The 92,791-nt window shown below is 43.3% G+C and carries 50 protein-coding genes and 1 pseudogene; 20 read left to right on the top strand and 31 right to left on the bottom strand.

Going from position 1 to position 92,791, the window contains the following annotated elements; all coding sequences use genetic code 11:
• The 7 genes from ACT8YW_RS03525 to ACT8YW_RS03495 form a co-directional block, all read right to left on the bottom strand.
• A partial coding sequence (locus ACT8YW_RS03525) for a SusC/RagA family TonB-linked outer membrane protein (protein WP_444104037.1) occupies positions 1 to 2,887 on the bottom strand: 2,887 nt, incomplete at its 3' end.
• A gap of 134 nt (positions 2,888 to 3,021) precedes the next feature.
• Positions 3,022 to 4,668: a GxGYxYP domain-containing protein gene (locus ACT8YW_RS03520; protein ID WP_444104036.1), complete on the bottom strand. Its 1,647-nt coding sequence runs from the start codon at positions 4,666 to 4,668 to the stop codon at positions 3,022 to 3,024.
• 70 nt (positions 4,669 to 4,738) lie between these two features.
• The gene (locus tag ACT8YW_RS03515) at positions 4,739 to 5,434 is read right to left on the bottom strand and encodes an SGNH/GDSL hydrolase family protein (RefSeq protein WP_444104035.1); all 696 of its coding nucleotides are present in this window, start codon (positions 5,432 to 5,434) and stop codon (positions 4,739 to 4,741) included.
• Between the two features lie 7 nt (positions 5,435 to 5,441).
• Positions 5,442 to 6,899, bottom strand: a complete 1,458-nt coding sequence (locus ACT8YW_RS03510) for an FAD-dependent oxidoreductase (RefSeq protein WP_117934781.1) — start codon at positions 6,897 to 6,899, stop codon at positions 5,442 to 5,444.
• Between the two features lie 10 nt (positions 6,900 to 6,909).
• Positions 6,910 to 8,328 (bottom strand): FAD-dependent oxidoreductase, encoded by a 1,419-nt coding sequence (locus ACT8YW_RS03505; RefSeq protein ID WP_022139118.1) that lies wholly within the window; start codon positions 8,326 to 8,328, stop codon positions 6,910 to 6,912.
• Positions 8,329 to 8,351: 23 nt separating this feature from the next.
• The gene (locus ACT8YW_RS03500; RefSeq protein WP_117934777.1) at positions 8,352 to 10,073 is read right to left on the bottom strand and encodes a GxGYxYP domain-containing protein; all 1,722 of its coding nucleotides are present in this window, start codon (positions 10,071 to 10,073) and stop codon (positions 8,352 to 8,354) included.
• Positions 10,074 to 10,231: 158 nt separating this feature from the next.
• Positions 10,232 to 11,254 carry an alpha/beta hydrolase gene (locus ACT8YW_RS03495; protein ID WP_444104034.1) on the bottom strand — a complete coding sequence of 341 codons (1,023 nt, stop codon included), beginning with the start codon at positions 11,252 to 11,254 and terminating at the stop codon, positions 10,232 to 10,234.
• A gap of 228 nt (positions 11,255 to 11,482) precedes the next feature.
• Here ACT8YW_RS03495 and ACT8YW_RS03490 point away from each other — a divergent pair, with 228 nt between their 5' ends.
• The 5 genes from ACT8YW_RS03490 (at position 11,483) to ACT8YW_RS03470 (ending at position 20,520) form a co-directional block, all read left to right on the top strand.
• Positions 11,483 to 14,038, top strand: coding sequence for a Kelch repeat-containing protein (locus ACT8YW_RS03490; protein WP_444104033.1), 2,556 nt, complete (start codon positions 11,483 to 11,485; stop codon positions 14,036 to 14,038).
• Positions 14,039 to 14,239: 201 nt separating this feature from the next.
• Positions 14,240 to 15,025, top strand: coding sequence for a Cof-type HAD-IIB family hydrolase (locus ACT8YW_RS03485; RefSeq protein ID WP_444104032.1), 786 nt, complete (start codon positions 14,240 to 14,242; stop codon positions 15,023 to 15,025).
• Between the two features lie 2 nt (positions 15,026 to 15,027).
• Positions 15,028 to 17,022 (top strand): tetratricopeptide repeat protein, encoded by a 1,995-nt coding sequence (locus ACT8YW_RS03480; protein WP_118418876.1) that lies wholly within the window; start codon positions 15,028 to 15,030, stop codon positions 17,020 to 17,022.
• A 277-nt stretch (positions 17,023 to 17,299) separates the two neighbouring features.
• Positions 17,300 to 19,825 (top strand): AsmA family protein, encoded by a 2,526-nt coding sequence (locus tag ACT8YW_RS03475; RefSeq protein WP_444104031.1) that lies wholly within the window; start codon positions 17,300 to 17,302, stop codon positions 19,823 to 19,825.
• An 80-nt stretch (positions 19,826 to 19,905) separates the two neighbouring features.
• A complete protein-coding gene (locus tag ACT8YW_RS03470) occupies positions 19,906 to 20,520 on the top strand; it encodes an L-threonylcarbamoyladenylate synthase (RefSeq protein ID WP_444104030.1) in 615 nt (204 codons plus the stop codon).
• 93 nt (positions 20,521 to 20,613) lie between these two features.
• Here ACT8YW_RS03470 and nagB read toward each other — a convergent pair whose 3' ends face one another.
• The 3 genes from nagB to ACT8YW_RS03455 are packed head-to-tail and all read right to left on the bottom strand — an operon-like array spanning position 20,614 to position 23,709.
• On the bottom strand, positions 20,614 to 21,426 hold the full coding sequence (gene nagB, locus ACT8YW_RS03465; RefSeq protein ID WP_004301540.1) for a glucosamine-6-phosphate deaminase: 813 nt from the start codon (positions 21,424 to 21,426) through the stop codon (positions 20,614 to 20,616).
• 51 nt (positions 21,427 to 21,477) lie between these two features.
• Positions 21,478 to 22,674 carry an FprA family A-type flavoprotein gene (locus ACT8YW_RS03460; RefSeq protein WP_008020770.1) on the bottom strand — a complete coding sequence of 399 codons (1,197 nt, stop codon included), beginning with the start codon at positions 22,672 to 22,674 and terminating at the stop codon, positions 21,478 to 21,480.
• Positions 22,675 to 22,728: 54 nt separating this feature from the next.
• Positions 22,729 to 23,709, bottom strand: coding sequence for a TIGR01212 family radical SAM protein (locus tag ACT8YW_RS03455; RefSeq protein WP_444104029.1), 981 nt, complete (start codon positions 23,707 to 23,709; stop codon positions 22,729 to 22,731).
• 474 nt (positions 23,710 to 24,183) lie between these two features.
• Between ACT8YW_RS03455 and ACT8YW_RS03450 the strand changes: the two genes are divergently transcribed.
• Both ACT8YW_RS03450 and xyl3A read left to right on the top strand, forming a co-directional pair.
• Positions 24,184 to 28,560 (top strand): two-component regulator propeller domain-containing protein, encoded by a 4,377-nt coding sequence (locus ACT8YW_RS03450; RefSeq protein ID WP_444104028.1) that lies wholly within the window; start codon positions 24,184 to 24,186, stop codon positions 28,558 to 28,560.
• Between the two features lie 94 nt (positions 28,561 to 28,654).
• A complete protein-coding gene (xyl3A, locus tag ACT8YW_RS03445; RefSeq protein WP_444104027.1) occupies positions 28,655 to 31,246 on the top strand; it encodes a xylan 1,4-beta-xylosidase in 2,592 nt (863 codons plus the stop codon).
• An 862-nt stretch (positions 31,247 to 32,108) separates the two neighbouring features.
• On the opposite strand, the gene ACT8YW_RS03440 is transcribed toward xyl3A, so the two are convergent.
• From ACT8YW_RS03440 to ACT8YW_RS03390, 11 genes and pseudogenes are all read right to left on the bottom strand, one after another.
• A complete protein-coding gene (locus ACT8YW_RS03440) occupies positions 32,109 to 33,686 on the bottom strand; it encodes a glycoside hydrolase family 28 protein (RefSeq protein WP_444104026.1) in 1,578 nt (525 codons plus the stop codon).
• Between the two features lie 48 nt (positions 33,687 to 33,734).
• Entirely contained in the window at positions 33,735 to 35,090 is a 1,356-nt protein-coding gene (locus ACT8YW_RS03435) for a pectinesterase family protein (RefSeq protein WP_444104025.1), read from the bottom strand.
• A gap of 120 nt (positions 35,091 to 35,210) precedes the next feature.
• Positions 35,211 to 36,854 carry a DUF5123 domain-containing protein gene (locus ACT8YW_RS03430; protein ID WP_444104024.1) on the bottom strand — a complete coding sequence of 548 codons (1,644 nt, stop codon included), beginning with the start codon at positions 36,852 to 36,854 and terminating at the stop codon, positions 35,211 to 35,213.
• Positions 36,855 to 36,872: 18 nt separating this feature from the next.
• Complete coding sequence (locus ACT8YW_RS03425) at positions 36,873 to 38,774, bottom strand: RagB/SusD family nutrient uptake outer membrane protein (protein WP_444104023.1); 1,902 nt, start codon at positions 38,772 to 38,774, stop codon at positions 36,873 to 36,875.
• A 24-nt stretch (positions 38,775 to 38,798) separates the two neighbouring features.
• On the bottom strand, positions 38,799 to 42,008 hold the full coding sequence (locus ACT8YW_RS03420) for a SusC/RagA family TonB-linked outer membrane protein (RefSeq protein ID WP_444104022.1): 3,210 nt from the start codon (positions 42,006 to 42,008) through the stop codon (positions 38,799 to 38,801).
• 36 nt (positions 42,009 to 42,044) lie between these two features.
• Positions 42,045 to 44,420, bottom strand: a complete 2,376-nt coding sequence (locus tag ACT8YW_RS03415; protein WP_444104021.1) for a BACON domain-containing protein — start codon at positions 44,418 to 44,420, stop codon at positions 42,045 to 42,047.
• Positions 44,421 to 44,454: 34 nt separating this feature from the next.
• Positions 44,455 to 46,260 (bottom strand): DUF5123 domain-containing protein, encoded by a 1,806-nt coding sequence (locus tag ACT8YW_RS03410; RefSeq protein WP_444104020.1) that lies wholly within the window; start codon positions 46,258 to 46,260, stop codon positions 44,455 to 44,457.
• Positions 46,261 to 46,272: 12 nt separating this feature from the next.
• Positions 46,273 to 47,154: a hypothetical protein gene (locus tag ACT8YW_RS03405; RefSeq protein ID WP_004309419.1), complete on the bottom strand. Its 882-nt coding sequence runs from the start codon at positions 47,152 to 47,154 to the stop codon at positions 46,273 to 46,275.
• A 397-nt stretch (positions 47,155 to 47,551) separates the two neighbouring features.
• Positions 47,552 to 49,081, bottom strand: a complete 1,530-nt coding sequence (locus ACT8YW_RS03400) for a pectate lyase (protein WP_444104019.1) — start codon at positions 49,079 to 49,081, stop codon at positions 47,552 to 47,554.
• Positions 49,082 to 49,199: 118 nt separating this feature from the next.
• The gene (locus tag ACT8YW_RS03395) at positions 49,200 to 50,018 is read right to left on the bottom strand and encodes a LytTR family DNA-binding domain-containing protein (RefSeq protein WP_004305288.1); all 819 of its coding nucleotides are present in this window, start codon (positions 50,016 to 50,018) and stop codon (positions 49,200 to 49,202) included.
• 3 nt (positions 50,019 to 50,021) lie between these two features.
• Positions 50,022 to 50,817, bottom strand: a pseudogene (locus ACT8YW_RS03390) (LiaF transmembrane domain-containing protein).
• 346 nt (positions 50,818 to 51,163) lie between these two features.
• On the opposite strand from ACT8YW_RS03390, the gene ACT8YW_RS03385 reads away from it, so the two are divergent.
• The 7 genes from ACT8YW_RS03385 (at position 51,164) to ACT8YW_RS03355 (ending at position 64,856) form a co-directional block, all read left to right on the top strand.
• Positions 51,164 to 54,421, top strand: a complete 3,258-nt coding sequence (locus ACT8YW_RS03385) for a SusC/RagA family TonB-linked outer membrane protein (RefSeq protein WP_444104018.1) — start codon at positions 51,164 to 51,166, stop codon at positions 54,419 to 54,421.
• A 25-nt stretch (positions 54,422 to 54,446) separates the two neighbouring features.
• Positions 54,447 to 56,354: a RagB/SusD family nutrient uptake outer membrane protein gene (locus ACT8YW_RS03380; protein ID WP_444104017.1), complete on the top strand. Its 1,908-nt coding sequence runs from the start codon at positions 54,447 to 54,449 to the stop codon at positions 56,352 to 56,354.
• Between the two features lie 15 nt (positions 56,355 to 56,369).
• The gene (locus tag ACT8YW_RS03375; protein ID WP_444104016.1) at positions 56,370 to 58,247 is read left to right on the top strand and encodes a DUF5123 domain-containing protein; all 1,878 of its coding nucleotides are present in this window, start codon (positions 56,370 to 56,372) and stop codon (positions 58,245 to 58,247) included.
• 84 nt (positions 58,248 to 58,331) lie between these two features.
• Positions 58,332 to 59,960: a pectinesterase family protein gene (locus tag ACT8YW_RS03370; protein WP_444104015.1), complete on the top strand. Its 1,629-nt coding sequence runs from the start codon at positions 58,332 to 58,334 to the stop codon at positions 59,958 to 59,960.
• 93 nt (positions 59,961 to 60,053) lie between these two features.
• Positions 60,054 to 61,631 carry a pectate lyase family protein gene (locus ACT8YW_RS03365; RefSeq protein WP_444104014.1) on the top strand — a complete coding sequence of 526 codons (1,578 nt, stop codon included), beginning with the start codon at positions 60,054 to 60,056 and terminating at the stop codon, positions 61,629 to 61,631.
• Between the two features lie 31 nt (positions 61,632 to 61,662).
• Positions 61,663 to 63,324, top strand: coding sequence for a pectate lyase (locus ACT8YW_RS03360; RefSeq protein ID WP_009000416.1), 1,662 nt, complete (start codon positions 61,663 to 61,665; stop codon positions 63,322 to 63,324).
• Positions 63,325 to 63,359: 35 nt separating this feature from the next.
• A complete protein-coding gene (locus tag ACT8YW_RS03355; RefSeq protein WP_444104013.1) occupies positions 63,360 to 64,856 on the top strand; it encodes a pectate lyase in 1,497 nt (498 codons plus the stop codon).
• A gap of 144 nt (positions 64,857 to 65,000) precedes the next feature.
• On the opposite strand, the gene ACT8YW_RS03350 is transcribed toward ACT8YW_RS03355, so the two are convergent.
• The 4 genes from ACT8YW_RS03350 to ACT8YW_RS03335 all read right to left on the bottom strand — a co-directional run bounded on the left by ACT8YW_RS03350 (position 65,001) and on the right by ACT8YW_RS03335 (position 73,710).
• A complete protein-coding gene (locus ACT8YW_RS03350; RefSeq protein WP_444104012.1) occupies positions 65,001 to 69,536 on the bottom strand; it encodes a two-component regulator propeller domain-containing protein in 4,536 nt (1,511 codons plus the stop codon).
• Positions 69,537 to 69,701: 165 nt separating this feature from the next.
• Positions 69,702 to 71,441, bottom strand: a complete 1,740-nt coding sequence (locus ACT8YW_RS03345) for a pectinesterase family protein (protein ID WP_444104011.1) — start codon at positions 71,439 to 71,441, stop codon at positions 69,702 to 69,704.
• 88 nt (positions 71,442 to 71,529) lie between these two features.
• On the bottom strand, positions 71,530 to 72,501 hold the full coding sequence (locus ACT8YW_RS03340; protein ID WP_444104010.1) for a pectinesterase family protein: 972 nt from the start codon (positions 72,499 to 72,501) through the stop codon (positions 71,530 to 71,532).
• A 9-nt stretch (positions 72,502 to 72,510) separates the two neighbouring features.
• Positions 72,511 to 73,710: a glycoside hydrolase family 88/105 protein gene (locus ACT8YW_RS03335; protein ID WP_444104009.1), complete on the bottom strand. Its 1,200-nt coding sequence runs from the start codon at positions 73,708 to 73,710 to the stop codon at positions 72,511 to 72,513.
• Positions 73,711 to 74,011: 301 nt separating this feature from the next.
• Here ACT8YW_RS03335 and ACT8YW_RS03330 point away from each other — a divergent pair, with 301 nt between their 5' ends.
• The 3 genes from ACT8YW_RS03330 to ACT8YW_RS03320 all read left to right on the top strand — a co-directional run bounded on the left by ACT8YW_RS03330 (position 74,012) and on the right by ACT8YW_RS03320 (position 78,147).
• On the top strand, positions 74,012 to 75,418 hold the full coding sequence (locus tag ACT8YW_RS03330; RefSeq protein WP_009000412.1) for a PTS galactitol transporter subunit IIC: 1,407 nt from the start codon (positions 74,012 to 74,014) through the stop codon (positions 75,416 to 75,418).
• Between the two features lie 24 nt (positions 75,419 to 75,442).
• Positions 75,443 to 76,363: a 5-dehydro-4-deoxy-D-glucuronate isomerase gene (gene kduI, locus ACT8YW_RS03325; RefSeq protein ID WP_444104038.1), complete on the top strand. Its 921-nt coding sequence runs from the start codon at positions 75,443 to 75,445 to the stop codon at positions 76,361 to 76,363.
• A gap of 266 nt (positions 76,364 to 76,629) precedes the next feature.
• Positions 76,630 to 78,147 (top strand): MFS transporter, encoded by a 1,518-nt coding sequence (locus ACT8YW_RS03320; protein ID WP_444104008.1) that lies wholly within the window; start codon positions 76,630 to 76,632, stop codon positions 78,145 to 78,147.
• A 393-nt stretch (positions 78,148 to 78,540) separates the two neighbouring features.
• Here ACT8YW_RS03320 and ACT8YW_RS03315 read toward each other — a convergent pair whose 3' ends face one another.
• The 5 genes from ACT8YW_RS03315 to ACT8YW_RS03295 form a co-directional block, all read right to left on the bottom strand.
• A complete protein-coding gene (locus ACT8YW_RS03315; protein ID WP_444104007.1) occupies positions 78,541 to 81,927 on the bottom strand; it encodes an AAA domain-containing protein in 3,387 nt (1,128 codons plus the stop codon).
• Complete coding sequence (gene tatC / locus ACT8YW_RS03310) at positions 81,890 to 82,726, bottom strand: twin-arginine translocase subunit TatC (RefSeq protein ID WP_195355245.1); 837 nt, start codon at positions 82,724 to 82,726, stop codon at positions 81,890 to 81,892. The genes ACT8YW_RS03315 and tatC overlap by 38 nt, the downstream gene beginning before the upstream one ends.
• A gap of 17 nt (positions 82,727 to 82,743) precedes the next feature.
• Positions 82,744 to 82,965: a twin-arginine translocase TatA/TatE family subunit gene (gene tatA, locus ACT8YW_RS03305; RefSeq protein WP_444104006.1), complete on the bottom strand. Its 222-nt coding sequence runs from the start codon at positions 82,963 to 82,965 to the stop codon at positions 82,744 to 82,746.
• Positions 82,966 to 83,078: 113 nt separating this feature from the next.
• Positions 83,079 to 85,619, bottom strand: a complete 2,541-nt coding sequence (locus ACT8YW_RS03300; RefSeq protein ID WP_444104005.1) for a bifunctional UDP-N-acetylmuramoyl-tripeptide:D-alanyl-D-alanine ligase/alanine racemase — start codon at positions 85,617 to 85,619, stop codon at positions 83,079 to 83,081.
• Positions 85,595 to 86,614 (bottom strand): GSCFA domain-containing protein, encoded by a 1,020-nt coding sequence (locus ACT8YW_RS03295; protein ID WP_444104003.1) that lies wholly within the window; start codon positions 86,612 to 86,614, stop codon positions 85,595 to 85,597. Before ACT8YW_RS03295 ends, ACT8YW_RS03300 begins: the two co-directional genes overlap by 25 nt.
• Positions 86,615 to 86,781: 167 nt before the next feature.
• Between ACT8YW_RS03295 and dxs the strand changes: the two genes are divergently transcribed.
• Genes dxs through ACT8YW_RS03280 form a run of 3 tightly spaced genes read left to right on the top strand, consistent with a single transcriptional unit; the run spans position 86,782 to position 91,503 of the window.
• On the top strand, positions 86,782 to 88,686 hold the full coding sequence (gene dxs / locus ACT8YW_RS03290) for a 1-deoxy-D-xylulose-5-phosphate synthase (RefSeq protein WP_444104001.1): 1,905 nt from the start codon (positions 86,782 to 86,784) through the stop codon (positions 88,684 to 88,686).
• 1 nt (position 88,687) lies between these two features.
• Entirely contained in the window at positions 88,688 to 90,028 is a 1,341-nt protein-coding gene (gene trkA, locus ACT8YW_RS03285) for a Trk system potassium transporter TrkA (RefSeq protein ID WP_009000401.1), read from the top strand.
• A 23-nt stretch (positions 90,029 to 90,051) separates the two neighbouring features.
• Positions 90,052 to 91,503 (top strand): TrkH family potassium uptake protein, encoded by a 1,452-nt coding sequence (locus ACT8YW_RS03280; RefSeq protein ID WP_444103998.1) that lies wholly within the window; start codon positions 90,052 to 90,054, stop codon positions 91,501 to 91,503.
• 131 nt (positions 91,504 to 91,634) lie between these two features.
• On the opposite strand, the gene ACT8YW_RS03275 is transcribed toward ACT8YW_RS03280, so the two are convergent.
• Positions 91,635 to 92,791 (bottom strand): SGNH/GDSL hydrolase family protein (locus ACT8YW_RS03275; protein ID WP_444103997.1); only part of this gene is annotated, 1,157 nt, incomplete at its 5' end.

The following is a 92,791-nucleotide window of genomic DNA, read 5'->3' as shown; positions in this document are numbered from 1 at the left end:
GCATACGATATTTGGCTTCGTTGTTACCGGCAAAGAATACGTTACCATCTGCATCATAAAGTGTCGGCGACCAAGACTTGGTATTCATTTCAGCAATCTGATTATGACCGTCACGTCCACTTGTCAATGAATGGAGGTTGGCGTTGAAAACAGTTGCTCCGTAACTGAACTGCATGGCTACGCTCAATGACAGGTTCTTATAAGAAACTGTGTTCGTCAAACCGCCTGTGAAATCCGGTTCGCCACTTCCCAGTAATACGAGGTCGGCGGAAGTGATTTTACCGTCACCGTTCTGGTCGCGGAAGCGATAATCTCCCGGACGTATGCTGGCAATCTTCTGTCCGAGCACTTCGGTAAGCCCTTGCTCGTTGATTTCGTGCTGTGAAGCATACACCCCGTCAATCTTATAGCCATACCATTGTCCGAGGCTCTTATTCTTGCGGATCATGACAAAGTTTCCGGAACCGGGAATAACCCCCGGGTCAAATCCCATCTCATCACCAGGACCGATATCAAGCACTTTCGAACGGTTGAAGCCGATGTTGGCATTCAAGGTCCAGTTCCATTTCTTAGTCAGAATAGGGGTAGCATCCAAGGTTATTTCAATACCCTGATTGCGGACTGCTCCGATATTGGCCCATCCCTTTTCGTATCCTGTGGCCAATGCTGCATTCTTTTCAATCAGCAGGTCGGTGGTCTTTTTACGATAAACATCCACTGTCATTGCCAAGCGATTTTCAAAGAACGACATATCCAGTCCGAGATTGACCATATCCGTTGTTTCCCAACGTAATGACGGGTTTGCCGGCCTGTCAATGCTGGCACCGTAAGAAAGATCGGAACCATACATCGGATAAAATGAAGAAGCGATTGTTGAAAGGCTGCGATAAGAAGGAATGGCTGTGTTACCACTGCGACCATAACCGAAACGCAACTTTAGGTTATAGAAAACTCCCAAGTCTTTCACAAACGACTCTTCGTTAATACGCCATGCCAGACCAACTGACGGGAATCCCGCCCATTTATTACCGGCACCGAAGCGTGACGAACCATCGGCACGATAACTGGCTGTCAGCAAATAACGTTCCTTATAATTGTATTCGGCACGTGCCAGGAACGATACCATATTCCACTCAACAATTGAGGAAGTAGGTATTTGTGGAGTAACGCCCATTCCCAGTCCATTGACACCTAGGTTGAGTGAAGGGAAATTCTGCGTTTCAGTACGTACCGTATTATTGTTGTAGGTTTCGAGCGTGCTACCAGCCAATACTTTAAGACGATGACCGCCTTTCCACGAATTAGTATAGGTCAGGAATGCTTCTCCGGAGAGTTTTTTAATTCCGGCATTAGTGACAATGGCACGTCCGTTTGCTTTAAATCCCTGTTCGGTGTTGGCGGGATAAAATACATCTGTTTTCTGATGATTGTCTTCATACGTACCTGCTATATTCAGAGAAAGCTCGGTAAGTATCTTCCATTCCAGTTGCATACGTGCTGTCAGATTGTCTTTATAACGATTGTTGGTAATATCGCGCACTTGTATGTATGGGTTAGAAACAACCTGCCCCTCTTCACTGCCTGTACCTTCGGTAATACCGGATGAGGTAGCAGAATTCAAAGGCGACTGACGTAACAGTTTCACCATCAAACCATCGGAACTACCGGTTGCTAAACCGGAGTTTTTAGTTCTTGAGCCTGATATATTGGCAGTCATAGTCACATTAGTACTCAATTTCTGAACGAGGTTAATTCGTCCTGTGAAACGTTCGAAGCCGGAGTTTACCACTACCCCTTCCTGATTAAGATAACCGCCGGATACCGAATAACGTGTGTTCTTATTACCACCCGAAACGTTGATACGATATTCCTGATACAGGGCATCGCGGAACATCAGATCCTGCCATTGAGTATTCGTACTACCCGGAGCACCAAACGACTCCCAGTCTGCATAAGTTGAACTTTCGGGAAGTACCCAATAGTTACCGTCACCGTTCGGATTGTCACGATAGACAATACCATCGCTCATGGTCGACGGATCAGTTCCGTAGGGGTAGTATTTCCATCCGGTCTTATAACGCATCAACGCATATTCCGAAGAATTAAGCATATCAAATTGGCGTACTGCCTGCTGCATACCTAAGTTAGCATACAGCTCCACCCGTGTTTTTCCATCATTGGTTCCCTGGCGTGTGGTAATCATGATGACACCGTTCGCACCACGCGAACCATAAATAGCGGTTGAGGACGCATCTTTTAGAATTTCAATGGATGCCACATCGCCCGGATTCAGAGAAGAAGCATCTTCGCAAATCACACCGTCGATAACAAAAATCGGGGCACTTGAAGCATTAACGGACGATGCACCACGAATACGGATAGTGTAATCAGAACCGGGAGCACCGTCATTCTGCACAATCTGCATACCGGCTGCCTTACCTCTCATGGCATCTTCAAGTGACGTAATGGCACGTTCGCTCAATGCATCCTTACTAATAGATGATATGGAACCTGTCAAGTCCGAGCGACGCATAGAGCCGTAACCGATGGCTACCACTTCTACGTCTCCCAAACCAATCACGTCCTCTTCCATAATAATATTGATCTGTGTACTATTGCCTACACGATGATCGACAGTTTTCATACTAATCATCGAGAAAACAAGCACCGACTGTTTCGACGGTACATTTATAGAGTATGCTCCGTCGATATTGGTAATCGTGCCGCGCGTTGTTCCCTGCACAACGACCGAGACTCCCGACAGTGGGTCTCCCTCCAGATCCGTTACTTTACCGGTAACAGTCAGAGTCGTTTTTTGTCCCATAACATCTATTGCCAGAACAGATGCCAGGAGCATAATCATACATAATGAATAGAATTGTTTCATTGGGTATTAATTTTTTAGGTTACTAAAAGAATACTATTTTTTTTCTCAAATATATGGGTGAAATGATTAGAACTAGGGTTAATCCGTGGATTAACACCCTCAAAAAAGCATTAACCGCTGTGTTAAAAGAGGGATTAACCTCTATTGCCTTTCACATTCTTCCTAATAAGTTCGAGGAACTGTTCCGTATTCACCAATATTACATTTTCGTTTAATAAGTTTTTAAATGCAAGCATATCTTCCACCGTGTAACTGGACGGAGCATTGACGTGTACCACGATTGCCGAATAGGCATCTATACTGTTTATGTCACGCGGAGCCGAGTTCAAAGCCGCAGCGATGGTTTCGGGAGTATGAGGTTCCGTAAACTTATCATCATTCTTCATGAAATAGCGGAACGAAACGACCGGTGCATCTCCTGTAAAGAAATAAGCGCCCTGCCATTTGGCATATCCCAGATAGTTCATATACAAGAATCCTTTCATATCGGGCAAGTTGCCGATGTGCCGCTTCATAAACGTTTCATACGAACCGGCAGACGAACCGGTGAATAGTTCTGCATCGTCCATCAATACCATATACTGCATTCCGCAATCTTTCAACATTCCATTCGTCATGCGGAAATAGTCGGCTACAAACTCATGATGAGACGGGAATGTATAACCCGCACCGGACAATGCTCCGACATAACAATTGGTTGCCGGCAGGTTTTTCTGATACCAGTTGTGCACTGGAACCATATTGGTGCGCAGAGTCGGGGGATACATCCAGGTAAGCGGAATCTCATGTGCACGCGGATGCGAGATATAGGTATTCCGGGAAAACAAATCGAGCATATAGGACGTATTGTCTCCGTCACTGAATACAATCGTGGCATAATGCACGCCCGTCCGTGCCGGGACTTCCACAGGCGAAGCCGGTCGGTCATACGGTTTCAACTGTTTCGACGACAGGATGGAAAGGCTCATGGTATTGATACCCGGCACGGTATATACTCCATTATGTTCGCATCCAAACCGCACATCCATGCGTTCAAGATTATAGGGTACTCCCCAACCGTAATGAGGCGAATTGGGTTTCAACATATAATAAAGCTTTTGCAGCACAGCACCGTCACTTTTGGCATTGCTACACCAGGGATATCGGTTCGCTATGGCAAAATCGACCATTGTCCACGGGAAAGAAGCATTGTTCACAATCGCATTCAAGTTGAATTGTGAAGAATGTTGTTTTATATAGTCGGCCAGCCAAGCCTCATCCTTATCCCTCACGTCGGCCAGTTTCTGCAGACTGTTATAAGGAGCTTTAGAGGCCAGGTCCGCTGTCAGTATCACAGCATCAAGCACTCCTGCAAGACTTGCAGCAATGTATGTTTTCTCCAATTTATCATCCACCAATACATACCCTTTCGCTCTGTTCAGGAACAAAGAAGTTATCTCCGACAGGCTTTTCTTCGTAAAGGTATAACCGGAGGCTTTCATTTCAGTCATCCATTTGGCGTATGCCTGACCGGAGTGAAGAAAGATTTCGGGACTGCTGCGATTCACAAGTCCGGCAAGCGAAGCCAGATAGAGCAATTCTTCATAATTGCTGTTTCCCACTTCGGCACGCGTGATTTCAATCAAATCCCAGTTTTCAACCAAAGGAGGTTCTTCGGGTGATTCCGGTTCCGGTTTCTCTCCCTGCCCTTGTTCTGTTCCCTGCTCCTGCTCTCCCTGTTTTTCGCAAGAGCAGAAAACTACCAATAGGGCAACTCCCATGATATAAATAAAACTTTTCATTTTCATAGTATTTTATCAATGCCGATATATTCTTTAACTTGTTCGTCTATATGTGTTTTCAACTGATGAATCACTTCTTTGCATTGTCACGTCCCAATATTGCATCCCACAGCATCGGTATAAGGATTTCCTGTGCCGCTTTGCGGGTAGGCAGAATACCGTCGCGCTGATATGGCTTTAATGCTTCTTCTCCTCCGGCGTCGTAAATTTTATTAAACTCTACCGAGTAATCGACGAGAATGATACCTTTCTTTTTGGCTACTTCGCGGCATGAAGCATTGAATGCTGCCAGTTCAGGACGAGTCTCCGCCGATTGTCCCAACGGACGTTCGGAAAGAATATATAATACGATGGTGGCATCAGGATTCTGTGCCCGCAGATTGTCGACCATGTATTCCGCACACTTTCCCGAATACCAGGGAGCGTTGTTGAAACGGGTCACAGCATCGTTTTCCGAAAAGCCGAATATCAATAAATCGGGTTTGCGGCTCAATACGGAGTCTTTGAAGTTTTCAGTTGCCCAGAAAGAGCCGATTCCCGACTTCGAGCAGTTGTAGAACGTTATCTTTTCGGGGAATCTGCGTTCGAGTCTGGTACGAAGCTGGTCCACCCAAACCCGGTTGGAGGTATTGATGGCTGCACTGGCACCGTAAAACACAACAGTCTGCTTTTCGCCTTTCTTGAGTTTCTTCAGGAAAGTGGTTTGAGCACTGGCTGTGGAGACTGTAAAAATTGATACTAATATCAAAAGAAATATACGGTTCATATTTATCTTATTTTTTCCATGGTTTATTATTCACATTCATATTCACATGACGATACCAGTCGAACAGACCTTTCTCGTCCAAGCGGTTCTGCAAGCGGCGTACATCGAGATTGCGCACACTCGTCTTCTGCAAAGCCGCCATCGCTGCTGCGGTACCGGCTGCTTCGCCAATGGTTGCACATATCGGTTGCACCCGGTAAGAACTCATTGCCAGACGGGTTCCGCTGATAATGCGCCCGGCTGTTAACAATCCTTCGGTATTGACGGGAATCAAGCTGCGGTATGGGATGCCGTAAGGTCCTACGCTGTTCTTTATTTTGGGGTCTACATTCATTCCCCACGGGTCTAACGAGTACCAGGCATCAGCAATCTTATCATCGTGCATCACTCCTTTCAGTACATCATCCACCGTCAACACATATTCTCCTTTGATACGGCGGCACTCTCTGATTCCGATTTTCGGGGCTACATGAGTGACGTATCCAGCCCGGTTGAGGGCTTCGAATTGCGGTTCCAGTTTTTTCATGGCACGGCGATGCGCGTCGGCTACCAATACCGGGTCGGTGGTGTCGGTACATTCTACCGTTGCTCCCCAGTGGAGGTATATACCGGAGTCTATCTTCCGGAATTCTTCTTCCGTCTGTTGGGTCACCCACTTCTCCTGGTCGTGGTCGAGTACACCGGTTTTGAATATGTGGCGGGGAAATTCCGCGTCGCTGCGGGTGCGTTGGCTGATGTACATCATGGTACATGGCTGCACTCTACCGTCACTCTTTTCGAGTCCGATGCTTTCGTTGAAGTCCTTGCGGGCGTCGCTACCGTAGAAGTATTCACAACCGGCTTTGGCTGCCAGTAGTCCGGTACCGGTGGCGTCGATGGTAACCGGAGCGGAGACTTTCTGCAACATACCCTGGCGCATCACGCAGACGCCGGTCACTCTGTTTCTGTTGCCTTTTGTCTCGACCACTGCATCCACAACCGGTGAACCACACATCAACGTGATATTCTTTTCTGCTTTCATAATGCCGTAAACGACTTGTGCAAATGACGACGGCAACCACCAATGCTGCTTATTATCCCATGCCCATTGTCCGAACGTGTTGCTGGGGGTAATGCTTAGTGAATGTTTCTGGTTCAGTTCGCGCACCATGTCGATAAATACACCGACACGGGGTGCACCGCACATATATGTGACATACATATCCACCGGAGCTCCTCCGGGCATCATATCTTCTTCCAGTAAAATCACCTTGGCCCCCTCTCTGGCAGCAGCAACGGCAGCAGGTATACCTGCCGGTCCGGCGCCCACTACAATCACATCGCAATGCAATTCGGGCAATTTAAACAGGGATTTATCTTGGGTATTCATCGCTTCATTCGCGGCAAACATGGAGACTCCGGGCAAAGCTGCACCAGCAGCGCCTATTCCCATATTCTTCAAAAACTGTCTTCTATTCATTGTCATAGTCGTACGCTTATTTCTTTTTTAAACCATCGAAAAGCCCCATTGAGGCAAGTCGGTCTTGTAGTTGTTTGATATCTATGGAACGAAGTCCGGTTTGATTCAAGGCGGACATAGCTGCTGCCGTACCGGCTGCCATTCCGATGTTGGAACAGATAGGCTGCACTCTAAGAGAACTGTGCGCGATACGTGTCGCACTGATGATACGTCCGGCAGTGAGCAACCCCTCGGTCTTGGTTGGCAGAATACTGCGATAGGGAATGCCGTAAGGGCCGATATGCTTCATTTCTTCGGGAATTTTCATTCCCCATACATCGAACGAATAGTGTGCGTGGGCTATCACATCATCGTGCATCGTTCCGGCAATCAAGTCGTTGGCTGTAAGCACGTACTCGCCTTTGATACGGCGCACTTCGCGCACACCCAGTTTCGGAGCCAGATGTACTGCGTATCCGGCTTCGTGCCAGATTTCGAGGTTTTCCTGCAGACGTTCCAATGCTTCCTGCTGGGCTTGTGCCAGCAACAGAGGGTCGCGGGTATCCTTGCAATATACAGTCCGTCCCCAGTGCAGATAGATGCCGGCGTCTCTCCGGATCATATCCTCCTTGTCGTCGGCTTTCACCCAACGATTCAGGTTATCTTCCACAGCACTGCTGCCTTTCAGTTTATCAATAGGTAGTATGGCATTGCGCTTGATTCTTTCACTAATCAGCATCCAGGTACAGGGCTGCACCTTACCATCGGCCACTTCGATGCCTACGGGCTCGTTGTAGTCGCTCTTGGCTTCGCTGCCAAACATATATTCGCATCCTGCCATATCGGCAATCAGTCCGTTGCCGGTAGCATCTATGGTAACTGCCGCATCAATATCCTGATAATCGCCATTACGCATGATGCGCACTCCGGTCACCTGGTTTCTGTTGCCGGAGGTCTTGAGCTTTACTCCTACAACGGGTGCTGCGCACATCAGCGTGATGTTTTCTTCTTTTTCGAGAAGCTGATAAATCACTTCCGCATAAGAACCGGGCATCCACCAGTGATTCTTTCCGTCACTGCCTGTTTTTCCGAACGTCTCACAAGTACGCCCGCCAATGGTGTGTTTTGCATTCAATACCTGAATCATCTCCTGAAACACTCCCACTCTGGGACCACCGCATATAAAGGGAACATACATATCGACCGGGGCTCCTCCAGGCATATTATCCTCTTCCAGCAATATTACTTTAGCTCCCTGACGGGCTGCCGCAATGGCGGCAGGCACTCCACCGGGACCGGCTCCGACTACCACCACATCACATTTCAATGTTGGATACTTGGGCTTGGCCTTCTCTACCTTCTCATTGCCCATAGCGGCTACAAATGACGAAGGCAGGACACTCAATGCTGCAATAGCAGACACTTTAGTAATGAAATCTCGTCTGTTAATTTCCATATATGTGTATACTTTAATGTTTTTCAATTAGAATTTATGGCAGAATCTCTATTGACGTGTTTGATTCTTAACCGCCAAAGCAACTCATCTACCGGCACTACCTGCACCTTTTTGTCCAGCAATTGCTTACACCAGTACACGGGAGTCACTCCTCTCGGCGAACGGCTGTTCTGCGGCGCACTGACAATACTGTCTTTCGACTCTTTCTCAAAGCGCGACCAGGCATGAACAATGGTCCACGCTATCTCACCCTCGGGAATTTTATTCGTCGCATCTTCATTAATTACTGCTGCAATCTGGGAGGGAGTACCGGACTTTTCTTTTTCCTGGTTAGCCCATATCTGTCCGCGTGCGGAAATCACCGGAATATCGTTCCCTTTCCGGTCTTTCACCCAAAACACTTTACCATATCCGCCATTATAGGGAGAATACTGCACGGCAAGCATTCCGGCTATTCCCTCCAATTCTTCGGCAAAGACACGATACGCATCCAGAGCTTCTTTCGAATCTATCTTATGACAAATGAAACCAAATGCTTTGATACCCATCTTTTGCATGTGCACATTCACGATACGGGCAAAACTCCGCAACAGTCCCTCTCTGTCGGCGCGCTTTGAAGCAAAAAGGTCGGGGTAATAGTATCCGCCGCCATATTCGGCAAGCGATACGTTCCGTGGCTGACTGTTCATCAGTACATTAAGCACATCGGGAGCAGCCATTGACAGGTTGACCATACACGTAGTGAATGACATGGGAATCTTGCCATTATGTTCGTTGCTCCAAAAGTCAGGATTATTGATAAAACTACCCAATGTCCACTGCATATTATCTCCGTCGCTCATCACAAAGGAATGATAAATTGCATCAGATTCCCAATTTATCCGGGCCGGATTAACAGTTTTAATCTTTTTTATTTTTTCGTTGCCGGTGATGGAGAGCATGGCAAGATTCATGCACCAGTCGGAAGCTGTATTAATTAATCCCCAATGGGAACAGGGGGCGATGTGCTGAAATTCCGGTCCGCTATTCCAGCCTATCACCGGTGACAAGGGGCGTACCCACTCCAGTACAGTATCCAGCAATTCGTCCACTCCGTAATAAACCATTCCCTTATGGGCAATGGCATAATCACGATTGTTGGCTATCGACGGATTGGTCAGGACGATGAAGTTATTGTTCATCCGGGATTTGTGTTCGTCAAACCAAGACTGGGTCAGATTCTCCTTGCTGGCGTCATACAATTTCTTCAAGCCGGATGCTTTTGCCTGTTCTTCCAATGTTATATCTACCAGAATTCCTTTCAGAATGCCGGCTTGTGCGGTTGCCAGATTGATGGAGTTGTCTTTCCGGTTATAATCATATAGGATGTAACCTTTTATATAGCCTTGCTTTTGAAAGCGTTTCACGACTTCCCAGGTATTCAGGGCGCCCCGTTCCTTTACTTTGAGGCGTTTCAGCCAAGCTTTATAATACAGTTGATAATCCGGTGTACGATTCTCAACCCAAAGTCCCTCGTTGCCGATACCCTCGTTTACAGCTTGAGCAGCAAGTCCGCATAAGGATTGGGCGACATTCATCTCACGAATATCACCGGGACGGGACAGTGTACATTTCAAGATGTAACCGGGCCTTTTCTGAACAGGCCACCAGTTATCCGGTGAAGAGGAAGCAACTACCGGTGAGATGGTTCCTCCCAGCAGCATTCCTATTAAGAAGAGTGTTTTAATTAGATTTTTCTTTTTCATCGTGGCATTAGTTTATATAGACAAAGATATCCGGGAGCCTATAATATATGGGTTAATTTATAGGTTACCTCCCACTTTTATTTTATTAATCCTACCCGAAAAGGGCTTTTTTTCGTGCAAATGTGTTCATCTGCTATCGAACGGTATCGAAGTTCCGTTCATAGATGAATTTGCAGGAAATGTTCCACTTCATCCATCAGTTTAGGAAACATATCTGTAATTCCGGGATGATTGAATGCATGGGAATAATAGGGATAAAGGTGAAGTTCGACTTCAAGCCCCTGTTTAGCAAGCCAAGAAGCAAAGTTAGTGCTTTGTACGTATCCCACAAGAAAATCGCCTAACCCATGTCCGAGAAAAACAGCCGGACTTGAAACCGGAATCATGGACGCGGGTGATATTTCACGCTTGAACTCGGTGGTGTTGGGTGCGAAATAGGGTTTATCGTCACCACCAAACATATTGTAATCGTATACGCCGGCAAAACCGACCAACACTTTAGTTCCGGGATCGCGCAATGCGGACACGGCCGACAGGTGTGCGCCCGAACTGCCTCCCGCATATCCGTAGCGGGTGGTATCTATCCGGCACTCGGCGGCACGTTGAAAGACGTATTGCCGGGCGTAGTTGATATCATCAAAAGCGCGTGCAATGGTGGCACCCGGATGAGTGGACAACGAATGTCCCACCCGCACTCCTGCTATCCCGCGGGAAGCCAGGTATTTGGAAATGACTTCCACCCGTTCGGGCGTGCCGGAAGTCCATCCGCCACCGAAGATGTGAAAAAGGACGGGGAAGTCGGAACCTGAAGCAGGAAGGTCGATATACATTTCCAGATCGTATCCCTCGTGCGAACGATAGACGAAATGTTTCGTCCGTACCTTTTGCTCGTCAATCTCGAACTTATGGTCGTAAATTGTCTTGCTCCAAGGCACAAAGGCATCTGCAGGAAATTGACCGGCATACAGTTTGGCCAATTGTTGCCGGGGATAGACATCTACCTGGTCTCCTACCTGATAGAGGCGATTGCCATAGCGGTTGTAGCCAATGTGTTTTCCTACCGGTTTTTCCTGTGCCCGGAGCGGAGGCCATACAGCCAACGACAGGCCACACGCCAAAAGCAGCATGAGCAGACGGCAAAGGGAACGGCGGAAAGCAATGTCAGAAGAAATATGCATCATGTTCTAATTAGTATTATATAGGTTCATCAATTCGATGACACAAAAATAGGGTCGAAGCAGAAAAAAGGGGGTTAATTTTCGGATTAGTGCGCTTTTTATTTCATTAATCACTCCATAAAAAGGTAGATGTCAGGCAATCACCCAAGAGAATTAAACTGAATTATTAGGAATACATGAGGGAAATTTCTAACTTTGCATTGAAACGCATTTCTAAAACGCCGTTTGATTATGCAGAGAACATACCAGTTTTTTATATTCATTGCCATATTTGCTCTTTCTTTTCAACCGCTAAAAGGGGCAGGACTGCTCTTTTCAAGAGAGACTCCCCAGACCTATTTAGACTTATTCAGTGGAAACGATATTTCATTCACCAATTCTGTAACGATCTCTTTCGATTTATCTATCCTTAGCCATGAGAGTTTCGGACAGATATGGGTGTATGAGGATAAGGCCGCGCCATATAGTTTTGCTTATATCGGTCGCGACAAGAGCAGTTCATCGTTTGTCATCAACAGCCTTTCGGATAAAAAACAATTTCTCGAAATACCCGTTTCGCCCCAAACTATCGGTGCGCGCAAATGGCTGCACGTAGAAACGCGGTTGGACTTTCAGCACCAGAAAGCGGAAGTAACTATCGATGGCCAGAAATACTTGCTTGATGGTATTACCATTCCGAATCCGTCTAAAGCGAATATTATCTTCGGTGCCAATATCAAGGCGATTCCGGAAGTGCCTGTCATGGTGATTAAAAATATCATGGTGCGGGATGAGGCTTCTCATTCTTTCCTGTTCCCGCTCACAGAGTCGGATGGGAATTTGGTGCATGAGGCAGGTAACAAGTTACACGGAACAGTAGTCCATCCCACGTGGCAGATTAACAAACAGTTCTTCTGGCAGGAAATAGGTACGTTTACCAGTTCGGCTGCTGCCGGAATAGCGTTTGACGAACCGGACCGGCAGATATTAGTTGTAGGTGATAATAATATAGGTAAGTTCGACATCAATACGTTGAAACTGACCGAATACCCCAAAGAAACGGTGGGCACGCAAACGGGATATTCGGGCGAGGCTATTTATAACCCGGATAAGCAGGAGACTTATTTCTATAACTTAGCGGATATTGGCGGACAAACCGGTCCTTTCTTCTCCACTATTTCGGATAAGGATCTGCCTACCCGTATCGTTTCTCCTCAATTCTCCAATCCGTTACATCATCATGCTTACTTTTTCGATCAGGCAAGCCAATCGCTTTATATTTTCGGCGGGTATGGCAACTATCAGTATTCAAACCTGACTTATCAGTATGACTTCGATCATGGAGCATGGAAAGAGATACAGTTTACGGGCGATGTCATTTATCCCCGTATGCACACCGTAGCAGGTAAAGGTCCTGTGGAGGGAAGCTTTTTCGTATTCGGAGGAGTGGGCAACGAGACGGGCAAACAGGAACTTGGCAAAGATTTCTTCTGTGACCTGTATCTGTTTGATACTTCCAAGCGTACCGTCAAGAAGTTGTGGAGCAGAGCGTTTCCCGACAATTACTTTATTCCGACCCGCGGGCTTGTGTTCGACAGTAAAAAGGGGTGTATCTATCTTTTGTGCATAGACCGGAAAACAACGAATGCCTCTTTGCACCGGTTTGACGTGAAGACAGGGGAACATGCCATTGTCTCCAACGAGATCGTTTTTCAAACGAACTGTATTCTGTCAACGGCATACCTGTTTAATAATCCGAAAGACAATGAATTATATGCCGTCATCCGGTATAGCGAAGATAATAATCCAAAAGCGAAGATTAGTGTCTATAAGTTGAACGCTCCTCCTATTACTTATCAGGAGCTCAAAAAATGGAATACGGACGATGACAACGAAGCAGACAGAGCTTACCTTTATTATATAATCGGAGGAGTCGTACTTTTGCTGATTCTTTGTTTTGCTTATTATCGGCATAGAAAAAAAGGAAGTAAACAAGAGGCAACAGCACCGAGCGTTCCAGAAGATGGTGTATCTGTCGATGAGAAGAGTACTGATGCACCAGCCAGTACTCCGATAAAGGTTAATGCTGTCTATCTGTTTGGAGATTTTCAGGTGTTCGATACCAAAGGCAATGAAATTGCTTATCGTTTCGGTCCGAAAATAAAACAAATGTTTGTCCTCGTACTGCTTCATTCACACGACGGTCAGGAGGGGATCAGTACTAATAAACTGTCTGCCCAACTCTGGCCGGAGAAGACTACGACCTCTGCCAAGAATATACGTAACGTCACGATCAACCACCTACGGAACATTCTAACAGATTTAGAGGGAGTGGAGCTTGTTTTCTTAAACGACAAATGGAAGATTGTGTATGGAGATAATTTCTACTGTGATTATCTCAAAGCCTTGAATATAGCAAAAATGCTGCAACAGGTTCATTCACCTCAAGAACAAGAAGAAGAGGTAAAACAACTTATCGGCCTGCTGCAACGAGGCACCTTACTGCCTACTTTTGTACATTACGAATGGTTTGGCAATATCAAAATTAACCATGACGAACTTTTCATCCGGATCATCGAGAAACTGCTTCCTATCGTAGAAGCGAATAATGAACCCAGAAAGGTTATCGTATTGTCCGACGTGCTTTTCTCGTTCGACGGAATGAGCGAAACGGCATTGACTTTCAAAATAAAAGCACTCAAGAAACTTGGACAAAAAGCGTATGCACAAAGTGTTTATGACCGTTTCCAAAAGGAGTACCAGCAACTCTATGGAGAGAAGTATAAGGAGAATTCGTTAGAAGAATAAAGACTTGACGCCATGCTTGGGAAACTTTTTTAGTCAAAAGAATAAAAGAACCTATTATAATTAATCATTTTATTAGGCACTTTTAAATAATTGTGTTCCTATCGATAAGAGTAGAGACTTTAAAAAAAGCATAAGAGAAATCTCCTAATTGCTATTTACATAGAAAAATAGTACTTTTGTACTCCATTCAAAAAAGAATTTATGACGAAAGCATTATTTTTTGATATAGACGGAACATTGGTCAGTTTTGAAACTCACCGCATCCCGTCGTCTACCATTGAGGCACTGGAAGCCGCCCGTGCAAAAGGACTAAAGATATTTATCGCTACGGGACGTCCGAAAGCCATTATCAACAACCTCTCCGAATTGCAAGACCGGAATCTGATTGATGGATATATCACCATGAACGGGGCTTACTGCTTTGTCGGGGAACAGGTAATCTATAAAAGTGCCATCCCCCAGGACGAAGTAAAAGCGATGGGAGATTTCTGCGAGAAAAAAGGCGTTCCCTGCATCTTTGTAGAGGAACACAACATTTCCGTTTGCCAGCCCAATGACATGGTGAAAAAGATATTCTATGATTTCCTGCACGTGAATGTGATTCCGACTGTATCTTTCGAGGAGGCAACCAGTAAGGAAGTCATCCAAATGACACCCTTTATCACGGAAGAGGAAGAAGAAGAAATCCGTCCGTCTATTCCTACCTGCGAGATAGGCCGGTGGTATCCTGCATTTGCCGATGTGACCGCCAAAGGAGACACCAAGCAAAAGGGCATTGATGAAATAATCCGCTATTTTGATATTAAACTCGAAGATACCATGGCTTTCGGAGACGGAGGAAATGACATCAGCATGCTCCGCCATGCAGCCATCGGAGTAGCCATGGGACAAGCCAAAGAGGATGTGAAAGCCGCTGCCGATTATGTGACAGCTCCCATCGACGAGGATGGCATCAGCAAGGCAATGAAGCATTTTGGTATTATCTGATTATGAGCGTAGACACCAATAACGCAGCGTTTCAGGACGCCCTGAACCTGATTCAATATACGCGTCAATCGGTTTTCCTGACCGGGAAAGCGGGTACAGGGAAATCTACATTCCTGCGTTACGTCTGCGAAAACACCAAAAAGAAACATGTTGTACTCGCCCCGACAGGTATCGCTGCTATCAATGCCGGAGGAAGTACGATGCATAGTTTCTTCAAACTCCCTTTCTATCCGCTGCTGCCGGATGACCCGAACTTGAGTCTCCAGCGTGGTCGTATCCATGAATTTTTCAAATACACCAAGCCTCACCGGAAGCTGTTGGAACAAATAGAACTGGTCATCATCGACGAAATTTCAATGGTAAGGGCGGATATCATTGATGCCATCGACCGAATCCTACGTGTATACTCTCACAATCTGCGCGAACCTTTCGGAGGAAAACAACTGTTATTGGTAGGCGACGTATTCCAACTGGAGCCCGTCGTAAAAAACGACGAACGGGAAATATTGAACCGCTTCTATCCTACACCCTATTTTTTCTCTGCCAGAGTATTCGGCCAGATAGACCTGGTATCCATCGAACTTCAAAAGGTATACCGCCAAACAGACCCCGTTTTTGTCGGCGTCCTCGACCATATCCGGAACAATACAGCCGGAGCGGCTGATCTGCAACTACTGAACACCCGTTATGGAAGCCAGATAGAAGAATCGGAAGCTGATATGTATATCACTCTGGCCACCCGTAGAGACACGGTAGACTCTATCAACGAAAAGAAACTGGCGGAACTTCCCGGAGACCCAATTACTTTTGAAGGAGTCATCGAAGGAGATTTCCCCGAAAGCAGTCTACCCACCTCACAAGAGCTCGTACTGAAACCCGGTGCACAAATCATCTTTATTAAAAATGATTTCGACCGCAGGTGGGTAAACGGTACCATTGGCGTCATTGCCGGAATTGATGAGGAAGAAGAAACCATTTACGTTATCACCGACGATGGAAAAGAATGTGACGTAAAACGTGAATCATGGCGCAATATCCGTTATCGCTACAACGAAAAGACCAAAGAAATAGAAGAAGAAGTCTTAGGCAGCTTCACACAATATCCTATCCGGTTAGCTTGGGCCATCACTGTTCACAAAAGTCAGGGACTGACTTTCAGCCGTGTAGTCATCGACTTCACAGGTGGTGTATTTGCAGGTGGACAAGCATACGTGGCACTAAGCCGCTGTACCTCACTGGACGGCATTCAGCTCAAAAAGCCTATTAACCGTGCTGACGTCTTCGTCCGTCCCGAAATCGTAAACTTTGCCGGACGTTTCAACGACCGGCAGGCTATCGACAAAGCTCTGAAACAAGCGCAGGCCGATGTGCAATACGCTGCTGCTTCACGCGCTTTCGACAAAGGAGACATGGAGGAATGTCTGGAACAGTTTTTCCGCGCCATTCATTCCCGCTATGATATTGAGAAACCTGTTCCCCGCCGTTTTATCCGACGTAAACTCGGTGTCATAAACACCTTGAAAGAACAGAATAAGAAACTCAAAGAGCAAATGCGCGAACAGCAGGAACGCCTCCGCCAATATGCTCACGAATATCTATTAATGGGTAACGAATGCATCACCCAGGCACACGACTCACGTGCCGCCCTTGCCAACTACGACAAGGCACTTAGTCTCGACCCTAATTATGTGGATGCCTGGATACGCAAAGGAATCACTCTCTTCAACAACAAAGAGTATTTCGATGCTGAAAACTGCTTCAACACTGCAGTCACCCTCTATCCGGCAAACTTTAAAGCTGTCTATAACCGCGGAAAGCTCCGGCTAAAAACAGAAAACACAGAAGGTGCCATCGCTGACCTGGACAAGGCCACCAGCCTGAAACCGGAACATGCCGGTGCACACGAACTCTTCGGAGACGCTCTGTTGAAAGTCGGGAAAGAAGGAGAAGCCGCCTTACAATGGAGAATTGCAGAAGAACTTAGAAAGAAAAAATAGCCTATTCTTCCCGACCTCCGCACCTATCCATCTTTGTCAACTACACACAATATCTCCATCAAACAGTGCCCCCGCACGGCCTCCCGGCCTCGTTTTTCCGACGTCAAGCGCAGGTGGTTTCTCTGGAGTAGTCGGAAAAACGCAGCCTTGATTCTTTCTTTTTGGTTCCTTTTCTTTCGTATCAAGACGAAAGAAAAAGAACTGATTATCCCTCTATATCAAAAACTTTTATTAGTTTTGTTCTTTGTAATATCTCAAACTCTTAAAATAGAAGCAAATGAAAAAAGGTTTGAAAATCGCAGCTATCACAGTAGGAGTCATTATCATTCTGATGTTCCTTCTTCCTTTCGCCTTCCAGGGAAAGATAGCCGACATTGTAAAAACAGAAGGCAACAAGATGCTTAATGCACAATTTGACTTTAAGAACCTTAACATTAGCCTGTTCCGTAACTTTCCACAGGCTTCTGTCACTCTCGAGGATTTCTGGTTAAAAGGTACTGGTGAATTTGCCAACGACACCCTTGTACAGGCCGGAGAAGTTACTGCCGCAGTCAACTTATTCTCTCTTTTCGGAGATAGCGGTTACGATATTTCTAAAATATTTATTGAAGATACACGGTTACATGCCATTGTGTTGTCGGACGGACGTGCCAACTGGGATATTATGAAACCGGATACAACAGCAACAGCCGAAGCTCCTGTTTCAGAAGAAGTATCTTCTCCTTTCAAAGTGAAGCTACAACGCTTTGTTATCAAAAACATGAACCTGATTTATGACGATCAACAAGGGAAGATGTATGCTGATATCCGCGACTTTAACGCAATCTGCGCCGGAGACTTAGGAAGTGACCGCACTACTCTGAAGTTGGAAGCGGAAACCAAATCACTTACTTACAAGATGAATGGAATCCCTTTCCTGGCCAATGCCAATATCTCCGCAACAATGGATGTGGATGCCGACCTTGCCAATAACAAATACACATTAAAAGACAACACCATCCGCCTCAATGCCATTCAGGCAGGTATCGACGGTTGGGTAGCCTTAAAAGATCCGGCTATCGACATGGACTTGAAACTTAACACGAACGATATCGGGTTTAAGGAAATCTTGTCACTGATTCCAGCCATTTATGCAACGGAATTCTCCAGTCTGAAAACAGACGGAACCGCTACGCTTACTGCAACGGCCAAAGGTATCTTGCAAGGCGACACCGTTCCTGCATTCAACATTGATATGCAAGTCAAGAATGCCATGTTCCGCTACCCGACTTTACCGGCAGGAGTGGATCAAATCAATATCAGTGCCAACGTTCAAAATCCCGGAGGAAATATTGACCAAACTACGGTCAACATCAATCCGTTCAGTTTCCGCCTTGCCGGAAATCCGTTTAGCCTGACAGCTACTGTGAAAACGCCGATCAGTGATCCGGATTTTAAAGCAGAAGCGAAAGGAGTACTCAACTTAGGTATGATCAAACAAGTCTATCCACTTGGAGATATGGAGTTGAACGGTACCATTGACGCCGATATGCAAATGTCGGGACGCCTTTCCTATATCGAAAAAGAGGAATATGAACGCATGCAAGCTTCAGGCACTATCGGACTGACGGGTATGAAACTCAAAATGAAAGATATGCCGGACGTAGAAATCAAGAAGTCTCTCTTCACTTTCACCCCGAAATACCTCCAGTTGAGCGAGACAACCGTCAACATCGGAAAGAATGATATCACAGCCGACAGTCGGTTTGAAAACTATATCGGTTACGCATTGAAAGGTACTACATTGAAAGGAAACCTGAATATTCGTTCCAACTATTTCAATCTGAACGACTTCATGACCGCTTCTGCGGATGAAACGACTGCATCAGAAACTGCGTCTACCGACTCCGTAGCTACAGCTGCCACGGGTATTATGGAAGTTCCCCGTAACATCGACTTCCAAATGGACGCTAACCTGAAACAGGTGTTATTCGACAAGATGTCTTTCAATAATATGAATGGCAAACTTGTTGTAAAAGATGGCAAAGTGGATATGAAAAACCTTTCCATGAACACCATGGGTGGTAATGTAGTGATGAACGGCTACTACTCCACCGCCAACGTAAAGAAGCCGGAAATGAAAGCCGGATTCAAGCTCTCCAATATCGGTTTCGCACAAGCTTACAAAGAACTGGATATGGTGCAGAAAATGGCTCCTATCTTCGAAAACCTGAAAGGTAATTTCTCCGGAAGCATCAATGTCCTGACAGATTTGGATGCAGCCATGAGCCCCGTATTAAATACGATGCAGGGTGACGGTAGTCTTTCCACGCGCGACCTTAGTTTAAGCGGAGTAAAAGCAATCGACCAGATAGCCGATGCCGTGAAGCAACCCAGTCTGAAAGACATGAAAGTGAAAGACATGACATTGGATTTCACCATCAAAGACGGCCGCGTAGAAACCAAACCGTTTGATATCAAGATGGGAGACTATACACTGAATCTTTCCGGCAGCACAGGGCTCGATCAAACCATCGACTATTCCGGTAAAGTGAAACTGCCCACATCCGTAGGCAATATCTCTAAGTTAATGACTCTTGACTTGAAAATCGGAGGTTCGTTCACCTCTCCGAAAGTCAGCGTAGATACTAAGAGCATGGCCAACCAAGCTGTCGAAGCCGTAGCCGATGAAGCAATCAGCAAACTCGGACAGAAACTTGGACTGGACTCTGCCGCTACCGCCAACAAAGACTCAATCAAACAGAAAGTCACAGAGAAAGCTGCGGAAAAGGCACTGGATTTCTTGAAAAAGAAACTCAAATAAAAAGAGAAGATAATAACCATTTAACCCCACTCGTCCCTCCTCCTTCTCCTTTGCGAGAGGGAAGGGATGAAGCTTTTAATATGCTACTGAAACTATATGATAAAAACAATAACCCGCAGGATTTACAACGAATCATCGATATCCTGAATGACGGCGGACTTATCATCTATCCTACCGATACGATGTACGCCATCGGCTGCCATGGTCTGAAGGAACGTGCCATAGAACGGATCTGCCGGATTAAAGAGATAGACCCTCGAAAAAACAATCTGTCTATCATCTGTTATGACTTAAGCAGTATCAGCGAATACGCAAAAGTAAACAATAACGTATTCAAACTGATGAAGCATAATCTTCCGGGGCCATTTACCTTTATTTTGAACGGCACCAACCGATTACCGAAAATCTTCCGCAACCGGAAAGAAGTAGGTATCCGTATGCCGGACAACAACATCATCCGTGAAATCGCACGCCTGCTGGACGCTCCCATTATGACCACCACACTGCCATACGACGAGCACGAGGACTTGGAATATATGACTGATCCCGAACTTATAGATGAAAAGTTCGGCGACATCGTTGATCTGGTCATTGACGGCGGTATCGGAGGAATAGAACCTTCAACGGTTGTGAAATGTACGGATAACGAACTGGAAATCGTCCGACAGGGAAAAGGCTGGCTGGAAGAGAATTAATTCCGCTGACAGCTATCTCTAACATACAGAATGGGCTGCAATCAATTCAACACTGATGCAGCCCATTCTCTTTTTATAAAATCAATTTTATGCTTACTTAATCAAAGATTCCGGATCCAAATGAGCAGACTCGATATCTTTGAAGTAACGGTAAGTACCTACTTTCAATTCCGCCGTAGCAGCATCATCACAAACAATAATACCTTTTTCATGCATTTGCAATGCACTGATTGTCCACATCTGTGTGATAGCACCTTCTACTGCATGATACAAAGCACGAGCTTTGTTATGACCGTTTACAATAATCATCACTTCCTTTGCAGAAAGCACAGTACCCACTCCCACTGTCAAAGAAGTCTTAGGAACTTTATTGATGTCATTATCAAAGAAACGGGAGTTAGCAATGATGGTATCCATCGTCAATGTTTTCTGACGAGTGCGTGAAGTCAATGAAGATCCCGGTTCGTTGAACGCAATATGTCCGTCAGGACCGATACCGCCCATGAACAGGTCGATACCACCGTATGACTTGATCTTTTCTTCATAACGTGCACACTCTGCATCCAAATCCGGAGCATTACCATTCAGAATATTCGTATTCTCCGGTTTGATGTCGATATGACCGAAAAAGTTATTCCACATGAAAGAATAATAGCTTTCCGGATGTTCTTTCGGCAATCCTACATATTCGTCCATGTTGAATGTTACCACATTCTGGAAGGAAACGATTCCTTTCTTATTCAGGTCGATCAAAGCTTTATACATACCCAGAGGAGAAGATCCGGTGGGGCAGCCCAATACAAATGGTTTTTCAGGGGTTGGATTGGCAGCTTTTATTTTAGCAGCAACATAATGTGCAGCCCACAGAGATACGGACTGATAGTCCGGCTGAATAATAAGTCTCATAAGTCGATTGTTTTATAGGTTAGTTAATAAATTATTATCTCATTCATAGTTTTAACGATCTTTCTTCAAACGATCCGCCATGGCACGTGCCAGATTTTCACATTGAGTATAAGTCAGGTCCTTCATTGCTTGTTTCATCTCCACCGGATCACCGACCAATTCGAATTTGCTCTTTTCCGCAAACTCTGCCAGACGTTTCACAGCAGCACCTGCCCATGTGAAAGAACCAAAATAACCCAAATAGCGTCCCTTCACCTCACGCAACAGAATCTTTGAGAGCAGCGCTTCCACTTCCGGGAATATCTGATTGCTATAAGTGGGAGAACCGATAATCAATCCCTTGTAACGGAAAATATCCGCTATAATATAAGAAGGATGGCTCTTTGTCACATTATGCATAACGATGTTCTTAACACCCTGTGCCGAAAGCTCTTCTGCAATAGCTTCCGCCATTTGCTCCGTATTTCCATACATGCTTCCATAAGCAATAACAACACCTTCGTCTGCATCATAACGACTCAAACGATCATAGATACCAATTACCTTGGCAATATTCTCTGTCCATACCGGTCCATGTGTAGAACAGATGGCAGAAATAGGTAGTCCGCCCAATTTTTGCAAAGCTTTTTGCACGGGGCTTCCGTATTTGCCTACGATGTTAGAGTAGTAACGAACCATTTCCCCCCAATACTTATCCACATTGATCCGCGTATCCAGGAATCCGCCATCTACAGTGCCAAAGCATCCGAATCCGTCGCCGGAGAAAAGAACGCCGTCCGTTTCATCAAAAGTCATCATCGTTTCCGGCCAATGCACCATCGGAGTCATATAAAAACGCAGTTTATGATGTCCCAAAGCTAAGAAATCACCTTCCTTTACCAAATACTGTTCGCCGGTTACACCGTAGAAACCTTCAATCATACCGAAGGTCTGCTTGTTACCCACGATAATAATTTCCGGATAATGTTGCTTAATCAGTCGGATAGATCCCGAATGATCCGGTTCCATGTGGTTTATAATCAAATAATTAATAGGACGTTCTCCAATCACTTGCTTGATCTTACGCAAGTAGACTTCAAAATAACAAATATCTACCGTATCCACCAATGCCACCATTTCATCATCAATCAGATAAGAGTTATATGAAACTCCATAGGGCAATGGCCACATCCCTTCAAATCTGTGCTTGTTACGGTCATTCACTCCCACATAGTGGACATTTCCTTTAATTCTTGTTTTATGTTCCATTCTTCAAATCCATTTATATTTCTTCCACCATCTATATTCCGCTCAAACAGCTATTTATTCAGTGGTAAGTTTATCGTCTGCAAAAATAATCCTTTTTTCCGAATCCCTATACTTCTTACCTTGATAAGCACCTCTTTCTTTCATTCTTTTTTGTAAACGCGCTACAAATTCATAATTTTTCAATCCCCAGTCCGGAGCTATTAATAAATCTTTAGGAGATTGGGAAACAAAACGCTCCACAACTATATCGGGACGGAGATGTTCTACATAATCAATCACCAGATCAATGTATTCCTCCACCTCGTTAAACAAATAAAAACCATCAGGAGCTTCATCATACTCATGCGCCATTCGTGTACCACGAATCAATTGTAACTGATGGATCTTGAGTGTAGCTAAAGGCAGGTCGGAAAGGATTTCCGCTTGTGCCACCATCGTATCATGCGTTTCTCCCGGAAGTCCGAGGATGATATGTCCGCCTGTCAGGATACCACAGGCAGCTGTCCGTCGGACGGCTTCCACCGTATCGGTATAAGTATGCCCCCGGTTTATGCGTTTTAAGGTTTCGTCACAAGTGCTCTCGATCCCATATTCAACCATAAGGAAAGTATGTTTGTTCAATTCTTCCAAGTAACGCAACAAACTCTCCGGCATACAATCGGGGCGTGTACCTATCACCAGCCCGACCACCCCGTCTACTGTCAACGCTTCTTCATATTTACGCTTCAAGCCTTCCAGTTCGGCATACGTATTGGTATAGGCCTGAAAGTAAGCCAAATATTTCATTTCCGGATATTTATGGGCAAAAAAGCATTTCCCTTCTTCCAATTGGGTAGTGATAGACTTCTCTGTCCGGCAGTAATCCGGATTAAAAGTCTGGTTATTGCAATATGTACATCCGCCCCATCCTTTTGTTCCGTCACGATTAGGACAAGTGAAACCTGCGTTCAATGAAATCTTTTGTACCTTGTAAGGAAAATATTTCCGCAAAAAAGTAGGGAAATCATTATATAATAGCTGTGTAGACATGTTCATTCACTTCTTTCTTTATTTTACCTACAAACATAAGCAAAATCAGCGAGTTATGGAAAGTTGACACAAAATATCTTCAATATATTAAAAAATTCATAATTTCCATAAGATAAATTAATAAACATTGCTATTCAAAAAACTATTTAATTAGCTTTGTCATGATTTTAGGCATTGGCAGGAGGATACTTGTGAAAGTCTTGTGCAATTATTCCCCAATTATGATTTCATCTCACCATACCCCATGCAACTCTTGTCAATAAAATTATCCTCTTTATATTCTGAATAAGATTATAAAGAGGATTTTTTTAACGAATATTATTCATTTCACTTTTCCCAAACAAAGAAGCGAGACCAATACTATATAGTAAGAAGAGGAAAAAATAAGCAAAAACGAGTATAATTTGTTCAAACCACTTATCGAACTTTCTATTCTGCATTGTTTTATCTATTTTTGCTATAAACATTAAAGCAACTACTATGAAACGGCTCCATACTTTATTTCTTTTTCTAACAATAGCGATCACTCTAATTGCTCAACCGATCTGCCAGGTGAAACATTTTTCGGTGAGTGACGGTCTTGCCCAAGGAGTAGTAATGAACATATTGCAAGATCAGAAAGGACTCATCTGGTTTAGTACCTGGAATGGGCTTAACAAGTTTGACGGCTACACGTTTAAGACTTACAAAACTTCACAAGAGAGTAAATACGCATTCGGAAGTAATCGTATGGGAACTATTTCTGAAAGCAAATACGGAGATATATGGTGCCCCACTTACGATGGGCAGGCTTGCCTTTTTGATGTAGAGTCCGAGAAGTTTATTGATGTGCTTCAACCTATCGAGCTTTCCACGAAACAAACTAATTATGTTACACGTATCTATTCATTGAAGAAAGGGATTGCCTGGATTCTCTGTGAAAACGGATATGCCTTCAGAGTAGACGAACAACTATGTAAAAAGGGAGAAGGTGTCACACTTTATGCACCTTCGAATCACAACCTGAAAGGTGACCAGATATTTAACGTTTATCAAGACTCTGAAGAAGACGAATGGATATTGACGGACAAAGGCGTTTCCATCATAGGAAAGAAAACGTTGGATACCGACTTTCCTTTTCAATTTATCACTCAAATAAAAGAAAGTATCTATCTGATCGCAGAGAATGATAAGTTAGCCAGGTATGATTTTCATACTAAAAAGCTGAAATTCGTAGATATTCCTTATCCGCACGATAAGATAAACAATGTTACTACGATAGGGAAAGATATGTTGGCATTAGGAACAGATAATGGACTGATATTGTATTCTATTCCCCAAAACAGTTTCCAGCAAATCGATATCCGCACCGCTACACAGACTTCTAACTTTGTAGAATCCGTCTATCAGGATTGTCAAGGAGAGATCTGGATCTTTTCAAAAGATCCTGGTATCGTCCGTCTTAATCTAGCGACCAATGAGAAAGAACATCTGTTCACTCCCAAAGATGAAATTATCAAGCATGGACGCAAAAGTCGCAAACTTATATTTGAAGATAATGCCAACAACCTATGGCTACTCCCCACAGAAGGAAACTTCTGCTATTACGACAGAAAAGAAAAAACTCTCAAACCGCTTCTTACAGACATCAATAATCCCAAATCCATTTTCAGCCCGTTAGTCAGGTATTATACATTGGATAATCAGGGAAACTGCTGGTTTGCGACAGCACGCGGCGTAGAAAAGTTATGTTTCTTTCCACAAAGTTATCAATTCAATTTGACTGATTACGAGGCGGAAACACGGGCATTCCTGCAAGACAGTCATAATCGCCTTTGGACCGCATCGAAGTCTAATTATATTCAAATATTTGCACCGGATGGCAGCCTGGTGGGATATTTATCCAAGCAAGGGAATATCACAAAAGAAAAGCAAGCTTTCTTTAATGGGGTATATTCTATTCTGGAAGATAAAGAAGGAAATATCTGGTTGGGGACAAAAGATATCGGTCTCTTCCAACTAAAAAGCACAGGAGTTTCCCCAAAGATAGGAGTAAACCAAAAAGCAAGAGAAAATCATTACTCTATCCACCATTTTGAGCACCAGCCCAATGATCCTTACAGTTTAAGCAGCAACAGTATTTATACAATCTTTCAGGATAGTCGCAATAATATCTGGGTGGGATGTTATGGAGGCGGATTAAATTTGCTGACACAAACAAAAGATGGAAAAACCTCATTTATCCATAGCAATAATGAATTAAGAAACTACCCTATAGCTTACGGAATGAAAGTACGCAATATCACCGAAGCTCCGGGAGGAGTTATTCTAGTGGGAACGACTAATGGATTGCTTACATTCTCAAACAACTTCGAACGGCTGGAAGAGATTAAATTCTACCGGAATATCCGCAGACCGGGAGATAAAAACAGTCTTAATGCCAACGATATCATGCACATTTATACAGACAAAAATAAAACCACTTATGTGATTAGTTTTACCGGAGGCGTAAACAAAGTGATATCTCCTAACTTGCTTAGCGAGAATATCCAATTCAAGAACTATGACAAGAACGACGGATTGGCTTCCGACTTGGCACTATCGATGATTGAAGATGCGCAGAATCAATTATGGGTTGTTTCGGAAATTGCTCTTTCCAAATTCAATCCTGTCAAAGAAACATTTGAGAATTATGAATTGAGTTCCATCTATCAGGAGTTCAATTTCTCTGAAGCTCTTCCTATTATCAATGCCCGCAATCAAATTGTATTGGGAACTGATAAAGGTTTTCTGGAAGTTTCTCCGGAGAAGATGCGGAAGAGTGGCTATATCCCTCCTATTGTTTTTACCGGACTTAAGATTCAAGGACATTCCACCGCTCATTCTATCGACAATCTGAAAGAACTGGAGCTGGAGCCATCACAAAGGAATGTTACTTTCCAGTTTGCCGCACTTGATTACGTCAATCCGAAAGGGATTCTATATGCCTATCGCCTGCAAGGGCTAGAGGATGAATGGAATGAAGCTGACAACAACCGTTCTGCAAGTTACATCAATTTGCCTGCCGGCAAGTACCAGTTGCAGATAAAGTCCACAAACAGTGACGGAGTTTGGGTAGACAATGTACGGACTCTGCAAATACATGTACTCCCCACCTTTTGGGAAACATACTGGGCATGGCTACTCTATTTCATTCTGTTTATACTCTTCACGGCGAGTATCGTATATGTATTGTTTTACATCTACCGGTTACGCCACAGAGTAGATATGGAGCAACAATTAGCAAATATCAAACTACGATTCTTTACTGATATATCTCATGAGTTACGCACTCCGCTGACATTAATCAGCAGCCCTGTAACGGAGGTGTTGGAGAATGAACCTCTTTCTCCTTCCGCCCGTGAACACTTGACTCTGGTACATCAGAATACAGAACGCATGCTCCGGCTGATGAATCAGATTCTGGATTTTCGCAAGATTCAGAATCAAAAGATGAAACTATTGATTGAAGAGACCGATTTGATTCCACTTTTGCAGAAGGTGATGAGTAGTTTTAAATCGATAGCCGAAGAAAAGAATATAAACTATCAGTTGACCTCTACCATCCAATCGGTGTATAGCTGGGTGGACAGAGATAAATTTGAAAAGATATTTTTCAATCTGCTTTCCAACGCGTTCAAGTACACACCTGCCGATAAATCAATAACGGTCAATATGACGACGAAAGAAAAGACGATAGAGATAGAGGTGGCAGACGAAGGAATCGGAATTGCAGTAGAAAAGCAACGTTCTTTGTTCCAACGTTTCGAATCATTGGTCAAACAGAATATTCTGCAACCTTCTTCCGGAATCGGATTATCTTTGGTAAAAGAGATGGTGGAAATGCATCATGGCACTATTACAGTGGACAGTCAGCCGGGAGTAGGCAGTTGTTTCACGGTAAGTTTGCCTTTACAACGGGAGGTTTTCGAAGAAGATGTGCAGGTAGAGTTTATACTGAACGACAGCCAAAGTTCAACGCCTCATCCGGTTGACAGCATGAAAGCACCGGAAGAGGTGGAGGAAAAAGAAGAGCTTGAGAATAATTCGGATGGTTTCTCCATATTGGTAGTAGAAGATAATGAAGAGTTGAAAGCATTTCTGAAGAACATTCTATCGGAGAACTACACTGTGATAACCGCTTCCAACGGTGAAGAAGGATTGCAGCATGCTGTTGACGATTTGCCGGACCTGATTATCAGTGATGTCATGATGCCTGTGATGGATGGTTTAGAGATGATAAGGCAAATCAAAGAGAACAATAATATTTGCCATATCCCCATCATTGTGTTATCTGCGAAAGCATCTTTGGACGATCGCATCGCCGGGTTGGAACAAGGTATTGACGATTACATCACCAAACCTTTCAGTGCCACTTATCTAAAAACCCGTATCGCCTCCCTGCTACGCCAGCGCAAAGCATTGCAGGAAATTTATATGAACAGGCTGATGGAAGGAAAGACTGCCTCTTCTCCAGATCTTCTCACTCCTTCGCAACCGCAGATTACTCCGTACGACGAGCAATTTATGGAGAAAGTAATGGCATACATGGAAGAGCAGATGGACAATGCCGAACTAACCATTGACCAGTTTGCAGAACAACTGATGCTTAGCCGCACCATCTTCTACCGGAAATTAAAATCAATCGTCGGACTGACGCCTGTGGACTTTATACGGGAAATACGTATCAAACGTGCCGTCCAATTGATTGACAGCGACGAATACAACTTCTCGCAGGTAGCATATATGACGGGATTCAACGATCCGAAGTATTTCAGCAAATGCTTCAAGAAAGTGATAGGAATTACGCCATCAGAATATAAAGAGAGGAAAAAGTGAAGAATTCCTCCTTTTCTACCGGATAATCCCCACAAAAATAATGAAAAGCGCGTACTATTGCAGTCTCAAATCTAAAAACCAAAAGAACTAGAAAATGAAAAAGCAATGGATCATTGCCTGTCTTATCGGAATTCAAGGGGTAAATGTACAGGCACAACAACCCAGCAAGTATCCCTATCAGGACACGAAATTAACTGCGGAACAACGGGCAGACGATTTACTTCAACGCCTCACATTAGAAGAAAAAGTAGCGTTGATGCAAAACAATTCCCCGGCTATTTCCCGGCTTGGCATTAAGCCGTATGAATGGTGGAACGAGGCCCTTCATGGCGTTGCCCGTGCCGGACTGGCTACTGTTTTTCCGCAAGCCATAGGTATGGCGGCTTCTTTCAACGACGAATTACTATATGAAGTCTTTGATGCCGTATCCGACGAAGCACGCGCCAAGAACCGCCAGTTCAATGAAAGAGGACAGTATAAACGTTATCAGGGACTGACCATGTGGACTCCCAACGTCAATATATTCCGCGACCCTCGCTGGGGACGGGGACAGGAAACATACGGCGAAGACCCTTATTTGAGCGGACGCATGGGAATGGCAGTCGTCAGAGGTCTGCAAGGACCGGAAGATGCCGAATATGACAAACTTCACGCCTGTGCCAAACACTTTGCCGTCCACTCGGGACCGGAATGGAACCGCCACAGCTTCAATGCAGAGAACATTGCTCCCAGAGACTTATGGGAAACTTACCTTCCAGCTTTCAAAGAACTGGTACAAAAGGCAGGAGTAAAAGAAGTGATGTGCGCTTACAACCGTTTTGAGGGCGATCCCTGTTGTGGCAACAATCGCCTGTTAACCCAAATTCTCCGTAACGATTGGGGATTCAAGGGAATCGTAGTAACCGACTGCGGAGCAATCGGAGATTTCTTCCAACGCAAAAAACATGAAACGCATCCCGATGCCGCCCACGCTTCCGCCGACGCCGTTTTAAACGGAACAGACCTCGAATGTGGCGGTAACTTCAAAAGTATCACCGATGCCGTGAAAAAAGATCTGATTTCGGAAGAAAAAATCAACACATCAGTCAAAAGATTGCTGAAAGCCCGTTTCGAACTGGGAGAAATGAATCCGACTCATCCGTGGAGTAACATTCCTTATTCTGTTATCGACTGCCCCAAGCATAAAGAACTGGCACTAAAAATGGCGCATGAAAGTCTGGTATTGCTTCAAAACAAGAACAATATCCTTCCATTAAACCGTCAAATGAAAGTCGCAGTGATCGGCCCCAACGCCAACGACTCGGTGATGCAATGGGGTAATTACAACGGTTTCCCTTCACACACCGTAACTTTACTGGAAGGAATACGCGCCAAACTTCCCGACGCACAAATCATCTACGAACCTGTGTGCGGATATACAAACGACACTACTTTGCATAGCTTGTTCAACCAGTGCAGCGTCGACGGAAAGGCCGGATTCAACGCCACTTACTGGAATAACCGCGAATATAAAGGTAAGATTGCCGCAACCGACCGTCTGACTACGCCTTTCCATTTCAGCGCAGAAGGTTCTACCGTATTTGCTCCGGGTGTGGGATTGAAGAATTTCACCGCCATCTATCGTTCTACTTTCCGTCCGACGGATTCCGGCGCCGCCACTTTCCGCGTGATGACGAACGGAGGAGTTACCTTATTCCTCAACGGCAAGCAGATAGCGGAAGCAACCAATATCAAGAATCACACCAACCTGTATTCGTTCAACTACGAAGCTGGAAAGAGTTATGACATTAAATTGCATTTTATTCAAGTAAAAGACAACCCTACACTTCATTTCGATCTGGCCAAACAGACTCCAATGGATGCGCGCGATATTCTAAACAAGTTGAAAAATACAGATGTAGTTATCTTCGCCGGAGGTATCTCTCCCCTGTTGGAAGGAGAATCGATGCGGGTATCTGATCCCGGATTCAAAGGTGGCGACCGTACGGAAATCGAATTGCCCGCCATCCAGCGCGAAGTGCTCGCTCTGCTGAAAAAGAATGGAAAGAAAACGGTATTTGTCAATTTCTCCGGTTCGGCGATGGCTATCGTACCCGAAACTCAAAGTTGTGATGCGATTCTACAAGCATGGTATCCCGGACAGGCAGGTGGAACAGCCGTTGCTGATGTTCTTTTCGGAGATTACAATCCTGCCGGACGTCTGCCTATCACCTTCTATAAAAGCATACAACAATTACCGGATTATGAAGATTATTCGATGAAAGGACGTACCTATCGTTTTATGACAGAAACTCCCCTTTATCCATTCGGCTACGGTTTAAGTTATACCCGTTTCTCTTATGGAAAAGCTACCCTGAACCAATCGAAGCTAGCCAAAGGCGAAAAAGCGATCCTTACTATCCCGGTAAGTAATGTCGGACAGAGAGACGGTGAAGAAGTGGTGCAAGTGTATATCTGCCGTCCTGACGACAAAGGAGGTCCACAAAAAACTCTTCGTGGTTTCCAACGGGTAAACATCGCTAAAGGTAAGACGCAAAATGTCCACATAGAACTTCCATACGATTCTTTCGAATGGTTTGATACCGCAACCAATACCATACGCCCTTTAAGCGGAACATATAAGATACTTTACGGAAACAGTTCAAATGAAAATGATTTGCAAACGTGCAGTATTCAGATTCAATAGGTAATACCGTTTCATATATAATTTGAGGCTAAGTTGAACTTAGGTTACATTGAGAATTTATAAAAAATGGCTTTTATTGTCAGGCCAAGAGTTATGGCTTCATAAAGTGATTGTTTTCAAGCTATTACCCACTGACAATAGAAACTGACAATAGGCTGACAATAAAGATTTCCGTCTTTTATTGTCAGCCTATTATTGTTTAAAACTACACTATGCAACTATTATCCCTTATTTACCAAGCCTGCATTATTCCGCTAAGATACCGTTATTGTTCAACCAGGGTGCCGCTATTGTTCCACTAAAGCACCGATCTTGTTAATTCTCCACGGCCGTGACGAGATCTCTCCACGGCTGTGGTAGGATCTTCCCACGGCCGTGAGAAGATGTTACCACGACCGTGGGAAAGTAAAGATAACGGCATCTTTGCCCAACTATGCAGGCACACTAACTCAACTATACAGGCACACTAACCAAACGATACAGACATACTTACTCAACTGTACAGGCATACTTACTCAACTGTACAGGCATATTAATGCAACTACATCAAAACCTTGAAACAATAATTCCAAGATGCCAGCATAACTATATCGGTATATTAATAAAGATATGAGAGTATCAATGAACGATATAGGCATATTGATATAGCCTCATCAGCCTATCAATGCTATAATGTACGAATGGACAGACTTGTATCCTTACTTGCCAAACAATAAAAAACAAGCTGACAATAGAATTCTCAATTCTTATTGTCAGCCTATTGTCAGCTTCTATTATCAGCATGTATTATACTGTAATTCACATCTTTAACCGCCGTCCTGACAGATTGACAATAAAAACAGTATAAAAACAACTTGTATAGTTAGTTCTTGGTCAGCAACCGCTTCTCCGAAATGGTTCCCAACTTTTTTCCGTTAATGGTGATATCCGTTGTATTTTCTATCTGTATCATAGATTGATCGGGAGTGTCAATTTCTACATTCTCAATGTTGAGCTTTGCCACTTTATTCACTACAATACCCTCTTTAGCACCTGTAACCACCATATTCTTGATGGAAATATTCTCAATCGGCATTTCGGGAAGTCCGTTCAGATACGCTGCCCGTCCTGCTCCCCTGCAAAACACATCCGAGATATAGATGTTTCTGAAAGCAGGCGTCTCCTCACTCACACTCGGAACCGGTTCACCGGGAGCACTTTTGGCCGCGTAATACAAGTCAGCAATCAAGGCATCATTAGGAATATCAATCATATTTATATTATTGATATAAATATTCTCCACAACACCACCGCGTCCACGGGCACTTTTAAACCGTAAACCGACATCCGTACCGATAAAAGAACATTCGGACACATACACATTCTTCACACCACCGGACATCTCACTGCCAATCACAAATCCGCCATGACCATGTAAAACAGTATTGTTTCTCACGATTATATTCTCACAAGGTTCACCCCTTCTGCGGCCATCCTCGTCTTTGCCCGACTTCAGACAGATAGCATCATCTCCCGCATCAAAGAAACAGTTGGCAATCAACACATTCTTGCATGATTCCACATCGAGCGCGTCACCGTTTTGTGAATACCAGGGATTGAATACCTTTACATCATTCAATATCAAAGATTCGCACGACAAGGGATGCAGACACCAACTCGGAGAGTTTTTGAAGGTCACACCTTCCAGAAGAATCTTTTTGCTCTTCACGATACTTAGCAATACGGGACGCAACCAACTCTTCATATCTTCCCATTCTTCACTCGTGATTTCAGTCCGTTTATCTCCGCTGCCGGGCATGAGAACAGATGCTTTCAGCGCTCCTTCATTAGGATACCACACCTTTCCGTTCTCATCCACCTTGCCACCGGAGTTCACCAGATTCTTCCATTGCCTGTCCGTCATCTTATCCTTCTTCACAGGACGCCATCTATCCCCCGCCCCATCAAAAACGCCATAACCGGTGATGGCTATGTTCTCCGCATTCATTGCCGAGATAGGCGACTGGCAACGTTTGGCATCCAGTCCTTCAAACGAAGTGGTAATGATCGGATATAACGAAGTATCACTACTAAATACAATCAACGCATTCTTTTCCGCATGCAAATTGACGTTACTTTGCAAAACAATAGGTCCTGTCAGCCACAAGCCTTCCGGAATGATTACTTTGCCACCTCCTTTGTCATGCACCGCTTTGATCGCATTATTAATTGCCTCCGTATTCAACGTCACGCCATCACTTTTTGCTCCGAAATCGCAGACATTCACCTGATAATCGGGGAAGACGGGACGCTCTATCGTGGGCATGGAGAAAGGAAGATCCTTATATAAATCTTCCATTTCTATCGTTTTATCCTCCGAGTTTGAATATGCCTGGCAAGATGTTAATAACAAGAATCCCACCAGCATTACTCTGAAATCCTTTTTCAAAAATCTATTCATACTTATCTTTATTATGTATCAAAACCTATTGAAATATACTATTTATTTTCAACGGGAAAGAATCGCCTTATTTCCCAAAGAACCATACTGATTCACAGCACAAACCTGCAATATCATCACCGGATATTCAGGAAGAGTCAGATACATTTCACGTGTCATACCTAATACCCTGTCTCCACAGAAAACAATATACCCCGTCGCATCCTTCACACTTTTCCACTCCAGTCTCCGGTCCTTTCTTTTAAGCCCCTCCGGAGCAGGAAGCTTTTCCATCATCATACGGGGATTCCACTGATCTGTTCCGGGAATTATATTCTCATAAGTATAAGTAGCAGCCTCTTCTGCCGTTATCATCGCACGACTGGTTCCTTTCGGAGCATTTTCACCACGTCCCTCATATTCCGTCTTACGCTGATCCAGTTGCAGGACATTACCCGCGGCATCCCGACTGTCATATTCGGCAAACAAAGTAGGGATCGCGCCCATATTTGCCCAACCTTCAGGAGAAATGGGAATGTTCATAGTAGTGTGAATATAAACCGTTTTCGGTGAATTATGCCACGGACGTCCCAGTTTCACCCCCCACTTCTTAACATTAGCCGCCGCTTCGTTACCATCTATCGTGCAGTCTCTGAAAACATACCCCCATTTCGCTTCCTTATGACAAGGAGCTACAATAATAGCACCGCTACGAGTATTATAGAAAGTACAATTTTCCACCAGTACATTTCCTCCGCCATAGAAATAATCTACCGCTCCTTCAATCCAACAATCTTTGACATAATGTCGTGCAGTATCATTGCCTGTAGTCATCCATGTATCCTGAAAAGAACGGAAGTTACAATTATTAAATGCGATACGATCCGCCTGACTGCTCATAGCCAAAGCTTGCGGCCCTTTCTGGTTATCCACTCCCCAGTCGTTAACATAAGAGATGTTTTCCGAATAGAAATCAGGCGCTTCAATCTTCACTACACTACCATCGTATTTATAGACATCCGATTCCGGATTATGAACAGAATGTCTCCAATAGTCGGTATCTGTCGAAGTAGCCTCTGGTTTGCCACCCACATTCAGACTGTGGTGAATGATGGTTTTATCTTTGTCCTGTCCTATCAAATGAATGAATGTTTTTGTCTTTGGTATAAATAGGTACTCTCGATAAGACCCATTCTTCACAAATATGCACCAAGGTGTTTTTGAATTTTCGGGTGCGGCATTTACAGCCTCTTGCACCGTTCTGTAATCACCACTGCCATCTCTTGCCACTACAGCCTGAAAAGGAGAATTACTTTCACCGGAATGATTCCTATCTATTCCTCCCCTCCCATCAGCACTCCAGACTGGGGAACACAAGGAGAACAGCAAGATGACTCCCTGTAAAATGCATTGTATTTTCTTCATACTTCAATTGTGTAAATTTTATATAGAGGAAAAAACAGCCCCCGGTTTCTTTTCCCAAGGGCCATTTGTTTTCAGAAAAACGACCTGTTCATAACCAGTATGGTCCTGACAATTATCCGACTATGGAATCCAACGAGTATCACCGGAACGATTAGTGACAATCGGAGAATTCGAATCCTTGATTGTCAGATCGCCCTTTTCCGGATCAACAAACAGTTCGGTAGCAGTAATATCCAGATCGGTTGCATTTATCTTACTACCACCCAACGCATAATCTTTCGTTGTATAATTGTTAGAGAAGCTAGTGGTAGTATTGGCACCGATTGAATAAATTTCACCACACGGTGAAGCCAAGACCACTCCTTCCAATACCAATTCCGAACCAACAGCAGACTGTATATTAATCATACGCTGATTGCGACAGAAGCTGTAGAAGGTTACATTCTTATATTCCAGATGAATAGGCTTATCCAGATTGGGAGCATAGAAAATGTTGCCCCAGCCCCAGCCGTCTGTACTGTTGTTATCTCTACTGAATGTGCAATTTCTATAAACAACTCTTTCTACATGATCATAAGAGTTACCTTCCTTATCTGTCGATCCAAGATGGAACGTGCCGTATGCACCAGTCTGCCAACCGCATTGTTCAAACTTGCAGCCTTCCATTTCGAAGTTCAACAGATGTTTATTGTTAGCTCCCTGATGACGCCAGAATCCACGTCCGAATCCATAAAAGTCGCAATTAACGAAACTGATATTCTCCAGCGTGTATGCATTACCACTATTAAAGAAATAACTGTTCAATATCTCCTGTCGGAATTCGACATTTACAAACTCTATACCGGAAATATAAGATCCGGCAACCACATTCCATGAAGATTCCATAGTGACAATAGGCTTAATGCCTTCCGTGCTACCGACCAGACGGAAACCTTTCTTTATTGCAAATGGACTCAAACGATAAGAAGAGCCAGCCGGCAAGAAATATTCGGTACCCTCCGGAATCTCCGCATTATCATTATTGTCAGTCAGAAGTTTCGTCAAATCATCATCCCAACCTACCGTAATAGATTCGGCAGCCGGTCCCGCTGTACGGAAAGTAGCCTGATTATAAGGTTTGTCATATTTCCTCGGCTTACTTGTATCGTAAATATTAACCGCATACAATGTATTCTTATCCAAACCAGTAACTTCGGCACGTCCTTGTGCTTTCTCATCTTCAGTCAGATAACGGGATACATTCGCTAAAGTTTTGTCCATCATCGGCATCACACTGATACTATCTACCGGATTTTGCATATCTACCTTCCAGCGGATAATGGCAGAGTTTTCTGTTATTTCTGTCTTTGAAACATCTTCCAACAACTTCGCATATTCCGGTCTGGCTTCCGTAGAAGCATTCGTGTAAGTCCACTGCGAGTTATTTGCAGCATTCACCGCATTCGAACGTACCCGGATATAAAATGTGGTCCCCCAGGGAATATCATCGAGGAATACGAACGGCTCGGTAGTAGTCACCGACATAAACAAACTTTTATAATAAGTATCCTGATGCAACTCTACCGTATAAGAGGATGCATCATTTACTTTATACCACACCAAAGTAATAGAATTACTCTTCACCTCTGGTTTCTCCAATACGAATCTGGGCTGAAACAGATCGTCTATTTTGTTATATTGGTCATCTTGGCAACTTGTGAAAAGAGTTCCCCACAACAAAGCAGGCAATAAAACTGTTGTCAATCTATATAGTAACTTCATCATAACATTCATTTTTACTGATTAATATCCATAATAGTTTCGAATACCTCCTCTATGGTCTGTAATTACTTGTGAAGGATAAGGACACAAATATCTCAACGGATCAGAAGGTTTCACACTCTTGTCGTTATTCAGATTGATAAATCCTCTGAAACTCCAGGAAATCTCTTTCAAGGTCTCAAATTGCTGCGTTTCCGAATTCAATACTCTCCATCCAATAGCGTATGCCAACGTTTGATAACCGGCAGGTTTACCCGTTCCGAATTCTTCTTTCTCAATGCCGACTATATCCAGAATGGTTCTGTCCGGATGTTCCGGATCAGGAACGGACTTATAATAAATATTTTCAGGCACTTTCTCAATACCCGGTATATAGGTACCATTGGCAACCAACCCCCAATTAATCATTTCAAAATAAAGATTATAGATCACCTCACTGTACTTATTCCAACGGGCCAAGTCATATTTACGGATACTTTCACCCCCAAATTCCCATTTTCGTTCGTCCATGATTGCTTTGAAGAAATCGTCTTCACTATTCAGGCTTTCTACGTAAGATTCTACTTTCGAAGCCCACAAAGAAGGAGCAAACGCACGGCGTCTTACTCTCTTCATCGCTTCCTTTGCATCATCACGCGGTCCGAACCGCTCATTCACCGCTTCAGCATACATCAACAATACATCTGCAAATCTCATGCGTATGCTATTGATACCCGTTCCCGCACCACTGGAAGAGCCTAACGGAGACTTCATTTTAAGTTTCGACCATTTACCTACTCCCATGCTGGCGATTCCCATATCAATTTCCTGATTCAGGTTCTTATCGTATTTATAAGGAGTACACGTAACGTCACGACGCAAATCATCCCCATCAAATGTAAACATATACGTACCACAATAATGCAGATAGTTGCTGGCACTTCCGTACTCATGCTTGTCACCGGCAATCGTTACACCCACATTATATCCGTAACGGCTGGTAACACTTTTCAGCATAGGGATAGCAAAAATCACATCGTCATTATTCGCTGTAATCCAATTGCATTCATTATACCAAAGTTCTTCGTAACTCTGTTTCAAATCATGCTTGTTTTCCTTGATTACTTTACCCAGATAGGTGATAGCAATATCATAGTAGTGCTCGAAATTGTCACCACGTTCCATATATCCCACGTTGTCAGGATTATCTTTATCGGGACGTAAAGACCATCCTCCACGATACAAAGCCAGTTGTCCGATAAGTGCCTGGCAATATTCGCGGGAAGCACGCTCTACCCCGTAATCCAGATCAGCGGCATATTTCATCATCGGCTCCACAGCGATCAATTCGTCAATCAGGTATTCCAGTATCTTGTTCCGTTCCGTCACACCGACTGAAAAGAAATCATCTGTGGATTTCGAAGGTTCGGTCACAAAAACGACATCCCCCCATGTACGAATCAAATCCAGATAAAGCATTGCGCGAAGTGTTTTCACCTCTCCGTACATCTGTTGTACTTCAGTCGGTCCCTCCTCTTTTATCTGTAAGGAGAACAAAGAGGAATTTTCCATTTCGTGCAGGAAGTCGTTAGCATAATTGATCACGGAATACATATTGTTCCATGTACTATTCAACGTATTCCAGTAGGGTTTGGAATCGAAACAACCGATATCCGCACCGGTGGCTGCTACGGTGTTATTCTTAAAAGAAGACATTTCTACATCCGTATTCGTATTCAGGCTATTGGCAAACGTACTGCCATACATACCGTCTTCTGTCATTGCAGAATACATTTTAGTCATCAAAGCTTTGGCTTCCTCTTCTGAAGCAAAAACATATCCGGGGGTAAATCCTGAAGGAGGCTCCACATCCAGAAAGTCATTACAAGATGTAAAAGAGAGCATTGCGCAGGCTATGGTTGAATATAACAACTTCTTATTCATAGTTCTTTCATTTTAGTTAGTTAATTAAAAGGTCAATTGCACACCGAACGTATATGTGCGGCTTCTCGGATATCTGTTATTATCGATATTCGGCGTTAATCCGGTAGCAATGTCTACCTCCGGATCATAACCGCTATATCCGGTAATCGTAAACAGGTTGTAACCTGACGCATAGAAACGTACTCTGCTCAAACCCACTTTATTGGTCCATACACGTGGCAGTGTATAGCCGATAGTAGCCGTATTGAGACGCAAGAAAGAACCGTCTTCCACTGCATATGACATTGCAATGGGACGTCCGATAGAAGTCGGATTCCACATTGTCGCATTCTTATTAAACTCTGCAAGAATTTCCGGACTGTAACGAATTTCATTACCCATATCATCAAAATTACGCCAACGCTTCGCAGAAGAGATATCCATACTGAAATTGTTGTAATTATTGCTTGCCCATGTAGTCATCATTACTTTATTGGCATTGAACACATCGAAATCATACATAAAATTAAAGAACGCACTTACATCAAAACCTTTAAAAGTTGCATTTAATCCAAATCCTCCCGAAAACTTCGGAGTAGTATTACCGATCACAGTACGGTCGTCATCCGTCAACGTATACGGATTGGCACTATTTTCATCTACCGGAGTCAGTTTTTTAAATTTGGCATTACCCGGACGCGGATCACCGGACAACGGGCTGGAGTTTACGACTCCGTCTTTCAATGTCCATGTTCTGGATTTTGAATCAAATGGTTTGAAATCATCCACTGTATAGAAACCGTCATTAACAAATCCATAGATCAAACCGGTAGTACCCCCTACATAGGCACGATAATCATCTGAATTCAAGAGTTGAGTGCCCGCCCAACCAGAAGAAAGCACCATTTCCTTTTCACCACTTGCGAGCTTGTCGATCTTGTTTTTATTACGACCGATATTAAACGTCGCGTTCAATGTAAAGTCCGGACGGTCGATGATATAACCGGTCAGAGACAACTCCACCCCTCGGTTTGAAGTCTGCCCCACATTCTCCATAAGACGTGTGTAGCCTGTATAGCCGGGAATAGTAGAAGAAAGAAGTAAGTCTTTCACCGTGTTCCAATAGAATTCCAATGTTCCGCTTAACCGTTCTCTGAAAAAGCCAAAGTCAACGGCAAGGTTACGGGTAATGGTAGTTTCCCATTTTACATGGGGATTATATAGTTCTTTCGTGTTATAAAATTGATAATAATAGCGGCTCGTTTCTCCCCAACCCGCAGGCCGGCTGCTGCTGATACCATACAATTTCTGATAAATATCGGAAGAGATACGATCATTTCCAGAAGCACCATAACTTACTCTCAATTTAAGATTCGACACCACTTCACTCTCTTTCAAAAAGTCCTCATTAGACATACGCCATGCAACAGCCGCTGCCGGGAAAAATCCCCAACGATTGCCTGAAGCAAACTTCGATGAACCATCGGCACGCAAGGTCACAGTAGCGAGATATTTATCCTTATATCCATAGTAAGCACGACCGAAAAAAGAAGAAATGCGTGTGGGCGAACCGGCAGAAGACTTATTTTCGTAAGGAGTACCCAAAGACAGGTTATCAAATGCCTTTTCCGCAGTTGTATTCACCGGAAAATAGCGGGTAGTATAGGTCTTACGGCTGGATTGGGAACTCTTCATTTCTTGTCCGACCATCAATTGAATATCATGCGTATCATCCAACATAAAGTTGTAGTTAAACACATTGGATAATTGCCATTTGGAGCCTTGAGACATACTCCACTCAGCCATTGGCTGGTTATTATTATTCTTGGCGTTAGATGTATCAGTACCCCAAAAACGCCGAGACTCCTCTGTATTATTTTCAAAGCCGAATTCCGTACGGAAAGTCATGCCTTTCATTATATTCCAAGTCAGGGCACCTATCGTATTGAGAGACTTATTAATTCTTTTCTTATAATTCTTTTCAGATTCTTCTTTCGGATTAAAACGAGTTATCTCATCCAATAAATCAGGGTCATAATAAGTGTCATCTTCCGGCAATTTCATATATTCATCCAATCCTTCAGTAGGTGCCTGACGAAGTGCATCCAAAAGACTCACCCCATCCGTACCGGAACCATCCACTTCTTTATGCAACAAACGGGTGCGGTACTCAAAAGTCAGGAATTTAAAGAGTTTGGTATTCAAACTCACATTCAGGTTGTTCTGTTTCAACCCGTTCCCCACCATCACACTAGGACGGTCCTGATGAATAAATGCCACTTTATATTTCGTTTTCTCTGTACCACCATTGATACTAAGGTCTACATATTTAGATACCGGATTCGTTCCAAAAATTTCATCCTGCCAGTCCGTTCCTTTATCTCCCTGATAAATATAGAATTCATATGCTTGTCCATACTTATTAAAGAAATCATTGGGTATGGAATTCTTTTGGCGGGCATTCTCATATTGCATCAAAACATATTCGTAGGGATCCATCACGTCCAGCTTGTTTGATAATGTGCTTGTCTGCAAGTAAGTATTTAAATTGATAGATACGCGTCCCTCCTTAGCTTGTTTGGTAGTCACCAGAATGACACCATTGGCACCGCGAGCACCATAAACTGCCGTAGAAGCAGCATCTTTCAAAACATCGATTGACTCTACATCTGTCGGCGGAATATCATTTAAACTACCCACTTCAAATCCATCTACCAAAATTAGCGGACTGTTGTCCTGCGTGATCGAACCTCCACCACGCACCAATATTTTAATTTCCGCATCCGGCGAGCCATCTACTGCTGTCACCTGCACACCCGGCAATTTACCGACAATAGCCTCTGCAACGGAAGCAGTCGGTACTTTTTCGAGAACCTTGCCCGATACACTCGATACCGAACCTGTCAGATTGCCTCTTTTCTGTGTACCATAACCGATTACGACCACATCATCCAGTTGTCCGACAGCTTCCGTCATCTGAATATGAATTCCGGAAGTACGTCCTTTCAACGGCTCTTTCACTTCATTCATTCCGACATAACGGATAGTCAACACAGCTTTATTCACATCAGGGACATTGGTCAGTGTAAAGTTTCCATCTATATCGGTAGTAGTACCTATTTTTGTGCCTTGCACCATCACTGCGGCACCAATTACCGGTCCGTAGTTGTCTGTCACCGTACCAGTTACAGTCTGTGCAAAACCACTGACCGCTACCAATAACAGGGTGAATATACTTATAATTAGTTTATTCATTATACTAAAGTTTTTTGTTACAAAATATACGGTTTACTATTTCTTCTCGATAACCTGACCGCCCAGATTCTGATTGTAAACAATATGCTGAACCAGGTTATGAAAATAAACTTCCAAATTGGAATAACGCCCGTTGGGATCTACTGATGTACTTATCTGTGCAGCATCAGCCGGATTATTCGAATCAAGTCCGTAAGCTTCTTCCCAAATATCAGGAATTCCATCGCCATCCGTATCGGGCCAGGCTTTCAACGATTTAACTTCAGGATATCCTTCTGTATCCCCCACCGTATCAATAATTCCAGGACGTGGTTTTTCATCCTTTGAACCAGTCCATGTAGAAGTACCTCCTCTGACCTCTTTCACGATACGTTGATCAATAATATCTCTGCGCAAAGAGGCGCCGGCATATTGCAATACTTTTTCATAGGCTTGCTCGGGTGTATGACTGGTCACCTTACTAAATGGCTGCGGTTCCGCCAATCTCATTGCACGCATTTCTTCTTCTGTAGGATGCAAATCGCGCCAAAATTGACTCCAGATTCCATTCGTCCAGTTATCTGCCGTAACTTCTGCACTGGCAGTCACATAGTTGCCCTCGATATATGCTCTGGCAGTAGGATCACTTGACAGAACTCTCCACGACATACTGCCTGTTCCGGTAGCCGGTCCTGCTTTGTAATAGCAGTTAACAATATTGAACGTTCCATATTTTCCACCATAACAGCCAAATCCAGCTTCACTCCAGTTATAATAGACATTGTTTCGTACATCAAAATATCCGATATGGTCACCGGCTCCTTCGGTTCCGGGTTCCGGCATATCAGAAATTCGGGGAGCACGGCTACTATGATGTGCCATCAGAATATGATGGTAAGAAGCATTATCACCACTAAACATCGCTCCAAACCCATGAGCCCCTTTGGCATGATTGGAATTATTCAAGCTCTCTGTTGACATACACCACTGCGCAGTAAAATTCTGACAACCATAGAAAGACAGAGTTTCATCCACTCCCCAACTGGCAGTAACATGATCGACAATCGCATTCGTGAAATATCTTCCGCCAATCGCATCTTCAGCATAATCCTCGTATTTGTCACCGGGACGGCAACGTAAAAAACGAATAATTGCATTCATTTCTTTGCTGTCTGCCGACAGATTAAAAGAGAAATTATAGTTCTTCAACGTGATACCATCGCCCGGAGCTGTCTGTCCCAAGATACTCACATTAGGATGATCTACTAAAAACAATCCACGCTTCAGTTCTATGATACCCGAAACATCAAAGATGATATTCCGAGGCTGGTCGGACTTCTCGATTCCATAACGCAGACTTCCTTTGACGGGAGTTTCATTTTTGCCATAATCTTCCAGATTAGTAACCCTATAGATTTCACCGCCACGGCCTCCGGTTGTAAAACGTCCACCTCCCTCCGCACCGGGAAAAGCCAAAAGTTGTCCGGCCGATGGGTCGTCACCAATGCTAGTATCAGGTTTACCATACTGAAATATCTCTATCTTCTGTTCCAACACGCTGTTCTTTATGGTCACAGAAGAAGTGCGTGGAAAACGATCTGTATTATCTTGTATTTTCAGTACAATTACATCTTCTGTCGAAGCTTCCTTATCCAAAGTAATCCAAGGATCGGTTGAAGTCATCGTATATTCTATTGCATATTCTTGAGTGACGGGAATAGTTAGTGCCTTACACTTATAAGGAATAATATATTCATCCTGCTCTACTTCCAGAGTCGTTTTGACTCCTTCCTGAACAATCTCCACTGTCTTACTCATAATGTAATCACCTACTGTCTTAAATACGATGTTCCCTCTTCTCTCCGCTGCCACGTTCAATGCAATAGTAAAGTGAACATTATCTGTCACAAAACTACGGCTCTTCTGGGCAGACTGATCAACTTCCTTGATCCAGTCGGTTTGATCGTCAATCTCTATTTTCCATGCCACATTGGATACAACCTGACAAATCAGAGTCGTTCCTAAAAATGGAATCACTTCCTTTGAATAATCCAGCAAAATATCCGGATCAGTACCTAGTTGTTCTACAGAGATTTCCTGTTCAATCGTTGTATTAACATTCGTCAAAGTAACCTTAATCTTACTTTCACGCTTCGCGTCATCTGTGTTTTCAGTGAAAAATAAACGAAGATCACCGTTTCCATTTCCACTTTCTTTCGAAAGAGTCAGCCAGCTACTATTACTTTCTGTGACTTTAGCTGTCCAATCGCCGGTTGCAGTCACATTGATAGTAAAAGAACCTCCTACGTTGGTGAGTTTCACCTCATTCTTTGACACTTCCAAGTTATTAGCTAATGCTGCTTCGTTCTTTTCGTCATCCGAACTACAAGCCCCAAGCAATCCTGCCAATAATATGATTAGAAATGATCTCATATCCTATATAATTTATTCGTTTATACTTTAACTATTATTTAATCCAATGCGGATCACCGATTCCTTTGGTATATACTTCCGAACTCTTGTCCTTAATAGTCAGATCCCTTCCCTCAACATCCGTAAAGAGTGCACTCATTGAAGTTGTTTCAGCCGGAAGTTCATTATCGTTTACTCCCCAAGTATTCATGACGAAACCCTGCGTATGATAATTGTCTGCAAATGTTCTGCCTGTTACATTTCTCAAATTAAACCAAGTACCACTTCCTTCTTCGGATATGCCACTGAACAGATTATTCTTAACTGTCAATGTGAAACTGCTGGTATTCTTCGGCGACAAATCAAAGAATGTCATACCTACAGGTGCCATTCCTATGAACGTACAATTCTCTATGGCTATACTCAAATCACCGGTCATGGAACTCAAACCTGTTATCAATGCTTTAGTCAGATTATTTGCATGGAATGTAGAATTTCTGAACACAATATTGTAAATAGGAGCATCCTGTTTAGTAGACAACCCAAACAATCCGCTGCTACCTGAATTTAAGCCGAAGAAACGGCAATCTTCAATAATAAGGTTATCAACAGTTTGTGCCAGTTTGGCATTTACTTCCTGATACCACATCGTGCGTCCCAAATCATTAATATCACACCCTTTCAGCGAAATCTCTTTCACATGGAAATGTTGATTTTTGAACTTGAAAAAATCCGAGTCTGTCGTTTTTATATTCAGGTTTTCAAAATGAACAGCATCAATTTTGTTATCACCGGTAGATATGCTCATATTACCCATTTCCATATGGGCCAGTTCTTGTCCATTTATCGGTTTCTGTCCTACAATATAGAGACTCTTTCCAAAATCAGTCTGTCTTCCCAACTTATACTCTCCCCCTGCTTTCAAGAACAGCTTCACTTCAGTTACAGTCACATCCGCCATCAACGCTTTGCATATCTGTTCCAGATTCTCTTCCGGATTCACATATCTATATCCATCCGGTATTCTCATCGGGGCTTCCGGATTTATTTCTTCTTCATCCCATCCTTCCGACGCTATCGTCACTTTATAATCCTGAATCATCGGTTCGTCGGCGTTATTAAGAGCAAAAGCCACCTGTGTAGTATCATCGGGCAATATAGGGAATGTACCATCAATAGTTTTCGACTGCACCACATTATTATGCTGATCCAAATAATCAATGCGAATACCTATCTCTTTTCCTATCGTCCGTGTCTCAAACAACACCATATCATCTGTATAATTCACACCACCACTGCTGGTAGCTTTATCGCGGATAATTTCTATCGGCGTTTCTATGAATCTGGCATCTGATACTTTATAACCGGAAATCGGACATGAAAGCACAGCGCGTACCGTTGAATATCTCTTATCCGCTTTTTTATCTGTAGCTTTCAGACGGATCACTCCTGTCCGGTTATACATACGAATACTCAACAGATCATTGAATGGGGAACTGTATTCCACAGGAGCTGAAATAGCATACTTCACTTTTGCAGCCGGGTCTTGCCGAATAACAATATCATTCAAATTACTCGGACAAGGAATCGAATCTGTCTGTGTTGTTGACAAAATCCTATATTTTCCATTAGGTAACTGGAAACGATAATGTGAGGTATAATTAGCAAAATACTCTCCGTTATCTTTATATATAAAAAGAGGTTTGGTTGACAATCCTGTATTCACTGCCCACGGTTCATCATCCAAAAATAGTTCAATTTGATTTACTACTGAAGTCGAATACTTATCATCATCAGAGCAAGCATACGTACCCAGCAGAAGTGCCAATCCCACTAAAGAATAAATTATATTTTTTCTCATAAGACTCCTGTTTTAAAATTCAGATTCTTCTATTGTAAATGGTTGGGGGAACATATCAGTTTTCCTCATGACCAGACTACGAGTCCACGAATTTTGTAAATACGCTTCCTCTAATATAGGCATATAGACTATAGAATGTTTGGACGATTCAAAGGCAATGCCTGTATCAAGCGGACTATTTGTGCGGTTTACTTCTTCTCCGCCTTTCAAATATACCACATCTACCGACGTTCTTAAGTCTGCATTGATTGTTGGAAACGAATAAACAGATGCACTAAAGCCTGCAGCCCGATCCACACTAATCGTTATATCCTGTTGAACACATGCACCGGTCTTTACTTTATAGGCGACACCGACATTCGTAAAAGTGACATTCAACTGGTCAAACCGAGTAATAGCATTGAGTTCATCTGCAGTTTCTCTAGGCTGGAATGTAGCTTGTCCAACCAAACGTTTCAGTTCCAGACTTAGATTACTGACAGAATAGTCTGAGGTCAGATCTACAACATCTGAAATATACACCTGTTTTTGTGCATAGATATCTTGATACACTACTACTTTAGAGAGGCTGTCTACATCGGTCAGATGATCCGCATTTGCTACAGCGAAAGTTTGCAGATTTTCTCCGAGAGGAAGATCTATTTGTAAGTTTCCATCATTTAAAGAAAGATTCTTTCCATATACCATAGAATCTTTCAGATACGCATAAATGCCAATCTCCGTTATGCCTTCTTCGGTAAAGGTTTCAAGACTTGCACGGCTAAAACTAACGCTTACAGGATGCGTTTCGTGCTCACAAGGTAACTCATCAGACTCCCATCCATCCTCCACCTGCTGTGAACAAGAGAAAAAGGTGAGAAATAATAAAAATAAAATTCTTGTTAGATGTCTCATAAATATTAGTTTATACAGTTTAAAGATATACAATATAAAAATACAACCACCTTTTTATGGTCCTTTTCACCCAAAGAACAGGGTCGCTTTTCAAGGAGAATTCATACTCCGGAATAATAAATTCATGTTTCTCATTCTGTTTAGATTTTCATTGTACATTAATGATGTTTTTCGCTAGAGTGAATTCTTTGTTCTTTCACCAGTGCAAAATTGAGGATTAAGCAAGAGAAGATAGAGTAAGATTTAGTAGAAAAGGAGTAAAAAACGGACTAGGGTAAAAAAGTGCCCCTCTGGTATAGCCATGCACAAAAAAGATATGCCCTTCAAATGTTATCATAAAACACCTGAAGGGCATATCATCTAAATTCTCCGCATTGAACGGGGAATTGCTGATTACCTATTTGTTCTGTGCATCGACTATATGTTGCACCAAACTATTCAAATATACCTCAAGATTCGTATATTGTCCATTCGGATCTTTCGTTTTTGTATTTCCATCTACGGGATTATTCGGATCAAGTCCGTTTTTTATTTCCCACTCATCAGGTATGCCATCACCGTCCGAATCTACCGGTGCCGAAAGACCTGCTATTGATAATTCCGGCCAGGGAGAATCGCCTGTGTCTTTGGGGCTATTGATAAATCCGGGTTTATTTCCTTCTCCGGTGAAAGTTGCCGTTCCTTTCCGGGTGTCGGAAATGATACGTTTGTCTACTTCATCACGATAATTACAGCAACCTGCATAGTTCATCACCTGTTCATAAGCCTTGTCAGCCGAATAAGTAGTGATTACTCCAAAATCAAGAGGTTCTTTCAGACGGATAGATTCTTTGGCATCTTCTGTCCAGAGGAAATCTACTTTTTCATCATTCTTCAACTGGGCATAGACTCCGTCCGTCCAGTTATCGGCAGTAACTTTGTTGTTACCTTCTATCTTATTTCCATCAATATAGAAAGTTCCCCATTTCTGCAGGTAAGGTTGAAAAGCCAAGTTCTTTTTGGGTTCTCCATCAACGTAAACATAAGCTTGCGGATAAACTCCGACTTTGGCAATACGATATTGCACCTGTTTAGAAGCCTGTTTTGTTGCCGGTCCCGGTTTATAATAGTTATTGACGATATTGACATGCTGATCTTCCCCGCCATAGCAGCCGTTTCCAGCCCAGTTGTAGAAAACATTATTCCGGATATCAACACATTCGCCAAGAGCTAATGTAGAAGGACGAGGGCCCAGACGAGGCACGCGACTCTCACAGTGAGCGATCAGGTTATGGTGATAAGAAGCTTTATGTCCTCCCCAATTGCCTCCATATCCATGTGCCCCTTTTACATGAGTCGCTTTTCTTAATGCTTCAGAGCCAATACACCATTGTACCGTAGAGTTTTCCATACCATAAACGGAAAGACATTCATCTACACTCCAACTGACAGAGCAATGGTCTACCATAATATCTTTCTTATCACAGCCGCCCAACCCATCGGGTTCTTTCCCACTGGCTTCTCCGGGGCGGAAACGAAGAAAACGGATAATTACATTATTAGAATTAATAGAAAAGCCATAATCAGCCAGACAGATTCCTCCGGGAGAAGTCTGTCCTGCAATGGTGAGATGATCTTTCCCTGTTCGTAATTCCGATTTCAGATGAATCGTACCTGCCACATCAAAGACAATCGTTTTAGGTCCATTTTGTTTCAAAGCCCAACGTAAAGTCCCCTGCGAACCATCGTCTTCCAAAGAAGTCACATGATACACTTTACCACCACGGCCGCCTGTCGTGTATCTACCGTGTCCTTCAGCTCCGGGAAAAGAGATCACTCGATCTTCCCGGACGCCTGTCTCCTGTTTTTCGGGTATGTCATAGGAAAAGGACATCATTCCTCCCGCAACCATTGCCAGCAGACAAACATAAACTAATTTTCTTTTCATTTCCTTATTCACATTATTAGATGATGGAAACAAAAGTAGTGGAAGCTTTTCATTCTGACATTCATTTTTTGACCGATATGGGGGAAAAATCAGTTTTTATGATAAGATTGAACAAATTTTAGATCCCCAGCCGCTCTTTTAATAACCGGTAACCGGAAAGACTTACTTTAAGTTTCACGCCAGTCTTCAATAACAACTGATAAGTTTCTTTTCCAAAAAGCTCGACCCGCGAAATTTGTGTTACGTTGACAATCGTAGAACGATGCACACGCACAAAAGTATCAGGAGACAGATGGGTCTCAAAATATTTCATAGTTTGTTCTTTCAGATATTCTCCGGTAGGGGTTATCAACATTACATAATCTCCACAGGCTTGTATGTAGATCAGTTCGTCTGTCTTTACCAGATGAATGCGGGAACCGTCTTTCACCGTAATGCGATCTATTAATTCTGTCTGTGGTTCTCCTTGTTGTTCGGTCACAGTTAGCTGATGTGCAGCCAATTCTTTATCCAGTTCCTGATTCTGTACTTCTTCTTTAGTTACAATCAGGCGATACCATAAAGTAATGGCAATCAAGGTTGGCAGTCCGAACAATAACCGGAAAGGTATGGTCTGCGCAAAAGGAATATAGGATATGCCTACAATCCTCACCATGATATCACAGATCATAAAACTACCCGCCAGCCATAACAGGCTTCCAACGATTATCATGATTATATCCGTCTGGAACAACGAAACAAGACCGACCACAAACCAGGCCAAATAGGCTATGGCTGCCAGCCAACCAATTGTTGCCACTCCATCTACCAGAGCAGGGAGATAGTCGTTTCCGGTATATCCACAGACTAAAGCCACCTGTGTCGCAACCAGAATCAACGCCAGCACCAGCATCGGAATCCAGCGGAATGGATAATCTATTATCGGATGTGGTTTCATACGCTAGTCTTTAACTTCCAAGCCTCCGAAAGAAAGCGTTCCACGAATGACCAATATATTCTCCTTGTTTACATTCCCATTTTGCCAGCGTTTGTCATCACATCCTCCAAAGAAAGCATTGCATTTGAACACGACTGTCCAATCCGACGGGACATAAATCTCGACTCCTCCCCAACTGCAATCCAAATCAATATAGGTTTCTCCCGGTGCAATATGGGTATGGCGAAGATCAATAGTCGTCCCCCCCGAAAGAGGTACGAATCATGGCTCCTTTAAACAACTCATCAAGTACTACGTGACGTGCAGCTCCCCAGACATTCTCCGAACGCAAAAAGCCATCTACTGATTCCGATTGTTGTTGCTCACTCTCAAAGTTCATGCCGGGTCTACCCTGATGCATCTTCATCCATTGCCGACGATGTTCCATTGTATGCTGACGAGCCCATTGCGCCCTCTTATTTCTGCCGGGTTTGAAGATAAATAAAACACCTGCTATTATCAGAGCGAGGGGCCACACCATTGCCTGTGAATTTTCCGGCAACCAGGAAAGTCCTCCTATCAGAAAATAGACACCCGCCAGAAAAAGGATGATTCCACCGATGAAATGGCGGCGAATCATTGCATATATACCTAATAATATAAGGAGTGAATGCCAGGATACGATCAAATCAAATACTTCTGAAGTTATCCATCCCATATTACGGGCAAACAGTAGAATCCCGGAAAGGATAAAAAGCAAAGCTATCAGTATTTTACCGGAAAAGCCTGTAGCACGGGGAAAATTTTGTTTCTCTTCCATTGTTTCTATTATTAATTGATTAATGGTTCAAAGATATATCATTTCCCTATGCTTCCACAGGCTTTTCAGTTGATTTACGGTATAAATTCCGATGAATGCCGGATAAAAACCGGTGAAAAAATCAATTTATAAATCTCTGATTCGTATATTTGCCGGCCTTTAGAACACAAATAACACCCTTCAAAGCTAATAACTACACCTCGCAACAAACTAAAAAACAAAAAATACGAGGTGAAAAACAAATATTGCACATCACTATATCTTCATTCTCATACTTTTGTAGCGATGAATGAACTCTCATCGGGATTTTTATGAAATATCAAACAACAACCATTAATTAATAAACATGCAAAGAATGTCTAACAAAGTGAAAAACATGCGCTCCTTATTGCTAATACTATTTTCAGCAATATCGCTTAGCGTATCTGCGCAAACGATTACCGTAAAAGGTAACGTGAAAGACACCAGCGGAGAGCCTGTTATTGGGGCCTCTGTTGTAGAAAAAGGTAATACTACCAATGGTACGATTACAGATTTAGATGGTAATTTTTCTATTAAAGTTGATGGCAAAAAAACATTGGTTATTTCATACATAGGTATGAAAACTCAAGAAGTAGCCGTTCAAGGTAGAAAAACAATTAATGTACAAATGGTCGACGACTCGAAAGCTTTGGACGAAGTCGTAGTAATTGGTTACGGTACGGTCAATAAAAGAGATTTAACCGGTTCTGTAGCCTCTGTTAGTGCCAAAGACTTAGCTGCTATACCAGTAGCAAGTGCATCTGAAGCCCTTACCGGTAAACTTGCCGGAGTTAGTGTTACTACTACTGAAGGTTCTCCCGATGCAGATATAAAGATCCGTGTTCGCGGTGGTGGTTCACTATCACAGGATAACTCTCCTTTATATATTGTAGATGGTTTCCCTGTTTCAAGCATTAGTGATATCGCTCCCTCGGAAATTCAAAGCATCGACGTATTGAAAGATGCTTCTTCCACAGCCATTTATGGTGCCCGTGGTGCAAATGGTGTAATCATCATTACTACCAAGAGCGGAAAAGAAGGTAAAACGCAAGTAGACTTCGGTGCTTCTTTCGGTTTTAAACAGGTAACCAAACTGACTGAAGTCTTGAGTCCTTACGATTTCGTTGCTTATCAGCGTGAAATCGGTTCTCTGGATTATGGTAACTTTGCCGATATGGATATCTGGCGTTCTATTGATGGTACCGATTACCAAGACGAGATGTTCGGACGTACTGGAAACCAGCAACAATATAACATTAATGTAAGTGGCGGAACCAAGCAAATGACTTATAGTGTCAGCTATGCCCATAATGAAGAAAAAAGTATCATGCTTAATTCCGGCTTCAAAAAAGACAATGTAAATGCAAAAATTAAATCAGAACTGAATAAATGGATGACACTGGACTTTAACGCCCGGTTAAGTTACTCTACCATTGACGGTTTAGGTGGTGGTGCTGATACCAATGAATCCAATGCTGCCAATTCAACTGTGGCTAATGCTACCGTATTCCGTCCGGTTGATTCACTTAAATACAGTGATGACGACGAAGAAAACAGTTCGGCACAACAGAAATCTCCATTGGAACGTCTGCTTGCAACAGATAAAACCCGCAATACTTTCAACCAGAACTACAATGTAGGTTTAAACTGGAAACCATTCAAGAACTGGACATTCCGTTCCGAATTCGGATATGGATGGAAGTTTGACGATACAGAACAGTATTGGGGAGTAGATGCAGTATCTAATTCTAAATATGGATATAACGGTCAGCCACAAGCCTACCTATTGAGAGAAAAGACGATGAGCTGGCGTAATGCCAACACATTGACCTATGATAACAAAAAACTGTTCAAAGGTCGTGATAAACTCAATGTATTGATCGGACATGAAGTAAGCAGCAGCCAAAGGAAATCAATAGAAAATGTATCTGTAGCTTTCCCTGTTACTATGAATTTCGATGATATGAAAGCAAATATGGGTTCGGGCAAAGCTTTAGCCAACCAATCTACCATTGCTGCAAAAGAAAACATATTATCATTCTTTGGTCGTGTGAACTATACTATGATGGATAAATACTTGCTTGCTGTTACAGTACGTGCAGACGGTTCGAGCAAGTTCGGTTCCGGAAATCGTTGGGGTGTTTTCCCGTCAGCAGCTTTGGCATGGCGTATCTCTGACGAGGCTTTCATGAGTAACACTCAAGACTGGCTGTCAGCTTTGAAACTACGTTTAAGCTTCGGTACTGCCGGTAACAACCGTATCAATTCCGGTTTGCTTTCCACCACTTACTCTTTGGGAGGTAATGATGCACGCAATCCTTTCTTCAACGGAGAAAGCACTACCATGTTGGAACATGGAACGAACTTATACAACCCCGATTTGAAGTGGGAAACAACAGTTACCCGTAACATCGGTATTGACTATGGATTCTGGAACAATCGTATCTCCGGTGCTATCGACTTTTACTGGAATACAACCAGAGACTTATTGATGCGTACTGAAATTCCTTCTCTCTCTGGATATAACTATCAGTACAAGAACTTCGGACAGACATCCAATAAAGGTGTAGAATTGTCTGTTAGTGCTGTTTTATTTGATAAAAAGAATTTCTCTTTGAACTTCAATGCCAACATTGCTTACAACCGCAACCGCATTGATAAACTGAATACAGACTCTCCCTGGCAAAGTAGTAACTGGTCAGGTAGTACAATGGCCAAATACGAAGACTTCCGCGTAGAGAAAGGCGGACGTTTGGGTGAAGTTTGGGGATATAAGACAAACGGTTATTATACCGTATATGATCCTGTCACCAACCCTACCGGCGAACTGGTTTGGGCAGGTAGCGAATGGGGATTAAAAGACGGAATGCAAGATAACAGTCCTACTATCACCGGTGGTAAATACTATCCGGGTGGTTTGAAACTGGAATGTGATAAAGATGGTAACCCTCTCAAACAACGTTTGGGTAACACTATCGCTCCTACAACCGGTGGTTTTGGATTCGATGGTCGCGTAGGTAATTTCGACTTCAATGTATTCTTCAACTACTCTCTCGGAAATGTAATTATCAATGGAACAAAACTGGCAGCTTCTTTCCGTTCAGGTTCAAGAACCGGTTATAACTTAAACAATGATTTCAGATTGTCTAACCGTTACACATGGATTGATCCGGAAACTGGTTTGAACCTGTCGTCCAGCTCTACAGATGTCCTCAATGCCTATGGAGACATGACAACAGCAGGATTACGTCTGAATGAAATAAACGCTAACGCCAATATGTACAATCCGGCCAGCGCTACTACCATGCAGCTGACTGATTATGCAGTAGAAAAAGCCTCATTCCTGCGTTTGAATAACATCACTATCGGATACTCTCTTCCGAAAACAATTGTAAGGAGAGCGTTTATGCAGAATGTGAGAATCTATCTGACAGGATATAACCTGTTCTGTTGGACTAACTACAGCGGAGCAGACCCTGAAGTCGATACAAGCAGTAAGAAAAATGCGATGACTCCAGGTATAGATTACGCCGCTTATCCTAAGAGCCGCACATTTGTGGGTGGTATTAACGTTACATTCTAATTAAAACATTAAACAGATTGATCGTATGAAAATATATAAGACATTATTCCTGGGGCTGGGGTTAATTGCCCTGTCTTCCTGTTCGGACTTCCTGAATCAGACCTCACCGTCTGAATTGGATAATGAATCAACTTTTAATAATGCCTATTATACAGAATTGGCACTTAATAAAGTTTACGGCAGCCTGACGCAAGACCAGACTTATTCTAACTTCCTGCCTATCATTGCTGGAACCAATACCGACTGTGAACTGATTGACGGTTTGGGTACGGATGCAAGTAACACGTCCAGCGAACGTGGTAATATGAACTACAACGCTAATCCGGGATGGTCACAACTTTCCAAAGTATGGGATGCCATGTACGGAGTAATCGAGAATGCGAATCTGGTAGTAGATGGTATAAACAATAGCCAACTGATACAACAAGCAGGAGCAACCCGTACCAGCATGATGAGATTCCGTGCAGAAGCGATGACATTGCGTGCGATGATTTATTTCGATCTGATCCGCTTGTTCGGTGATATTCCTTTCAAAACAGAATCTTCCAACAGCGACCTGTCTAATGTTTACATTGGAAAGGCAGACCGTGACGATATCATGGATGAATTGATAATCGAACTTGAGGAAGCTATCGGATATTTACCTTGGGCTGGTGAAGACGGTTATACAACCGAACATGTAAGCAAAGGCTATGCTCACGCTCTCTTGGCTAACATTGCAATGACACGTGCCGGATATGCTATCCGCGAACAAGCTAAAGACGGATATATCACCGGAGATAACAGTGACGCTACTTATCCTACTCAACGTTGCAGCGATACCAAACGTAGAGAACTATTCGAATTGGCCGAAAAACATCTGGCAGCTGTTGTCAGTTCAGGAAAACATAAACTGAATCCTTCTGTAGAAGAATACTGGCGTTTAATAAATATCGGACAACTAGATCAGACTTATCAAGAAAACCTGTTCGAGATTCCAATGGGACTGAACAAAAGTGGTGAGCTGGGATATACTATCGGATATCGTATAAACGGTGCCAGTTCCCTATTCGGTCCGAAAGGTAACTCATCCGGTAAGTTGAAACTGACTGCTCCTTATTATCTGTCATTTGGCGAAGGAGATATCCGCCGCGATCTGACTTGTGCTATTTCACAACTTTCTACAGACAAAAACACCAAAGTATTTAAAGAATATATGTTAGGAAATGCTCCTTTCGGTCTTTATTGTGGAAAATGGGATTATCGTAAGATGATGGAAAACTCTGAATGGTACGCAGCTGTATTGGCCAGCGATCAGAAAGTTTGTTCCGGTATCAACGTAGTGAAAATGCGTTATCCGCAAGTATTGCTGATGTATGCCGAAGTTGTGAACGAACTTTATGGTAAGGGTGCAACAGCCGAAGGTTGTACATTAACAGCCACAGCAGCCCTGAAAGAAGTACACGACCGTGCTTTCACCGATGCAACCAAACGTGATGTTGCATGGACTGCTCTAATGGGAAAAGACTTCTTCGATGCAATTGTTGACGAAAATGCATGGGAACTGGCAGGAGAAGGTGTTCGTAAGTTCGATCTAATCCGTTGGAACCTGTTGAGCGAAAAAATAGACGAGTTCAAAAACGAATATACAAATGCAGTGTATAATGGTACATATCCACAGTATGTGAACTATAAATATCGCACGGACAATCCGATGTATATCGATATGACTTCTCTCGTATTTGGAGCTAAAGTAGGTGGAGAATATGAAAACAAGAGCTTCTTCGGTGCTGAAACCAGTGACAAGGAGCAAAAGAATCTGAAAGTAAACTTGCCTAGTATTTCTGGCGGATTGAACAAGGCTGTGAAGAATCGTTATTTATTGCCGATAGCTTCTACAACCATCTCTACCTCAAACGGTAAATTACATAACTCTTATGGTTATTCGGATTAATCTTAAAATCGTAAAATGATGAAGAATATAAAAAATATATTGGGAATGGGAGCTTTCATGCTCCTGGCCTCTTTGGCTGTATCTTCGTGTACAGAGAAAAGTGATTGGGATATTGACTCTTCCTATAGCCGTCCTTTCGGAACTGATGAAAACGGAATCAGTGTAGAAACAGACAGTAAAGTAGCCAGAGCGGTAGTAACTTGGAGCTCAACATCCAATACCGACTATTACATTATCGAGATTAGTCCTAACGAGATGACTGACGAGACTCCAATGGGATCAGAAGAAAATGGAAATATCGTTTATGGAAATGATCCTGCCAACCGGATCAAGCAGTCACCTTACACAATGGATAATCTGGCGGTAAATACGACTTATTATATGCGTATCAAGTCTATTTCCGGAGAGAAGGAATCTCGTTGGGTAAATTATAAAAAGACTTTTGCTTCAGTTAAGGAAGAAGCTATCCTGAATATTCCAACTACTGAAGACTTACCTGAAGGTCAAGGAAAAGTACGCATGTCATGGGAAGCCGGATTAGCAGTCGATCATTTCGAAATCATGGAAACGGGTGCCACAGAAGCAACTTCACGTGTTATTTCGTCAACAGAAGCTGCCGCAGGTGAAGCATGGGTTGAAAATTTGAAGTCGTTCACTGAATACACGATTACTATTTATAATGGAAATAATCCGCGTGGTTCACAGACTGTTACCATCCCTGGTTTGGAAATCGAATCTACCATCAGTGATATAACAGCAAATTCAGCTGTATTCTCATGGGAAGAAACGGTGGATGTAGATGAATATGCTTGTGTTCTTTCTACCGAAGGAGTACCTGAATCAGGAACCCAATTATCACCAGCAGATATTGCTGCACATAAGGTAACAATCACAGGTTTGGCTTCCAGTACGGAATATACGGCTTATGCTTTCGCAAACGGCTCTATATGTTCTCGTATCACCTTTACAACTAAGAAAGGTAAACCGACGGGTTATACTGAAATGACATGGGAAGATGCCCTTGCCAACTGGGATAATCTTTCAGGAAAAGTATTAATCAATGTTTCCGGAACAGAAGGATTTGCACAAGAAAAAGAAAGCATTGCTGCTGGCGTGACTCACCTTATTTTCTGGGGTGACAGTCAAGACGGACAGGTTAATATGACTATTAAAAAGGGCGTAGGTGCCAGCGGAATATGTGATAAAGTAGAATTCCATAATCTGAATATTACCGATGAAGGAAATACAACCCTTATTTATCAAAACGGTGCTTCAGGTTGCATCAAAGAAATAGAAGTTACCTCGTGTACAATTACCAATATCCGTGGTATCGTTCGTATGAATGCAAGTACAAGTAATGCTATGTCTGTTACTATTGACGACTGTATCATCAAAGGATTGGGAAGAGCAGCAACATCCAATCATTATGGATTACTTCTTTCTGACAAGGTAACATTAACAACTCTCAATTTAGTGGTTTCCAACACTTCTATTATTGTATCCAAGGGAGCTTCTGCGTCTCAATTCATAAGACACAAGTCAGGACAAACCGGTACAATAACAATCAAGGATTGTACATTCTATGATATGTCAGCAAGTGATGCTTTCTGCAGAGATACAAAAGACATGACAATGACTATATCAAACACCCTGTTTGCCAAAGGTGGAGTTAAACCTTTCTACAACACAAGTTCCGTAGCTACAACTCTAAACGTAAACGGCTTGTATAAGGCTTCTGACTTTGCATTTGGTGCTACCGACTGGGGAAAAGACTATACTAGTCTTCCTCTGACTTCCGATCAGCTGTTCCCTAATGGCTCAAGTGAAGATTTGACTTTTGGAGCAGATGTTCCTGAAGAATACAGAGTCGGTGACCAACGTTGGAACAAATAACTAAATAAAACTACAAGGTTTTCCGTCAAGTCTGGAATTTGCATTTACTTGACGGAGAATCTTCTCTAAAAAGCAACAGATATTATGAATACAAATTCAATCAATACAATAAGTAAATACTTACTTCTGTTCTTGTTGATTCTTACAGGTGCTTCCTGTAATGACAACGATGATGCAGAAGATACAAGCATCCCTGTTCTGATTTCACAGAATATCAATGATGGTGATGTAGTAGGTCCGAGCGGATATGTAGAACTGACTTTCAGCAAAGCCATGCGTCAAGCTCCGGATACAGAAATCTATTTCAACGGAGGAGTAGTGCGTGTATCCATCAACTACGAAAAAGTACGTTATACCTTCTCTGGTATGGAAAACAAAGAATGTACTTTCGAAGTTCCTGCCGGAGCATTAACAGATATGCAGGGAAGAGCTTACGACGAAGACTTCTTTTTAAGCTTTACTGCCAAATCTGAAATTTCGGGTGGTGGAAAAGTATTCGATGCAATTGTTGATTCAAAAGGGAATGGTGATTACACTACTCTCCAGGCTGCAATCAACGCCATCACTACCCCACCGACCAGTCCTTATAAAATCTTCATTGCCAACGGAACTTATAATGAATGTGTCCGGATCAATAAGAATAAACCATTTGTTCATTTAATCGGTGAGAGCCGCGATGGTGTTAAAATCCAGTTTGCAGTAAACCGTGTAGATGATTCAAGTAATGCTACCTCATGGCCTTATTCTATTTTCAACGAAAACTCACCAGCCCGCAAAGCCGGATATAGTGAAGAGCAAAACACAGTAGTGTTGATTGAAGCCACAGATTTTTATGCTGAAAACATTTCAATCATCAATCTTTATGGTGCATTCTCAAATCGTCACACTGGTGGTTTAGGTAAAAACGGACAGGCAGAAGCCTTGATAAACCGTGAAGACCGCTTTGCTTTGAATAATTGTTTGCTTGTCTCCTACCAGGATACATGGTGGACCCGTTATTGGAACAATACAACCCCTCATCGTGCATACGTTTATAACTCATGGATTGAAGGCCATACAGATTATATCTGGGGAAGTGGCGATGTACTTATCGAAAACAGTACATTCTATAATACAGGCAATGACGGTGGTAGCGTTATAACTGCTTCGCGTACCAGTGAAAGCGATAAATACGGATATGTTATAAAAGATTGTACGGTAAACGGTGATGATACAAAATTCTCATTCGGACGTTCCCAAGCAACAACCACGAAAACTGTCTGGATCAACACCAAGTTGAAAATGGATATTATAGATTCACACTGGGGATATGGTGGACAAGTACCTACACTATATGCTGAATATAACACTATCGACAAGAATGGAAATATGATTGCGGAAAGTAAAACAATCACCTCCGGAAACGTTTCCTTCACTAGTTCAGTGCTAACAGCATCCGAAGCTGCTAAATATACATATGAGAATATAATAACTATTGACAGCTGGAACCCGAAAGAGTATATGGAAACTCCCCTTGCAGCACCTACCAATGTCAATCTGTCGGGAAACACTCTGACATGGGATGCAGTATCCGGTGCTGCCGGTTACCTCATCTTTATGAATGGCAACTATGCAGGGCAAACTACAGACACTACCGTTACACTGACCAACACTGACGAAAGCAATATTTATACAGTGAAAACTGTAAGCCAGTACGGTACAGTAAGCGAATAAAACCAATAAGATTTAATAAAGAGTTCTTTGTCACATCATCAGCAAATATAATGTATGAGACAAAGAACTCTATTTTTTTAAAAGATAATTTGTATGCTCAAATCTATTAAAATGGGATTATTGTGCTTCTGTGTAATCAACCTATCGGTTGCTTGCAGCAGCGAAGACCCAAGTATCACTGATGAAACACCGGGACAGAATACCGGTAACGGTGGTAATGAGAACGAAGGTGGTGAAGAAGAGACACCTGCCGAAACGCGTTATGCCTTTCCGGGTGCTTACGGTGCAGGTCGTTATACTACCGGCGGAGCAGGCGGAGAAGTGTATACAGTAACTTCGCTTGAAGATAACACAACACAAGGGACACTACGCTACGCATTAAATCGCACGGGAAAGCGCACGATCGTATTTGCAGTAAGTGGATTGATAGAACTGAAAAGCCCCTTGAAGATAACCAACGGAGATGTAACGATTGCTGGCCAGAGTGCACCGGGTGACGGTATTTGCCTGAAAGGACATCCCGTATCCGTACAGGCGGACAACGTAATCATCCGTTTCATGCGTTTCCGCATGGGATCGGACAACTTTACAACAGAAGCAGAAGCCGACAGTGGTGATGCATTGTGGGGAAAGCAACATAAAAATATTATCATTGACCATTGTTCGATGAGTTGGAGCACTGATGAATGTGCTTCTTTCTACGATAACACTAACTTTACCATGCAATGGTGTATCATCAGCGAAAGTTTGAATCGTTCGGTACACACCAAAGGTAATCACGGTTACGGAGGAATATGGGGAGGATCACCCGCTACATTCCACCACAATTTATTAGCCCACCACAGTAGCCGTACACCACGTTTATGCGGTAGCCGCTATACAGGGAAACCGGAAAATGAAAAAGTCGATTTACGAAATAATGTTTTCTATAACTGGGGACCGACCAATGGTGGCTATGCAGGAGAAGGAGGAAGCTATAATTTCGTGAACAACTACTACAAGCCCGGACCAGTTACCAATACCAAGAAAAATATTGTAAACCGTATCTTCCAACCTAACGGTGATGACGGTACAAATAAAAACACCAAAGGTATATGGGGTACTTTTTATCTGAAAGGAAACTATTTTGATGGCACATGTCCTGAATTGAAAGCCGAATATCAATCTCTGCTTACTTCTGTAAACAATGACAACTGGCAAGGGTTACACCCCAATGCAACAGAAGCCGTTCCTTTACCCGATGGAGGAGAAAAAGCACTTCAGTCAAGTAACGAATTTACCATTTCCGAAGATGCATCCGAATTCACTCAATCGGCAAAAGAAGCTTATGAATCAGTATTAAAGTATGCCGGTGCTTCCTTAAAATATGATGATGTCGATAAACGCATCATAGCCAACGTTCGCAACGGAGATTATACGGCAGACGGCAGTAATGGCAGTGAAAAGGGACTTATTGATAAAGCCAGCGATGTAGGTGGCTGGCCGGAATATAAAAAGGAAACCGGTCCGAAAGACATCGATGGCGACGGCATCCCTGATGAATGGGAAACTGCCAACGGTTTGAACCCCAAAAGTAAGGCCGATGGTGCCAAATATACTCTAAGTAAAACGTATACCAATCTGGAGGTTTACCTCAACAGTCTGGTAGAAACGTTGTATCTCAACAAATAAATCGTCTATATCCCCAAACAGTTAAAAGATAATGAAGCAGAAAATATCTCTATTTTATGTAGCTATTGCATTCAGCATCGCAGGATTATGTACTTCATGCTCTTCCGACGATCCTGTAGATGATACAGGTGGAGGAACAAATAATCCAGGTGGGACATCTTCTGATGTCAAGCAACTGGATTATGGAGAACTTCTTGCTTTCCCATACGCCGAAGGTCACGGTCGCAATACCACCGGAGGACGTGGGGGAAAAGTTTATCATGTGACTAGCCTCGAAGACGACGCCAGTGGAAGTATCAGCGGAAGTCTGCGCTGGGCTATGAAACAAGACGGTCCTAAAACGATTGTATTTGATGTGTCGGGTACCATCTATTTGAAATCGGAATTAAAAACCCAGAAAGATGATCTGACCATTGCCGGACAAACATCACCGGGCGGTATCTGTATCGCCAATTATCCATTTACGATTAATTCCAGCAATATCATCATTCGTTTCATCCGTTTCCGCCCCGGAAACTCTAACGTAGACTGCGACGGATTAGGAGGTTGTGACAAACAAAATGTAATCATCGACCATTGTTCAGTAAGCTGGGGAAGCGATGAATGCCTTTCTGTCTATGGTATGCAAAATTCTACCGTACAATGGTGTTTAGCTTATCAAGCCTTACGTGTGACTGATGTAAAGATCAATGCTGCCACAGGCAAATTCGCTTCTCACGGATATGGCGGTAACTGGGGAGGAAACTATGCCTCTTACCACCATAACCTGATAGCCCATTGCGAAAGCCGTGTTCCACGCCTTGGTCCCCGATATACTACATTAGCACTGAACAACAACGATGGAGAGCGAGTGGATATGCGCAACAATGTTTACTACAATTGGGGAGGCGAAGGCTGCTACGGTGGTGAAGCGCAACACGTGAATATCGTTAACAACTACTACAAGCCAGGCCCCGGAACCGATGAAAGCGGTAAAGCAGACCGCGCATACCGTATCGCCAAGCCGGATGTATATCCGGAAAATTACTCTGGCGAAGCTTACAAAAAATGGCTTCAAACTTGGGGAAAGTTTTATATCGACGGAAATAAAGTGGTAGGCAATACGACTGTTAGCAATGATAACTGGACAAAAGGCGTATTTGAACAAATGGATGAAAAAAACTGTGCAACTACGGAGCTTTGGAACCAACATACCCAGATAAAGTCAAATTCACCGGTAGTTAAGGCTGGAAATGTAAGAACTCATACGCCGGATGAGGCTTATGAACGTGTGATGAGCTATGCAGGAGCCAGCAACTATCGTGATAAAGTTGACGAGTTGATAATTAGTGACGTTAAAAACAGAAAAGCAAGTTGCACGGGAGATGCCAGCAAATGGGAAGGTCTTTCCGGCTACTCACAAAACAAAAGTGGATATATCAACGACCCGAAAGATGTCTGCACAGCCTTAGGCGTAAATGATCCCTACGATGTTCTGAAATCTGTAACCAATGCAAACGTGAAAGATACGGACGGTGACGGTATTCCCGACTACTGGGAAGAAGAATATGGTTTGAATCCCAAGAAATCTGCTGATGGAAAAGAAACGACTATTGACAAAAATGGAAAGTACACTAATCTGGAAATGTATCTCAATAGTCTGGTGCACGAAATCATGGTAAATGGTGCGACAGGTGGCAGTGTTATAGAATAATTTTAGTAAATTCGAACCCAAATGATAAATTAGTAATGAAAAAGAATATATTAGCAATCTGTAGTTTGATATTGGCTTTTCCTCTAGTGGGACAAGCCATGCAACCTGCCATTTCGGTTGAAAAAACATCAAAGGATTATCCTACCCCGGATCGTTCCAAAGTTCTCGCCTTCCCCGGTGCCGACGGAGCAGGAAAATATACCACCGGTGGTGCCGGAGGTGCTGTATACACTGTTACGTCCCTGGCAGACGACGGTTCGGAAGGGACACTTCGCTGGGCTATCAGCAAGAAAGGTCCCCGCACCATTGTCTTTGCGGTTAGCGGAATTATTGAACTACAAAAAGCATTAAAACTCAGCAATGGTGATGTGACCATTGCAGGACAGACAGCTCCGGGTGATGGTATTTGCCTGAAAAACTATACGTTCTCTATTCAGGCAGACAACGTAATCGTCCGTTTCATCCGTTCCCGTATGGGAGTCGACATCAAACAAAAAGGTGACGACGCTATGAATGGTACTAAAGCGCACCAAAACATTATCATAGACCACTGCTCCATGAGTTGGTGTACGGACGAATGTGCCACATTCTATGATAACCGTAATTTCACTCTTCAATGGTGCATCATCAGTGAAAGTCTCGCCAATTCTATCCACGAAAAGGGAGCGCATGGTTATGGAGGTATCTGGGGTGGACAGCCTGCTACTTTTCACCATAACTTACTCGCCCATCACACTAACCGCACACCCCGTCTTTGCGGAAGCCGCTATACGGGTCGTCCGGAAGATGAAAAAGTGGAATTATTCAATAATGTGATTTATAATTATGGCAGTGACGGTGCTTATGCCGGTGAAGGAGGTTCCTACAACTTTATCAATAACTACTATAAACCGGGACCTTTCAGTGCGACAAAAGGTTCTTTCAAACGCTTGTTTACAGCGTATGCCGATGATGGCAAAAACAACAATAAAGCAGGTGTTCATGGTGTATTCTATTTCAAAGGTAACTATATGGATCCTACCTGTCCCAAACTGACTGACAAGCAGAAAGAGGCTCTTTATAAAGTGAATATGGATAACTCTTACGGACTGGTTATCAAAAAAGACTTTGCCACAGAAAAGGAAGTACTGTCTAAAAAAGCATTTGACATAGCCGGACATACTTCTTTGCAACCTGCCAAGAAAGCCTACAAAGATGTTCTCGAGTTTGCCGGTGCTTCATATCGCCGTGACGCCATAGACCAACGCATCGTAGATGAAACTCTCAAAGGCACTTATACTTACGAAGGTTCTCACGGAAGCACGAATGGAATGATTGACCAACCGTCTGATGTAGGAGGATGGCCGGAATATAAATCAGAAACAGCACTTGTTGATACAGATGGTGATGGTATTCCCGATGAATGGGAAAAGAAACACAACCTTAATCCCAATGATCCTTCAGACGGAGCCAAATATACATTAAGCCCGGAATATACAAACCTGGAAATGTATATGAACAGCCTTGTGAATCATCTGTACCCTAAAAAATAAATTCGGATAACCAAGATGAGGGTAAATGTATCGAAACTCTCATAAACAAAAAATCACCCTCGCCACAGATAGTTGTAGCGAGGGTGATTTCGATAAAAGGGGAGCTTTGAACATCCCCCTTTCTATTTCTTTCCTTTCCTATTATTATCTCCCCACTCTATCCCGATACTCCGTAGGCGTCATTCCAACCTGTGCTTTAAAGCATTTACTGAAATAACGCGGATCATTAATGCCGACCATATACGAAATCTGGGTCATATTAAATTCTCCAGTTTCTATTAATTGTGTAGCCCGTTTGATACGCATTTCTTTGATAAATTCAATCGGAGCCAATCCGGTAAGTGTTTTTAGCTTCTTGAAGAAGACAGAACGGCTGACAGCCAGTTCCCGAACAAGATCATCTACCACCAGTTCTCCATTATCCATGTTCTGCTCCATCAATTCAACCAATTTATCCATAAACTTACGGTCGTTGGGAGACATTTCGAGAGTTGTAGGTGGAGTTTCGGACGCATCTTCTTCAGCAGACGGCATATCCGTAGCCACAGGCACTTCCTCCTGACCGGTAGAAATATGGATATGCATCAGACTATCCCGGTAGAAACTTTGCAGTTTCTTACGCTGCATCAACAGATTTTCCACACGTGCTTGCAGATAGGTAGCACTGAAAGGCTTCGTTATATAATCATCCGCACCATATTCCAATCCCTCCAGTTTGCTTTCAATCGTAGTTTTGGCAGTAAGCAAGATAATAGGTATATGGCTGGTCGTCATATCAGCACGCAGTTCACGCGTCATTTCGATACCGTCTTTTTCAGGCATCATCACGTCACTGATGATAATATCCGGCAGGTACTTCAAAGCCTTGTTTGCCCCCTCCTTACCGTCAGCAGCTTCCACCACCCGGTACATCGGAGAAAATATACTGCGCAAGAATTCACGTAACTCCTGATTATCTTCGACTAACAGCATCAATTCTTTGGAGTTTTCTTCTTTCGCAAATTCTTCCCCATACACATCTTCAATCTTCTCCGAATCATCACTTACCAACGTTTCAGACTGAATGGAAGAATTGGCTATATCCACTACCTGTCCCATTCTTGCCGGAGCATCCGCATCTTCCAGAATAAACTCGGCTTCCTTATCATAATGTTCTTTTCCCTTGAGGAAATCGACTTTGAAGCAACTCCCTTCTCCCAAATGACTATCAACGGAAATAGTCGCTTTATGCATTTCCACCAACTCTTTCACCAATGAAAGTCCGATACCCGTACTAGCCTGATTGAAAAGATTCTTATCTACCAGATTCTCAAAACGGACAAACAGTGACTTCTTTTTGTTTTCCGCGATACCGATACCCTGATCTTGCACACCGATAGAAACCGTCTTTTCATCTTCCCGGATAAACATCGTAATCATCTTGCCATTCGGCGTATATTTAAATGCATTGGAAAGCAAATTGAATACAATCTTTTCCAGCTTATCGGCATCCACCCAAAGATAAAGATGTTCCTTTTCGGTCTGGAACAGGAAATCAATCCGATGTTCTTCGGCCACAGCTTCAAAATTATCCATCACCTTACGGACGAAAGGTACAATATCCACCCGCTGCACCTGCATCTTCATCTTCTTATTCTGAATCTTGCGGAAGTCCAGAATCTGATTGACAAGACGGAGCATCCGATTGGTGTTCCGTTCAACCACCACTAACTGTTCGCGAGCATCAGCCGGCAATTTATCATTCTTCAAGACCTGCTCCACCGGACCGGCTATCAACGTAAGCGGAGTACGCAACTCATGCGATATATTAGTAAAGAAACGCAGTTTTATATCTGAAATCTGCTGTTCGACCGAAACTTCATGCTTCAACCGATAAATAGTAAACAGGATATAAACGGCTACGAGAATAATAATCAGAATAAAAAGAACATAAAGCACATAAGCTACCGGCGTCTCCCAGAAAGAAGGCAGAATAACAATGTTCAGTATACGTTCATTATCCACCCACACACCATCACTATTCGTTGAACGAACACGGAGCACATACTCTCCTTTCGGAAGATTCGTATAAGTCACACTACGCTGCTTGTCGGCAAAAGTCCACTGTTTCTCAAATCCGTCGAGAATATAAGCATACTGTATATTCTGCGGATTGGTATAATCAAGTGCCGCAAAGTGAACGGAGAAAATATTCTCTTTATGTGAAAGCACCAATGGGTCGGTATCGTCAATATCCACCTTCAACAAGGAGTTATCTCCGGGTGTAATATCCTCATTAGTCACCATCAGTTTGGAGAATACGATAGGCGGGATATAGCTACTCTTACGAATAGAGTCGGGATTAAATATAAAGACTCCCCCACTGGCACCGAAAAGCATACTTCCTTTAGCCGTCAATGTAGAAGCCGCTTCACTAAAGCGCACCGGGAAAGTAATACTACGTTCGTCGTAACTTTCAAAACGTTCTTCAGACGGGATAAACTTACAAATTCCATTCTCCGTACTAATCCATAAATTCTCCTTACTATCTTCGCGGACAGAAAGCAAGACGTCGGAAGGAAGACCGTCCAGTACGGAATATGATTTGAACTCTCCGTGGCCGTCCTTACTGATAGATACCAGTTTGTTGAGTCCCCCGCCGAAAGTAGCCAGATACAGTTCCTTTTTCTTAGTGGAAATAATCCAATGAACATCATTATTACTCAGACTTTGCGTATCGTTCGGCATACGGGAAAAATGATAGAACTGCACATCCTCCGGTTTCTTAAAGTTCTCATCAAAAGCAACAGCTCCCGTAGTTGTACCTACCCACAGACGTCCATTATTATCAGAAGTAATGAAACGCGCTTTGTAGCAAGGATCAATCGGATACCCTTTCAAATTATTCCGGTGATTGATAAACAATGTCTTTCCTGCTTCATTCTGCGTGATATAATTGATACCTCCGGCAAAAGTAGCTACCCAAATACGACCATAATGATCTTCATAGATACAATACACATTATTATCGCTCAAACTGTACATATCCTCTTCACGATGAAGATAACGGGTCAGTCTATAAGACATTCCGTTGGAAGAAGTCGGCTCGGCACGGACAAGTCCGTCTCCTTTTGTTGCAATCCAGATTATTCCTTTCGAATCCTGAATAACAAAATAAACAGTTCCCAACATGGGAGTACCAGTAGTAGAAACGATACCGCTTTCGGTCAGGTATCCTTTATAAGTTTTATCGGCATCATACATACGAAGCATGCCATCTTTTAAGCCAACCCACAGATTACCCAGTTTGTCTTCGCACAGGGCACGCACCTCATTATGCAATGATTCATGTTCATGCGGCATGGGAGTCATCATCGCAAAAGGTACATTCCGATAAGTCACCTTCTCCAATCCCTTGGAGTGGGTGCAAAGCCATAAATTGCCTTGTTTGTCGGAGAAAGCCGAATGAATCTTATTGGAGAAGCGCCAGTCACGGCTACCCAGTCCGTTATAGAAAGGAACCAACCGTTTTTTTTGAGGATCGAAGTAAGAGAAACCTCCTCCGTAAGGGTGTACCCAAAGATACCCGTTTACATCTTCATGGATATGGAAGGCCGGACGGGAACGTTCGGGATTACTGTATTCAATAAGAATCTGTTCACGGGTCACCACTCCGGTCGAGGGATTAAAATGGGCTACAACACCCGGTTCTTCCTGCTCGAACCACACTTCCGAAGAACGGTCTACATAAACAGAAAGGATTGGTTTTGCGGGTAAAGCCTTACAAGTCAGGAATGAGTAATGCACATTTGTTTTGGTCCGCAGGTTATAAGTAAAGAAACCATCCGAATCGGTAGTAATTACAGAAACGTCCGGTGCAACGGGGTGAATGGAAGTGATCTGCCCTTTTGTAGGAAGTTCGATCAACGTAAATTCTCCGCTATCTTTCTGATAAGACCAGATACGTCCATGATCCGAAGCAAAGCAGATGTCCTTATCCCGCTCCTGTACTGCATAGAAGGCTTGGTTCATGCCGCCAAACTTCCCTTTTGTCTCCGTAAAATAGGAATCCGGTTCTTTCTTTCCGGGGCGGATCATGCCGAGGCCGTTATCCGTCAACAGCCAGTCATTGCCTGCTTTATCCTGATGTACTTTGAATACATGCAAAGAGGGAAACAGTTCCGTCTTACTGGAATAAATATCCCATGTCAGACGATTATTCTCATTCGAATGAGTCAGGATGCGGATGGCTCCGTCATTTTCTGTCAGCAGCCAGACGGTTCCGTTCGGCATCACCTCAATGGTATGTACATTAAAAGCACTCCCCTCCTCTCCGGCAGCAGGTACCTGTTCGAAAGTTTCCGTCTTCGGGTCGAAACGATGAACACGATTATCATAAGTCAGTAGCCACAAAAAACCGTAACGGTCTTCATAGATACGGTCTACGCGATTATTGGTCAGGCTAATGTAGTTTCCCTGACGGGCCTTATATGTTTTAAAGGTATAACCGTTGAAACGGTTGATTCCATCCCAAGTGGCAAACCAAAGGTTGTCTTTGTGATCTTGCAAGATGTTCATCACCGTATTTTGGGACAATCCATCTTCAGTAGAATAGTGGGTGAAAAAACAGTGCTGCTGCGCATGTGTCGAGAACACAATAGCTAGCAAAAGAATTACTGAAATTAAGGTTTTCTTCATCATATCACTCGGTTCTGTGCCGTAAAGATAGAAAAATAGTTGTAGTTTTATGCAATCTTTAGCGGCTATTTAACAGAATCGAGCCATTCTATAGGACAAGTGATCTATTGTCTTTTATATATCCATTGTTTTTTGCTTAGTAATTCATTTCTTTACAAATTCGTGAAGTCAACGTTTCACTGTTATCAGTTTGTTTCCGTTCACTATCGGATTCCATCCATCTTCGCCTGCCAGTACAGTCGTGATCTCGTATCCTTGGAGGTTTTTCAGTTGTTGGGAGAAAGCGGCACGCACTTTCGGATTGGCTCCTTCGCCCCGGCTCTCATATTCGGCATAGAAGACTGTCTTTTCGTTCTCTTTCTTACCCCAATTATTCCAGCCAACAGGAAGAATATGTTTCCCCAGTTCGCAGCGAATAAATACAGCCTGTGCATACGGACGCCAGGGACGTGACAAATAGACCTTTGTAGCTTCCGCATCAGCCGTCAACCGGCAATCGTAGAAGACATAGCCGTACTTTTTCCCTTTATCGGTAGAGGGAGCAGTGACATAACCGTCGCGCTTGCTATGAATGTGGCAGCGATTGAAAACAGCCGTAGACCATCCGAAAATAAAATCGACTGTTCCTTCGATGTAGCAATCTTCGTAATATTGACGACTTTGCTTACCGTATGTGTAGAGAGTATCTTGAAAGCCCAGGAAACGACAGTTCTTAAAATAGGCACGATCGGCAGACACAAAGCAGGCAACTGCCTGTCCTACGGGGCCTGATGAGTTCTCGAAAGTGATATTCTCCGCATAAAAATCGGGAGCATAGATGTAGCAACTGGATGAACCGGAAGTTCCCATATTTTCGCCAAATATATTTTTTTTGTTTGCAAAGCCGTCATAAGTCAATACTGCACCGTCTTCTCCAATCAGGGAAATATTAATCTTGGATTCAGGTATGATAATCTTTTCTTTGTAAGCCCCCTTGCGAACCAGAATAGTGGTACGGATATCTTTGCGGAAATCAGGAACTGCATTGATCGCTTCCTGCACAGTAAAGAAATCACCGCTACCATCTTGAGCCACTACATAATCGTTATGACGGATATATTTCGCCAGTTCCGGAATTTCCTTGCCAATGGCATCCACCGCCAATCCGGCAATGGTTCGTGCTCCGTATACATTCAAGTGAGTATTGTCTTCACGGCCTTTCGGGAAGGCAGGCACCTGATTGGGCTCGACAAACATAAATAATTTCTTAGATTCTATGGGTCCAAGTCCTTGCACCAGGTCGTGAGTGATTTTATTCATATCAATGAAAGTCACTCCCAATTCTTTTGCCACATTGCGGGGAGCATCCAGATAAGCACCATGTGTATCGAATAAAACGGTTCCCTCTTTCGGTTGTTCCTTTTCTCCCGGTGTACGACGAACATCTTTTGCAATGACGTCATCCTTTGGTTGTACAAAGTTACGACGGACGATAGAGTTAAACAATACCGGTATTCCACCTTTGGCACGGGTTTCATTCACATAGCGGCGAAGAATCTCATCAAAAGTGGTCCCCGGATCAGTGTGACGGGTAGAGTCTGCTTTCTCATCGTTATGGCCGAACTGAATAAAGACATAATCTCCTTTTTTCACTTTGGAAATCACTTTTTCCCAACGTCCCTCACTGATAAAGCTCTTGGAACTGCGTCCGTTAGCAGCATGGTTGTCTATCCGTACATCTTCAGAAAAGAATCCGGGAAGCACCATTCCCCAACCACGTTCGGGGTTTCCTCCATCTATTTTCTTGTTAGCCATGGTCGAATCGCCTATCATGAAGATAGTGATAACCGGTTTGTCCGCACGAAATGCAGAAAAAAGAATGAAAACTGCTGCCAGCAGCCCCCACATTTTATGTCTTTGTGTCTTCATATTTATCTATAATTATAATACAACTAATAGTTTCAAGGCTTGAAACTGATAATCACAAGCGGGCTGGCAATCATTCGCCTTGCTTCTCTCATTTATAAGGATACCAGTTACTACTTTCTTTAAAGATGTTTTCCGGAGTATACTTCGCTACTTCCTTCTTCGTCAGTTGTTTGGCCCACGTTACACGTCCTGCCGTATCAGCACCTGCACCGGTATTTCCAAATTCGGCATAACGAGCCGTTTTTTCGTTCTCCGGATTCTTCCAGTTGTGCCATCCTTCGGGGCGGATGTGATTGCCAAACTCACAATTAATAAAGACTGTTGCGGCATAAGGACGCCACGGACGACCCAGATATACTTTTTTCACGTCCGGAGCAGCTGTCAACTTGCAGTTCTTGAAGACATATCCGAATTCTTCACTTTGTGGGGTTGAAGCGGCCGTGATATATGAATCACGTTTGCTATGAAGCTCACAATACTCGAATAGAACAGTTGAGGGACCAAAAATAAAATCAGTAGTCCCCTCGATATAACAATTGGTAAATAAGAGTCGTGTTCCTTCAGAACCCGTATAAATAGTATCCTGATTTCCCAGGAAACGGCAGTTGACAAACATGAGCCTGTCACCTTCGGTATGAAGGGCTACCGCCTGTCCCAATGGAGCCGCATTATTCTCAATCGTCAGATCTTTAAAAGTAATGTCATTTCCCTCTACTTTTACTGTATAGGTACGAAATGTCCCCATCTTATTGATGTTGGCATGATCGTCATAAGTGATAATCGTTTTCTCTGCACTTTCGCCCACCAGTTGAACATTCTTTACCCAAGAAGGGATGACCAGTTTTTCTTTATAGACACCATTCTTGATAAATATAGTTACCGTATAATCCATAAAAGCGCGGACAGCTTCCACTGCTTCCTGAATATTACGATAGTCTCCCGTCCCGTCACGTGTCACAATGATTGTGTCTTTGCGTTGCTGTTGCTGTGAATAAACAGATGTTGCTCCCACGCCAAGCAGAAGCAAACACATCATTCCTTTCAAAATAGTCCTTTTCATCGCTGGAAATTACTTTTGTAAACGTTCATATTCCAAGCTAGCCATAATAAAAGGTCCTACGGCTTTAGGATCATTATTGCGGATAGTTTCATTTATATAATAATCATAATCGCCGGAACGGTACACCTTTCCTCCCAATCCTGCCACTGCACAAGCTTTGGTGATGGTTACCAATCCGTTTTTGTCCACTTCGATAAAATTATCGAGAAATCCCTTATAACCTTTCAGTGCTACATCCAGATAAGATTTATCAATATATCCCAGACGTACCGCCTTAAAGAGCGAATAAATAAACATAGCAGAGCAGGAAGATTCCACATAATTTCCCTTGTCCCCACTCCTGTCCATTACCTGATACCATCCTCCTGTCTTGGGGTCTTGAAGTTTCTTCACCTGCACAGCCACATTATTCAGGATATCCAGCAGGGAATCTCTTCCGGCTTCATGCAGCGGAATAAATTCGAGCACATCCACCAATGCCATCGCATACCATCCCATTGCACGTCCCCAAGTATGTTTCGACTGTCCGGTCACCGGATCTGCCCAACGTTCGGTACGACTTACATCACACGCATGGCGATAAAGACCGTTCTTAGGATCATACGTATGGCGCGCACAGGTGATAAATTGGTTGATTACATCTGCATAATCCTGCGGAAGATTATTACGGAAAGCATATTCAGCATAGAAAGGAGCTCCCATGTAAATCCCATCCAGCCACATCTGATAAGGATAAATCTTTTTGTGCCAGAAACCACCGTCTTCATTGCGCGGCTGTCCTTCAAACTGGCTATAAAGCAGATCGAGCGCTTTTTTATATTTAGGATTCTTCGTTTGCTCATAGATACGGAAAAGAATTTTTCCGGAGTTGATACGGTCGAGACTATAATCAGTTAGTTTATAAGCTGTAATGCTTCCGTCGTCGTGCACCATTGTATCTGCGTATGCGATGGCGTAATCGCGAATTTTCTTGTCGCCATAAGTATCATAAACATCGAGCATGGCTCCCAATTCAAGTCCATGGCAATAGTCCCACTTCAATTTCGGTTGAAAATCAAGCTGCCAGGATTGCGGGTAACGGATCATTTCCGATTCAGTCAATCGTACAGACCAGGGCAACTTACTGTCGACCTGCTGCGCTGATACCGAAACGGTCATTGTAACCAATAAAGCCAATATAAAAAAATTATAAAAAGGAGTTTGTCTCATGGTTTGTTATTTTAAGGATTCAACATAGTCTTTTTTCACGCTACGAAAGTAGTGCTTTTCCTCCAAACCCGGTAGGAATTTTTAGTCAAGTAGGTGCATTTTTTGTTTTTCGTGCACGGAAACGACTAATTTTGTGCACGTAAACGTCAAAAATGTCCATTTTTGATGCAATATCTAATAAATTAAGAGTTTCGTTTTGGAAGAAAGCAAAAAAGGTCTTACTTTTGGCACGGTTTACAACTAATACCCTCTGGGGAAACACTGGAAATTTATCATTAAAACAGAGAAAAAATAGAACAGAATGGAAGAAGTATTCAAGTACATTATCGGTCTTGGAGCGGCAGTGATGATGCCGGTCATTTTCACAATCTTAGGAGTATGTATCGGTATTAAATTCTCTAAAGCGCTGAAAAGCGGTTTATTGGTAGGTGTCGGTTTCGTTGGTTTATCGGTAGTGACAGCGTTGCTTACCAGCAGCCTGGGCCCTGCATTAAGTAAAATGGTAGAAATCTACGGATTGGAACTGGGAATTTTCGACATGGGATGGCCTTCTGCAGCAGCAGTTGCCTACAACACCTCTGTCGGTGCTTTTATTATCCCGGTTTGTCTGGGCGTTAACTTGCTGATGTTGCTTACCAAAACAACCCGCACTGTCAACATCGACCTTTGGAACTACTGGCATTTCGCCTTTATCGGAGCGATCGTTTATTTTGCTTCCGACAATATCTTCTGGGGATTCTTCGCAGCAATCATCTGCTACATCATTACACTGGTAATGGCGGATATGACTGCTCCCGCTTTTCAAAAGTTCTATGATAAAATGGAGGGTATCTCTATTCCACAACCCTTCTGCCAAAGTTTTGTTCCGTTTGCTATTGTAATCAATAAACTACTTGATAAAATTCCGGGATTCGACAAACTGAATATCGACTCCGAAGGTATGAAAAAGAAATTCGGGTTGATGGGTGAACCGTTGTTCCTGGGTATCGTCATTGGTTGCGGTATCGGAGCATTGGGTTGTGCCAGCTGGAAAGAAGTATTGGATGGTATTCCGGGTATTTTAGGATTAGGTATCAAGATGGGTGCGGTGATGGAATTGATTCCACGTATCACCAGCCTTTTCATCGAAGGTTTGAAACCGATTTCTGACGCGACCCGTGAGTTGATCGCTAAAAAATATAAGAATAACACCGGTTTGAGCATCGGTATGAGCCCTGCATTGGTTATCGGTCACCCGACTACTTTGGTGGTATCCCTACTTTTGATTCCTGTTACAATCTTCCTGGCTGTTATCCTTCCGGGCAACCGTTTCTTACCTTTGGCCTCTCTGGCAGGTATGTTCTATCTGTTCCCGATGATTCTGCCTATTACAAAAGGTAACGTAGTGAAATCATTCATTATCGGTCTGGTAGCTTTGATCGTAGGTCTGTATTTCGTAACCGAACTGGCAGGCTTCTTCACAATGGCTGCTAAAGATGTATATGCTGCAACAGGCGACCCGACAGTAAATATCCCCGCCGGTTTTGAAGGTGGAGCACTCGACTTCGCTTCCAGCCTCTTCTGCTGGGGTATCTTCCACCTGACTTACAGTCTGAAAATTATCGGTCCTGCCATCCTTGTGGCACTGGCACTCGGAATGGCTATCTACAACCGTATCCGCATGACCCGGAATGACGCAAAAAATGCAGCAATGAATAATAAAGAATAATATAAATACTATAAAGAAAAGATGATGAAAAAATTAGCAATTGCAATGATGTTGGGTATCGCAGCGATGTCTGCTTCTGCCCAGGTGAATTACAAGATGCAAGTGGCTTGCAATCCGCAAGACGTGAAAACGTATGATACTAACCGCTTGCGTAGTAGCTTCCTGATGGAAAAAGTGATGGTTCCAAACGAAATCAACGTCACTTATTCAATGTACGACCGTCTGATCTTCGGTGGCGCAGTACCTGCAACTAAAGAACTGGTACTTGAAACAATCGACCCGCTGAAAGCTAAATTCTTCCTCGAACGTCGCGAACTGGGTGTCATCAATGTGGGTGGCGAAGGTATCGTAACCGTAGATGGTAAAGAATACGTGCTGAAATTCAAAGATGCTTTGTACGTAGGTAGAGGCAAGCAGAAAGTGACTTTCAAGAGCAAAGATTCCAGCAATCCTGCCAAATTCTACATCAACTCGGCTACTGCCCACAAGGAATACAAGACTCAATTGATTACTATCGACGGACGTAAAGGTTCTCTGAAAGCAAACTCATTTGCTGCCGGAAAGCTGGAAGAAAGCAACGACCGCGTTATCAACCAGTTGATTGTTAACAACGTACTTGAAGAAGGTCCTTGCCAATTGCAGATGGGACTGACAGAGTTGAAACCGGGTAGCGTATGGAACACCATGCCGGCACACACTCACTCTCGTCGTGTAGAAGCATACTTCTACTTCAATGTACCGGCAGGAAATGCTATCTGTCACTTCATGGGCGAACCTCAAGAAGAACGCATCGTATGGATGCAGAACGAACAAGCTATCATGTCACCGGAATGGTCTATCCACGCTGCTGCCGGAACAAGCAACTACATGTTTATCTGGGGAATGGCAGGTGAAAACCTCGATTACGGAGACATGGACAAGATCAAATATACAGAAATGCGCTAACCGTTGCGTATTCCTGTTCATGCATATAATCAATGATCCGAAAAACTTCATTCTTTTCTCTTGCGGGAGAAAGGGATGAAGTTTTCCGGATTTTACGTATTCTTCCCCCAGAGAACAAATATTCGTTACCTTATTATATATAGGATGTAACAAAATCCAACTATAATGCAACGAATAATACATGATTTTGACCAATTTTTACAAATAAAATTCAGTCGAAATACCGACCTTTGTCAACGAAACAAAATCTATTTAAATCCATTATCATGAATACATTTCAAAAAACAGGCGAAAAGATGACAAACTACAGATGGACCATCTGTGCTATGCTATTTTTTGCTACTACAGTTAACTATCTCGACCGTCAGGTTCTCTCATTGACGTGGGATGAATTTATCAAACCGGAATTTCACTGGGACGAATCTCACTACGGTACTATTACTTCTGTTTTCTCCATTGTATACGCTATATGTATGCTGTTTGCCGGTCGTTTTGTCGACTGGATGGGAACTAAAAAAGGTTTTCTATGGGCTATCGGTGTATGGTCGGCAGGTGCTTGTCTTCATGCCGTTTGTGGTGTTGTCACAGAAGCACAGGTAGGTCTTCATAGCGCAGCAGAACTGGCCGGTGCCACAGGAGACGTGGTAGTGACTATTGCTACGGTCAGTATGTACTGCTTCCTCGCCGCCCGCTGTATCCTTGCTTTAGGAGAAGCCGGTAACTTCCCTGCCGCTATTAAAGTAACCGCAGAGTACTTCCCTAAAAAAGACCGCGCTTATGCTACTTCTATCTTTAATGCCGGTGCATCTATCGGAGCATTAATCGCTCCTCTTACCATTCCTATTCTGGCAAAAATGTTCGGTTGGGAAATGGCATTTATCGTAATTGGTGGACTTGGCTTTATCTGGATGGGATTCTGGGTGTTTATGTATGATGCCCCGTCGAAAAGCAAACATGTCAATCAGGCAGAGCTTGACTACATCGAGCAAGATAATCGCGAAGCAGGCAGTGCTCCAATGACAGACGAAAAAGATGAAAAGAGAATGAAATTCTGGCAATGTTTCAGCTACAAACAAACATGGGCCTTTGTCTTCGGTAAGTTCATGACTGACGGCGTATGGTGGTTCTTCCTTTTCTGGACTCCGTCTTATCTGAATACACAATTCGGTATCAAAACCTCCGACCCGCTGGGTATGGCGTTGATCTTTACGCTTTATGCAGTGACTATGTTATCTATCTATGGTGGTAAATTACCTACTATCTTCATCAACAGAACAGGTATGAATCCGTATGCAGCCCGTATGAAAGCGATGCTAATCTTCGCCTTCTTCCCGCTGGTTGTACTGTTAGCACAACCGTTAGGTACTGTTTCTCCATGGTTCCCGGTTATCTTAATCGGTATTGGTGGAGCTGCTCATCAATCCTGGTCGGCCAATATATTCTCTACCGTAGGTGATATGTTCCCAAGAACTGCTATCGCAAGTATCACTGGTATCGGTGGTATGGCAGGTGGTTTCGGTTCCATGATTCTTCAGAAAGTGGCAGGTAACTTATTCGTATATGCTTCCGGAACAACGATGGTTGACGGCAAAGAAGTGGAAATGACGAAAGAGTTGCTGGAACAGGGAGCGCAATTTGTACACCCTGCTATGACATTCATGGGCTTTGAGGGTAAACCGGCCGGATATTTCATTATCTTCTGCGTGTGTGCAGTAGCTTATCTGATTGGCTGGATCATCATGAAAGCATTAGTTCCAAAATACAAACCTATCGTATTGGATTAATTCCATTTCAATAGATACTATCAATAAAAACAAAAGAGTAATCCGGTGACGGATTACTCTTTTGTTTTTAACCAATTATTCAAAAAATGAAAAAATAAAAAAGCCTCTTCTCACGAAGAAGGCTTTTTAGGTTTACTTATCCTGCATCATCCTCCTGCAAATTTTTTAAACGTAACACTAAAAAACAGTGTTTTGCATTCCTATAATGAAGTATAGTAAACGTTAAGATGAAAAAAAGGGAAGTCTCACGACTTCCACAATTCTTCTAACCTTAAATCTAAATCTCTATGAAAAAAACGTATTGCAAATATAGGCGTTTGTTCAATATAGAGGTGTTAATGAATTGCATAAAGAGAGAATAAAAACTAACATCTGCAAAAATGATGCAATTTTTCAGGAGCCTTCTATTAATTTTAATAAACTTTTATAGAGAGGATTGCGTTCCAAGAGTTCGGGAACTCCCGTGATGAACATCTGTTTCCTTGCACGGGTCAAGGCAACATTCAGTTTTCGGTCAATCAAAACACCCTCTTCTTCCGTCAGATTGGATAGAAATTTTAATTGATAAGGGTAATTGACACAGAAGGAATAGATTATTACATCACGCTCGCTTCCCTGGAACCGCTCCACCGTGTCAACCAGAATGCGATTCAAAACCGGAATACCTACTGATTCTATTTCTTTTTTAATCAATGCTATCTGACTCCGGTAAGGAGTAATGATTCCTAAAGTACGGGATTCGTCAAAATCCGACTGATGGTGTTCATAAATGCGAACGGCTAAATCCGCAACGATACGTGCTTCCGAATAGTTGATTTTGGCAGATGCTCCTGCTTTCTCCGGCACAGACGGATAAAAGGCTAAACGGCAGATCGTGTCCGAGTCCTCTATTTGATGAGGTAGTCCGACAGGAATCAGTCGCCCCCCGTAAAAAGCACGATTGGCAAATAAGGCAACTTCCGGATGCATGCGTCCCTGACGACAAAGCATATCATAGGAACGATGAATAGCAGACGATGAACAGGCTGCCGTACAGTTCCGATAAAGACGTTCGAACAAAGAATCTTTCAGATTGCTCAATCCGATAGACAATAATGATTCATCATAGATTGCCGCCTGTTCTGCGTTTTGCTGCACAACAGCAGGCAGTTGCTTATGATCTCCGATCAATACAAACTTATCTATTGCATCTTTTTCATCTTCTCCACGTGCACAAAGGATTCCTAACAACTGCGGTTCCAGGATTTGGGTAGCCTCATCAATAATAGCTACATCAAAATGTTTCAAGCGAAACAGTTCCGGCTTACCGGAAATAGCCGCTACCGTTCCCACAATAATCCGACAATTCCGAATACGCTCGTAAACTTCCGAACGACGGTTGCAAGAGGATAATTCATTTTCAATCAGATGCCCGCGGTAGGCTTCATCACATGACAATTCACTTCCTACCCGGATAAAGTCAACTGCCGGAGCAATGGAAGCCAACGACTTGCATATCTCATCAACCGCCCGGTTGGTATAGGAAAGCAAAAGAATCTGCGCATCCTTGTCTGCATGGAAAGTCTCTACCATTTTCTTCAAGGCACATGAAGTCTTGCCTGTTCCTGGAGGTCCGATAAGAAGGAAATAATCCTGTGCGGCTTTTGCCTTCAGGGCGACTCGCGTAAAATCGTCTTCCGAACAGAAAATCATGGAATCCAATGATTCATCAAACCTCGGAGGACGTTGTGACAGCAACAAGTCACGACGTTCTTTTCTTGCAGAAAGATAAGCATATAAGCCCTGGTACATCGAGCGGAATGTCGTATCCATAGTATCATGCTCTATGGCATAAAGGCTTTCGGCCGGAAGTACGGATGGATTCTGCTGGGTAGCACGCAAGCGGATACCTATTTCGTTTTCTGTCAGATACTCGATATTGCCTTTGAAAACCATTTTATTGGTGACATTATCTGTATCACAGTTTCGTTCATAAAGGATAATGGCGTCGCCTTGACGGAAATTAGGAAGGAAAGTTTCAGCATGAAGCATCTCACTTCCAGAGGTAAGAGTAAGTCCGGCTTTATGTTCATCGGCGGCATGGTTCTCCTTTATTTTCAGATCATAAATGATTTCTCCAGCCTCACATTTCTCCGCCAATGTAGAGAGCCACAAAGAAGCTGCCCCTGTACGTCCCTCATAATCCACGTCACCGGATTTTGAGGTATAAAGTTCCTTTGTTATAAAGTTGTACACCGCATAGAAGTAATTCTTTTCCAATGCGGAAAGAGCTTTCAGCTTCGATTGAAAGTTATCAATAGAAGGACGCAGGTATGTTTCCCAGAAACGCCCTTTCAATCCTCGTTCATTCAAGGTGGAAGCATTGATTTCTTCCAGTTTTTGTGACGTATACTCAAGGCTGTTTCGTAATTGGATGCCATATTCATCGGCTACAATCCGATTACGCAAATCAATTACCCGGCGCACCATCGCCCACGAAGGACGAGAAGGGTAAAGAAGCGGATAGCGGGTATAAAGCAAATAGGCTTTCACTTTCCGGTGATCCATTCCCATCGAATATTGCAATACCGCCTGATAAAGCAACATCTGTACCTTATTATTCTCTTTCGGTTCTACCTTTCCCCGGATAGCATACTCGTCCGCTTTACCGGATTTCATTTCGATAAAAGAAGACATATCCCGCTGCATATAGTCAAGACGTCCCTGAAGTCCGAGTGCTTCGCAAATATAAGATGGTTCGAGCACGGCATCTGTCTTGTCAAGCTCATAGCCGGCTGCATGAAAAGTGTCATTTACTGTTTCACGAATATGATCGAAGTGCAATTTACAGTCTTCAAAGAATTGGCGTTCTTTCTCCTTGTCTCGCAAATCAGAGCAGGCGGCCAGTTCAATAGGATAACGCCGGAAGGCTTTCTGCATACAGGTACGATAGTCAATCTCTTCACTCTTTGCATGAATCCATTCGTCCAGAAAAAGGTTGGCTATATTTCCCAGTAATAAAGGACGGGCATTTTCGATCGGTTGAAGACGGGAAAGAAAATAGTTGGCCGGATGGTGTCCGTAGTCACGGAAACACTCGGCAAGGGAACTGATGTCGAGCAAGTAATCCGGTTCGAGTACGATAAAAGAAGGGGTCAGGATTCCTGCTTCATCGATGGCTACATCCAATAAATTGACTTGCGCATGCCGCCAAAGCAGCTTGCACGTTTCTGCAAACTCTTCATTGATTTGAGGAACATTATAACAGACAAGGTATGGCTGCTCAGAAACTTCATCCAAGGGAGTCACATACAGATATTGTTCGTCGGCATACTGGAAACAGACACGCATCCGCTGTACCCGCTCGCGGGCAGGAGGCGCAACCAAATAGGTGGCATCCGCACGCGGAAATAGTCGATATAGTTCCAGAGGAATATCTTCATCCAAGAGTTTACGGATAAAGAAAGCCAGAGTTTTCGCATCCCGCAAGAGTTGTTCTCGGTTGGGCTCTTGTTGACGGTTCAGGATAGCATTTGAAGTTAACCGGAAAGTATGCAGCTGGTTCTGCTCTGTAACAGAAAGACCCACCTTAGCTGACACAAAACTAATTCGTGCGGAAAGATCAGTCATCTGTAAACTTTCGTTTTGCATTTGCCCGCGACAAATGCGTTCCAGCAAGTCGCGCATTTGCTTATATCCTACGGCAAGATAGGCATCTTCTGCCCGGCAAACTGCTAAAAGGATTTCATAAGATTCTATCGCTTCACTCTTCGGACAAGGCAACTTCATCTCCAGCTTCATCTTCCTCTTCCTCTTCGGTTTTCTTCTTGTCTTTTATCATCAAAATACTCATCTCGTACAACAGATAAAGTGGAATAGCTACGACACTCAATGTGAAGGGGTCGCCCGTCGGAGTAATAATAGCAGCTGCTATCACGATGACAACCACCGCATGACGGCGGTATCTCCGCAAGAAAGACTTGTTCACCACTCCCAGCAAAGAAAGCAGCCATGTAACCAACGGAAGTTCAAAAGCCAATCCCATGCAGAGAACCAGCATCATAAAATTATCTATATAGGAATTAAGAGACAAGATATTCTCCACTTCCGAGCTCAACTGATAGGTAGACAGGAAACGGAGAGTCAGCGGATAAACCATAAAGTAACCCAACAGTACGCCGATGAAAAACATCACTGTTCCTATAGTCAAAGCTTTACGCACGCCCTTTCTCTCATTCGGATAAAGGGCGGGATTGATGAAACGCCATATTTCAAAAAAGATATAAGGCATAGCCGTCACCACCGACATCCAAAATGCTGTCGACATGTGAATAAAGAAAGGAGCAGCCAAGTTGATATTGACCAACTTCACATAAAATTGTTGTGTGAAGAAGTCATCGGTCAAATCAAATGTTTTACCGATATGCCGTAATAAATCGTAGAATATGAAATCATTGTGGCAAGGCGCAAGTATCACATGGTCGAAGAGGTAGGGCATAGCAATAAAATAGCCTATCGCCAATACAAACCAAACTCCAACTACCCGAAAAAGCACCTTACGCAGTTCGTCCAAATGATCCCAAAAGGTCATTTCTGCCATCCGTATGTTGTGCTCTTTTAGTTCTTAGAAGAATCTACAGGTTTGTCCAACTCGTCTTTTGCCTTGTTTATTTCATCTTTCGCTTCGTTCACACCGTCTTTGAAACTCTTTACACCTTTGCCTAATCCGCGCATCAGTTCAGGGATTTTCTTTCCACCAAAAAGAAGAAGGATAACCAAAGCGATAATAATCCATTCGGAACCACTAGGCAAAAAGCCTAACAATAATAAGTTTGTCATAAGTTTATTTGATATAAGAGGTTTTTAATAGTTGCTGCAAATATAATCATTTTCACCACAGGTTACATAGATCAACCCTGTTTTTTATGACAACACAGGGTTATTAGAAAATTCTAATCCTGATAATATACCCGCTTCACCCGTGTCGATATACTTGTCAACACTTCATAAGGGATCGTATCCAGCTTATCGGACAACACCGTAATCGGAAGATCATCACCAAAGATGATAGCCTGATCGCCTTCCCGACAATCAATATCCGTCACATCGATCATGCAGACGTCCATACAGATATTCCCTACATAAGGAGCTTTCTTTCCGTTCACCAGGCAATAGGCGTTGCCACGTCCCAAATGGCGGTTCAATCCATCCGCATAGCCGATAGGAATGGCCGCAATGCGTGAAGGACGTGCCAAATGCCCCATCCGGCTATATCCTACCGTATCTTCTTGGGGAACATCCCGTATCTGAAGAATGGTAGTCTTCAACGTACTTACATTATGTATAATCGAATTGTCTATCGGGCTAACTCCATAAAGTCCGATTCCCAAGCGCACCATATCAAATTGTGCATCAGGGAAACGCTCGATTCCTGCCGTATTACAGATATGACGGAGAATCTTATGAGAGAAGGCAGCCTGCAATTCTTGCGAGCCTTTCTCGAACAATTCAATCTGCCTGCGAGTGAAAGCGTCGAACTGCGGCGAATCACTTCCCACAAAATGAGAGAATACCGAACGCGGAATCACCGCGCTCTGATTCTTCAGTCGACGGATGAGCAATGGAATATCTTCCACTGCAAAGCCGAGCCTATGCATACCAGTATCGAGTTTCACGTGAATGGGGAAGTTGGTGATTCCTTCTTTTTCTGCCGCTTTGATAAGTGCGTCGAGCAGATGGAAATTATAGACTTCCGGTTCCAGCTTATAATCGAACATGGTTTTAAATGCCGTAAGCTCCGGATCCATGATTATAATAGAGGCGGTAATACCTGCTTTACGAAGTTCGGAACCTTCGTCAGCCACGGCCACAGCCAGATAATCGACATGGTGTTCCTGCAAGCTCTTGGCTATTTCATACGAACCGGCTCCGTAAGCGGATGCTTTCACCATACAGATCACCTTTGTTTCCGGATGGCGAAGCATGGAACGATAATGGTTCAGATTGGCGACCATCGCTCCCAAGTTTACTTCGAGGATGGTTTCATGTACCTTCAATTCAAGTTCTTCGGATACCAAATCAAAGTTAAACACGCGCGAGCCTTTTACCAGGATTACTTCCGAATGAAGTGATTTGAGTATACCGGATGTAAGAAGTGCTTCTGTGTTAGGAAAGAAGTAACGTTCGAGATCGTCATCAAAACGAGCGGAACAGGAAGATATTTCCTGCCCTACACCAATCAGTTTATTTATTCCTTTACTCTGCACCAACTGTGCTACACGCCGGTAGAGCGTAGCGGTACTTTGTCCGGTTTCCAGTATATCCGACAGGATCAGTGTCCGCTTCAAGCCTTTCTTTTCCGAACGGCGTACCAGGAAGTCGAGCGCAATATCCAATGATGCCAGGTCTGAATTATAACTATCATTAATCAATACGCAGTTATTTTTTCCTTCTTTCACTTCCAGACGCATGGCAATCGGTTCGAGACGGGCCATCCGTTCGGTGATCTGGTCGGCAGGTGTCATCAGATAAAGACAAGCTGCCAGGCAATTCAGCACATTTTCAATGGAAGCGTCATCGATGAAAGGAATACAGAATGTATTATCCATTTCCAGATAACGATAGGATATAACGGTATGATCTTCTTTCTTGATTACACGGCTGATATACAACGGACGTTCAATATCTCTACGGCTCCAGGCAATTTCACGTGCAGTCAGCATTGATTTTGCGACACAATTACTGATTAATTCGTTATCACCGTTGTAAATCACTACATCGCAGTCTTTGAAAAGTGTCAGCTTCTCCATGCATTTCTCTTGCAATGAGAAGAAGTTTTCCTGATGGGCACCACCGATATTAGTCAAAATACCAATGGTAGGCTTTATCATTCGTTTCAAGGCTCCCATCTCTCCCATTTCGGAGATACCGGCTTCGAAAATGCCCAGTTCTGCTTCTTCTGAAAGTTGCCATACAGAAAGAGGAACTCCAATCTGCGAATTATAACTACGCGGAGAACGGACGATACAACGATCCGGACTAAGTAACTGATGCAACCACTCTTTCACAATGGTTTTTCCATTGCTTCCGGTGATACCAATCACAGGGATTTTAAATTTATCACGATGTGCTTCGGCAAGCTTCTGCAAAGCTTTCAGAGGATTGGGAACGATAAGGAAATTGAGAGTTGAGAGTTGAGAATTGAGAATTGGCTGCGCATCATCATCCTGCCCAGATTTCTCCATTTTCAATTCTCCATTCTCAATTAATCTAAAGTCTTCTTCTGTTATTACAAAATTGCGTACGCCCCGGTCGTATAGTTCGGGGATATAACGGACTCCGCTATTTCGTTTGGTAGTTAAAGCAAAAAAGAGAGTTTCTTCCGGAAAACTCAAAGAGCGGCTGTCTGTTAACAGCCAATCAATAGTCGCTTTATGTTTGCCCATACGGCGGGCACCGATACTTTTGGCTATGGATTCAATCGCATATGACATAGTTCTGTTTCTTTTTGAAAATCTAAGTACGGGTATTTTCCGATAAGTCGTTCTATTTTTAACACTATTTGTCCTAAAAAGCGTTGATACGCCTCTGACTCGGGGTGAAAGGGTTTATGTGCCAAGTCCCGGCGGATATCCTGTACTGCCATGATAACCTGCTTTGTTTCAGCGGAAAAAAAGGTTTCGGAGAAGCGTTCCCACAGGTAACGAATCGCTAGAGGAGACGGATGCAGCATATCGTCAGCATAAAAGCGATAATCACGCAATTCGTCCAATATGATTTCATAAGAGGGGAAATAGAACACTCGTTCCGGGAACAGTTGCTGCAATCGGTCGATGGCCAGTAACAACGTAGATTTACTTAATTGATTGGCGTGCATTCCGTCGCGTATATGACGGATAGGGCTGACTGTAAACAGCCATTTTAATTCCGGATTACAAGCTGCCATCCCGGTGATAAGCGCTGTATAATCTTCTACAATTTCTTCAACAGTAAGCCGGTAACGTAAGAAATGGTTTTCCGGCAGTTGATGGCAGTTGGCTACCACTTGCCCACTCTCTTTTTGTTTATAAACGTAAGCAGTGCCCAAAGTTACCATTAGCCAGTTCAATTCCGGCAATCTTTGATGGGCGTGATGAAGACGGGCATTTATTGTATGCAATGTTTCTTCAGGCGTAAAAGCTGAAAAAGTGCCGTGATGCATCGGGCTATGCCATAAGCCTTTGTAGGCAAACAAATCCTGGCTGGTATATTCTTTATTTCCCATAATCTCTCTCAAAGAGGATGAGACGGACAAAGGATTATAAAGGATACCAAAAGGATTCAGATCCAGCCGAAACCCGGCGTCCATTAATTGCCTCCCGATATTTTCTGCAAAACAGGAGCCCATCAGGAGAATACGATCTGTATGACTGACAGGTGGCATCCCGGCAGGCAATTCTACAGATGTTTGAAAGTTCATACGATTTTCCATCATTTCATTACGTTTCATGTGCAAAAGTAATCAAAAAACAATTTCCTACCTCTTTTTCCTCACGATTCAATAATCTTAGGGAGCATGGAAAAACAGATACGTCCTTATGCCGAATAAGATTTTATAAAAAAAAGGGGGGCGAATATACTTTCTTTTCGTATTTTTGCACTAAATTTCCTCGAATCATGAAGAATGAACCGATATATAACTTGCTAAACACTATCAATTATCCTGACGACTTGCGAAGACTAGACGTAGAGCAACTGCCGGAGGTATGTAGTGAATTAAGGCAAGACATTATTAAAGAACTCTGCTGTAACCCGGGGCATTTTGCTGCCAGTCTGGGAACAGTGGAACTGACCGTAGCTCTACACTACGTCTACAATACACCTTATGACCGTATCGTATGGGACGTGGGACATCAGGCATACGGCCACAAAATACTGACAGGACGCCGTGAAGCCTTTTCTACGAACAGGAAACTCGGAGGAATCCGCCCTTTCCCGTCTCCGGAAGAAAGCGAATATGATACTTTCACGTGCGGACATGCTTCCAATTCTATTTCTGCAGCTCTCGGTATGGCTGTCGCAGCCGCCAGAAAAGGAGATGTCAAACGCCATGTAGTAGCCATCATCGGCGACGGTTCCATGAGTGGCGGACTGGCTTTTGAAGGGCTGAACAATGCATCTGCCACGTCGAACAACCTGCTCATTATCCTGAATGACAATGATATGGCCATTGACCGTAGTGTAGGAGGCATGAAGCAATATCTCTTCAACCTGACAACTTCCAACCGCTATAATCAATTACGTTTCAAGCTCTCGCGCATGTTATTCAAGCTCGGCATCCTAAACGAAGAACGTCGCAAAGCGCTCATACGTTTCGGGAACAGCCTGAAATCAATGGCTGCACAGCAACAGAATATTTTCGAAGGGATGAATATCCGTTACTTCGGTCCGATAGACGGACACGACGTAAAGAATCTGGCAAGAGTACTGCGCGACATCAAAGATATGCAAGGACCTAAAATCCTGCATCTGCATACTATCAAAGGAAAAGGATTCGGACCGGCAGAGAAGCACGCTACCGAATGGCATGCTCCCGGCAAATTCGATCCCGTCACCGGCGAACGTTTCATTGCTAACACAGAAGGAATGCCTCCGCTTTTCCAGGATGTATTCGGAAATACATTGGTAGAGCTTGCCGAAGCCAATCCGAAGATTGTCGGTGTCACTCCCGCCATGCCTAGCGGCTGTTCGATGAACATACTGATGGAGAAAATGCCCAAACGTGCGTTTGATGTAGGCATTGCCGAAGGACATGCGGTTACTTTTTCCGGTGGGATGGCAAAAGACGGACTGCAACCATTCTGCAATATCTATTCATCTTTTATGCAACGCGCGCATGATAATATCATTCATGACGTAGCAATTCAGAATCTCCCTGTTGTTTTGTGCCTCGACCGCGCCGGACTGGTTGGCGAAGACGGTCCCACTCATCACGGAGCTTTTGATATGGCATGTTTGCGTCCAATCCCCAATCTGACGATCAGTTCGCCCATGGATGAACATGAATTACGTCGCCTGATGTATACGGCACAATTACCGGACAAGGGTCCGTTCGTGATCCGTTACCCTCGCGGACGCGGTGTATTAGTAGACTGGAAGTGTCCGCTGGTAGAGATTCCGGTGGGAAAAGGACGAAAACTGAAAGAGGGCAACGACCTTGCGGTTATCACTATCGGACCGATAGGAAACATAGCTGCCCGTGCCATCCCCCGGGCAGAAGCTGATTTCGGTCTGTCGATCGCCCATTACGATTTGCGTTTCCTGAAACCGCTGGACGAAGAGCTATTACATGAGGTAGGACGCAAATTCCAACGTGTCCTGACTATCGAAGACGGGATTATCAAAGGCGGTATGGGTAGTGCTATCCTTGAATTTATGGCAGACAACGAATACAAACCAACCGTGAAGCGTATCGGTATCCCCAACCTATTTGTTGAGCATGGATCAGTTGCCGAACTGTATCAACTGTGCGGCATGGATGAAGAAGGGATTCTGACTAAAATACAAGAATTTATCAATTGACATGAAGATTATTATTGCCGGTGCCGGCAACGTAGGCACCCATTTGGCCAAGTTGTTATCACGCGAAAAGCAAGATATCATCTTGATGGATGATGACGAAGAGAAACTAAGTGCTCTTAGTGCCAATTTTGACTTGCTGACTGTTGCCGCTTCTCCTTCTTCCATCTCCGGATTGAAAGAAGTGGGCGTCAAAGAAGCCGACCTGTTTATCGCAGTCACACCGGACGAAAGCCGTAACATGACTGCCTGTATGCTGGCTACCAATCTGGGAGCTAAAAAAACAGTGGCACGTATCGACAATTACGAATATCTTCTGCCCAAAAATAAAGAGTTTTTCCAGAAGTTGGGAGTAGATTCTCTGATTTACCCGGAAATGCTGGCTGCCAAAGAAATCGTATCTTCCATGCGTATGAGCTGGGTACGTCAATGGTGGGAGTTCTGTGGAGGTTCTCTGGTTCTGATTGGCACGAAGATGCGCGAAAAGGCTGAAATCCTGAATATACCGCTGCATCAGCTAGGTGGTCCTAACATACCTTATCACGTAGTAGCCATCAAACGTGGAACGGAAACGATTATTCCCCGTGGAGACGATGTCGTTAAATTGCATGATATTGTTTATTTCACCACTACCCGCAAGTATATTCCTTATATTCGTAAGATAGCCGGCAAGGAAGATTATGCCGACGTACGCAATGTGATGATTATGGGGGGAAGCCGTATCGCAGTCCGTACCGCACAATATGTGCCGGACTATATGCAGGTGAAAATAGTTGATAATGACCTGAACCGTTGTAACCGCCTGACAGAGTTACTGGATGATAAGACAATGATTATCAACGGAGATGGTCGCGACATGGATTTGCTCATCGAAGAGGGACTAAAGAATACCGAAGCATTTGTTGCTCTGACCGGTAACTCGGAAACAAATATTCTAGCCTGTCTCGCCGCTAAACGTATGGGAGTGGAAAAGACAGTGGCAGAAGTGGAGAATATCGACTATATCGGTATGGCGGAAAGTCTTGACATCGGTACTGTTATCAATAAAAAAATGATCGCTGCCAGCCATATCTACCAAATGATGTTGGATGCCGACGTGTCTAATGTGAAATGTCTTACTTTTGCCAATGCGGACGTTGCAGAATTCACTGTACCGGAAGGTGCTAAAATCACCAAACACCTGATTAAAGACCTGGGACTCCCGAAGGGTACTACCATCGGAGGAATGATCCGCAACGGAGAAGGTATCTTGGTGACGGGTGATACACAAATCCGTCCCGGCGACCATGTAGTCGTATTCTGTCTGAGTATGATGATTAAAAAGATTGAGAAGTTCTTTAATTAAGCATAAGACAACTAAACCAATTTATGATTAATTCAAAGATGATATTCCGGATTCTGGGCTTTTTGCTTCTGATAGAAACAGCAATGCTGTTATGTTGTGGAGCGGTTTCTCTTTTTTATAAAGAGAATGACTTGCAGAGTTTCCTGATTTCATCTGCTGTCACAGCCTGTATTGGCTTTCTGCTGCTTGCCATCGGGAAAGACGCTGTGAAATCCTTGAATCGCCGTGATGGATATGTCATCGTCAGCGCAGCATGGGTTACCTTTTCCTTTTTCGGAATGTTACCTTATTATATAGGAGGATATATTCCCAATATTGCGAATGCATTTTTTGAAACGATGTCCGGATTTAGCAGTACAGGTGCCACTATTCTGAATAATATAGAGTCAATGCCCCACGGAATACTTTTCTGGCGGGCTATGACGCAATGGATAGGTGGTTTGGGTATTGTATTCTTCACCATTGCCGTTCTGCCGATTTTCGGTGTGGGCGGAATTCAGGTGTTCGCAGCAGAAGCCAGTGGACCTACTCATGATAAAGTTCATCCTCGCATTGGCATCACTGCTAAATGGATTTGGGGTATTTATGCCGGAATGACGGGAACGCTGATTATTTTATTAATAGGTGGTGGCATGAGTATATTCGACAGTGTATGTCATGCTTTTGCAACGACCAGCACTGGTGGGTTCTCTACCAAACAGGCCAGCATTGAATATTACCATTCACCTTACATAGACTATGTAATTTCCATTTTCATGTTCCTTTCAGGTATTAACTTCACGTTGCTGCTGTTGATGTTTAATGGGAAGATTAAGAAGTTCCTACATGATGCGGAACTGAAGTTCTACTTTATTTGTGTTTCATTCTTCACTCTATTCATTGCTATCTGGCTCCATCAGACTTCTTCTATGGGAGTAGAGGAGGCATTCCGGAAATCGCTTTTCCAAGTGGTTTCATTGCAAACTTCTACGGGATTCGTCACAGCTGACTATATGCTCTGGCCTTCTATCCTCTGGGGCTGCCTCATTATTGTGATGATTATCGGAGCTTGTGCCGGCAGTACAACAGGAGGTATCAAGTGTATTCGTATGGTTATCCTGTTTCAAGTAGTGAAAAATGAATTCAAACATATTCTTCACCCTAGCGCCATACTCCCGGTGCGGGTAAATAAGCAAGTTATTTCCCCTTCCATTCAGTCTACTGTATTGGCTTTCACCTTTTTGTATGTGGTCATTGTTATCATCAGTGTACTTGTCATGATGGGCTTAGGAGTCGGTTTTCTGGAATCAATAGGAACCGTAATCTCAAGCATAGGTAATATGGGACCAGGCCTCGGCACATGTGGTCCGGCTTTCTCATGGAGTGCATTGCCTGATGCTGCCAAATGGCTGCTTTCTTTCTTAATGCTCTTGGGACGCTTGGAATTGTTTACAGTATTATTGCTTTTCACTTCCGACTTCTGGAAGAAGAGTTAAAAGCTCAATTCTCAACTATACTTATTCCTATGAGAAAAAATACTCATACCTATGAGAATATATTTCCATAGGTATGAGTATTTTTTCTCATTACGATGAGTATTCTATCCTATTTCTATGCCGTTATCGCATCATATCTTTCTTAGTAAAACCCTTCTTACAACAGGCTTATTTATTTCATAAATCTTATTGATAAGAACATCCATTTCCTGTTCACGAGCCTCACGTACAGCATCAGACATCATTCTGGTATAGCCATCCCGATGTCCTTTCAGCCATCCATTCTTCTCAAGATTTTCATCCATAACCTTGATAGCTTGTCTGTCATTGGCAAAAAGTAATCCTTTTTGTTGAAAGAAACTAAATTGAGTCCATGCATAGTCTCTGAAACTTCTCTCAATCTCCCATCTATATTCATTCAGGTGCATCACAGCTAATGCCTGTTGATATTGAGGAGTCTTGGATTCAGCAGCTAGATTAATACCTTTTGCCAAGTCATCTCCACTCCATATTCCGATTTCTTCCTCATCAATCAACAATTTATAATCACCCTTCAGACCTGTTACTTTCAGAACTTCACGGTTCATTTCATCCATAAAAGGAATGACTTTCGTAGCTTCTGCCTGAGCCTTTTTTTGTCCCCATCCACGGGCGATAGTATCCAAAGGATAAGGAAGAGCTTCTGCCAGATAGTCAAAGCACAAATCTTTTCCGTTCTTCTTGATATTTGAGATTGTACAATTCTCTGCTTTAACAGCCTGTTTCTTATTGGCATTAATCTCCATATCTGCTACTCCTTTACCCACAAACCCCTGTGCTTTCAGGAAAAGGTAAGCCATCACCATGTGTCCGTCATTATCCGGATGAATACGGTCGCTGCCACAAAGAGTAAATGTCGGGTCTTTCTGTTGGTTTTGTTGATTCAAAGCAACCATAGGAGCATTCAAATCAGTAAATTCCCAATTGTTCTTTGCTGCAGATTCTTTCTGGTATTCAACGATACGTTTGATAGTTTCGTTCTTTGTTTTGAACAGTACATTCTCTTTCAATTGCACGGTTTCATCATAAGGGGAAGTTCCGACCATCACAATACGAGTATCAGGAAGATCTTTGAAACGCTTCTCCATTTGCTGGTAGTTCTTGATACTTTCCTGATATTTCTGTTCGCCGAATTCTTTGGGATTATCCCCATTATATTCAAAATATCCGGAGTCATTCATACCAAAAGTAACCATCAACACAGAGGGTTTCATTGGGAAAATATCTCCATCCAAGCGTTTGTTCAAAT

It is taken from the genome of Bacteroides sp. (assembly GCF_052357945.1).
Taxonomy (GTDB): domain Bacteria; phylum Bacteroidota; class Bacteroidia; order Bacteroidales; family Bacteroidaceae; genus Bacteroides.
The sequence above is the reverse complement of the archived record's forward strand: the minus strand, read 5'-3'. Positions and strand labels throughout refer to the sequence as shown.

Bases quoted from the DNA above. Each gene is read 5' to 3' on its own strand.
- ACT8YW_RS03495 (WP_444104034.1), bottom strand. From the start codon at position 11,254: ATGATGCATATTTCTTCTGACATTGCTTTCCGCCGTTCCCTTTGCCGT.
- ACT8YW_RS03375 (WP_444104016.1), top strand. From the start codon at position 56,370: ATGATGAAGAATATAAAAAATATATTGGGAATGGGAGCTTTCATGCTC.
- ACT8YW_RS03430 (WP_444104024.1), bottom strand. From the start codon at position 36,854: ATGATGAAGTTACTATATAGATTGACAACAGTTTTATTGCCTGCTTTG.
- ACT8YW_RS03320 (WP_444104008.1), top strand. From the start codon at position 76,630: ATGAATACATTTCAAAAAACAGGCGAAAAGATGACAAACTACAGATGG.
- tatC (WP_195355245.1), bottom strand. From the start codon at position 82,726: ATGGCAGAAATGACCTTTTGGGATCATTTGGACGAACTGCGTAAGGTG.
- ACT8YW_RS03370 (WP_444104015.1), top strand. From the start codon at position 58,332: ATGAATACAAATTCAATCAATACAATAAGTAAATACTTACTTCTGTTC.
- ACT8YW_RS03435 (WP_444104025.1), bottom strand. From the start codon at position 35,090: ATGAAGAAAATACAATGCATTTTACAGGGAGTCATCTTGCTGTTCTCC.
- ACT8YW_RS03515 (WP_444104035.1), bottom strand. From the start codon at position 5,434: ATGAACCGTATATTTCTTTTGATATTAGTATCAATTTTTACAGTCTCC.
- ACT8YW_RS03475 (WP_444104031.1), top strand. From the start codon at position 17,300: ATGAAAAAAGGTTTGAAAATCGCAGCTATCACAGTAGGAGTCATTATC.
- ACT8YW_RS03340 (WP_444104010.1), bottom strand. From the start codon at position 72,501: ATGAAAAGGACTATTTTGAAAGGAATGATGTGTTTGCTTCTGCTTGGC.
- ACT8YW_RS03485 (WP_444104032.1), top strand. From the start codon at position 14,240: ATGACGAAAGCATTATTTTTTGATATAGACGGAACATTGGTCAGTTTT.
- dxs (WP_444104001.1), top strand. From the start codon at position 86,782: ATGAAGAATGAACCGATATATAACTTGCTAAACACTATCAATTATCCT.
- ACT8YW_RS03460 (WP_008020770.1), bottom strand. From the start codon at position 22,674: ATGGAACATAAAACAAGAATTAAAGGAAATGTCCACTATGTGGGAGTG.
- ACT8YW_RS03440 (WP_444104026.1), bottom strand. From the start codon at position 33,686: ATGAATAGATTTTTGAAAAAGGATTTCAGAGTAATGCTGGTGGGATTC.
- trkA (WP_009000401.1), top strand. From the start codon at position 88,688: ATGAAGATTATTATTGCCGGTGCCGGCAACGTAGGCACCCATTTGGCC.
- ACT8YW_RS03455 (WP_444104029.1), bottom strand. From the start codon at position 23,709: ATGAACATGTCTACACAGCTATTATATAATGATTTCCCTACTTTTTTG.
- ACT8YW_RS03410 (WP_444104020.1), bottom strand. From the start codon at position 46,260: ATGAGAAAAAATATAATTTATTCTTTAGTGGGATTGGCACTTCTGCTG.
- ACT8YW_RS03315 (WP_444104007.1), bottom strand. From the start codon at position 81,927: ATGAAGCTGGAGATGAAGTTGCCTTGTCCGAAGAGTGAAGCGATAGAA.
- ACT8YW_RS03425 (WP_444104023.1), bottom strand. From the start codon at position 38,774: ATGAATAAGAAGTTGTTATATTCAACCATAGCCTGCGCAATGCTCTCT.
- ACT8YW_RS03365 (WP_444104014.1), top strand. From the start codon at position 60,054: ATGCTCAAATCTATTAAAATGGGATTATTGTGCTTCTGTGTAATCAAC.
- ACT8YW_RS03280 (WP_444103998.1), top strand. From the start codon at position 90,052: ATGATTAATTCAAAGATGATATTCCGGATTCTGGGCTTTTTGCTTCTG.
- ACT8YW_RS03300 (WP_444104005.1), bottom strand. From the start codon at position 85,619: ATGTCATATGCGATTGAATCCATAGCCAAAAGTATCGGTGCCCGCCGT.
- ACT8YW_RS03360 (WP_009000416.1), top strand. From the start codon at position 61,663: ATGAAGCAGAAAATATCTCTATTTTATGTAGCTATTGCATTCAGCATC.
- ACT8YW_RS03400 (WP_444104019.1), bottom strand. From the start codon at position 49,081: ATGAAAAGAAAATTAGTTTATGTTTGTCTGCTGGCAATGGTTGCGGGA.
- ACT8YW_RS03295 (WP_444104003.1), bottom strand. From the start codon at position 86,614: ATGAAACGTAATGAAATGATGGAAAATCGTATGAACTTTCAAACATCT.
- ACT8YW_RS03330 (WP_009000412.1), top strand. From the start codon at position 74,012: ATGGAAGAAGTATTCAAGTACATTATCGGTCTTGGAGCGGCAGTGATG.
- ACT8YW_RS03350 (WP_444104012.1), bottom strand. From the start codon at position 69,536: ATGATGAAGAAAACCTTAATTTCAGTAATTCTTTTGCTAGCTATTGTG.
- ACT8YW_RS03450 (WP_444104028.1), top strand. From the start codon at position 24,184: ATGAAACGGCTCCATACTTTATTTCTTTTTCTAACAATAGCGATCACT.
- ACT8YW_RS03415 (WP_444104021.1), bottom strand. From the start codon at position 44,420: ATGAGATCATTTCTAATCATATTATTGGCAGGATTGCTTGGGGCTTGT.
- ACT8YW_RS03510 (WP_117934781.1), bottom strand. From the start codon at position 6,899: ATGACAATGAATAGAAGACAGTTTTTGAAGAATATGGGAATAGGCGCT.
- ACT8YW_RS03405 (WP_004309419.1), bottom strand. From the start codon at position 47,154: ATGAGACATCTAACAAGAATTTTATTTTTATTATTTCTCACCTTTTTC.
- ACT8YW_RS03490 (WP_444104033.1), top strand. From the start codon at position 11,483: ATGCAGAGAACATACCAGTTTTTTATATTCATTGCCATATTTGCTCTT.
- ACT8YW_RS03520 (WP_444104036.1), bottom strand. From the start codon at position 4,668: ATGAAAAGTTTTATTTATATCATGGGAGTTGCCCTATTGGTAGTTTTC.
- ACT8YW_RS03420 (WP_444104022.1), bottom strand. From the start codon at position 42,008: ATGAATAAACTAATTATAAGTATATTCACCCTGTTATTGGTAGCGGTC.
- nagB (WP_004301540.1), bottom strand. From the start codon at position 21,426: ATGAGACTTATTATTCAGCCGGACTATCAGTCCGTATCTCTGTGGGCT.
- ACT8YW_RS03395 (WP_004305288.1), bottom strand. From the start codon at position 50,018: ATGAAACCACATCCGATAATAGATTATCCATTCCGCTGGATTCCGATG.
- ACT8YW_RS03380 (WP_444104017.1), top strand. From the start codon at position 54,447: ATGAAAATATATAAGACATTATTCCTGGGGCTGGGGTTAATTGCCCTG.
- tatA (WP_444104006.1), bottom strand. From the start codon at position 82,965: ATGACAAACTTATTATTGTTAGGCTTTTTGCCTAGTGGTTCCGAATGG.
- ACT8YW_RS03505 (WP_022139118.1), bottom strand. From the start codon at position 8,328: ATGGAAATTAACAGACGAGATTTCATTACTAAAGTGTCTGCTATTGCA.
- ACT8YW_RS03335 (WP_444104009.1), bottom strand. From the start codon at position 73,710: ATGAGACAAACTCCTTTTTATAATTTTTTTATATTGGCTTTATTGGTT.
- ACT8YW_RS03500 (WP_117934777.1), bottom strand. From the start codon at position 10,073: ATGAAAAAGAAAAATCTAATTAAAACACTCTTCTTAATAGGAATGCTG.
- xyl3A (WP_444104027.1), top strand. From the start codon at position 28,655: ATGAAAAAGCAATGGATCATTGCCTGTCTTATCGGAATTCAAGGGGTA.
- ACT8YW_RS03345 (WP_444104011.1), bottom strand. From the start codon at position 71,441: ATGAAGACACAAAGACATAAAATGTGGGGGCTGCTGGCAGCAGTTTTC.
- ACT8YW_RS03385 (WP_444104018.1), top strand. From the start codon at position 51,164: ATGCAAAGAATGTCTAACAAAGTGAAAAACATGCGCTCCTTATTGCTA.
- ACT8YW_RS03470 (WP_444104030.1), top strand. From the start codon at position 19,906: ATGCTACTGAAACTATATGATAAAAACAATAACCCGCAGGATTTACAA.
- ACT8YW_RS03480 (WP_118418876.1), top strand. From the start codon at position 15,028: ATGAGCGTAGACACCAATAACGCAGCGTTTCAGGACGCCCTGAACCTG.
- ACT8YW_RS03355 (WP_444104013.1), top strand. From the start codon at position 63,360: ATGAAAAAGAATATATTAGCAATCTGTAGTTTGATATTGGCTTTTCCT.
- kduI (WP_444104038.1), top strand. From the start codon at position 75,443: ATGAAAAAATTAGCAATTGCAATGATGTTGGGTATCGCAGCGATGTCT.